General features: G+C 62.4%; 114 protein-coding genes, 2 tRNA genes and 3 pseudogenes (2 of these 119 cut by a window edge). 92 read left to right on the top strand and 27 right to left on the bottom strand.

Annotated elements, in window-relative coordinates; genetic code table 11:
• The 4 genes from ACQ4WP_RS05515 to ACQ4WP_RS05500 form a co-directional block, all read left to right on the top strand.
• A protein-coding gene (locus tag ACQ4WP_RS05515) for a GMC family oxidoreductase (RefSeq protein ID WP_436519041.1) crosses the window boundary here: on the top strand, positions 1–794 show its final stretch. 865 nt of this gene lie to the left of the window's left edge; only the last 794 of its 1,659 coding nucleotides appear in the window; its start codon lies off the left edge, out of view; its stop codon occupies positions 792–794.
• A complete protein-coding gene (locus ACQ4WP_RS05510) occupies positions 791–2,251 on the top strand; it encodes a c-type cytochrome (RefSeq protein ID WP_436519040.1) in 1,461 nt (486 codons plus the stop codon). Before ACQ4WP_RS05515 ends, ACQ4WP_RS05510 begins: the two co-directional genes overlap by 4 nt.
• 144 nt (positions 2,252–2,395) lie before the next feature.
• Positions 2,396–2,797 (top strand): GtrA family protein, encoded by a 402-nt coding sequence (locus ACQ4WP_RS05505; RefSeq protein ID WP_035820654.1) that lies wholly within the window; start codon positions 2,396–2,398, stop codon positions 2,795–2,797.
• 83 nt (positions 2,798–2,880) lie between these two features.
• Positions 2,881–4,179 carry an NCS2 family permease gene (locus ACQ4WP_RS05500; protein WP_436519039.1) on the top strand — a complete coding sequence of 433 codons (1,299 nt, stop codon included), beginning with the start codon at positions 2,881–2,883 and terminating at the stop codon, positions 4,177–4,179.
• Between the two features lie 83 nt (positions 4,180–4,262).
• On the opposite strand, the gene ACQ4WP_RS05495 is transcribed toward ACQ4WP_RS05500, so the two are convergent.
• Positions 4,263–4,970, bottom strand: coding sequence for a GntR family transcriptional regulator (locus tag ACQ4WP_RS05495; protein ID WP_436519038.1), 708 nt, complete (start codon positions 4,968–4,970; stop codon positions 4,263–4,265).
• A gap of 388 nt (positions 4,971–5,358) precedes the next feature.
• Here ACQ4WP_RS05495 and ACQ4WP_RS05490 point away from each other — a divergent pair.
• Positions 5,359–5,434: transfer RNA gene (locus tag ACQ4WP_RS05490), tRNA-Asn, on the top strand.
• A 153-nt stretch (positions 5,435–5,587) separates the two neighbouring features.
• Here ACQ4WP_RS05490 and ACQ4WP_RS05485 read toward each other — a convergent pair.
• Complete coding sequence (locus tag ACQ4WP_RS05485; protein ID WP_436519037.1) at positions 5,588–5,971, bottom strand: hypothetical protein; 384 nt, start codon at positions 5,969–5,971, stop codon at positions 5,588–5,590.
• Between the two features lie 337 nt (positions 5,972–6,308).
• Between ACQ4WP_RS05485 and ACQ4WP_RS05480 the strand changes: the two genes are divergently transcribed.
• Together ACQ4WP_RS05480 and ACQ4WP_RS05475 are read left to right on the top strand one after the other, a co-directional pair.
• Entirely contained in the window at positions 6,309–7,100 is a 792-nt protein-coding gene (locus tag ACQ4WP_RS05480; RefSeq protein WP_436519036.1) for an alpha/beta fold hydrolase, read from the top strand.
• Positions 7,101–7,129: 29 nt separating this feature from the next.
• A pseudogene (locus ACQ4WP_RS05475) lies at positions 7,130–7,233 on the top strand (VOC family protein); the annotation flags it as partial.
• Between the two features lie 22 nt (positions 7,234–7,255).
• On the opposite strand, the gene ACQ4WP_RS05470 reads toward ACQ4WP_RS05475, so the two are convergent.
• Positions 7,256–7,954 carry a hypothetical protein gene (locus ACQ4WP_RS05470; RefSeq protein WP_436519035.1) on the bottom strand — a complete coding sequence of 233 codons (699 nt, stop codon included), beginning with the start codon at positions 7,952–7,954 and terminating at the stop codon, positions 7,256–7,258.
• A 138-nt stretch (positions 7,955–8,092) separates the two neighbouring features.
• On the opposite strand from ACQ4WP_RS05470, the gene ACQ4WP_RS05465 reads away from it, so the two are divergent.
• The 4 genes from ACQ4WP_RS05465 (at position 8,093) to ACQ4WP_RS05450 (ending at position 14,751) form a co-directional block, all read left to right on the top strand.
• Positions 8,093–8,932: a M15 family metallopeptidase gene (locus ACQ4WP_RS05465; protein ID WP_436519034.1), complete on the top strand. Its 840-nt coding sequence runs from the start codon at positions 8,093–8,095 to the stop codon at positions 8,930–8,932.
• A gap of 216 nt (positions 8,933–9,148) precedes the next feature.
• The gene (gene tssM, locus ACQ4WP_RS05460; protein WP_436519033.1) at positions 9,149–12,976 is read left to right on the top strand and encodes a type VI secretion system membrane subunit TssM; all 3,828 of its coding nucleotides are present in this window, start codon (positions 9,149–9,151) and stop codon (positions 12,974–12,976) included.
• Complete coding sequence (gene tagF, locus ACQ4WP_RS05455) at positions 12,973–13,953, top strand: type VI secretion system-associated protein TagF (protein WP_436519032.1); 981 nt, start codon at positions 12,973–12,975, stop codon at positions 13,951–13,953. Before tssM ends, tagF begins: the two co-directional genes overlap by 4 nt.
• A gap of 9 nt (positions 13,954–13,962) precedes the next feature.
• Entirely contained in the window at positions 13,963–14,751 is a 789-nt protein-coding gene (locus ACQ4WP_RS05450; RefSeq protein ID WP_436519031.1) for an OmpA family protein, read from the top strand.
• 14 nt (positions 14,752–14,765) lie between these two features.
• Here the strand turns inward: ACQ4WP_RS05450 and icmH are convergent, their stop codons facing one another.
• Genes icmH through tssJ form a run of 3 tightly spaced genes read right to left on the bottom strand, consistent with a single transcriptional unit; the run spans position 14,766 to position 17,006 of the window.
• Entirely contained in the window at positions 14,766–15,551 is a 786-nt protein-coding gene (gene icmH / locus ACQ4WP_RS05445; RefSeq protein ID WP_436519030.1) for a type IVB secretion system protein IcmH/DotU, read from the bottom strand.
• Complete coding sequence (gene tssK / locus ACQ4WP_RS05440) at positions 15,548–16,369, bottom strand: type VI secretion system baseplate subunit TssK (RefSeq protein ID WP_436519029.1); 822 nt, start codon at positions 16,367–16,369, stop codon at positions 15,548–15,550. The genes icmH and tssK overlap by 4 nt, the downstream gene beginning before the upstream one ends.
• A gap of 37 nt (positions 16,370–16,406) precedes the next feature.
• Entirely contained in the window at positions 16,407–17,006 is a 600-nt protein-coding gene (tssJ, locus tag ACQ4WP_RS05435; RefSeq protein ID WP_436519028.1) for a type VI secretion system lipoprotein TssJ, read from the bottom strand.
• A gap of 274 nt (positions 17,007–17,280) precedes the next feature.
• On the opposite strand from tssJ, the gene ACQ4WP_RS05430 reads away from it, so the two are divergent.
• The 12 genes from ACQ4WP_RS05430 (at position 17,281) to ACQ4WP_RS05375 (ending at position 30,174) form a co-directional block, all read left to right on the top strand.
• Positions 17,281–17,877: a tetratricopeptide repeat protein gene (locus tag ACQ4WP_RS05430; RefSeq protein ID WP_436519027.1), complete on the top strand. Its 597-nt coding sequence runs from the start codon at positions 17,281–17,283 to the stop codon at positions 17,875–17,877.
• Positions 17,878–17,914: 37 nt separating this feature from the next.
• Complete coding sequence (tssB, locus tag ACQ4WP_RS05425; protein WP_436519026.1) at positions 17,915–18,424, top strand: type VI secretion system contractile sheath small subunit; 510 nt, start codon at positions 17,915–17,917, stop codon at positions 18,422–18,424.
• A gap of 1 nt (position 18,425) precedes the next feature.
• Positions 18,426–19,916, top strand: a complete 1,491-nt coding sequence (gene tssC / locus ACQ4WP_RS05420; protein ID WP_436519025.1) for a type VI secretion system contractile sheath large subunit — start codon at positions 18,426–18,428, stop codon at positions 19,914–19,916.
• A gap of 35 nt (positions 19,917–19,951) precedes the next feature.
• Positions 19,952–20,443, top strand: coding sequence for an Hcp family type VI secretion system effector (locus ACQ4WP_RS05415; protein ID WP_034750126.1), 492 nt, complete (start codon positions 19,952–19,954; stop codon positions 20,441–20,443).
• 66 nt (positions 20,444–20,509) lie between these two features.
• Positions 20,510–20,986: a type VI secretion system baseplate subunit TssE gene (tssE, locus tag ACQ4WP_RS05410; protein WP_436519024.1), complete on the top strand. Its 477-nt coding sequence runs from the start codon at positions 20,510–20,512 to the stop codon at positions 20,984–20,986.
• Complete coding sequence (gene tssH / locus ACQ4WP_RS05405) at positions 20,983–23,637, top strand: type VI secretion system ATPase TssH (RefSeq protein ID WP_436519023.1); 2,655 nt, start codon at positions 20,983–20,985, stop codon at positions 23,635–23,637. The genes tssE and tssH overlap by 4 nt, the downstream gene beginning before the upstream one ends.
• A gap of 34 nt (positions 23,638–23,671) precedes the next feature.
• A complete protein-coding gene (gene tssA, locus ACQ4WP_RS05400) occupies positions 23,672–24,703 on the top strand; it encodes a type VI secretion system protein TssA (RefSeq protein WP_436519022.1) in 1,032 nt (343 codons plus the stop codon).
• 42 nt (positions 24,704–24,745) lie between these two features.
• Positions 24,746–25,537, top strand: a complete 792-nt coding sequence (locus tag ACQ4WP_RS05395; protein ID WP_436519021.1) for a substrate-binding periplasmic protein — start codon at positions 24,746–24,748, stop codon at positions 25,535–25,537.
• 34 nt (positions 25,538–25,571) lie between these two features.
• A complete protein-coding gene (locus ACQ4WP_RS05390; protein ID WP_436519020.1) occupies positions 25,572–26,084 on the top strand; it encodes a lipocalin family protein in 513 nt (170 codons plus the stop codon).
• 264 nt (positions 26,085–26,348) lie between these two features.
• Complete coding sequence (locus ACQ4WP_RS05385) at positions 26,349–28,103, top strand: methyl-accepting chemotaxis protein (RefSeq protein WP_436519019.1); 1,755 nt, start codon at positions 26,349–26,351, stop codon at positions 28,101–28,103.
• Positions 28,104–28,222: 119 nt separating this feature from the next.
• Positions 28,223–28,903: a tRNA-uridine aminocarboxypropyltransferase gene (locus ACQ4WP_RS05380; RefSeq protein WP_436519018.1), complete on the top strand. Its 681-nt coding sequence runs from the start codon at positions 28,223–28,225 to the stop codon at positions 28,901–28,903.
• Between the two features lie 80 nt (positions 28,904–28,983).
• A complete protein-coding gene (locus ACQ4WP_RS05375) occupies positions 28,984–30,174 on the top strand; it encodes a PA0069 family radical SAM protein (protein ID WP_436519017.1) in 1,191 nt (396 codons plus the stop codon).
• 142 nt (positions 30,175–30,316) lie between these two features.
• Here ACQ4WP_RS05375 and ACQ4WP_RS05370 read toward each other — a convergent pair whose 3' ends face one another.
• Complete coding sequence (locus ACQ4WP_RS05370) at positions 30,317–30,919, bottom strand: gamma-glutamylcyclotransferase (protein WP_436519138.1); 603 nt, start codon at positions 30,917–30,919, stop codon at positions 30,317–30,319.
• A gap of 61 nt (positions 30,920–30,980) precedes the next feature.
• Positions 30,981–31,946: a LysR family transcriptional regulator gene (locus tag ACQ4WP_RS05365; RefSeq protein ID WP_436519016.1), complete on the bottom strand. Its 966-nt coding sequence runs from the start codon at positions 31,944–31,946 to the stop codon at positions 30,981–30,983.
• Between the two features lie 125 nt (positions 31,947–32,071).
• Between ACQ4WP_RS05365 and ACQ4WP_RS05360 the strand changes: the two genes are divergently transcribed.
• From ACQ4WP_RS05360 to ACQ4WP_RS05290, 15 genes are all read left to right on the top strand, one after another.
• Positions 32,072–32,605 carry a VOC family protein gene (locus ACQ4WP_RS05360; RefSeq protein ID WP_070224143.1) on the top strand — a complete coding sequence of 178 codons (534 nt, stop codon included), beginning with the start codon at positions 32,072–32,074 and terminating at the stop codon, positions 32,603–32,605.
• A 62-nt stretch (positions 32,606–32,667) separates the two neighbouring features.
• On the top strand, positions 32,668–33,696 hold the full coding sequence (locus tag ACQ4WP_RS05355) for a fumarylacetoacetate hydrolase family protein (RefSeq protein WP_436519015.1): 1,029 nt from the start codon (positions 32,668–32,670) through the stop codon (positions 33,694–33,696).
• 14 nt (positions 33,697–33,710) lie between these two features.
• Positions 33,711–34,361 carry a maleylacetoacetate isomerase gene (maiA, locus tag ACQ4WP_RS05350; RefSeq protein ID WP_436519014.1) on the top strand — a complete coding sequence of 217 codons (651 nt, stop codon included), beginning with the start codon at positions 33,711–33,713 and terminating at the stop codon, positions 34,359–34,361.
• Positions 34,362–34,498: 137 nt separating this feature from the next.
• Positions 34,499–35,278 carry a uracil-DNA glycosylase family protein gene (locus tag ACQ4WP_RS05345; protein WP_436519013.1) on the top strand — a complete coding sequence of 260 codons (780 nt, stop codon included), beginning with the start codon at positions 34,499–34,501 and terminating at the stop codon, positions 35,276–35,278.
• A 38-nt stretch (positions 35,279–35,316) separates the two neighbouring features.
• Entirely contained in the window at positions 35,317–35,868 is a 552-nt protein-coding gene (ybiA, locus tag ACQ4WP_RS05340) for a riboflavin biosynthesis intermediates N-glycosidase (RefSeq protein ID WP_436519012.1), read from the top strand.
• A 200-nt stretch (positions 35,869–36,068) separates the two neighbouring features.
• Entirely contained in the window at positions 36,069–36,545 is a 477-nt protein-coding gene (gene iscR / locus ACQ4WP_RS05335; RefSeq protein WP_034750086.1) for a Fe-S cluster assembly transcriptional regulator IscR, read from the top strand.
• Between the two features lie 40 nt (positions 36,546–36,585).
• Entirely contained in the window at positions 36,586–37,842 is a 1,257-nt protein-coding gene (locus tag ACQ4WP_RS05330; protein WP_436519011.1) for an IscS subfamily cysteine desulfurase, read from the top strand.
• Between the two features lie 54 nt (positions 37,843–37,896).
• Entirely contained in the window at positions 37,897–38,286 is a 390-nt protein-coding gene (gene iscU / locus ACQ4WP_RS05325) for a Fe-S cluster assembly scaffold IscU (protein ID WP_010399775.1), read from the top strand.
• A 51-nt stretch (positions 38,287–38,337) separates the two neighbouring features.
• Positions 38,338–38,658, top strand: coding sequence for an iron-sulfur cluster assembly protein IscA (gene iscA, locus ACQ4WP_RS05320; protein WP_010399774.1), 321 nt, complete (start codon positions 38,338–38,340; stop codon positions 38,656–38,658).
• Between the two features lie 66 nt (positions 38,659–38,724).
• The gene (gene hscB / locus ACQ4WP_RS05315; RefSeq protein ID WP_436519010.1) at positions 38,725–39,240 is read left to right on the top strand and encodes a Fe-S protein assembly co-chaperone HscB; all 516 of its coding nucleotides are present in this window, start codon (positions 38,725–38,727) and stop codon (positions 39,238–39,240) included.
• Between the two features lie 108 nt (positions 39,241–39,348).
• Complete coding sequence (gene hscA, locus ACQ4WP_RS05310) at positions 39,349–41,229, top strand: Fe-S protein assembly chaperone HscA (RefSeq protein WP_436519009.1); 1,881 nt, start codon at positions 39,349–39,351, stop codon at positions 41,227–41,229.
• Positions 41,230–41,296: 67 nt separating this feature from the next.
• Positions 41,297–41,638, top strand: a complete 342-nt coding sequence (gene fdx, locus ACQ4WP_RS05305; RefSeq protein WP_034750070.1) for an ISC system 2Fe-2S type ferredoxin — start codon at positions 41,297–41,299, stop codon at positions 41,636–41,638.
• Positions 41,639–41,651: 13 nt separating this feature from the next.
• A complete protein-coding gene (gene iscX / locus ACQ4WP_RS05300) occupies positions 41,652–41,846 on the top strand; it encodes a Fe-S cluster assembly protein IscX (protein ID WP_409028188.1) in 195 nt (64 codons plus the stop codon).
• Positions 41,833–42,750: a class I SAM-dependent methyltransferase gene (locus ACQ4WP_RS05295; RefSeq protein WP_436519008.1), complete on the top strand. Its 918-nt coding sequence runs from the start codon at positions 41,833–41,835 to the stop codon at positions 42,748–42,750. Before iscX ends, ACQ4WP_RS05295 begins: the two co-directional genes overlap by 14 nt.
• A gap of 81 nt (positions 42,751–42,831) precedes the next feature.
• Positions 42,832–43,590 (top strand): rRNA pseudouridine synthase, encoded by a 759-nt coding sequence (locus tag ACQ4WP_RS05290; protein WP_436519007.1) that lies wholly within the window; start codon positions 42,832–42,834, stop codon positions 43,588–43,590.
• Here ACQ4WP_RS05290 and ACQ4WP_RS05285 read toward each other — a convergent pair.
• From ACQ4WP_RS05285 to ACQ4WP_RS05265, 5 genes are all read right to left on the bottom strand, one after another.
• Entirely contained in the window at positions 43,587–44,015 is a 429-nt protein-coding gene (locus ACQ4WP_RS05285) for a group III truncated hemoglobin (RefSeq protein ID WP_436519006.1), read from the bottom strand. The genes ACQ4WP_RS05290 and ACQ4WP_RS05285 overlap by 4 nt on opposite strands.
• Positions 44,016–44,078: 63 nt before the next feature.
• Positions 44,079–44,615, bottom strand: a complete 537-nt coding sequence (locus ACQ4WP_RS05280) for an RDD family protein (RefSeq protein WP_436519005.1) — start codon at positions 44,613–44,615, stop codon at positions 44,079–44,081.
• Positions 44,605–45,369, bottom strand: a complete 765-nt coding sequence (locus tag ACQ4WP_RS05275; RefSeq protein ID WP_436519004.1) for a DUF3106 domain-containing protein — start codon at positions 45,367–45,369, stop codon at positions 44,605–44,607. The genes ACQ4WP_RS05280 and ACQ4WP_RS05275 overlap by 11 nt, the downstream gene beginning before the upstream one ends.
• Before the next feature lie 2 nt (positions 45,370–45,371).
• A complete protein-coding gene (locus ACQ4WP_RS05270; protein ID WP_436519003.1) occupies positions 45,372–45,776 on the bottom strand; it encodes a DUF3619 family protein in 405 nt (134 codons plus the stop codon).
• Complete coding sequence (locus tag ACQ4WP_RS05265) at positions 45,773–46,342, bottom strand: RNA polymerase sigma factor (protein WP_436519137.1); 570 nt, start codon at positions 46,340–46,342, stop codon at positions 45,773–45,775. The genes ACQ4WP_RS05270 and ACQ4WP_RS05265 overlap by 4 nt, the downstream gene beginning before the upstream one ends.
• Positions 46,343–46,836: 494 nt before the next feature.
• Here ACQ4WP_RS05265 and ACQ4WP_RS05260 point away from each other — a divergent pair, with 494 nt between their 5' ends.
• From ACQ4WP_RS05260 to ACQ4WP_RS05220, 9 genes are all read left to right on the top strand, one after another.
• Complete coding sequence (locus ACQ4WP_RS05260; protein WP_071076340.1) at positions 46,837–48,567, top strand: acetolactate synthase 3 catalytic subunit; 1,731 nt, start codon at positions 46,837–46,839, stop codon at positions 48,565–48,567.
• 2 nt (positions 48,568–48,569) lie between these two features.
• Entirely contained in the window at positions 48,570–49,061 is a 492-nt protein-coding gene (ilvN, locus tag ACQ4WP_RS05255; RefSeq protein ID WP_010399754.1) for an acetolactate synthase small subunit, read from the top strand.
• 75 nt (positions 49,062–49,136) lie between these two features.
• A complete protein-coding gene (ilvC, locus tag ACQ4WP_RS05250; protein ID WP_426070627.1) occupies positions 49,137–50,153 on the top strand; it encodes a ketol-acid reductoisomerase in 1,017 nt (338 codons plus the stop codon).
• A 147-nt stretch (positions 50,154–50,300) separates the two neighbouring features.
• Positions 50,301–50,675, top strand: coding sequence for a hypothetical protein (locus tag ACQ4WP_RS05245; RefSeq protein ID WP_436519002.1), 375 nt, complete (start codon positions 50,301–50,303; stop codon positions 50,673–50,675).
• A gap of 177 nt (positions 50,676–50,852) precedes the next feature.
• The gene (locus ACQ4WP_RS05240) at positions 50,853–52,079 is read left to right on the top strand and encodes an MFS transporter (RefSeq protein WP_436519001.1); all 1,227 of its coding nucleotides are present in this window, start codon (positions 50,853–50,855) and stop codon (positions 52,077–52,079) included.
• Between the two features lie 203 nt (positions 52,080–52,282).
• A complete protein-coding gene (locus ACQ4WP_RS05235; RefSeq protein WP_436519000.1) occupies positions 52,283–53,038 on the top strand; it encodes an SIMPL domain-containing protein in 756 nt (251 codons plus the stop codon).
• A gap of 110 nt (positions 53,039–53,148) precedes the next feature.
• Complete coding sequence (locus tag ACQ4WP_RS05230) at positions 53,149–53,916, top strand: SIMPL domain-containing protein (RefSeq protein WP_436518998.1); 768 nt, start codon at positions 53,149–53,151, stop codon at positions 53,914–53,916.
• A 157-nt stretch (positions 53,917–54,073) separates the two neighbouring features.
• Positions 54,074–54,925 carry a CDP-diacylglycerol--serine O-phosphatidyltransferase gene (gene pssA, locus ACQ4WP_RS05225; protein ID WP_131687214.1) on the top strand — a complete coding sequence of 284 codons (852 nt, stop codon included), beginning with the start codon at positions 54,074–54,076 and terminating at the stop codon, positions 54,923–54,925.
• A 48-nt stretch (positions 54,926–54,973) separates the two neighbouring features.
• Positions 54,974–56,518 (top strand): 2-isopropylmalate synthase, encoded by a 1,545-nt coding sequence (locus tag ACQ4WP_RS05220; protein ID WP_436518996.1) that lies wholly within the window; start codon positions 54,974–54,976, stop codon positions 56,516–56,518.
• Positions 56,519–56,529: 11 nt separating this feature from the next.
• On the opposite strand, the gene bamE is transcribed toward ACQ4WP_RS05220, so the two are convergent.
• A complete protein-coding gene (bamE, locus tag ACQ4WP_RS05215; protein WP_436518995.1) occupies positions 56,530–57,027 on the bottom strand; it encodes an outer membrane protein assembly factor BamE domain-containing protein in 498 nt (165 codons plus the stop codon).
• A gap of 185 nt (positions 57,028–57,212) precedes the next feature.
• Between bamE and rpsO the strand changes: the two genes are divergently transcribed.
• The 33 genes from rpsO to ACQ4WP_RS05050 all read left to right on the top strand — a co-directional run bounded on the left by rpsO (position 57,213) and on the right by ACQ4WP_RS05050 (position 86,892).
• Positions 57,213–57,482, top strand: coding sequence for a 30S ribosomal protein S15 (gene rpsO, locus ACQ4WP_RS05210; RefSeq protein WP_010399743.1), 270 nt, complete (start codon positions 57,213–57,215; stop codon positions 57,480–57,482).
• A gap of 221 nt (positions 57,483–57,703) precedes the next feature.
• Positions 57,704–59,821 (top strand): polyribonucleotide nucleotidyltransferase, encoded by a 2,118-nt coding sequence (gene pnp / locus ACQ4WP_RS05205; RefSeq protein WP_353660744.1) that lies wholly within the window; start codon positions 57,704–57,706, stop codon positions 59,819–59,821.
• 202 nt (positions 59,822–60,023) lie between these two features.
• The gene (locus tag ACQ4WP_RS05200) at positions 60,024–60,725 is read left to right on the top strand and encodes a hypothetical protein (RefSeq protein WP_436518994.1); all 702 of its coding nucleotides are present in this window, start codon (positions 60,024–60,026) and stop codon (positions 60,723–60,725) included.
• 6 nt (positions 60,726–60,731) lie between these two features.
• Positions 60,732–61,031, top strand: coding sequence for a hypothetical protein (locus ACQ4WP_RS05195; protein ID WP_436518993.1), 300 nt, complete (start codon positions 60,732–60,734; stop codon positions 61,029–61,031).
• A 132-nt stretch (positions 61,032–61,163) separates the two neighbouring features.
• A complete protein-coding gene (locus tag ACQ4WP_RS05190) occupies positions 61,164–63,110 on the top strand; it encodes a methyl-accepting chemotaxis protein (protein ID WP_436518991.1) in 1,947 nt (648 codons plus the stop codon).
• A 175-nt stretch (positions 63,111–63,285) separates the two neighbouring features.
• Entirely contained in the window at positions 63,286–63,495 is a 210-nt protein-coding gene (locus tag ACQ4WP_RS05185; protein WP_436518989.1) for a hypothetical protein, read from the top strand.
• A 108-nt stretch (positions 63,496–63,603) separates the two neighbouring features.
• On the top strand, positions 63,604–64,365 hold the full coding sequence (locus tag ACQ4WP_RS05180; protein WP_426070614.1) for a GIN domain-containing protein: 762 nt from the start codon (positions 63,604–63,606) through the stop codon (positions 64,363–64,365).
• Positions 64,366–64,429: 64 nt separating this feature from the next.
• Positions 64,430–65,038 (top strand): tetratricopeptide repeat protein, encoded by a 609-nt coding sequence (locus ACQ4WP_RS05175; RefSeq protein ID WP_436518987.1) that lies wholly within the window; start codon positions 64,430–64,432, stop codon positions 65,036–65,038.
• A 68-nt stretch (positions 65,039–65,106) separates the two neighbouring features.
• Positions 65,107–66,087: an NAD(P)H-quinone oxidoreductase gene (locus ACQ4WP_RS05170; protein WP_436518986.1), complete on the top strand. Its 981-nt coding sequence runs from the start codon at positions 65,107–65,109 to the stop codon at positions 66,085–66,087.
• 72 nt (positions 66,088–66,159) lie between these two features.
• A complete protein-coding gene (gene tpiA, locus ACQ4WP_RS05165; protein WP_436518984.1) occupies positions 66,160–66,909 on the top strand; it encodes a triose-phosphate isomerase in 750 nt (249 codons plus the stop codon).
• A 28-nt stretch (positions 66,910–66,937) separates the two neighbouring features.
• A complete protein-coding gene (gene secG / locus ACQ4WP_RS05160) occupies positions 66,938–67,339 on the top strand; it encodes a preprotein translocase subunit SecG (RefSeq protein WP_035820525.1) in 402 nt (133 codons plus the stop codon).
• Between the two features lie 213 nt (positions 67,340–67,552).
• Positions 67,553–67,637: transfer RNA gene (locus ACQ4WP_RS05155), tRNA-Leu, on the top strand.
• Between the two features lie 177 nt (positions 67,638–67,814).
• Positions 67,815–68,174: an NADH-quinone oxidoreductase subunit A gene (locus ACQ4WP_RS05150; protein WP_071076971.1), complete on the top strand. Its 360-nt coding sequence runs from the start codon at positions 67,815–67,817 to the stop codon at positions 68,172–68,174.
• A 3-nt stretch (positions 68,175–68,177) separates the two neighbouring features.
• Positions 68,178–68,654: a NuoB/complex I 20 kDa subunit family protein gene (locus ACQ4WP_RS05145; protein ID WP_010399733.1), complete on the top strand. Its 477-nt coding sequence runs from the start codon at positions 68,178–68,180 to the stop codon at positions 68,652–68,654.
• A 17-nt stretch (positions 68,655–68,671) separates the two neighbouring features.
• Positions 68,672–69,265 (top strand): NADH-quinone oxidoreductase subunit C, encoded by a 594-nt coding sequence (locus tag ACQ4WP_RS05140; protein ID WP_099763027.1) that lies wholly within the window; start codon positions 68,672–68,674, stop codon positions 69,263–69,265.
• Entirely contained in the window at positions 69,265–70,518 is a 1,254-nt protein-coding gene (locus tag ACQ4WP_RS05135) for an NADH-quinone oxidoreductase subunit D (protein ID WP_436503223.1), read from the top strand. Before ACQ4WP_RS05140 ends, ACQ4WP_RS05135 begins: the two co-directional genes overlap by 1 nt.
• 12 nt (positions 70,519–70,530) lie before the next feature.
• Positions 70,531–71,010 (top strand): NADH-quinone oxidoreductase subunit NuoE, encoded by a 480-nt coding sequence (nuoE, locus tag ACQ4WP_RS05130; RefSeq protein ID WP_034749989.1) that lies wholly within the window; start codon positions 70,531–70,533, stop codon positions 71,008–71,010.
• Positions 71,007–72,302 (top strand): NADH-quinone oxidoreductase subunit NuoF, encoded by a 1,296-nt coding sequence (gene nuoF / locus ACQ4WP_RS05125; protein WP_436518982.1) that lies wholly within the window; start codon positions 71,007–71,009, stop codon positions 72,300–72,302. The genes nuoE and nuoF overlap by 4 nt, the downstream gene beginning before the upstream one ends.
• Before the next feature lie 22 nt (positions 72,303–72,324).
• Positions 72,325–74,658 (top strand): NADH-quinone oxidoreductase subunit NuoG, encoded by a 2,334-nt coding sequence (gene nuoG / locus ACQ4WP_RS05120; protein WP_436518980.1) that lies wholly within the window; start codon positions 72,325–72,327, stop codon positions 74,656–74,658.
• The gene (gene nuoH / locus ACQ4WP_RS05115; RefSeq protein WP_436518979.1) at positions 74,658–75,740 is read left to right on the top strand and encodes an NADH-quinone oxidoreductase subunit NuoH; all 1,083 of its coding nucleotides are present in this window, start codon (positions 74,658–74,660) and stop codon (positions 75,738–75,740) included. Before nuoG ends, nuoH begins: the two co-directional genes overlap by 1 nt.
• A 14-nt stretch (positions 75,741–75,754) precedes the next feature.
• Positions 75,755–76,243 carry an NADH-quinone oxidoreductase subunit NuoI gene (gene nuoI / locus ACQ4WP_RS05110; protein ID WP_010399726.1) on the top strand — a complete coding sequence of 163 codons (489 nt, stop codon included), beginning with the start codon at positions 75,755–75,757 and terminating at the stop codon, positions 76,241–76,243.
• 65 nt (positions 76,244–76,308) lie between these two features.
• Positions 76,309–76,941, top strand: a complete 633-nt coding sequence (locus ACQ4WP_RS05105) for an NADH-quinone oxidoreductase subunit J (RefSeq protein ID WP_034749981.1) — start codon at positions 76,309–76,311, stop codon at positions 76,939–76,941.
• Entirely contained in the window at positions 76,938–77,246 is a 309-nt protein-coding gene (gene nuoK, locus ACQ4WP_RS05100) for an NADH-quinone oxidoreductase subunit NuoK (RefSeq protein WP_010399724.1), read from the top strand. The genes ACQ4WP_RS05105 and nuoK overlap by 4 nt, the downstream gene beginning before the upstream one ends.
• A 46-nt stretch (positions 77,247–77,292) precedes the next feature.
• Complete coding sequence (gene nuoL / locus ACQ4WP_RS05095; RefSeq protein ID WP_436518978.1) at positions 77,293–79,371, top strand: NADH-quinone oxidoreductase subunit L; 2,079 nt, start codon at positions 77,293–77,295, stop codon at positions 79,369–79,371.
• A 29-nt stretch (positions 79,372–79,400) separates the two neighbouring features.
• Entirely contained in the window at positions 79,401–80,900 is a 1,500-nt protein-coding gene (locus ACQ4WP_RS05090; protein ID WP_436518976.1) for an NADH-quinone oxidoreductase subunit M, read from the top strand.
• A 16-nt stretch (positions 80,901–80,916) separates the two neighbouring features.
• On the top strand, positions 80,917–82,419 hold the full coding sequence (gene nuoN / locus ACQ4WP_RS05085; protein ID WP_436518974.1) for an NADH-quinone oxidoreductase subunit NuoN: 1,503 nt from the start codon (positions 80,917–80,919) through the stop codon (positions 82,417–82,419).
• A 3-nt stretch (positions 82,420–82,422) separates the two neighbouring features.
• Positions 82,423–82,746, top strand: coding sequence for a DUF2818 family protein (locus ACQ4WP_RS05080; RefSeq protein ID WP_099378298.1), 324 nt, complete (start codon positions 82,423–82,425; stop codon positions 82,744–82,746).
• Positions 82,747–82,803: 57 nt separating this feature from the next.
• A complete protein-coding gene (locus ACQ4WP_RS05075) occupies positions 82,804–83,361 on the top strand; it encodes an NUDIX domain-containing protein (protein ID WP_436518973.1) in 558 nt (185 codons plus the stop codon).
• 8 nt (positions 83,362–83,369) lie between these two features.
• Positions 83,370–84,059 (top strand): hypothetical protein, encoded by a 690-nt coding sequence (locus ACQ4WP_RS05070; protein ID WP_436518972.1) that lies wholly within the window; start codon positions 83,370–83,372, stop codon positions 84,057–84,059.
• A gap of 12 nt (positions 84,060–84,071) precedes the next feature.
• The gene (ispD, locus tag ACQ4WP_RS05065) at positions 84,072–84,815 is read left to right on the top strand and encodes a 2-C-methyl-D-erythritol 4-phosphate cytidylyltransferase (protein WP_436518970.1); all 744 of its coding nucleotides are present in this window, start codon (positions 84,072–84,074) and stop codon (positions 84,813–84,815) included.
• Between the two features lie 13 nt (positions 84,816–84,828).
• Positions 84,829–85,332: a 2-C-methyl-D-erythritol 2,4-cyclodiphosphate synthase gene (ispF, locus tag ACQ4WP_RS05060; RefSeq protein ID WP_436518968.1), complete on the top strand. Its 504-nt coding sequence runs from the start codon at positions 84,829–84,831 to the stop codon at positions 85,330–85,332.
• 36 nt (positions 85,333–85,368) lie between these two features.
• Positions 85,369–86,532, top strand: a complete 1,164-nt coding sequence (locus ACQ4WP_RS05055; protein WP_436518967.1) for a PQQ-dependent sugar dehydrogenase — start codon at positions 85,369–85,371, stop codon at positions 86,530–86,532.
• A gap of 57 nt (positions 86,533–86,589) precedes the next feature.
• Positions 86,590–86,892 (top strand): hypothetical protein, encoded by a 303-nt coding sequence (locus ACQ4WP_RS05050; RefSeq protein WP_436518966.1) that lies wholly within the window; start codon positions 86,590–86,592, stop codon positions 86,890–86,892.
• A 13-nt stretch (positions 86,893–86,905) separates the two neighbouring features.
• Here ACQ4WP_RS05050 and ACQ4WP_RS05045 read toward each other — a convergent pair whose 3' ends face one another.
• Positions 86,906–88,141, bottom strand: a complete 1,236-nt coding sequence (locus ACQ4WP_RS05045; protein ID WP_436518965.1) for an MFS transporter — start codon at positions 88,139–88,141, stop codon at positions 86,906–86,908.
• A 91-nt stretch (positions 88,142–88,232) separates the two neighbouring features.
• Here ACQ4WP_RS05045 and ACQ4WP_RS05040 point away from each other — a divergent pair, with 91 nt between their 5' ends.
• On the top strand, positions 88,233–88,853 hold the full coding sequence (locus ACQ4WP_RS05040) for a TetR/AcrR family transcriptional regulator (protein WP_436518963.1): 621 nt from the start codon (positions 88,233–88,235) through the stop codon (positions 88,851–88,853).
• Here ACQ4WP_RS05040 and ACQ4WP_RS05035 read toward each other — a convergent pair whose 3' ends face one another.
• Positions 88,854–89,210, bottom strand: coding sequence for an MmcQ/YjbR family DNA-binding protein (locus ACQ4WP_RS05035; RefSeq protein WP_436518962.1), 357 nt, complete (start codon positions 89,208–89,210; stop codon positions 88,854–88,856).
• Between the two features lie 511 nt (positions 89,211–89,721).
• Between ACQ4WP_RS05035 and ACQ4WP_RS05030 the strand changes: the two genes are divergently transcribed.
• Positions 89,722–90,378: a CCXG family PEP-CTERM protein gene (locus ACQ4WP_RS05030; RefSeq protein WP_436518961.1), complete on the top strand. Its 657-nt coding sequence runs from the start codon at positions 89,722–89,724 to the stop codon at positions 90,376–90,378.
• Between the two features lie 93 nt (positions 90,379–90,471).
• Here ACQ4WP_RS05030 and ACQ4WP_RS05025 read toward each other — a convergent pair whose 3' ends face one another.
• From ACQ4WP_RS05025 to ACQ4WP_RS05000, 6 genes are all read right to left on the bottom strand, one after another.
• Positions 90,472–91,452, bottom strand: coding sequence for an FHA domain-containing protein (locus ACQ4WP_RS05025; RefSeq protein WP_436518960.1), 981 nt, complete (start codon positions 91,450–91,452; stop codon positions 90,472–90,474).
• The gene (locus tag ACQ4WP_RS05020) at positions 91,449–92,828 is read right to left on the bottom strand and encodes a S1 family peptidase (protein WP_436518959.1); all 1,380 of its coding nucleotides are present in this window, start codon (positions 92,826–92,828) and stop codon (positions 91,449–91,451) included. Before ACQ4WP_RS05020 ends, ACQ4WP_RS05025 begins: the two co-directional genes overlap by 4 nt.
• 74 nt (positions 92,829–92,902) lie before the next feature.
• A complete protein-coding gene (ribA, locus tag ACQ4WP_RS05015; protein WP_141170130.1) occupies positions 92,903–93,556 on the bottom strand; it encodes a GTP cyclohydrolase II in 654 nt (217 codons plus the stop codon).
• A gap of 254 nt (positions 93,557–93,810) precedes the next feature.
• Entirely contained in the window at positions 93,811–96,054 is a 2,244-nt protein-coding gene (locus ACQ4WP_RS05010; RefSeq protein ID WP_436518958.1) for a PhoX family protein, read from the bottom strand.
• A 157-nt stretch (positions 96,055–96,211) separates the two neighbouring features.
• Positions 96,212–96,529 (bottom strand): DoxX family protein, encoded by a 318-nt coding sequence (locus ACQ4WP_RS05005; protein WP_436518957.1) that lies wholly within the window; start codon positions 96,527–96,529, stop codon positions 96,212–96,214.
• 31 nt (positions 96,530–96,560) lie between these two features.
• A complete protein-coding gene (locus ACQ4WP_RS05000) occupies positions 96,561–97,262 on the bottom strand; it encodes a pirin family protein (RefSeq protein ID WP_436518956.1) in 702 nt (233 codons plus the stop codon).
• A gap of 166 nt (positions 97,263–97,428) precedes the next feature.
• Here ACQ4WP_RS05000 and ACQ4WP_RS04995 point away from each other — a divergent pair, with 166 nt between their 5' ends.
• Both ACQ4WP_RS04995 and ACQ4WP_RS04990 read left to right on the top strand, forming a co-directional pair.
• Positions 97,429–98,382 (top strand): LysR family transcriptional regulator, encoded by a 954-nt coding sequence (locus tag ACQ4WP_RS04995; RefSeq protein WP_436518955.1) that lies wholly within the window; start codon positions 97,429–97,431, stop codon positions 98,380–98,382.
• Between the two features lie 165 nt (positions 98,383–98,547).
• On the top strand, positions 98,548–100,704 hold the full coding sequence (locus tag ACQ4WP_RS04990; RefSeq protein WP_436518954.1) for a putative bifunctional diguanylate cyclase/phosphodiesterase: 2,157 nt from the start codon (positions 98,548–98,550) through the stop codon (positions 100,702–100,704).
• A 10-nt stretch (positions 100,705–100,714) separates the two neighbouring features.
• Here ACQ4WP_RS04990 and ACQ4WP_RS04985 read toward each other — a convergent pair whose 3' ends face one another.
• Positions 100,715–101,248 carry a DUF4256 domain-containing protein gene (locus tag ACQ4WP_RS04985; protein WP_436518953.1) on the bottom strand — a complete coding sequence of 178 codons (534 nt, stop codon included), beginning with the start codon at positions 101,246–101,248 and terminating at the stop codon, positions 100,715–100,717.
• Between the two features lie 73 nt (positions 101,249–101,321).
• Positions 101,322–102,197, bottom strand: a pseudogene (locus ACQ4WP_RS04980) (LysR family transcriptional regulator).
• Positions 102,198–102,327: 130 nt separating this feature from the next.
• On the opposite strand from ACQ4WP_RS04980, the gene ACQ4WP_RS04975 reads away from it, so the two are divergent.
• Positions 102,328–103,047 (top strand): MFS transporter, encoded by a 720-nt coding sequence (locus tag ACQ4WP_RS04975; RefSeq protein ID WP_436518952.1) that lies wholly within the window; start codon positions 102,328–102,330, stop codon positions 103,045–103,047.
• Positions 103,048–103,052: 5 nt separating this feature from the next.
• On the top strand, positions 103,053–103,550 hold the full coding sequence (locus ACQ4WP_RS04970) for an MFS transporter (RefSeq protein ID WP_436518951.1): 498 nt from the start codon (positions 103,053–103,055) through the stop codon (positions 103,548–103,550).
• A 9-nt stretch (positions 103,551–103,559) separates the two neighbouring features.
• On the opposite strand, the gene ACQ4WP_RS04965 is transcribed toward ACQ4WP_RS04970, so the two are convergent.
• On the bottom strand, positions 103,560–104,447 hold the full coding sequence (locus ACQ4WP_RS04965) for an EamA family transporter (protein WP_436518950.1): 888 nt from the start codon (positions 104,445–104,447) through the stop codon (positions 103,560–103,562).
• Between the two features lie 76 nt (positions 104,448–104,523).
• Between ACQ4WP_RS04965 and ACQ4WP_RS04960 the strand changes: the two genes are divergently transcribed.
• The 4 genes from ACQ4WP_RS04960 to ACQ4WP_RS04945 all read left to right on the top strand — a co-directional run bounded on the left by ACQ4WP_RS04960 (position 104,524) and on the right by ACQ4WP_RS04945 (position 106,785).
• On the top strand, positions 104,524–105,012 hold the full coding sequence (locus ACQ4WP_RS04960; RefSeq protein ID WP_436518949.1) for an Lrp/AsnC family transcriptional regulator: 489 nt from the start codon (positions 104,524–104,526) through the stop codon (positions 105,010–105,012).
• Positions 105,013–105,028: 16 nt separating this feature from the next.
• Positions 105,029–105,850: an APH(3')-I family aminoglycoside O-phosphotransferase gene (locus ACQ4WP_RS04955; RefSeq protein WP_436518948.1), complete on the top strand. Its 822-nt coding sequence runs from the start codon at positions 105,029–105,031 to the stop codon at positions 105,848–105,850.
• A 159-nt stretch (positions 105,851–106,009) separates the two neighbouring features.
• Positions 106,010–106,270 (top strand): hypothetical protein, encoded by a 261-nt coding sequence (locus ACQ4WP_RS04950; protein ID WP_436518947.1) that lies wholly within the window; start codon positions 106,010–106,012, stop codon positions 106,268–106,270.
• 131 nt (positions 106,271–106,401) lie between these two features.
• Positions 106,402–106,785, top strand: a complete 384-nt coding sequence (locus ACQ4WP_RS04945; protein ID WP_070255558.1) for a glutaredoxin domain-containing protein — start codon at positions 106,402–106,404, stop codon at positions 106,783–106,785.
• 17 nt (positions 106,786–106,802) lie between these two features.
• Here ACQ4WP_RS04945 and ACQ4WP_RS04940 read toward each other — a convergent pair whose 3' ends face one another.
• Positions 106,803–107,039, bottom strand: a complete 237-nt coding sequence (locus ACQ4WP_RS04940; RefSeq protein ID WP_436518946.1) for a DUF3820 family protein — start codon at positions 107,037–107,039, stop codon at positions 106,803–106,805.
• Positions 107,040–107,394: 355 nt separating this feature from the next.
• Here ACQ4WP_RS04940 and ACQ4WP_RS04935 point away from each other — a divergent pair, with 355 nt between their 5' ends.
• A complete protein-coding gene (locus ACQ4WP_RS04935) occupies positions 107,395–109,236 on the top strand; it encodes an esterase/lipase family protein (RefSeq protein ID WP_436518945.1) in 1,842 nt (613 codons plus the stop codon).
• A 231-nt stretch (positions 109,237–109,467) separates the two neighbouring features.
• Positions 109,468–109,776: pseudogene (locus tag ACQ4WP_RS04930) on the top strand (MFS transporter); the annotation flags it as partial.
• Positions 109,777–109,935: 159 nt separating this feature from the next.
• On the opposite strand, the gene ACQ4WP_RS04925 reads toward ACQ4WP_RS04930, so the two are convergent.
• Positions 109,936–111,032, bottom strand: the 3' portion of a protein-coding gene (locus ACQ4WP_RS04925; protein ID WP_436518944.1) for a YeeE/YedE family protein. The gene runs 121 nt beyond the window's last position; the window shows 1,097 of its 1,218 coding nt (coding positions 122–1,218); its start codon lies off the right edge, out of view; its stop codon occupies positions 109,936–109,938.

Below are 111,032 nucleotides of genomic sequence, written 5' to 3'. Positions count from 1 at the left end.
AGGCCTTCGTGATTGCCTGCAACGGCATCGAGACGCCGCGCCTTTTACTCCTGGCGGCCAACCAGAACAATCCGAACGGCATCGCCAACAGTTCCGACCAGGTGGGCCGCAACATGATGGACCATTCCGGTTTCCACTGTACTTTCCTCGCCAATGAACCGATCTGGACGGGCCGTGGTCCCGCGCAGAGCAGCTGCCTGGTGGGCCCGCGCGACGGCGCCTTCCGGTCGCAGTATTCGGCCAACAAGATGATCTTGAACAATATCACCCGGGTGGGACCGGCTACCCAGCAGTCGCTCAAGCTGGGCCTGGTGGGCAAGGACCTCGACGATGAAATCCGCCGCCGCGCCGCGTTTGGCGTGGATCTGTCGATCAGCCTGGAACCGCTGCCCGAAGCGCATAACCGTTTAACCTTGAGCAAGACGCGCAAGGACCCGCTGGGCCTGGCTTGCCCCGACATTTATTATGACGTGGGCGATTACGTGCGCAATGGCGCGAAGGCCGCGCACGCGCAGCTCGAACACATCGGCAAGCTGTTCAGCGCCGTGGAATTCAATATCACCAGCAGCCTGAACGCCAATAACCACATCATGGGCGGCGTCATCATGGGATCGAACCGCGCCGATTCCGTGGTCGATGGCAATTGCCGCGCCCACGATCACGCCAACCTGTGGCTGCCGGGCGGCGGCGCCATGCCGTCGGCCAGCGTGGTCAACACCACCCTCAGCATGGCTGCGCTCGGTTTGCGCGCGGCCGACGACATTGCCCGTACCCTGGCAAGGGAGGCAGCATGATGCGCCGTTTCTTGCTTGGCCTGGCGCTGGCGGTCGGCTTGCCCCTGGCCGCGCACGCTGTGGCAGCGGTGCCACCCCTCACCCTGACACCGGACCGCCCGGCCGCGCCTGCCGCCGGCAGTCCCGATGCGCGCCTGGAGCGGGGCCGCTACCTGGCCATCGCGGCCGACTGCATGGCGTGCCATACGGCGGCCGGCGGCAAGCCGTACGCGGGCGGCTATGCCATCGACTCGCCGCTGGGCACGATTTATGCCACGAATATCACGCCGTCGAAAAAAGGCGGCATCGGCCACTACACGGAAAGCGACTTTGCGCGCGCGCTGCGCGAAGGCGTGCGCGCCGATGGCAGCCATCTGTATCCGGCCATGCCCTACACCAGCTATGCGCAGCTGACGGATGCGGACGTGGGCGATCTGTATTACTACTTCATGCAGGCCGTCAAACCTGTCGATGAGCCGGCACGCCAGACGGCCCTGCCATTCCCGTTCAATATGCGCCTGTCCATGCTGGGCTGGAATACCTTGTTCCTCGACAATAAACGCTTTGTGCCAGATCCGGGCAAGAGCGCGCAGATCAACCGCGGTGCCTACCTGGCCGAAGGCCTGGCGCATTGCAGCGCCTGCCACACGCCGCGCAATATGCTGATGGCCGAAGTGGGCAGCCAGACGCTGGCCGGTGCGTCGCTCGGTTCCTGGCACGCGCCGAACATCACGTCCGACAAGGTCAGCGGTATCGGCGCCTGGACGGATGCAGAAATCGCCACCTACCTGAAGACGGGCCACGTGGAAGGCAAGGGACAGGCGGCGGGTGGCATGGCCGAAGCCATCCAGAACAGCCTGCAATTCCTGCGTGACGACGACGTGGCAGCCATCGTCGCCTGGCTGCGCACGGTGCCGGCCGTGCGCGCGCCGGGGCAGACCAAGGCCGCGTTCAGCCACGGCAGCGCCGCCAGCGAAGAGCCGCTGCTGCGTGGCATGGCCAGTTCCACCGAGCACCACTCCCTGAATAGCGGCGCCGTCTTGTTTTCCGGCTATTGCGCCAGTTGCCATTCGGCCAGCGGCGCGGGCAGCACGGGCCAGGCGTATCCGGCCCTGTTTAACAACACGGCGACGGGCGGCAGCACGCCGGCCAATCTGGTCTCGGCCATTTTGTTCGGCGTCGAGCGCAAGATCGAAGGGGAAGAGCACGAAGCCTTCATGCCCCGTTTCGACCAGCGTTCCTACGTGCAGCCATTGACGGACGAGCAGATCGCCGCTATCGCCAATTATGTCTTGAAACAGTATGGCAACCCGGACGTGTCCGCCACGCCCGCCTACGTGGCGCAGGCGCGCAGCGGCGGCGAGAAGCCCGTGCTGGCACGCATGCAGCCCTTCATGCTGCCTGGCGGCATCGTGGGAATCTTGCTGCTGATCGCCCTGTTGGTGTGGCTGCGACGGCGCCGCCAGCGCAACGCTTGAGCGCCGCAATCGCAGAGAAACGGCGGAGAATATGAACGTTGGGCGCAACTTGCAGTAAAATGCAGGCTGAAAAATGGTTACGAGCAATCGTAGCCATTTTTTATTCTGGCCCGATCCTGTTTTCGTCTTACTTGAAAATTGACAATGTCCCATTCCCTGCATCACCAATTTTTACGTTTCGCCGCCGTCGGCGCTTCCGGCACGGCCGTGCAATACAGCGTGCTGTGGGGCGGCGTGGAATGGGCCGGCATCAGTGCCGCCGCCGCCTCCGGCATCGGCTACATCCTCGGTTCCGTCGTCAACTACCTCCTCAATTACTTTTTCACGTTTAAAAGCGACAAGGGGCATGGCGAGGCGGCCAGCAAGTATTTCACCTTGCTGGGCATAGGCTGGTGCATCAATACGGGCCTGATGTGGCTGCTGGTACACCAGCTGGGCTGGTATTACTGGCTGGCGCAGGTGCTGGCCACCGGCATCGGGCTGGTCTGGAATTTCGCGGGCAGCCGCTGGTGGGCCTTCAAGCCAGCCGGCGCGCCGACCAAGTAAGCAAGTAAATAGTTGCTGCAAGAAAAAAAGATGCGCATAGTCCAAGACCAGGCGCGCGGTTTTACCAAAACAAGGGGTTAATCATGCAGTTCCTGGAACGCTATTTCAAACTGAAGGACAACGGAACCAATGTGCGCACGGAGCTGCTGGCCGGCCTGACCACGTTCCTGACGATGGCCTACATCATCTTCGTCAACCCCTCCATCCTTGGCGACGCGGGCATGCCGAAAGACTCCGTTTTTGTTGCCACCTGCCTGGCGGCCGCCATCGGCACCTTGATCATGGGCCTGTACGCGAATTATCCGATCGCGCTGGCGCCGGGCATGGGCTTGAACGCGTATTTCTCGTACACGGTGGTCAAGGGCATGGGCATGAGCTGGGAAGTGGCGCTGGGCGCCGTCTTCATTTCCGGCTGCCTGTTCATCCTGGTCAGCCTGTTCAAGGTGCGCGAGATGATCATCAACAGCATCCCGCCCGCGCTGCGAACGGCGATTACTGTCGGTATCGGCCTGTTCCTGGCGATCATTTCCCTGAAAAGCGCCGGCGTGGTGGTGTCGAATCCGGCCACCATCATCGCGCTGGGTGACTTGCACCAGGCGGCGCCCATCCTGGCCATTCTCGGTTTCTTCATCATCGTCGCGCTCGACCGCCTGAAGGTGCCGGGCGCCATCCTGATCGGCATTCTGACCATCACCGTCGCCAGCTTCTTCTTTGGCGGCAACCAGTTCAACGGCATCGTTTCGGTGCCGCCCGCCATCGAACCGACCTTGTTCAAGCTCGACATCATGGGTGCGCTGTCGATCGGCATCGTCAACGTGGTGCTGGTATTTTTCCTGGTGGAACTGTTCGATGCGACTGGCACCCTGATGGGCGTGGCCAACCGTGCCGGCTTGTTGAAAGACGGCAAGATGGAACGCATGAACAAGGCCTTGCTGGCTGACAGCACGGCGATTGCCGCCGGCGCCTGCCTGGGCACGTCCAGCACCACGGCCTTCGTGGAAAGCGCGGCCGGCGTGCAAGCCGGTGGCCGCACGGGCTTGACGGCGGTGGCCGTCGCGCTGCTGTTCCTGGGCAGCCTGTTTTTCGCTCCGCTGGCGCATACGGTGCCGCCGTACGCGACGGCGCCCGCGCTGCTGTACGTGGCGTGTTTGATGCTGCGCGAACTGACCTATATCGACTGGGACGACAGCACGGAAAGCATTCCGGCCGCCATCACGGCGCTGATGATGCCATTCACGTATTCGGTGGCCAGCGGCGTGGCGTTCGGCTTCATCACTTATGCGGTATTGAAACTGTTGACGGGCAAGGGCAAGCAAGTGTCGGTGGTGGCCTACATCATCGCCGCCATCTTCCTGTTCAAGTTTATCTATCTGGGCGAATAGCGGGTTTGCCGGCAAGCAGTTGCCGTCGCAATGACAAGGCCGCCCGGGCAATCAGCAGGGGCGGCCTTTTTTGATGGTGTCGCTTACATCAGCAGCGCGGCCACCAGGTCTTTCTTGGCGTCGCCGGCGCTGCCGTCGAAGCGCAAAGCCGCTTCCACGTGCGCCAGGTGCTCGACCATCAGGCGCGCCGCCAGGTCGGCGTCGCCGCTGCGCGCGGCCTCGAGAAAGCGGCCGTGTTCGTCGCACGAGCAGGCGGCGGCGTGGCCGGACTGGTACAGCATGGTGATCAGCGAGCTGCGGCCCACCAGTTCGCGCACGATGTCGCGCAGGACGGCGTTGCCGGCGATGTCGGCCAGCAAGACGTGGAAGTCGCCCAGCAGTTGCGAGCGCAGCGGCGTCGCTTGTGCCAGCGCCAGGCGCTCCGCTTTCAGGTGCCGCTCCAGCATCCTGTAGTCGGCGGGCCTGGCCCGCGCGACGAATTCGCGCGCCAAGGCCGCCTCGATGATGCGCCGCGCGGCGAAGATGTCGCGCGCTTCCGCTTCGGTCGGCTGGCTGACGAAGGCGCCCTTGTCGGGCACCATGCGGATCAGCTTGTCTTTGGACAGGATCAGCAGGGCGGCGCGGAACTTGGTGCGGCTGACGCCATACAGCCGGCACAGCGCTTCTTCGCGCAGCCGTGTGCCGGGAGGTAATTGGCGCGCCACGATGGCTGCCGCCATATGCTCGGCAATTTCTGCCGAGCTGTCGCCGCTGCCGGGCTTGTCCACCAGGGGTGCGCTTGATTCTGTCATGTCGGGCGAGAGCAGTAAACCAAGGGCAAGGTGAACCTTGCAAGCGCATGTCCGCGCGGCGGCGTGGTTGACGCCCCGCTGCCGGCATGCCGTTGTGTGCCTTCCGTATCGGGAAAGCCTGGCTATTCTACTATCTTGCGTGGCGCCGCGCAGACGGACGCGGCTGCAGCCCGCAGGCTTGCTCCGGTTGGCGTCAGCGCCCCGTCCGGCCGATGCGCGCCATGTTAGGGCAGCGGCCATTTAGCGCCTGTGCACATGGCGAAGGCGCGCCGCAGTACTTATGCGCTCGCGTGCCAACGAGGCAAGCAGTGGCAGGCAGCTTGTTTTTGCTGGCCATGCAGCAACAACTGGACATGAGAAATTTTGACGTATATAATTCGGCCTCCTTTCCCTGATAGCTCAGTTGGTAGAGCGACGGACTGTTAATCCGCAGGTCCCTGGTTCGAGTCCAGGTCGGGGAGCCAGAACAAGCAGCAGCAAAGGGCCACGTGGCAACACGTGGCCCTTTTGTTATGCGCGCACGGTTTCCCATCCGCGCTTGGCCATCCCTTCAGTGCCTTAGCGACATGCGTGATGCCGGCCCGCTGGTGGCTGGGACACGCGCAGTGTTTCCCGGATCAGGGATCCACAAATACGTCGAAACGCACCTTGAGCGGGCTGCCCCACGAGATATCCACCCAGGCACGGAAGCCGCCGTTGTACGGTGCGATGTTGTACACGGCCATGCGGGCTGAACCGATAAAACGGTCCTGGGGAGTCGCGCCATACTCGCTGATGTTGAGCAATACGCGCGAATTGGCTTTCACGTTGGCATTGGCGAAGTTGACCGAAGGATGCACGCCATTGGCGGTCCACGTGTAATAGGTGGTGAAGGCGGCGGCGCTCAGGTTCAAGTCTTGTGCTGCAGCGCCTTTTGCGCTTTTGCCTTCCTGCTCCATCGGCGCATCGGTTTCTTCCAGTGCCAGGTTGCTGCCGGTACGATGTTCTACTTTCATTTCCATGATGTACTCCTGATCGATAGTTTGGACACCGCGCCTGACGTCGTGCGGCAAGACGCCCTATCTTTTGCCGTGACGTCCAGTGTCACGTCCTGGCTGATAAGGTAGCCGCCTGCTCCATGCTGTTGGAGTAAGCCATTCTAGGCAAATGCACGGGAAAAAAGCGCGCAGGGCCAGCGGAAAAACAGCGCTCATTTGTGCTGGCGCAAACACCTTGCAGGCAAGTGGCAAGCTCTTTTCCCGCAGGCTATTTTTATGGGGCGCTACGCATGCCGCGCAGGACAATGGCACAATAGGCCCAGCCGACCTGTCGATGCGCAACCCGTTGCGAGCCTAGCCCATGCCGATACTGAACCTGAGTGCCGAAACCGATATCTATTACGAACTGATCGAAGGCGACCCCGCCAAGCCCTGCCTGGTATTCCTGCACGAGGGGCTCGGCTGCTGTGCGATGTGGAAAGATTTTCCCGTGCAGCTATGCCAGGCGACGGGGTGCCGCGGCTTGCTGTATGACCGCCACGGCTATGGGCAGTCGTCTCCGCTGGCGGCGCGCCGCCAACTCCATTATTTGCACGACTACGCGCTGTGCGAGTTGCCGCAAGTGCTAGCCGCACTGCTGCCGGGGCAGGACCATTTTCTCATCGGCCACTCGGATGGCGGCAGCATCGCCCTCATTTATGCGGCGCAGCAGCCGCCGCGCTTACGCGGCATCATCACCGAAGCGGCGCACGTGTTTGTTGAGGGCATCACGCTCGATGGCATCCGTGTGGCGGACGCGGCGTTTAGCGCGGGCAAGCTGCGCGCGCTGGCGAAATACCATGGTGACAAGACGGAAACCATCTTCAAGGCCTGGTCGGATACCTGGCTCAGCTATGGATTCCAGTTCTGGAACATCGAATACCTGCTGCCTTCCGTCGAATGCCCGGCGCTGGTGCTGCAGGGCAGCGAGGACCAGTACGGCAGCGCGGCCCAGGTCGATACCATCGTGGCGCAGGCGCTCAATGCGGTGCCTGCCATTGTCGAGCAGTGCGGCCATACACCGCACCAGGAGCAGCCGCAGGCCTTGCTGGCGCTGATGGAAGGCTTTTTGCAAGGCCGCATGGAGGCGGCCACTCACCCGAGAAACACATGATAGACCACCTGGCGGCGCTGGGGATTGCCATCGAGGAAGGACCGGTGGTCCGCACGGGCGCCACCGGTCCATCCGTTCCGTCTACCTGCGTGACCCGGACCGCAACCTGATCGAAGTGTCCGAACGCGCCTGACGTTCCATCCGATGCGTCGGCCTCAATGGCAGGCGGGATCGCTGTCCCAGCGGCCCGAACAGATGCGCGAACGGCATAGCATGCCTTCGATCATGCCCAACTGCTTGCAGCGCCGCAAGAGCTCCGCCGTTTCCTGTTCCTGCTGGCGCAGCACCACGTCGCGCACGGGCTTTGCTGTGCCTTCCTGCCGGTGCGCATGGGCCACCATCGCCGTCAGCAAGGCGACGTCGCTATCGCCGGGCGCGGTAGCGGGCCTCGACTCCTGCGGGCGCGCAGCGGCCTGGCGCGCGGGCGGCGGCGTCTTGCGCGGCACGCCCGCGCTTGCCGTCGTGGCTGTGGCCGCGGGCAAGGGCGGCCCTGCTGTATTGACGATGGTGGCCGCTTGCGCGGCCTGCGGGGGCACTGCTGGCGCGGGAGGCACTGCCAGTGCGGGCGGCGCCGTGGCCACGGCCGTGGCGGGTGCCGGCGGCAGGGGCAGCGGCACGATGGTCGTGTCATAGGCGAGCATGGCCGTGATCAGCACTGCCAGGCATAGCGCGCCAGCGGCCCAGTGCCGCCCGCCGGGGCGCCAGCGCAGGGCCGGCATGGCTACGGGCGCGGCGACGCCGTGTTCAAGCTGCGACAGGATGCCCTTGCTTTCGATTGGCATGCCAGCCGCGCCGGCCTTGCTCAGCAGGTTCGGACCGCGCGCCTGGCCATCTCCGTTTTTCAATACAGACAAAATATCACCTCCGCAGTGGATCAAACTCGACTGACCTTGATGTAAACCGCGCTCATGCGGGCCGCGCACGCCTACGATCTAGCGATACCGCCGGGAAATTGCTGTCCGGCCCAGACTATCCCTGTCACGGAGCGCCCCATGTTCGTCGCCCTGGTCCTGATGTATTTCCTGCTCGCCTGTTTTGCCTGCTGGCTGCTGCTGTTTCCCGGCGGCCGCGCCATCGTGCTGCACACGCTCGTCAACCTGGGCTGGCGCATGCAGCGGCGCGCGCAGCACCTGAAGGGCGGCAGCGGCGCGCAGTGGCAGCGCGTGCAGCAGCGCGCGGGTTCGGGCATGGCGCGCACCTGGCAGCTGCTGTGGCGGCATCGTTGGCTGAGCCTGGCAGGCAGCGTGCTGGTCATCGTGCCGCCGCTGCTGGCCTGGCTGTCCAGTGATCGCATCGCCCTGCGCGGCTATGCCGACCGGCAACACGTCATCAATGACCAGGTCAGCGACTTGCTGAAAGGCGAGCAGCTGGTGCCGCCGCCGACCTTGCCGCCGCTGCTGTTTTCCACGGCGGAAGTGACGCAGCTGCGCCCGCTGCTGGGCGGCGCCAGCCGCAACTGGCAATTGCTCGACCACGACTACGCGCAGCGCCTGCTGCTGGTCTTCAAGATCATGAAGGACGTGCATGGTTACGACATGGTCTTGCTGGAAGGCTACCGCAGTCCCGCGCGCCAGGAGCAACTGGCGGCGGCCGGCCCGAACGTGACGAACGCCAGGGCGTTTCAAAGCTATCACCAGTATGGCCTGGCCGCCGATTGCGCATTCATGCATGAAGGAAAACTCATCATTTCTGAAAAAAATGCCTGGGCCATGCGCGGCTACCGTTTATATGGCGTGACGGCTGAGTCGGTGGGCCTGCGCTGGGGCGGGCGCTGGACCATGATGGATTTTGGCCACACGGAATTGCCGCAACCGCGCGTGCTGGGCAAGTAGGCCGCGCCAGCCATTCTAGCGCCGCGTCGCGGCCTGATTTTCACAGCGGCAAGCTTGCTTGCGCAGCGTCAATGGCATACCAGCGCCTGCCGCGCGCTGGCGCCTGGTACTTGTCATATGTCAACAAAGGCGCGCCGCAATGCTGTCAGCATGGACCGCATCCGCCTTGCTACGCGGCGGCGTCCATCTGCTTTGCGACCTCACCCTGGGCTCATCATGCTGCGACGAATCTGGCATTTCCTCACCGACAGCCGCAATCTGACCATCCTCGGCTTCGTGGCGCTGGCCGTCTTCCTGTGCCTGGGCGCCGAGGTGCTGGAAGTGGCGCTGATCTGGGCGCTGGCCTTGCTGCTGCTGGCCTTTCTCACCTGGCTGGGCCTGTGGCTGTGGCGTCGGCGCCGCGCGCGGCACGCTGCACAGGCGCTGGGCCAGGCCATCCTCAACGAGGCTGAAATCGCCGCCGCGCAAGCGGCCTCGGCATCGACGGCCCACAGTACCCAGCAGGGCGAACTCGACGCCGTGCGCACGGGCATGTTGGCCGCCATCGAGACCATCAAGACGTCCAAGCTGGGCCTCAAATCGGGCGCCGCCGCCCTGTACGAATTGCCGTGGTACATGATCATCGGCAATCCGGCTGCAGGCAAGAGCAGCGCCATCCTGCATTCGGGCCTGCAATTCCCCTTCGCCGACGGCAAGATCGTGCAAGGCGTGGGCGGCACGCGCAACTGCGACTGGTTTTTCACCACGGACGGCATCGTGCTCGACACGGCGGGACGCTATTCCATCGTCGACGAGCACCGCGGCGAGTGGTTCGGCTTTCTCGACCTGCTGAAAAAATACCGGCGCAAGGCGCCCATCAACGGCATCCTCATCGCCGTCAGCATCGCCGAATTGAAAGGCGACCCCGATGTGGGCATGCAACTGGCGCGCAGCCTGCGCAAGCGCGTGCAGGACGTCATCGAACGCCTGGAAGTATTTGCGCCCCTGTACATCGTGTTTACCAAGGCCGACCTGATCGCCGGCTTCACGGAATTTTTCGCCGATGCCGAACGCAGCGAGCGCGAGCGCGTATGGGGCGCCACCATGCCGTACCAGCGCAAGCTGCCCACGGCCGACCTGCTGGCGTTTTTCGACCAGAGTTTCGATGAATTGCACGATGGCTTGACGGAGCTGAGCCTGGCCAACATGGCGCACCGGCAACGCAAGACGATGGCGCCGGGCGTATTTACCTTCCCGCTGGAATTTGCCGCCATCAAGCCGGCCCTGCGCGCCTTCATCGCCACCCTGTTCGAGGAAAACCCGTTTCAGTTCCAGCCCGTGTTCCGCGGCTTTTATTTGACCAGCGCGCTGCAGGAGGGCGAGCCCGTGAGTGCCTCCTCGCAGCAGGTGGCGCGCCGCTTCGACCTGGCCTACGCGCCGGCCCCGGCCGCAGCGCCATCCGGTGCGCACCAGCAAGGCTATTTCCTGCTGGAACTGTTCCGCAAGGTGATTTTTGCCGACAAGCACCTGGTGGCCAACTATGCCAACCGCACCAAGCTGCGCTTCAAGTACGCCGTGTTCTTTGCCGCGACGGTGTCGCTGGGCGCCTGCCTGGGCGGCTGGAGCTGGTCTTACCTTGGCAACCGGCAACTGGTGGCCAATGTGGAGGCCGATTTAAATAAAGTGGTGAAACTGCAGGAGCGGCGGCTGGACTTGCAGTCGCGCCTGGAAGCGCTGGAGATCTTGCAGGACCGCATCGAGCAGCTGGAAGCGTACCGCACGCAACGGCCCTGGTCCTTGCGCCTGGGCCTGTACCAGGGTGAGTTACTTGAACGCAAGCTGCGCGAGGAATATTTTGCCGGCGCGCGCCAGGTCATGCTGGCCCCCGTGGCGGGCGCGCTGGAAGCCTTGCTGTTCGAGATGAACGCCAGCGCCGACCAGCTGCAGCCCACGGCGCGCACGCCGCAGACGCCAGGCGCTGCATCACCTGTCGTGCCGCGCAGCGTGCAGTACCAAGCTGCCAGCGCGACGAATGTGGAGGATGCCTACAACGCGCTGAAAACCTATCTGATGCTGGCCGATAAGACGCATGCCGAGAGCAGCCATCTGAACGACCAGCTGACGCGCTTCTGGCGCGGCTGGCTGGAAGGCAACCGGGGTGCCATGCCGCGCGAGCAGATGATACGCAGCGCCGAACGGCTGCTGACGTTTTACCTGGCGCAGATCGGCGACCCTTCCTGGCCGCGCATCGAGCAGAAGCTGGCGCTGGTCGACCAGGCGCGCGAAAACTTGCGCCGCGTGGTGCGCGGCATGCCGGCGCGCGAGCGCGTGTATGCCGACATTCGCGCGCGCGCCTCGACGCGTTTTCCCGGCATGACGGTGGCGCGCATCGTCGGCGAACAGGATCAAACGCTGCTGGCGGGCAGTTACGCCGTCTCCGGCGCCTTTACGCGCCAGGCCTGGGAAAAGTTCGTTGAAGGCGCGTTTCGCGATGCCGCCAACCGCGAGCTGCAAAGCGCCGACTGGGTGCTGAAAAGCGCCTCCACCGACGACCTGACACTGGAAGGCAGTCCGGAGCAGATCGAGAAAAACCTGGTGGCCATGTACAAGGCCGACTATGCGCGCGAGTGGCAAAAATTCGTGCAGGGCGTCGCTGTCGCCGACCTGAAAGGCTTTGACGGCGCCGTGCAGGCGATGAATCGCCTGGGCGACCCGCAAGCGTCGCCGATCGCCAAACTGCTGACCACCATCTACGCAGAAACCTCGTGGGATAACCCGACGCTGCAGAATGTGCAATTGCGCAAGGCCGAGCGGGGCATCATTGCCTGGTTCAAGGAAACCGTGCTGCGCCGCGCACCATCGCAGCTGACGGCCAATCCGGGCATCAATGCGCAGATCGATCCGGCCCGCCTGGACAAACCCATGGGTCCCGTGGGGCGCGAATTTGCCGGCGTGGGCAAGCTGGTGGCGGCCAGGGACAACAATGCCTCGCTGATGCGCGCGTATCTGGAGGCGCTGTCGAAACTGCGCAGCCGCCTGAACCAGTTGAAGAACCAGGGCGACGCGGGGCCGGGCGCGCGCCAGTTCATGCAGCAGACGCTTGAGGGCAGCGGTTCCGAGCTGGCCGACAGCCTGAAACTGGTCGACGAACAGATGCTCACGGGGATGAGCGACGCGCAAAAGCAGGCGATTCGTCCCATCCTCGTGCGGCCATTGATGCAGACCTTTGCCGTCATCGTCGCGCCGGCCGAACTGGAGATCAACAAGACCTGGGCGGCGCAGGTGTACGAACCGTTCCAGAAATCGCTGGCCAACAAATATCCGTTTGCCCCAAACGCGCGCATCGAGGCGAGCAACCTGGAGATCGGCCAGTTCTTCGGCCCGGAAGGCCTGGTGGCGAAATTCGTCACCACCTCCATGGGCCCCCTGGTGGTGCGGCGCGGCGACATGCTGGCGCCGCGCACCTGGGCCGACATGGGCATCAGCCTGTCGCCGCAGGCGGTGGCGCGCTTTCCCGGCTGGATCGCGCCGCTGGGCGCGGGCGGCGTGGCGGCCACCTCGACGGCGGCGCAAACCGTGTTCCAGATCCAGCCGTCGCCCGCGCCGGGCACCCTGGAATACACGGTGGAGATCGACGGCCAGCAGCTGCGCTACCGCAACACGCCGGCGCAGTGGACGAATATGCTCCATCCCGGCCCGCAAGGCGCGTCCGGTGGCCAGGGCGCGCGTATCACCGCCGTCACCTTCGACGGGCGCACGGTGGAACTGTTCAACGAGCCGGGGCAATTCGGCTTGAAGCGCATGATCGATGCGGCCACCAAGAAGCGCAAGGATGGCGGCGTGTTCGAACTGCGCTGGGCGCGCGGCGAGGTGGCCGTGGCGGTCGACCTGAAAATCACCAGCAGCGCCGAAACGACAGGCGCGGGCGGGACGGCGGCGCTGCAGGAACAGGGCTTTCGCGGCATGCAGCTGCCCGAGACCATCGTCGGTACGCCGGGCATTCCCGCCGCTCCCGCGTCCGCGCCTGCCATCGCCGCCGCGGCGGTGCCCGGGGTGGCGCCATGATGCGCGCGCCGCAACAGGTGCGCCTGGGGTACTTCGGCAAGATCCCTGCGCGCGGCGATTTCATCAAGGCTTGCGACAATCACGCGCTGGTGCAGCTGCTCGACGACTGGCTGGCGCAGGTCATGAATGCCCTGACGGTGGAACCGCGCTGGAAGCTCAATTACGACGCCTTGCCGCCGCTGCGCTTTGCCTTTGTCGGCACGCGCAGCCGGCGCGCCATCGCCGGGCGCCTGGAAGCGAGCAATGACCAGTCGCAGCGGCGCTTTCCCTTCATGGCCATGGGCGCGCTGGAAGTCGATGATGCCGACATCTTTGTCGCCTGCAGCCCGCTGGCGCTGGCGCCGCTGTGGCAGCGCGTGGAGCAGCTGTCGCAGGGCATCGTGGGCAGCGCCGAACCGGGTCCGGCGCTGCTGGCGCTGGCCGGCAACGTGGTCGAAGTCGAACCGGCCGCACCGTGCCATGCGGCGCGCCTGGCCGCTTTTTTGCAGGCGCAGACGCTGCATGGCTTGCAGGCGATGCTGGCCTCGCCCGCGTTCCCCGTGACGGTGCGCGAACTGCTGCTGGGACTGGGCCTGCTGCTGCAGCCGGTGCGCCAGAGCGGCTTGCCGCGCCTGGAGAAAAGCCTGGTGCTGCCGCTGCCGCAGGAAGCGCAGCTGCGCGACCTGGTGGCCAGCTTCTGGCTGCACCTGGTCGCGCCTTTCCTGCGCCAGGCCGATTTTGAACTGGCGCTGTTCTTTTCTCACCTCGACGAGGCGCCCGTGCTGGTGATCGGTTTTTGCGGCGCCGACCCGCACGGCTTGCGTGCGCTGATCGATCCGCAGGCCGGCAGCGAACGACTGATCGTCTTCGACCAGCTCGACTGGGTTGACGAGCACCTGGGACACGATGCGGCGCTGCGCCAGTTGTCCGCCTGCCTGCAGCAGGAGCAATTGTCGCTGCGCTCGGCCTGCGCCATGTTTGCCGATACCTTTGCCTGAAGGATTGCGATGAAGCCACCCGTTTTCTTCCTGTTGCTGCTTGCCGCTGCCGCTCCCTGCCGCGTCCTGGCGCAGGCGCAAGCTCCCCAGACGCCCATGCCGGGGCAAATCCTCATCACGGGCACCCTGGCCGACGAGGCGGGCAAGGCGGCCGTGCTGGCCCGATTGCGCGAACTGTATGGCGCCGAACGCGTGGTCGACCAGATCGCCATCGGCAACGTGGCCGTGCCGGCCAACTGGAACGCTTACGTGCAAAAGCTGATTGCACCGAACCTGAAGCTCATTTCACGGGGGCAGATCAGCATCGCCGGCAACAACGTCAGCGTGCGCGGCGAAGTGGCGAACGAGGCGCAGCGCCAGCAGATCGCCAGCGACATCGCCACCAGCCTCAATCCCACCTACACCGTCAACAACGGCTTGCGCGTCAAGGCGGCCGAGGCCGAGCAGGGCTTGCTCGATGCGGCGCTCGACAAGCGCATCATCGAATTCGACAGCGGCAAGGCTTCCATTACGCCGGCCGGCCTGGCCATCCTCGACGAGATGGCGGCCGTCATGCTCAAGCTGCGGGGACGCAAGGTGGAAGTGATCGGCCATACGGACGACACGGGCCTGCGCGCCAGCAATGTGGCCCTGAGCCATGCGCGCGCCGAAGCCGTGCGCGCCTACCTGGCCAGCAAGGGCATCGTGGCCGATTCGGTGCTGGTGTCCGGCCAGGGACCGGACCGTCCCGTGGCCAGCAACGCCACGGCCGATGGCCGGGCGAGAAACCGGCGCATCGAGTTCAGAATCGCGCAATGAACCACGCGCAGTGATCAGGGCAAGGTGATGGTCAGGTGTGCCAGGTGTGGCGCCAGCTTGACCAGGTCCGCATACGCGGCCAGGGTGGTTTGCGTGCCGCGCGTCAGATGCGTTTTCAAGCCCAGGTAGGCGCAGATGGCCAGCAGGGCGAAAAAGCTCGACAGCGCCCACAGCGGCACGTCGCTGCCGCGTTTGTTGACCACCTGGTCGGGGCGTTCCGCGCGCGGCGCGAAGCCGCGGCTCTTGCCCTTGATGTGGGCGATCTCGTCGCCCAGGCGCGCCGTCAGGTAGCTGAGTTTTTCGCCGCCGTCGATCGCATACTTGCCCTGGAATCCCAGTAACAGGCACATGTGGAAGACTTGCAGCGCCTGCACGCGCATGGCGCCCTTGCCGCGCAAGGCGTCGAGGCGGTCGAAAAAGTGTTCGCCGGCCAGCTGGTCGCCAAAGATCAGCAGCTGCAGCGGGCGCCTTTCCCACTGCTTGCGCAGGGCGAAAGGCGATGCCAGGATGATTTCATCGACCGCCGCGCAAAATGCATATTTGGCCGCTTCGATATCGTCGCCATCGGCGCGGATCTTTTTCGCTTCCCGTTCGAAGTCGTCGAGGAAGGCCGTGATGCGGTCCATGAAGCTTTGCTCGTCGCCGGGCGCCGAACCGTTCTTCAGCATGAACAGCATGTAAAAGCCTTCGTGCATCAAGTCCAGCAGGGCGCTGCCGGCATGCCGGCTGCTGCCTGCCGGGGCGGCACCGCGTGGTCCCAGCAGGGAGGGCGCCGCGCGCCGTTCGATGAGCTGGCTCATGCCGTCACCGCGATCAGTTCCAGCTGCAGGTCGCGTATGCCGGCCGGTACGTACACGGAAATCGATTGCGCCTTGAGCATCTGTTCGTACAGTACGCCGCGGTTTTCAATCGCAAAATAATAGGTGTCGGGCCGCACGGGGATGGCCGCCGGCACTTGCGGCGCGTGCGACAGCTTCAGGCCGCGCATGGCCGTCAGCACGCATTTTTCCACGTCGTCTGGCGCGCCCACCTTGACGCGCAGCGGCACCACGTCCACCAGTTCGATGGCGGGCATGGCGGCGCGAATCGCCAGGTACAAGGTGGTGTGCTGGTCGATCTTGCCCGAATCGAGCTTGCCCAGGTAGTACGACGGCTTGTCCTCGAGCAGGGCGATGGAAAAATGCTTCGACGAGATGACGGTGTCGAGCAGTTCGCGGATGATGGCTGTAGGCGTGCCTGCCTTTGACGCCTGCGCCGTGTAATTCATGCCATCGCGGTTGAGGATGGGCAGCGCCGCGTAATACGTCACTTCCTGCACCGCCGGCGGCAGCGCTTCCAGGTCCACCGGCGGGGGCAGGGTGTCGCTGCCGGGTGCGCCGTCGCCCAGCGCCTCGAACACTTCGCCGTCGCGGAAGATCGCCGACAGGGCTTGCAGGCGCAAAGTGCCCGTCTTCAGCGCCGCCAGGTCCCACTGCATATGCGCCACACCCCACAGGTAGGGGTGCAGCGCGCTGGCCGTGTGATGCAGGCGCGCTTCGTGATACTGATCCTGGCGCTGGAAATGCTGCGGCCGCAGGAACAGGCCTTCTCCCCACAAGACTTTCGCTGCCATGCCCATCTCGTTTCTCCTTGAATGTGTGGCGTGCCTGTGCGCGCTACTGGCAGCGCAGGGCGGACAGCGGCGCCATGCCGCTGTCCATGCTGGCCACGCTGAGTGCACACGCGTGCAGGCCGACGGTGATGCCGCCGCGTTCCGCGTCGGCGGCGGCAAAGGTGGCGCGCCAGCGCTGTGCCGCAGGCGCGCGGAACAGGGCTACCACGCCGATGAAATACGCTTCCTTGCTGACTTTTTCCTGTACTTCGTAGCGCTGGCCCGGCACCAGCAGCACTTCCTTCACTTCCATCAGGTCGGCGCCCAGCGCGGCCTTTTCGCGCCGCGTGTCGAGGAAGCTGTCATATGGGGCCTGCTCGAAGGCGGCGCTCTGGCGCAGCTTGTAGATGCGCGCCACCAGCGCCAGCGGCCGGCCTTCGGCATCGGTGTTGAGGCGCTGCGCTGCGTGCAGGCGGATGCTGACATTGCGCGGCGGTTTTTGCGCGTCGGGCAGTTCGGGCGGCGGCTTGGCCACGCCCGCCATTTGCAGCGCCGCGTTGGCCAGGGTGCCGATGGCGCCGCCCGCACAGCCGGCCTGCAGCAAGGCCAGCAGCAGTAGCGGCGTGGCGCGCGTCAGGCGGCGGAACAGGGCGTCAGATGGCATGGGTTTGCTTTGCAAAGGAGGGGGAAATAAAAGTGTTGCTGCCATTTAATCCCATGCACCGGCAACCTGCTTGCGTTGGCGCAAAGTCCGTCCGCGATCAAGACAATTACTGCGCCAGATCAGGATTTATGTCGCCGCACCCCGCTGTAGCGTGGAACTTCTTCTTTGCTGATTAATCTCAATCTGGCAAAAAAATTGGCGATCAATAATGGCCTCCACCAAGGCGCCGCCCATCTTTCCCAGCGGTAGCGTCCTCCACGTGAAGGAATGCCCGATGAAGCCAGCCACCATGTTGCCCCGTATTGCCTGCCTCGCCAGCGCCTTGCTGCTGGCCGCTTGCGCCACGCCAGAGCAGCCGGCGCCCAAAAAACCTGCCGCACCGACCCTGGCGCAAGTGATGAGCGACGCCGATGCAGCCGCGCGCGCCGGCCAGTACGAGCGCGCCATGACCCTGCTTCAGGGCGGCAGCAGCAGCTACCCGGCCGACAAGGCGCCGTGGCTGCAAATGGCGCAGGTAAAGTTCGACCGCGGCCAGTACGGCGACGCCATCGGCCATGCGCTCGAAGCGCTGGAGCGCGACCCGGACGACAAGGTCGCCAACAGCATCGTCGCCGTCAGCGGCTTGCGCCTGTCCGGCAAGGCGCTGGCCGACCTGTCGCGGCAAAACAATCTGAATGGCTCGCTGCGCTCGGAAGCGCAGGACCTGGCCAAGCTGCTGCGCGCAAGCATCGGCGAAGACGTGCTGGTGCCGCCGGCCAAGCGTCCGCCGGCGGCCGGCAGGCGCGCTGCCACATCCGGCTCCGGCTCGCCGGCGGCGAAAGGCGCGGCGCAGCAAGGCGGCGCGGCCGACCCGTTCAGCGGCCTGAAATAAGTCCGCGTTCCCACCACCCCTTTGCAAAGGAAGCGACATGCCCAAGTCAGACAGCGTGCAAAAACGCCTGCAAAAGATACGCGCGCCTCGCGTGCAAATGACCTACGACGTCGAGATTGGCGACGCGATTGAAAACAAGGAGTTGCCCTTCGTGGTCGGCGTGCTGGGCGACTTTGGCGGCAATCCGGACAGCGAAAAAAAACGCTTGAAGGACCGCAAGTTCGTCTCTCTCGACCGCGACAACTTCGACGAAGTACTGGCCGGCGTGGAGCCGGTGGCGCGTTTCGTCGTGCCGAACCGCATCAGCGAGGCGGGCGGCACGTTCGCCGTCGACCTGCACTTCCGCTCGATGGATGACTTCCGCCCGGAATCGGTGGTGCGCCAGGTCGCCCCCTTGCGCAAGCTGCTCGAGGCACGCACCAAGCTGGCGGACTTGCGCAACAAGCTGGCCGGCAACGACAAGCTGGAAGACTTGCTGACGGAAGTGCTGAACAATACGGACAGCCTGGCCACCCTGAAACCGCAGTTCCCAGCGCAGGAGGATTGAGATGAGCGCCCAGGCAGAAGCCCTTGCAGTAGCCGCATCCGATGCCCCGGCCGTGACCGACTTGCTGGACCAGATCGTCGAGCAAAGCCGCGTCGCCAAGTCCGGCGCCGAACATGCGCGCGCGCGCGACCTGATCTCGGAACTGGTGGCGCAGGTGCTCGACGGCACGGTGCTGATGTCTAGCAGCCTGTCGGCCACCTTGGACGCGCGCGTGGCGGAAATCGACCGCCTGATTTCCGCGCAGCTCAGCGAAATCATGCACGCGGCGTCATTCCAGCAGCTTGAGCAAAGCTGGACGGGGCTGCGCTACCTGGTCGGCAATTCCGACACGGGAACGCGCCTGCAAATCCGCATGTTCAACGCCACCAAGCGCGAACTGGTGAAGGATTTCCAGGCGGCGCTGGAGTTCGACCAGAGCAGCATGTTCAAGAAGGTCTACGAAGAGGAATTCGGCACCTTCGGCGGCGCGCCATTCGCCGCGCTGCTGGGCGACTTTGCCATTTCCCGCCAACCGGAAGATATGTATTTCGTCGAGCAGATGTCGCACATTGCCGCTGCCGCGCATGCACCGTTCATCGCTTCGGCCGCGCCGGAACTGTTTGGCCTGGAAAGCTACGGCGACCTGGGCAAGCCGCGCGACCTGGCCAAGGTGTTCGACACCATCGAGTACGCGAAATGGAAAGCCTTCCGCGAATCCGAGGATGCGCGCTATGTCGGCCTGACCTTGCCCCGCTTCCTGGGCCGGCTACCGTTCAATCCCGTCGATGGCACCACCGTCGAAGGTTTTAATTTTGTCGAGGAAGTCGATGGCAGCGACCATCACAAATACCTGTGGTGTAACGCCGCGTATGCGTTCGGCTGCAAGCTGACGCGCGCCTTTGCCGATTACGGCTGGTGCGCCGCCATTCGTGGCGTGGAGGGCGGCGGCCTGGTGGACGACCTGCCCACCCACACCTTCAAGACGGACGAGGGCGACGTGGCCCTGAAATGCCCGGCCGAAGTGGCGATCACCGACCGCCGCGAAAAGGAATTGTCGGACCTCGGTTTCATCTCGCTGGTGCACTGCAAGAACACGGCGTATGCCGCATTCTTCGGCGCGCAGTCGGCGCAGAAAAGCCGCAAGTACAACAGCGACGCGGCCAATGCGAACGCGGTGCTGTCGTCGCAGTTGCAGTACATTTTCGCCGTTTCGCGCATCGCCCACTACATGAAGGCCATGATGCGCGACAAGATCGGCAGCTTTGCCGCCGCCTCCAACGTGGAGGATTTTTTGAACCGCTGGCTGATGCAGTATGTGCTGCTCGACGATAACGCCAGCCAGGAACAGAAGGCGCAGTTTCCGTTGCGCGAGGCTTCCGTGCAGGTGCATGAAGTGCCGGGCCGGGCCGGCGTGTACCGCGCCGTGTCGTTCCTGCGGCCGCACTTCCAGCTCGATGAATTATCCGTTTCGCTCCGACTGGTCGCGGAGTTGCCGAAGTCGACCAATTCCTGATCCATACGATCATCTTTCAACCAGAGGAGCACACCATGGCAATCGATGTATATCTGCAGATAGACGGCATCAAGGGCGAGTCCACCGATGACAAGCACAAGGACTGGATCGAGTGCAAATCGGTCAGCTGGAGCGTCGAGCAGCCGAAGTCCGCCACCGCCTCGACGGGCGGCGGCCACACGGCTGAACGCTGCGAGCACAAGGACATCGTCATCTCCAAGCTGGCCGACCTGGCCTCGCCGGTGCTGCTGCAGACCTGCTCGGCCGGCAAGACCATTCCCAAGGCGCGCTTCGAATTCATGCGTGCCGACGGCCAGGGTGAGCGCGTCAAGTATTTTGAAATTGAGATCGAGAATGTGCTGATCGGTGCCGTCACGCCGAACGTGGAAGAAGGCGACATCCTGGGCGAGCATGTCGGCTTCAAGTTTTCGAAAGTGAAGTGGAAGTACACGCAGCAAAAAGTGACTGGCGGCGCCGGCGGCAATACCTCGGGCGGTTGGGACCTGGCCGCGAACCGCGTGGCTTGATGCATGGTGCGCGGCGCGCGGCGGCCACCTGCGCCCGCGCGCCGCGCCGAATTTTCAGGAGAGCGCATGGACAGTTATGTACCTGGCCTGTTCGACCGCCTGATGGGCGACGGCGGTGCGGCAGCGGGCGGCGTGGCGCTGCGCCTGTCGCTCGATCAGTTGAAGGATGCGGTGGCGCGCGACCTGGAAGAGCTGCTCAACACGCGCGTGGCCCTGCCGCCCGGCGCGCTGGATGCGTATCCGGAATGCGCGGCGTCCATCGTCAACTATGGCTTGATCGATTTCGCCGGCATGTGCCTCTCCAGCAGCGATGACCGCGCCCGCATCTGCGCCGCGCTGAAGGCCGCCATCGAACGCCATGAACCGCGCCTGCGCAATGTGCGCGCCCGCCTGGAGCGCGAAGCAGGCAGCATCAACCGCGTGGGCTTCGTCATCAGCGGCACCCTGGCCGTGATGTCCGGCGGCGAGACGGTCAATTTCGACGCCGTGCTGCAGCCGTCGTCGCTGCGCTATTCGATCAATCGCAAGGGAGCCGCCGCATGAGCAATAATCTGAAAACCCTGATCGCCAAGCTGAATGACACGGCGCGCACGGCCGCCACCCGCGCCGCCGGCATCTGCGTGGGACTGGGGCAGTATGAAGTCGATATCGAACACCTGTTCCTGGCCCTGCTGGAGCAGGAGCGCAGCGATTTCGTCACCATCGCGCGGCGCAGTGAAATCAGCCTGACGGCGCTGGAGGCGGACCTGCGCCGCGAGATCGGCAGCTTCAGGACGGGCAGTGCGCGCACGCCCGTGTTTTCGCCCCACTTGCCGCTGCTGTTCGAACATGCCTGGCTGATCGCCTCGCTGGGCACGGTGGCGGATGCCACCCGGCCGGCCGCCATCCGCAGCCGCCATCTGTTGCTGGCGCTGCTGACGGAGCCGGAACTGTCGCAGCTCGCGTACCGCGGCTCGAAGCTGTTCGCCCGTTTCAGCGTCGAGCAATTAAAGCATCATCCGGACAAACTGACGGCCGGCTCCGGCGAGGAGGAAACTGCGGCCGTGCCGCAGCTTTCCGAAATCCCTTGCGATCCGGTGACTGCCCTGGCCAGCAAGACCCCGGCGCTGGACCAGTTCACCACCGACCTGACGCAGCTGGCGCGCGACGGCAAGCTCGATCCCGTGATCGGGCGCGAGGTGGAGATACGCCAGGCCGTCGACATCCTGCTGCGCCGGCGCCAGAACAATCCCATCCTCACGGGCGAGGCGGGCGTGGGCAAGACTGCCGTGGTGGAAGGTCTGGCCTTGCGCATCGCTGCCGGCGACGTGCCCGATGTGCTGCAGGGCGCGCACATCCACGCGCTCGACATGGGCTTGCTGCAGGCCGGCGCCAGCGTGAAGGGAGAATTCGAAAGCCGTTTGAAGAATGTCATCGACGAGGTGACGAAAAGCCCGCACCCCATCATTCTCTTCATCGACGAGGCGCATACCATGATCGGTGCCGGTGGCCAGGCGGGGCAGAATGACGCGGCCAATTTGCTGAAACCGGCGCTGGCGCGCGGTGCCCTGCGCACGATCGCGGCCACCACCTGGAGCGAGTACAAAAAATACTTTGAAAAGGATGCGGCGCTGGCGCGGCGCTTCCAGGTAGTGAAGGTGGAAGAACCCGGCGAAGACATTGCCTGCGCCATGCTGCGCGCCATGGCGCCGCTGATGGAGCGCCATTTCGGCATCCGCGTGCGCGACGCCGCCATCGTCGAGGCGGTGCGCCTGTCGCACCGCTACATCAGCGGGCGCCAGTTGCCCGACAAGGCCATCAGCGTGCTCGATACGGCCTGCGCCAAGGTGGCGCTGGGCCAGCGCGCCACGCCGGCGCAGCTGGAAAACGCGAACCGGCGGCAGGAACGCATCGGCGCGGAAATCGCCGCCCTGATCCGCGAGGCCGGCGATGGCGAAGCGCCCGATAAAGCCGGCGCCACGCGCCTGGCGCAGCTGCGGCGCGAACATGAGGAAGGACAGGCGGTGATTGCGGCGCTGGCGCAGCGCTGGGAGCGTGAAAAGGCGCTGGTGGCGCAGATCGGCGACTTGCGTGGGCAGCTGCGCGGCGAGCGGCCGGGCGAAGTCGGCGCAGCACGCCTGCTGGCGCTGAAGGAAGAACTGGCGGCGCTGCAGGGAGAAGCGCCGCTGTCGCCGCTGGAAGTCGATGCGCAGGTGGTGGCCGGCATCGTCGCCGGCTGGACCGGCATCCCGCTGGGAAAAATGCTCAAGGACGAGATTCGCACGGTGCTGACACTGGATGGGGCGCTGCGCGAACGCGTGCTGGGACAGGAGCACGTCATCGAAGCAGTGGCGCAGCGCGTGCGCACGGCGCGCGCCAGCCTGGACGATCCGAACAAGCCGCAAGCCGTGTTCCTGTTCACGGGGCCGTCCGGCACGGGCAAGACGGAAACGGCACTGGCGCTGGCCGACCTGTTGTATGGCGGCGAACGCAAGCTCATTACCATCAACATGAGCGAATACCAGGAAGCGCACAGCGTGGCCGGCCTGAAAGGCTCGCCGCCCGGCTATGTCGGCTATGGCGAAGGCGGCGTGCTGACGGAAGCCGTGCGGCGCCAGCCCTACAGCGTGGTGCTGCTCGATGAGGCGGAAAAGGCCCATCCCGACGTGCTGGAACTGTTCTTCCAGGTCTTCGACAAGGGCGTGCTCGATGACGCGGAAGGGCGCGAAGTCGATTTTCGCAACACCATCATCATCGCCACCTCGAACCTGGGTTCCGGCGCCATGATGGCCGCCTGCTTGAACCGGGCAGCGCAGGACTTGCCCACGCCGGCCGCGCTGGAAGAGCTGGTGCGCCCGCAACTGGTGGCGCATTTCAAGCCGGCCTTGCTGGGACGCCTTAAGGTGCTGCCCTTCTATCCCTTGAACGACGCGGTGCTGGCCCAGATCATCGTCCTGAAACTGGCGCGCATCGGGCAGCGCATCGCGCGCAACCACCAGGCGCAGTTCGGCCATGACGCGGGCCTGGTCGACGCCGTGCTGGCGCGCTGCACCGAGGTCGATTCGGGTGCGCGCAATGTCGACCAGATCCTCAACGGCAGCTTGCTGCCGGCGATCGCCGAAGCGGTGCTGGCGCGCATGGCAGAAGGCGAACCGATCGCCTCGATACGCGTCAGCGCCAGCAAGCAGGGGCAGTTCAAGTACATCATCAAATAACGCCATCAAGTAACGTCACCCCGCGGAGAGCGCCATGTTCAATCTGGAGCAGTTGCTGCACCCCGTCAGCGCCGTCAGCCCATGCGGCGAAGACATCACTTTCAGTCAGGAGCTCGACGCCATCGCGCGCGCGCGCCAGCACGATGATCCCAGCCTGGACCAGGGCGAGTGGGTAACGGCGCTGAAGGAGGCCGACTGGCCTTTCGTGGCGACGCGCTGCGAACAGCTGATCGCTGCGCGCAGCAAGGATTTGCGCGTGGCAGTGTGGCTGGCCGAGGCGCACGCGAAAACGCGCCACTTGCGTGGCCTGGGCGATGGCTACGCGCTGCTGGCCGGCCTGTGCGAACGTTACTGGGATGGCTTGTACCCGCCGGCGGAAGAGGGCGACCAGGAACAGCGCATCGGTAATGTCTTCTGGCTGCTGTCGCGCACGCCGCAGCTGCTGCGCGAGATCCCGCTGACCGATGGCGCCGATGGCCTGTTTTCACTGCAGGATGTCGATGCGGCGCGCCAGCGCGCGGCGGCCAGCCTGGCGCAGGGCGCAGCGGAACAGGGCTGGGGCGATGCGCGCCACGAAGAAGGGGCGACCCTGGCGCAGATGGAGGCGGCGCGGCAAAGGAATACGCGCGCCTTTTCCGACGCATTGCTGGCCGATGCACAATACTGCATGCAGTCGCTGCTGGCGTTCGAACGCAGCGTCGATGCGCGTTTCGGCACCGATGGCCCGAGTTTTCGCGCTGCGCGCGAAGCGCTGGAAAACGTCATTCATTTCATCGCGCCGCTGCCAACTGGCGTGGACTTTGCCGGTGCGCCACCCGCTGCTGGCCAGGGCGTTAGCAACGACGGAGGCGCCATCGTGCAGCGCCAGCAGGCGCTGGCCCAGTTGCGCCAGGTGGCCGATTTTTTCCGCCGCACGGAGCCGCACAGCCCCGTTGCCTACCTGGCCGACAAGGCCGCCAGCTGGGGCGAACTGCCGCTGCACCTGTGGCTGCGCGCCGTCGTGAAGGACTCCGGCACCTTGGCGCAGCTCGACGAGATGCTGGGAACGAGCAGCGCGAACGGGTGATCGCTGTTGGCGCTTCCATGCTAATCTTTGGGCATGCTCAGAATGCTCATGTTGCCCGCCGCGCTATGCATGTTCATCGCTGCCAGCGCGCAGGCCGTGGCTGCGGCGCCGCTGGTGATCTATGGCGACGACGATTATCCGCCGTACTCCTACGTCGAGAATGGCCAGCTGAAAGGCATCTACACGGAGATCGTGCGTGTAGCCGTGCAATCGATGCCGCAGTATGCGGTGCAGCTGCGCCCCGTGCCCTGGAAGCGGGGGCTGCTGATGCTGCAGACGGGCGAGGCGTTTGCCCTGTATCCGCCATATTCGTGGCGCAGCGAACGGCTGTATGTGCGCTATTCCGTGCCGCTGCTGATGGAGCAGCTGGTGGTGCTGTGCAACCAGGACGTGCTGGCCAGGCGTGCGCTGCGGCAGTGGCCCGCCGATTACGGCGGTTTGCACATCGGCGTGAACGCGGGTTTCCTGCTTGGCGATGCGGCGCTGACGGCGTCCTTGCGCGCCGAAAAAATCGTGCTCGACCCGGCCAAGGGCACGCGCACGAATCTGCTCAAGCTGATGCGCGGGCGCATCGATTGCTATGTCAGCGACCGCCTGTCGGCGCGGTGGGAGTTGCAGCGCATCCGGCGTGTAGGGCCGGCGGGCACGCCGATGCAGGCGATACACGAAACCGCGCAGCTGGCCAGCCAGCAGGGTCACCTGGGCTTTACGGCACGCCGGCCGGCCACCTACCCTTATCGCGATGACTTTATCGAGCAATTCAATGCCGCCATCGTGCGCATGCAGCATAGTGGCGCGATCCGCCGCATCGTCGACCGTGCATTGCTACCCTGACGTTGCTACCCTGATTTCAGTTATGGAGAAGACCATGAAAAAACTGTTGTTCCTGAGTGTGCTCGTGCTGGCCGGCTGCGTGGGCCGGCCCGAGAATATTCATCCCGTCAATAACTTCGACACGACCCGCTATCTGGGCAAATGGTATGAGATTGCGCGCCTCGATCATTCCTTCGAACGGGGCCTGAGCCATGTGACGGCCGACTACAGCCTGCGCCAGGATGGCGGCCTGAAAGTGCTCAATCGCGGCTACAAGGACGCGGACGCGAAGTGGAAGGAAGCCGAAGGCAAGGCGTATTTCGTGGACAAGAAAGACGTGGGCTACCTGAAAGTGTCGTTTTTCGGTCCCTTCTATGGTTCTTACATCGTGTTTGATTTGGACCCGCAAGATTACAGCTACTCCATGATCAGCGGCCCCGACAAGTCATACCTGTGGTTGCTGTCGCGCACGCCCACCATGGACCCTGCCTTGCAGCAGCGCCTGGTCGAGAAAGCCCGGGGGCTGGGTTTCGATACGTCAAAATTGATCTATGTGAAGCAAAACTGACCTTGCTTGCCTGCCGCCCGTTCGTGGCGGCATAGCGCCTTCCAATTGTTGCTTTTCTGCATGTTATTTCTTGCAATACCATCCTGATTCACTCACAATCTGCTCCAAAGTGGTGCGCTGCGGCGTGCTACCATTCTGGTGATGCAGGTAGCGCCGCGTCACCGCTCGTGATTGCCGCACGGCAGATGCCTGCTATATTGGTACGTAGCAGCAGGTCGGTTTTGTGGCGTCTGTGCATTGTTTTTTTCAGATAGGAATCACGCAATGAAAAACCTCAAAATCGGCGTGCGTCTCGGTGGCGCTTTTGCCGCCGTCCTGCTCCTGTTGACGAGCCTGACGGTGGTGGGCATCGTGCAGATGCAAAGCGCCAGCAAGGAAACCGATACACTGGTCAACGTCAAGGTGCGCAATGAGCGCCTGATCGCCGAGTGGACCAAGGTCATCGAGGTAAACGCGGCGCGCACGGCGGCCGCCTGGAAAGTCAGCGATTCCGAACACCAGAAGCAGTTTGAAAAGGAAATGGCGGTCTCGTCCGCCCGCGCCACGGAAATCCAGAACGATATCGGCAAGAGCGAGCTGAACGCTGAAGAGCAGGCGCTGTACCAGGAGGTGCTGAGCACGCGCAAGGCCTACACGGAAGTGCGCAAGAATGTGTTCAAGGCCAAGAATGCGGGCGACCTGGAACTGGGCAAGCGCCTGTACGAAGGCGACATGGCCGCCAAGCGCGACATCTACCTGGCGGCGCTGAAGAAGCTGGAAGTGCTGGAAGCCAGATTGCTCGATGAAGCGGCTGCGCAAATCCGTTCGCGCTACGAAAACGGCCGTTTGCTGCTGATCTCGCTGGGTGCGGTCGCCATTTTGCTGGGCATCGCCTGCGCATACTGGATCACGCGTTCGATCACGCGTCCCATTACGCGCGCCGTCGAAGTGGCGGAAGCTGTTTCCGCTGGCGACCTGACCAGCGATATCGTGGTGGAAAGCCGCGATGAAACGGGGCAGCTGATGCATGCGCTGAAAAACATGAACGATAAACTGGTCAGTATCGTTGGCCAGGTGCGTGCTGGCACCGAGTCGATCAGCACGGCATCGAGCGAAATTGCCGCCGGCAACCTGGACTTGTCGTCGCGTACGGAAGAACAGGCCAGCTCGCTGGAAGAGACCGCTTCTTCGATGGAAGAGCTGACCTCGACCGTGAAACTCAATGCCGACAACGCGCGCAGCGCCAATCAGTTGGCCATCGACGCCTCGCACATCGCCAGCAAGGGTGGCGTGGTGGTGTCGGAAGTGGTCAGCACCATGGGCTCGATCAACGATTCCTCGCGCAAGATTGTCGACATCATCAGCGTCATCGACGCCATCGCCTTCCAGACGAATATCCTGGCCCTGAACGCGGCCGTGGAAGCGGCCAGGGCCGGCGAGCAGGGCCGCGGTTTTGCCGTAGTGGCATCCGAGGTGCGCAACCTGGCGCAGCGCTCCAGCGCGGCGGCCAAGGAAATCAAGGGCTTGATCGACGATTCCGTGCAAAAGGTCGAGGCCGGTTCGCAACTGGTGGACAAGGCGGGCCGCACCATGGACGAGATCGTGCAAAGCATCAGCCACGTGACGCAGATCATGAACCAGATCACTGATGCCAGCGATGAGCAGCGCGCCGGCATCGAGCAAGTCAACCAGGCCATCGGCCAGATGGACCAGGTGACGCAGCAAAATGCGGCCCTGGTGGAAGAGGCCGCCGCGGCAGCCGAATCCATGCAGGAACAGGCAGCCAGGCTGGCCGACGTGGTGGGCGTATTCAAGCTCGATGTCACGCAGCAATATGTCTCGGCCAGCGTGTCCGCCCGACCCGCCGCAGGCCAGCCTGCCGCACGGCGCACCGTGAGCGCTGCTGTACGCACCTCCGCGTCTACTGTCGTCGCCCACGCCGCCAGCGGCCCCGTCAAGGCAGCGAAACCGGATACGGCACACAGCAGCAAGCCGCGCACACCGGTCGCTTCCGGCGCCGATGAGTGGGAAGAGTTTTAAGCAGCCATTTTAGACATTTTTAAGCAGTTGTTTTAAGCGGCCCCTCGCTCGGCCATTCCCGCTGGCATGGTGCGGGCGCTACAATCGCGGCTTGAAGAATACCGCGCACGCGCTCCGCCATGACCACCAGCCGCACCTCCAGCACCTCCAGCCAGACCTCTGCATTGCCCTCCCACGCCGAATCGGCCAAACGCGAGCGCTGCCCGGTCTGCCTGCGCGCCGCCACCAGCTGCATCTGCCGCTGGATCGCCCCCGTTTCCCACGCGGTGGAGGTATTGATCCTGCAACATCCGCTGGAAGTCCACAACGCCAAGGGCAGTGCCCGCTTGTTGCACCTGAGCCTGCCCAACAGCCGCATGCTGACGGGCGAGCAGTTTGCCCCGGACACGCTCGCCGCACTGCTGGCCGACAAGCACACTGTGTTGCTGTACCCGGAGACGCCAGGCGACCGTTCGCTGGGCATCGCGCCGCCGCCTGCGCTCGACCCCGCCACCTTGATTGATCCGGCACGCTTGCGCCTGGTGGTGCTGGACGCCACCTGGCGCAAGAGCCGCAAGATGCTATATCTAAATCCCCGCTTGCAACAGTTGCCGCGCCTGCCCCTGCGCGATACGCCTGCTTCCCATTACCTGATCCGCAAGGCGCACGCGCCGGACCAGTTATCGACTCTGGAAGCGACGTGTTATGCCTTGATGCAGTTGGAGCAGGACGCGCCCCGTTTCGTTCCCTTGATCGCGGCATTTGACGGCTTTGTCGCGCAGCTGTTGAGTTATGTCATGCCGCATGCTGAAAAAGCGTGAAACGGCATCACGCGAACCCTTGATCTTGCCCGCATAGCGGCATAGTATACTGTACGTATATACAGTTAATGGGGCCGTTCATGAAAGCAATCATTCCAGAGCATGATGACAGCTTTGCGGGGCAAGCCATGTTGCCGCCGCAATCGCTGAAAGCCCGTAAGGGTCGCGGTGCCGTGTCGAACTTGCAAGGGCGCTACGAGGCGCATGCGCGCGCCGGTTTCGATGATGGCTGGAGCGTGGGCGGCCTGGATGAGGCCCCCGGGGAGGAGGCGGCTCCGGGCTGGAAGACGCAGGTCAGCGACGAGCAGGCGCGCACCATTCTCACGCGCAATGCCTCGCCCGATTTGCCCTTCAATGTGTCCCTGAATCCGTACCGGGGCTGTGAACATGGCTGCATCTACTGCTTTGCCCGCCCCACGCACAGCTATCTGGGCCTGTCCCCGGGGCTGGATTTCGAAAGCCGCATCTACGCCAAGGTGAACGCGCCCGAATTGTTGCGGCGCGAATTGGCCAAGCCGTCGTATGTGCCCGAACCGATCGCCCTGGGCGTCAATACCGATGCGTATCAACCGTGCGAACGCGAACGGCAACTGACGCGGCGCGTGCTGGAAGTGTTGCACGAGTGCGAACATCCCGTGGCGCTGATCACGAAATCGTCGCTGATCGAGCGCGATATCGACATTTTGGCGCCCATGGCGGCCAAGCACCTGGCGGCCGTGGCCGTCACTGTCACCACCCTCGATCCCGCCATCGCGCGCACGCTGGAGCCGCGCGCGGCCGCCCCGGCGCGGCGGCTGCGCACCATCCGCACCCTGACGGAGGCGGGCATTCCCGTGGGCGTGAGCATCGCGCCCATCATTCCGTTTGTCACGGAACCGGAAATCGAGCAGCTGCTCGAAGCCGTGCGCGACGCGGGCGCCATCCACGCCCATTACGTCGTGCTGCGCCTGCCGTGGGAGGTGAGTCCATTGTTCCAGCAATGGCTGGAAGCGCACTTCCCGGAACGGGCCCAGCGCGTGATGAACCGGGTGCGCGAAATGCGTGGCGGCAAGGATTACGACAGCGCGTTCGGCACGCGCATGCGCGGCGAAGGCGTGTGGGCCGACCTCATTCGCCAGCGTTTCGAGAAAGCCGTGCACCGGCTGGGGCTGCACGGCAAGGGCGGCCGCTTCAAGCAGCTCGATTGCACGCAGTTCCGCCGGCCGTTGGTGGTGCCGCCGTTGGGGGCCAGGGAGAAAGGAGGCAATGCGGGGCAGCTGGATTTGTTTTAAGTTAAACCATCGTCAGCGCTGATGCTGCAGGGTGGTGCTCACTCGCTGGAATGCGGGCGACGGTAGCCTGCGGCTGGGGTAGTGCAGCCGGTCGCGGGGAAGGGCGCGCCGTCGTCCGGGAGTCCTGAGACAGCGTCTTGTCTCAGGTGCCAGAGGGCGTTGCGGCGTCGTCCTGGGTAGGTGTCTGGAGCTGCGCCAGATGCTGTTCGATGGCAAAGACGTGCGGGTCGCTCTTGCCCAGCTCACGCAGGGCGCTGGCCAGGTGCAGCAGGTACTCGCTGTTCGGACCGCTAGGGCCGTTTGATCGGGCGATCTGGCGCGCGATGTCCAGCTCCGGGGCGGCGCCCAGGAAGGCGGCGTTTTCCTCGTTGGCGATGTACACCAGGCCTTCGACCTTGCCGCCATCGTCGAAGGTGATCTCGGTGGACAGGCGTAAATAGCCATTCTTTTCGCGGTGGTCGAGGTGGGCGAAGACTTCGGGGGTGATCAAATAAGCCATGCCGTCGCACACGGCGCCCGCCTGTGGCACGATGGTGGCGACCCTGCCCGGCGCCATCGGCGTGCCCCGATGATCGTGCGAACCCTGCCAGAAGCGCCGTGTCCAGCCGGCGATGCTGGCGAGGCGCCGTTCAAGATAGGGAAAATCGGCCTTGTAGATCAGCGAGCCATAGCCGAACAGCCAGACCTGGTCGTGGCCGTCGAATTTGTTCATGCGCTGGTTGATGGCGATGGTCGCGGCGTCGATGGGCGACAGGTCGTTCTGGTCAGGCTGGGTCATGGCGTAAGCGGCAAGGGGCGATGCGCCATTATAAAGCGCTGCCAGCCGGGCCGCCGGCCGGCAGGGCGTCGCGTGCGCCGTTGTTTCCGCCGACGTTCCACTCATGCGTCTCGACAAACTGGAACAGGAAGGCCATGAAGCTTTCGGCCGCCGGCGACAGCGAACGGCCCGTCTTCGTGTAGACGAAAAAGCGCCGCGTCAGTTCCGGCTCGTGCAGGGCGCGCATCTGCAGCTGGTACAGCTTGACCATCGGTTCGGCGTACGGCAGGCAGACCGTGATGCCCAGGTTGGCGCTGACCATGGCCAGTGCCGTCGTCATGAAGGTCACTTCATTGTAGGGATTGAGCGACAGCTCGCGAAACGCGCCGTGCATGTCGCGCAGCAGGCGTTCCGTAAATTGCCCCTGCAACGAAATGAACGGGTAGTCGCCCACGTCGGCCCAGGTGACTCTTTCCTTTTGCTGCAGCGGGTGCTGCTCGGGGAAGACCAGCACGAAGGGCATCTCGAACAGCACTTGCGCGGCGATTTCCGCCGTCGGGTCGCGCTCGGGGCCGATGCCGAAATCGACTTCGCCGCTGAATACGCGCGCCGACACGTTTTCCACGGGGCAGTCGACCAGGCGCAGTTGCACGTCCGGGTGTGCCTGGCGGTAGGCGGCGATCACTTCCGGCAGCAGGGTGCACGCCATCATCTGCGGCGCGGCGATGCGCACCATGCCCGTTTTCAGGGCCTTGCGCTGGGCGATGCCGGCCATGGCGCCATCGAGGTCCTCGATCATCTTTTCAAACAGCGGATACAGTTCGCGGCCGATTTCCGACAGCTGCGTCTTGCGCGTGCTGCGCTCGACCACGCGCACGCCCAGCACGCTTTCCAGCTCCTTGATCAAGCCGCTCAAGGCGGACTGCGTCACGTGCAGGTATTCGGCGGCCAGGGTGAAACTGCCGGTCTTGGCCAACGCCACGAAGGCGCGCATCTGTCGCAGGCTGGGACTCATAAGGTAATCCGATAAATCAATGGTTAAAAATTGTTTGTATGATAGCTGTAACTCGATTCTAATGGTGAAAAGCTGAAAAATACGCCAGCCATCGCGCCCAAGGCGCCATCCATTGGAGACAGACCATGAAGATCAAGCAAATCCACCACGTCGCCTACCGTTGCATCGACGCGAAGAAAACCGTCGAGTGGTACGTCAAGCATTTGAACATGAATTTCGTCCTCGCCATCGCGGAAGACCTGGTGCCGTCGACCAAGGCGCCGGACCCGTACATGCACGTCTTCCTCGACGCGGGCCAGGGCAATGTGCTGGCCTTCTTCGAGCTGCCGACGCAGCCGCCCATGGATCGCGACCGCAATACCCCCGCCTGGGTGCAGCACCTGGCGCTGGAAGTGGGCAGCATGGAGGAACTGCTGGCCGCCAAGGAGCGCCTGGTGGCCGCCGGCATCGAGGTGCTGGGCCCCGTGAATCACGCCATTTTCCAGTCGATTTACTTCTTCGACCCGAACGGCCATCGCCTGGAACTGGCGGCCAACGTGGGCACGCCCGAGATGATGGCCAAACTGGACGCCGTCAAATGGGAAATGCTGGAAGAATGGTCGCAGACGCGCCGCGCACCGAAGCACGCCGCCTGGATGCACGCGCCGGCCGAAGCCTGACCGCCGCAGATTGAACACTGCAGACTGACACCATCTGAACACTACGCCACACAAGGAATACCATGAAATTTGCAACCCTGAAAAACGGCAGCCGCGACGGCGCCCTGATCCTCGTCAGCCGCGACCTGCGCCAATACCAGCGCGTGGCCGCCATCGCTCCCACCCTGCAGGCGGCACTCGACAACTGGGACGCCGTCGCGCCGAAACTGGAACAGGCGTACGCAAATCTGAATGCGGGCCAGGCGCCGGACGCGCAGCCGTTTGATGCAGCGCTGTGCCACTCGCCGCTGCCGCGCGCCTACCAGTGGGCCGACGGTTCCGCCTACATCAACCATGTGGAGCTGGTGCGCAAGGCGCGCAACGCGGAAGTGCCAGCCTCGTTCTACACGGACCCGCTGATGTACCAGGGCGGCTCGGACAGTTTCATCGGCCCGCGCGACCCCATCTTCGCCCTGTCCGAAGAGTGGGGCATCGACCTGGAGGCCGAGGTGGCCGTCATCACGGGCGACGTGGCCATGGGCGCCAGCGTGGCGGATGCGGCGGCAGCCATCCGCCTGGTGATGCTGGTCAACGATGTCTCGCTGCGCAACCTGATTCCGGGCGAACTGGCCAAGGGCTTCGGCTTCTTCCAGTCGAAGGCGGCCAGCGCGTTCTCGCCCGTCGCCGTTACGCCCGATGAACTGGGCGCCGATTGGGCTGACAGCAAGCTGCATTTGCCGCTGCTGGTGGACCTGAACGACAAGCCTTTCGGCAAGCCGAATGCGGGCGAAGACATGACCTTCAATTTTGCCCAACTCGTCGCGCATGCGGCGAAGGCGCGCGAACTGGGTGCCGGCAGCATCGTCGGTTCCGGCACCGTGTCGAACAAGCAGGGCAACCTGTTCGGTTCCAGCATCGAGAACGGCGGCGTGGGCTATTGCTGCCTGGCCGAAGTGCGCATGTATGAAACCATCGAACACGGCGCGCCAAAAACGGCGTATCTGAAATTCGGCGATACGGTGCGCATCGAGATGCGCGACGCGGCGGGCGCCAGCATCTTCGGCAGCATCGAGCAGACCGTGGCCCTGTACGCTGGCGCTGCACGCGCCTGAGGGGAGGCCGCCCCATGAAGCTGTACACCTACTTTCGCAGTTCGGCCGCCTACCGCGTGCGCATTGCCCTCAATCTGAAGGGCATCGATTACGACAGCATCCCCGTGCACCTGCTGCAGGATGGCGGCCAGCAACTGCTGCCAGCCTACCGCGCCGTGAATCCGTCGGCCCTGGTGCCGGCGCTCGACGACGATGGCGCCATCCTGACGCAGTCGCTGGCGATGCTTGAATATCTCGACGAGACGCGCCCTGGCGTGCCGCTGCTGCCGCCGGATGCGCTGGGACGCGCCAAGGTGCGCGCGCTGGCGCTGGTGATCGCCTGTGACGCGCATCCGCTGACGAATCTGCGTGTCTTGAAGTACCTGAAAAATACCCTGGGGCTGTCGGACGAGGCCAAGCAGGAGTGGTACCGCCACTGGATGGCCGAGGGACTGACGGCCGTGGAAGCGCTGCTGGCGCAGGGCGATCCTTTAGTCACGGGCCTGTTCTGCCATGGCGACAGCCCGACGATGGCCGACTGCTGCCTGGTGCCGCAAGTGTTCAATGCGCAGCGCTTCGCCATCGACCTGACGCCGTACCCGCGCGTGGCGCGCATCCATGCGCATTGCGCCCGCTTACCGGCGTTTTCCGCCGCCCACCCGTCGCAGCAGCCTGACGCCGAATAAGTTTGATCCGCGTCAAGCAGCGAACAGCCCCGGCCAGCATGCAGGCCGGGGCTTTTTTACGCGTGCTTGATCTGGGGCAGTCAATGCCAGCTTGCCGGTGCGCTACAATTTGCGTTTGCCCAAATACTTCACGCGCCATGACCGTTACCACCGTTCCTGCCAGCATTATCGATGCCCTGTCCCTGGCGCACGCTTCCTGGCGTCCCATCCTGCTGCGCGGCTTGCACGCCGTGATGGCAGCCGATCCCGCCTACCTGCCGGCGCTGGCCGTCGACGATTACCTGCCCACGCAGGGCCGGCTGTTCGCCGCCTTTGCCCTGCCGCTGGCGCAGGTGCGGCATGTGCTGGTGGGCGAGGGGCCATATCCGCGCGCGGACAGCGCCACGGGCGTGTGTTTCATGGATGGCGCCGTCGGTAGTTTATGGTCGGCGACGGGGCTGTCGAAACCCGTCAACCGCGCCACGTCCTTGCGCAACTTCATGAAGATGCTGCTGGTGGCCGATGGCCAGCTGCAGGGCGGCGACACGTCCGGCGTGGCCATGGCGCCCGTGGCGGCCGCCGCGCAGCTGCCGGGCAGCGGCGTGATCCAGACCCTGCCCGACTTGCAGAGCAAGATGACGGAACAGGGCTTTTTGCTGCTCAACGCGGCGCTGGTGTTCCGTGCCCACGTGCCGCCTGTGCAGGATGCGCGCGGCTGGCTGCCCTTCCTGCAGGTGGTGCTGGAAGCGCTGGCGCAGCAGGGCGGCGCGGCCTTGCCGCAATTGGTGTTGTGGGGCAAGATTGCCGAGCTCATCAAACGCTTGCCGGTGGCGGCATCCTTGCCGCAGGTGACGGCGGAACATCCGTATAATCTGTCCTTTATCGGCAATCGTGACATGCAGGCCTTGTTTGGCCCGATGCAACTATTGCGTGCTTGAGCTTGAATCATCGCCTGTCTGGCGGAAGTGCGGGGAATATGCAAATCAGTAATGTGGAAGAATTGAAGGCGTGGATAGCGGCGGGCGGCGTGCCCGACTATCTGTATTTCTGGGGGCACACGCCGGCGCAGCCGCAGGTGCCCGACAAAAGCTGCTTCAGCCAGTGGTTTCCGTCGCCGTTCAGCCTCGCCGGCGTGACGTATGCCACGGCCGAGCACTACATGATGGCGCAAAAGGCGGCTCTGTTTGGCGACACGGCCGTGCAGGCGCGCATTGTGGCGGCCGGGCGGCCGTCGGAAGTGAAGAAACTGGGCCGCGAAGTGGCGAACTTTGACGCCAGGGTATGGGAAGCGGCGCGCGCCGGCATCGTCTTCGATGGCAACTTTGCCAAGTTCTCGCAAAAGGCCGCACTGCGCAAGTTTTTGCTGGGCACGGGCGAACGCGTCATCGTCGAAGCCAGTCCCGTCGACCGCATCTGGGGCGTGGGCCTGGCATCGGACAATCCGCGCATCCTGGACCCCGCCACCTGGGACGGCTTGAACCTGTTGGGTTTTGAACTGATGAAAGTGCGCAGCGCTCTCCGCGCTTGAGCTGTACTGTTGTTTTCCTGAAGCCGCCGCGCCTGGCGCGGCCGGCCATGCCCCTGCCAGCCCTGTGGTCATCGAGGGGCGCTCTGACAAACCCTGCCGAATTTGTTATACTTGACTAAATCATTCAACTACTCAGGGTTTGAGAAGTTGAAAAGCCGCAATATTTTAAACCAGTTATTGAACAGTTGAGCCGAGGATGTATGCGTCTGACTACAAAAGGCCGTTTTGCCGTGACAGCGATGATCGATCTTGCCCTGCGCCAGGGCAAGGGGCCGGTCACCTTGTCCGGCATCAGCCAGCGCCAGTCGATTTCCCTGTCCTACCTGGAACAGCTGTTCGGCAAGCTGCGCCGGCATGAAATCGTCGAATCGATCCGCGGCCCCGGCGGCGGCTACAGCCTGGCGCGCCGTGCCGACAAGGTGACGGTGGCCGATATCATCATCGCCGTCGACGAACCGCTGGACGCCACGCAGTGCGGCGGCAAGGAGCATTGCCACGGCGCCGACGCGGCCACGGGTGCGCGCTGCATGACGCATGAATTGTGGTCCACACTCAACGAAAAAATGGTCGATTATCTGGATTCTGTGTCGCTGCAGGACCTGGTCGACCAGCAGAGACAAAAGATTGCCGAGCAAAGCGTGATGGTGATGCACCGTAACCACGCCGCCATCGGTTGAACATTATAAAATACTAAGTTGCTGATTGCAGGAGTTATTGATGAATGCCCCAGAAAAAAACGTAGGCCAAGTGCACTTTGAAACCGCACCGCATTTTCCGATCTACATGGATTACTCGGCCACCACGCCGATCGATCCACGCGTCGCCGACAAGATGATTCCCTACCTGCGCGAGCAGTTCGGCAATCCGGCATCGCGCAGCCACATGTATGGCTGGACGGCGGAAAAAGCCGTGGAAGAAGCGCGCGGCTACGTGGCAGCCCTGGTGAACGCCGATCCGCGCGAAATCATCTGGACTTCCGGCGCGACGGAAAGCAACAACCTGGCCATCAAGGGCGCGGCACAGTTCTACAAGACCAAGGGCAAGCACATCATCACCGTCAAGACCGAGCATAAATCGGTGCTCGACACGGTGCGCGAGCTGGAACGCGTCGGCTTCGAAGCAACGTATCTGGAACCGCAGGACAATGGCCTGATCACCGTCGAGCAGCTGGCCGCGGCCGTGCGCCCGGACACCATCCTTGTGTCGGTGATGCTGGTGAACAACGAAATCGGCGTGATCCAGCCGATCGACGAGATTGGCGTGTTCTGCCGCTCGAAAGGCATCATCTTCCATTGCGACGCCGCGCAAGCGACGGGCAAGGTCGTCATCGACCTGCAAAAGACCAAGGTCGACCTGATGACCTTCACGGCGCACAAGACCTACGGCCCGAAAGGCGTAGGCGCCCTGTACGTCTGCCGCAAGCCGCGCGTGCGCCTGGAAGCGCAGATGCACGGTGGCGGCCATGAGCGCGGCCTGCGCTCGGGCACCTTGCCTACGCACCAGATCGTCGGCATGGGCGAAGCGTTCCGCATCGCCAAGGAAGAAATGGACAACGAAATCGGCCGCATCAAGGCCTTGCGCGACCGTCTGGCCAAGGGCTTGCAGGAAATCGAAGAAGTTTACATCAACGGCGACATGGATCACCGCGTGCCGCACAACCTGAACGTCAGCTTTAACTACGTTGAAGGCGAGTCGTTGATCATGGCGATCAAGGATATCGCCGTGTCGTCCGGTTCGGCCTGCACCTCGGCCAGCCTGGAGCCATCGTACGTGCTGCGCGCCCTGGGCCGCAGCGACGAACTGGCGCACAGTTCGATCCGCTTCACCATCGGCCGCTTCTCGACCGAGGAAGACATCGACTTCGCCGTGAACCTGCTGAAATCGAAAGTACACAAATTGCGTGAGCTGTCGCCGCTGTGGGACATGTTCAAGGACGGAATCGATATTAATTCGATTCAATGGGCGGCCCACTAACCATCACGAAGGTCCCACTCACGGGGCCAGCAAGAATATTAAAGGAGCATCAAAATGGCTTACTCGGACAAAGTACTCGATCACTACGAAAACCCGCGCAACGTGGGCGCTTTCGACAAGGGTGATGACACCATCGGCACCGGCATGGTGGGCGCGCCCGCCTGCGGCGACGTGATGAAACTGCAGATCAAGGTGGGCGCCGATGGTCTGATCGAAGATGCGAAATTCAAGACCTACGGCTGCGGTTCGGCCATCGCCTCGAGCTCGCTGGTGACCGAATGGGTCAAGGGCAAGACCCTGGACCAGGCGCTGGCCATCAAGAACACGCAGATCGCCGAAGAACTGGCCCTGCCGCCAGTGAAAATCCACTGCTCCATCCTGGCGGAAGACGCCATCAAGGCGGCAGTGCTGGACTACCAGACCCGCCATCCGGTTGCGGCCTAAGTTTGCATCCCGCCCGGCGCCGCAAGGCGCGGGGCGGGCGCGGAGAAATACATGATCACACTGACCGAAAAAGCGGCGAAACACATCAACCGTTATATCGAACGGCGCGGCAAGGGCATGGGCCTGCGTTTTGGCGTGCGCACCACGGGCTGCTCGGGCCTGGCCTACAAGCTCGAATATGTCGATGAAGTGGCGGCCGAAGACAGCGTCTTCGAATCGCACGGCGTGAAAGTCTTCGTCGACCCGAAAAGCTTGCCTTACATCGACGGCACGGAACTCGATTTCGCGCGCGAAGGCTTGAACGAAGGCTTCAAGTTCCACAATCCGAACGAAAAAGACGCCTGCGGCTGCGGCGAGTCCTTCAGGATTTAAACAGCTGGCAAGACCCCGGTCGGTGCGCTGTACCCATCGATTGCGGTACAGCGACCACCGACCATTATGCAAAACCACTTCGAATTATTCCAGTTGCCGGCGCAGTTCGGGCTCGACATGAGCGAGCTTGACGCGGCCTACCGCGACGTGCAGGGCAAGGTTCATCCGGACCGTTTCATCAACGCCAGCAGCGCTGAAAAGCGCGTGGCGATGCAATGGGCCACGCGCGCCAATGAAGCCTATCAAACCCTGAAAAGCCCGCAAAAGCGCGCGCAATACCTGTGCGAGCTCAATGGCGTCGATTTGCAGACGGAATCGAACACGGCCATGCCCGTCAGCTTCCTGATGCAGCAGATGGAATGGCGCGAAGAGCTGGGCGACGCCCGGGCCGGCAAGGATGCCGACGCGCTCGACGCCCTGGACCGCCAACTGCGCGGCGAACGCAAGGCTTTGCTGGCCCAGGTGGCAGCCCAGCTCGACGCCGCCGACCATGTGAATGCCGCGCAAAGCGTGCGCGCCCTGATGTTCCTCGACAAATTCGGCGAGGAAGTGCGTTTTGCATACGAAGCCATGGAAGCCTGACTGGCCAAGCGCTTGACCCGCTTGCCAAGCGCCAGTCTGGCGCGCGTCTTATAATGCGCGACAGGCATCAGCTGCATCACGCAAAAAATTAATCGAGGCACGAATACAATGGCACTTCTGCAAATTTCCGAACCAGGCATGTCGACCGCGCCGCACCAGCACCGCCTGGCCGTCGGTATCGATCTTGGCACCACCAATTCCCTGGTCGCCACTGTCCGCAACAGCATTCCCGAGGTGCTCAACGACGAAGATGGCCGCTCCTTGCTGCCCTCCGTCGTGCGCTACCTGCCGAACGGCCATGCGAACATCGGCTACAAGGCCCTGTCCGCGCAAACCACCGACCCGAAGAACACCATCGTGTCCGTGAAGCGCTTCATGGGCCGCGGCCTGGCCGACATCGCCTACGCGGAAAACCTGCCCTATGACTTCCAGGATACGCCTGGCATGGTGCAGCTGAAAACCGTGGCCGGCGTGAAAAGCCCCGTCGAAGTGTCGGCGCAAATCCTCGCCACCCTGCGCCAGCGCGCGGAGGATTCCCTGGGCGACGACCTGGTCGGCGCCGTGATCACCGTGCCCGCCTATTTTGACGATGCGCAGCGCCAGGCGACGAAAGATGCGGCGCAATTGGCCGGCATCAATGTCTTGCGCCTGCTGAGCGAGCCGACGGCCGCTGCCATTGCCTACGGCCTCGACAATGCTTCCGAAGGCGTGTACGCCGTGTATGACCTCGGCGGCGGCACCTTCGACATCTCGATCCTGAAACTGAGCAAGGGCGTCTTCGAAGTGCTGTCCACGGGCGGCGACTCGGCCCTGGGCGGCGACGATTTCGACCGCCGCCTGTTTTGCTGGATCAGCGAACACGCCAAGCTGGCGCCCCTGTCGGACGAAGACACGGCCATCCTGTTGGTGAAGGCGCGCGAGATCAAGGAGACGCTGTCGACCAAGTCGGAAACGATGATCGACGCGGCCCTGAACTCGGGCGAAGAAATCCACCTGCGCATCACGGCGACGGAATTTGCCGCCATGACGCAGCACCTGGTGGGCAAGACCATGAACGCCATCAAGAAGGCCTTGCGCGACGCGAACGTGGATGCGGACGACGTCGACGGCGTGGTGATGGTCGGCGGCGCCACGCGCATGCCGCACGTGCAGCGCGCTGTCAGCGAATTTTTCCACACGACGCCGCACGCGAATATCGACCCGGACAAGGTGGTGGCGCTGGGCGCGGCCATCCAGGCGAACTTGCTGGCCGGCAACCGCGCCGCCGGCGATGACTGGCTGCTGCTGGACGTGATCCCGCTGTCGCTCGGCATCGAGACCATGGGCGGCCTGGTGGAAAAGATTATTCCGCGCAATTCGACGATTCCGTGCGCGCGCGCGCAGGAATTCACGACATTCAAGGATGGCCAGACGGCGCTGGCCGTGCACGTGCTGCAGGGCGAGCGCGAACTGGTGAGCGACTGCCGCTCGCTGGCGCGCTTCGAGTTGCGCGGCATTCCGCCGATGGTGGCGGGCGCCGCGCGCATCCGCATCACGTATCAAGTCGATGCGGACGGCTTGCTGTCCGTCTCGGCGCGCGAACTGCGCTCGGGCGTGGAAGCGTCGATCAGCGTCAAGCCGGCCTACGGCCTGGGCGACGACGACATCGCCCGCATGCTGCAGGAATCCTACACTTCGGCCGACGTCGACATGGTGGCGCGCGCGCTGCGCGAAGAGCAGGTGGAAGCGGAACGCATCCTGCTGGCCACGCAGTCGGCGCTCGATGAAGACGGCGGCTTGCTCGACTCGCTTGAGCGCGCCACCGTGGATGGCTTGATGAACAAGGTGCGCGACGCCATCGTGCAGTCGCAAAGCGGCGCCATCGACCACCAGGCCTTGAAGCTGGCGATCGAAGCGCTGGCCGACGGCACCGAAGATTTTGCCTCGCGCCGCATGGACCGCAGCGTACGTACGGCATTGAAGGGCAAGTCCCTCGATCAAGTCGTATAAAACTAATTGAACAGCGCGCTGACGATATTGCGGCCGCGCTCCGAATGACAGACTGAAAGAAGAAACCATGCCACAAATCGTTATCCTGCCGCACGCCAAGCTTTGCCCGGACGGCGCCGTCATCGAAGCACCTGCCGGCAAGTCCATCTGCGACATCCTGCTGGAAAACGACATCGACATCGAGCACGCCTGCGAAAAATCGTGCGCCTGCACCACCTGCCACGTGCTGGTACGCGAAGGCATCGAGTCCCTGAACGAAGCGACGGAACTGGAAGAAGACATGCTGGACAAGGCCTGGGGCCTGGAAGCCGTGTCGCGCCTGTCGTGCCAGTCCATCGTGGCCGAAGCCGACCTCGTCGTCGAAATCCCGAAATACACGATCAACCAGGTCAGCGAAGGCAGCCACTAATATGGCAACCAAGATGAAATGGTCTGATATCAACGCGATCGCCGAAGCTTTGTTCGACGCGCATCCGGACATCGACCCCCTGACCGTGCGTTTCACCGACCTGCATAACTGGGTGGTGGAACTGGACGGCTTCGATGATGACCACACGCGCGGCGGCGAAAAAGTGCTCGAAGCGATACAGATGGCGTGGATCGATGAAGCGCGCTAAGGGCGCGGCAGCCGCCGCCACCGCAGTCGCTGCGCCGAAAGACATCATCACGGCAGCCAGCAATATGCCCGAGATCAAGGATGGCCAGTCGGTCGCCTTGCTGCAGGAATTGCACATCCTGACGCGCGACGGCAAGATGAACCAGGACAGCCGCCGCAAGCTCAAGCAGGTGTACCACCTGACGCAGTTCATCGAGCCGCTGCTGCGCGAAGTGCAGCTCGACCATCGCGGCGTGTCCTTGGTCGACCACGGCGCCGGCAAGTCGTACCTGGGTTTCATCCTGTACGACCTGTTCTTCAAGAACGGCAACGACGGTTCGCACATCTACGGCATCGAGACGCGCGAAGAGCTGGTGCAGCGCTCGCAAGAACTGGCCAAGAAATTCAAGTTCCCCGGCATGTCGTTTTTACCCCTGTCCGTGGCCGAATCGACGGAGTCAAACTTGCTGCCCCAGCAGATTGACATCGTCACCGCCTTGCATGCCTGCAACACGGCCACCGATGACGCGATCCACTTCGCCCTGAAGAAAAAGGCGAAGTTCATGGTGCTGGTGCCATGTTGCCAGGCCGAAGTCGCTTCCGTCTTGAAGAAGAACAAGGGCAAGAGCCTGGGCAAGAGTGTCTTGACGGAATTGTGGCGCCACCCGCTGCACACGCGCGAGTTCGGCAGCCAGATCACCAACGTGCTGCGCTGTCTGCAGCTGGAAGCGCACGGCTACCAGGTCAGCGTGACGGAGCTGGTGGGCTGGGAGCATTCGATGAAGAATGAGCTGATCATCGCCAGTTATAAAAACTTGCCGCGCCAGCGTCCGACCGAGCGCCTGCAGGAAGTGTTGCAAACGCTGGGCCTGGAAGAGATGGGCCGCCGTTTCTTTGCCGAAGAGCTGGCCAAGGCCACTGCGTAAGCATACGCTGTCGCACACGAGGGGAGGAGCGGGTCGGTTACAATACCGGCTTTCTCCTCCCTTGCTTTTTGCGCATCCCCCATGACCACACCACACGAAATGCCCACCGTCCGCCTGGCCAAGCGCCTGTCTGAAGACGTGCCCTGCTCGCGCCGCGAGGCTGAGCTGTATATCGAGGGCGGCTGGGTCACGGTCGACGGCGTGCTGGTGGAGGAATCGGGCGCGCGCGTGGCCGACAATCAAGCGGTGGTGCTGCTGCCGAACGCCACCCTGGACGAAATGCCGCCCGTGACGATCTTGCTGCACAAGCCGGCCGGGATCAACGGCGGCGTGGGCAGCGAAGGCAAGCCAGCCCTGGCCTGTTTGCGTCCCGAAGAGCTGTTTACCCCGGAAAACGTGCTGCCGAGCGCCGTTACGCGCTTCCTCAAGCGCCACCTGATCGGCCTGACCATCACCAATCCGCTCGACACCATGGCGTCCGGCCTGCTGGTGTTTACGCAGGATTTCCGCGTCGCCCGCAAGCTGGTCGACGAAGCGAAAACGGTGGAGCAGGAATTTATCGTGGAAGTGTCGGGCGCCATCGCCGACAATGGCCTGGCGTTGCTGAATCACGGCTTGCCCTTCAATGGCAAGCCTTTGCCGCCGATCAAGGTCAGCTGGCAGAACGAGACGCGCTTGCGCTTCGCCCTGAAAAACGTGCAGCCGGGCCAGATCGCCCACATGTGCAAGATGGTGGGACTGGACGTCGTCGCCATGAAGCGCTTGCGCATCGGCCGCATCCCGATGGGCGCCATGCCGTCAGGTCAGTGGCGCTATCTGCAGGGTTACGAACGCTTCTAAAGCTGCGGCGCCACGATGGCGTGGCTTTCCGCAAAACTTTTCCATAGCCGTTCGGCAATATTCAAGGCGATGGCATCGGCCTTCTCCTGCAGGGCCAGGTTGCCCATGCTCTCGGTCGTGGCGAAGAACAGGGTCAGCCAGCGGCGGAACATGCAGGGCGTGAGATTTTCCATTTGCGCGTGCTGGGCCAGCGGCTTGCCATGGTAACGCATGGTGCCGCGCAGCAAGCCTGACCAGAAATCGACCAATGTTGCCAGATGGGCATCCCAATCCTTGACCTCGGCGGCAAAGATGGGACCCAGCATGGCGTCATCGCGCGCGGCCGCATAAAAGGTGTGGACGAGATGCTTGACGTCGTCTTCGCTGCAGACTTCCTCGCGGTAGGGAGCGAAGCGTGTGTGGGGGAGGGGGGCGGTATTATTCATGGCCTGCCATGATCGCAGAGCCCCCGTGGCGCTTCAATGACCCAGGTCAAGCCGTATAGAAACTCAGGCGGCGACTTTCTTTGACTTCTTGGCCGGTGCGGGCAATTGCACGATCTGCGTGCCTACCAGCTTGTCGTGCAGGAATTGTCCATTGCCCGTGAACAGGGCCGTGGCCGACCAGGCCAGGATGCCGATGCCGATGGCGCCCAGGGCTGTCCAGTGCTGCAAATCGAATACATACGACACCAGCAGTGCCGGCAGCAGCCACATCCATGACAGGAGGTAGCGGCAGGCGGCCACGCGCAGCGGCACGTGGGCGTGGCCCGGCAGTACCAGTTGCAAGCGCCAGGTCTTCATGGCCAGGGTTTGCCCTTCGCGGCTCCATTGATGGATGAAATACGCGCCCATGACGAGGAAGGCCAGGCATTGGCGCATGTGTTCCGTCAGTGGCGTATGCGCGCCCTGCACGGCCAGTTCAAACAGCAGGAAGGGCAAAAACAGCACGGCCAGGGCCAGCAGTGACTCGTACACCATGGAAATCAGGCGGCGCTTGATCGTGGGATGGGAAGTGGTGCTGGCGGCAGGCGTGCTATTTGGCATTGGTTGGCAGTGGGGCAGGCGTGGCAGGTGGCGTGACGGGCACGGTGGCGGGGGCTGCGGCAGGATCGGCTGGCGGCACGCTTGCCGCTGCGGGAGCGGGCGACAGGACGGGCGCGGCGACGGCAGGCGCTGCCGGCGTGGCGGGCGCCAGAATCAAGGCCGGCTTGCTGGTATTCGAATTGATCGCCGGCACTTTCTCCAGCGGCTTTTTCGGCACCAGTTCCGTGGCCAGCTTTTTCTTTTGCTCTTCCGGCAATTGCTGGTACTGCTCCCATTGCGCGGACTTTTGACCTGGATCAATCTTCTTCGTGCGCGTATAGTTTTCGCGCACCTGGCGGCGCTGTTCCGGCGTCAGCTTGATCCATACACGCATGCGTTCATGCACGCGCGTTTGTTCGTCGGGCGTCATGGAGGCAAAACGGCTGGCGATATCGAGCCATTTCTGCTTGCGCAAGGCTTCCAGCTTGTTCCATTCGCCCGCCAGCGGCTGCAGGGCTTCCTGCTGCGCGCGCGACAGCTTGTTCCAGGACGGGTTGTCGTTGGCCTTGGGCGGCGTGCCGCCTTTGCCGGCCGTGCGGGGCGAGCCGGGCTTGACGGCCGGGGCAGGTGCTACGGCCGTCATGGGCGTTGCCGCCACGGCGGAGGCGGCGGGAGGCGACTGGTGCTGGCCCATCCATGCGGCGCCAGCCAGGGCGCAGGCACCCAGGCCGATACCGCCAGCCAGCCAGCCTTTGCGTACGCTCAAGCGTGCCATGCTTATTGCTCGCGTTTCGTCAGGTAGGCGTTGAAGCCATGGTCCATATAGGCGGAGAGCGGCAATTCGTCGGACAGCACGGCGGCGTCGATTTCTGCCAGTTCGGCAATATGTTGTTCTTGCTCAAACTGATAGATGCCCACCATGCCGCCGACCAGCAGCAACAGCGGGATGATGACGCTCATGCGGCCCAGCCACGACAGCGGCTCGACCAGCAAATGGCTGGCGACGCCGGCGAACACGTTCTGGCGCACGGCGACGGTGGCGGGCGCGTCCGCCTTCTTGCGCGACAGGGCCAGCTTGCGTGCCGCTGCCAGGCGATCGGTGGCCGATGCGGGCAGGTCGTCGAGTTTTTCGTTCAGTGCATGGCGCACTTTGTAAGCGAAATTGAGATCGTCGGTGTTCATAATTTTATTCCCTTGGCTTTCAGCGATTCGGCGAGCGTGTGGGTAGCTCTAGAGCAATGTGTTTTCACGCTACCTTCGGAGCAACCCATCGCTTCCGCTGTTTCAGCCACATCCATGTCCTGCCAATAACGCATGAGGAAGGCTTCGCGTTGACGTGCGGGCAGTTTTTGTACCTCTGCATCAATCAAATCAAGCATTTGCGCGCGTTCGACCTGGTCGGCCGACGATTCGGCGGCACTCGAGCCCTGTTCTGATTCATATGTGTCAAGTAGTTCAAAATCCTCATGCTCGTCGCCCGCGGGTTTCATGCCGGAAAACAGGCTGACCCAGGTATTGCGCACTTTTTCGCGGCGGAAATAATCGAGTATGGTGTTCTGCAAGATGCGCTGGAACAGCATTGGCAGTTCGGCGGCCGGCTTGTCGCCGTATTTCTCGGCCAGCTTGATCATGGCATCCTGCACGATGTCGAGTGCCGACTCTTCCTTGCGGACCGCGTAGACGGCCTGCTTGAAAGCGCGCCGCTCGACATTTTCTAGAAAGTCGGATAATTCTTTGTCTGTTGCCATGCGGTATGGGGATCTTAGCGGCTGCGGGTGCGGTGGGCGAATGGGGGCGGGTATGCTTTTTGCAACCCCGTGCATGCTAGCAAAAAATGTGCGTTTCCGCAGGGTTTTTGTACGTCGTGCGAGCAAAAATGCAGCGAGGCCGACATTTTCCTTGACCATAATGGTGCAACGCGATAACGTATGGGACGCTTTGAACACCCCAAAGCCCTATGGTCAGGTCGCGACCGGCACACAAGGCCATCCGCGGCAAGACGCGCTTTCATTTGTAGGCAGTTTGTTCTAACCCGTGCCACAAGCGCGAGCGGTTCGTACAGGCGCCACAGAAACTCCGGCCAAACGAGTTGCGTTAAGCGTTGTTTTGTAAGGTATCTATGGGTGCCCAAAGAAATGTCGTGACCGCATGAAAAGGGAAGCAGGAGCACTGTTGCGTTAGGCGTACCTCGTCAGGAAAGAACATCCGATCAATCTCCAATGGACCTTGAAAGGAATGTTTCATGAATACCGAAGCAGCAGCAGGACCAATTACCGGCGCAGAAATTGTCGTGCGCTGTCTGGCTGAAGAGGGCGTCGAGCACGTCTTTGGATATCCGGGCGGAGCCGTACTCTACATCTACGACGCCATCTTCCAGCAAAACAAATTCCAGCATATCCTGGTACGCCACGAGCAGGCCGCGATCCACGCCGCCGATGCCTATTCGCGCAGCTCGAACAAAGTCGGTGTCGCCATCGTCACGTCCGGTCCGGGCGTCACGAATGCCGTCACGGGCTTGTCGACCGCGTACATGGACTCGATTCCCATGGTCGTGATCTCCGGCCAGGTGCCGAGCCACGCCATCGGCCAGGATGCGTTCCAGGAATGCGACACGGTCGGCATCACCCGCCCCGTGGTCAAGCACAACTTCCTCGTCAAGGATGTCAAGGACCTGGCGGCAACGATCAAGAAAGCCTTCTTCATCGCCCGTACCGGCCGTCCGGGACCCGTGCTGGTCGATATCCCCAAGGATATCAGCATGCACAAATGCCATTTCGACTATCCGAAGGAAGTCGAAATGCGCTCCTACCGTCCCGTCGACAAGGGCCACTCGGGCCAGATCCGCAAGGCCGTGCAGCTGCTGCTGCAAGCCGAACGCCCGATGATCTACACGGGCGGCGGCGTTATCCTGGCGAATGCGGCCCCCGAGCTGAACAAGCTGGTCGACCGCCTGGGTTTCCCGTGCACCAACACCTTGATGGGCCTGGGCGGCTACCGCGCCTCGAGCGAGCAGTATGTCGGCATGCCCGGCATGCACGGCACCTATGAAGCGAACATGGCGATGCAGAACTGCGACGTCCTGATCGCCATCGGCGCCCGTTTCGATGACCGCGTGATTGGCAACCCGAAACATTTCGCCTCGCATCCGCGCAAGATCATCCACGTGGACATCGATCCATCGTCGATTTCCAAGCGCGTGAAGGTCGACATTCCCATCGTCGGCAACGTCAAGGATGTGCTGATCGAATTCCTCGCGCAACTCGACGCGGCCGAAGCCAAGCCGAACGTCAATGCATTGAGTAACTGGTGGAAGCAGATCGCCGAATGGCGTGGCCGCGAATGCCTGAAATACCCGACCTCCGACCTGGTCATCAAGCCGCAATCGGTGGTGGAGAAAGTGTTCCAGCTCACCAAAGGCGATGCTTTCATCACTTCCGACGTGGGCCAGCACCAGATGTGGGCGGCGCAGTATTATGGCTTCGACAAGCCGCGCCGCTGGATCAATTCCGGCGGCCTGGGCACCATGGGTGTCGGCTTGCCGTACGCCATGGGCGTGCAGATGGCCAATCCGGACGCCACCGTTGCTTGTATTACCGGCGAAGGCTCGATCCAGATGTGCATCCAGGAGCTCGCCACGTGCAAGCAGTATCATTTGACGCCGAAGATCATCATGCTCAACAACCGTTTCCTCGGCATGGTGCGCCAGTGGCAGGAAATCGATTACGGTTCGCGCTATTCCGAGTCGTACATGGATTCGCTGCCCGACTTCGAGAAGCTGGCTGAAGCGTATGGCCACGTGGGCATGAAAATTGAAAAACCGGGCGACGTCGACGGCGCCCTGAAAGAGGCGTTTGGCATGAAAGACAGGCTGGTATTCATGAACTTCATTACCGACCAGTCCGAAAACGTGTGGCCAATGGTGAAAGCCGGCAAGGGCCTGTCCGAAATGATGCTCGGTTCGGAGGATCTCTAATCATGCGCCATATTATTTCTGTCTTGCTGGAAAACGAAGCGGGCGCCCTGTCGCGCGTGGTAGGCCTGTTCTCGGCACGCGGCTACAACATCGAAACATTGACGGTGGCGCCGACGGAAGACTCGACCCTGTCGCGCATGACCATCGTCACCAGCGGTTCGGACGACATCATCGAGCAGATCACCAAGCACTTGAACCGCCTCATCGAGGTAGTCAAGGTGGTGGACCTGACCGAAGGCCAGCATATCGAACGCGAGTTGATGCTGATCAAGGTTCGTGCCGTGGGCAAGGAGCGCGAGGAAATGAAGCGCACCGCCGATATCTTCCGTGGACGCATCATCGATGTCACCGAAAAGACGTACACGATCGAACTGACCGGCAATAAGGTCAAGCTCGACGCGTTCATCGATTCGATCGACCGCGCCGCCATCCTGGAAACCGTCCGCACGGGCGGTTCCGGCATCGGTCGCGGCGAACGCATCCTCAAAGTATAAAAGCACACAGCAGCATTGCGCGGCCCTGGCGCCGCATTTAAAACAACAACGCATCATCAAATTATAGGAAATACCATGAAAGTTTTTTACGACAAAGACGCTGACCTCTCCTTGATCAAAGGCAAAAACGTTGCCATCATCGGCTACGGTTCGCAAGGCCACGCACATGCACAAAACCTCAACGATTCGGGCGTCAACGTCACCGTCGGCCTGCGCAAGGGCGGCGCTTCGTGGACCAAGGTCGAGCAAGCCGGCCTGAAAGTGGCGGAAGTCAACGACGCCGTGAAAGCAGCCGACGTCATCATGATCTTGCTGCCAGATGAAAACATCGCCCAGGTCTACAACGAAAACATCGCCCCGTTCGCCAAGCAAGGCGCCGTGCTGGCCTTCGCCCACGGCTTCAACGTGCATTACGGCCAAGTCGTGCCACGCGCCGACCTGGACGTGATCATGGTTGCGCCGAAAGCCCCGGGCCACACCGTGCGCGCCACCTACACCCAAGGTGGCGGCGTGCCCCACCTGATCGCCGTGTACCAGGACAAATCGGGCATCGCCCGCGATATCGCCCTGTCGTACGCGTCGGCCAACGGCGGCGGCCGTGCCGGCATCATCGAAACGAACTTCCGTGAAGAAACCGAAACGGACTTGTTCGGCGAGCAAGCCGTGCTGTGCGGCGGTGCCGTGGAATTGATCAAGGCCGGTTTCGAAACCCTGACGGAAGCGGGCTATGCGCCTGAAATGGCGTACTTCGAGTGCTTGCACGAACTGAAGCTGATCGTCGACCTGATCTATGAAGGCGGCATCGCCAACATGAACTACTCGATCTCGAACAACGCCGAATACGGCGAATACGTGACCGGCCCGAAAATCGTGACCTCGGCCACCAAGGATGCGATGCGTCAATGCCTGAAAGACATCCAGACGGGCGAATACGCGAAGAGCTTCATCCTGGAAAACAAGGCAGGCGCACCGACCCTGATCTCGCGCCGTCGCCTGACGTCCGAGCACCAGATCGAAGAAGTGGGCGCCAAACTGCGCGCCATGATGCCTTGGATCGCCAAGAACAAGATGGTTGACCAGTCGAAGAACTAAGCAGTCTGTTGCACAGCAAAGCCGGCGCAAGCCGGCTTTGCTGTGTGCGCAGGTGTTTAGCAGGCAACATCCGTTACAATCAGGCCCATTCAAAAATACCGTCAGCCCCATGCTTGTTTTTCTAAAGTTTTTGTCGGCAATCTTCATGTGGTCAAGCGCCCCGTCTCGGTTGCCATCAGCTGCTGGTTTCTGATCATCGGCTCGCTGTCATCCCTGGCGTCGGCTTACCTCGGCCGCAACGATCCCGCCGAGGTGCAATACGCGATTTTGCTCGCCAGCCCGGGTATTACCCTGGTGGCAGCGCTGGCCATGTTGCAAAGGCAGCGTGGTGCGCGCACTGTTTATCTGGTGTGGGGCGTGATCGACATTGCGCTCAGCCTGGCGACCGTGCCGCTCAAGATGAACGTCTTGTCTGGCGCGCTCACGTTCGCCGTCATCTGTGCCTTCCTGTTCAGTCCGAAATCGAATGCCTGGTTTTCGCCACGCAAGGCGGCCAATGATGCCTGCATGACGCCAGCTTGAGCACGGATATTTTCGTGCGCACGTTTTTCGCCCGCCTCCTATATAATTCCGCCCTTCCTTTGCAGTTTTCTATGGACTGCATCTGTTTCGGTATCTGCCGACCGCAACGCGCATCACCGCTTTCGTAGCACGCCAGGCGCTAGTTGACTAGCCGCTTGCGCAAGCTGAAGGACCCCCATGACTGACCGTACCACCGCCACGGCGCCCTCGCAGGCTGCTGTTGACTCTTCCATTCCCATCCTGGCCTTGCTGGCCCTGGCCATGACGGCGTTTCTCGCCCTCCTGTCGGAAACCTTGCCGGCCGGCTTGCTGCCGCAGATTGCCCGCGATCTCGGTATTTCCGAAGTCATGACGGGCCAGTTGGTGACCGTGTACGCCATCGGTTCGATCCTGACGGCCATTCCCCTGACGGCGCTCACCAGCACTTGGCGCCGGCGCAATGTATTGCTGCTAGCCATCATCGGCTTCTTGATTTTCAATACGGCGACGGCCCTGGCGCCCAACTATACCGTCGCACTGGTCTCGCGCTTCGTGACGGGCATGGCCGCCGGGCTGGCCTGGGGCTTGATGGCCGGCTACGCGCGCCGCATGGTGCGTCCCGAGCAGCAGGGCAGGGCGATGGCCATTGCCATGATCGGCACGCCGCTGGCCCTGTCGCTGGGCGTGCCGCTTGGCACCCTGATGGGCGGCGTGCTGGGCTGGCGCAGCATCTTCGGCATCATGTCCGGCCTGGCCGTGGTACTGGTTGCGTGGGTGTTGCTGGTCGTGCCCGATTATCCGGGGCAAAAGAATGGCGAACGCCTGTCGATCCGTCAGGTGTTCGTGACGCCGGGCGTGCGGCCGATTCTGTTTGTGATCGTCGCCTGGATGCTGGCGCATAATATTTTATATACGTATATCGCACCGTTCCTGGCGCCGTCCGGCTTGCGTCCCCGCGTCGACCTGGTGCTGCTCGTGTATGGCGTGGGATCGCTGGCCGGCATCTGGCTGGTCAGCCAGCTGATCGACCGCTGGCTGCGCCCGCTCGTGCTGGGCTGCATCGCCGCCTTTGCCCTGGTGGTGGTCGCGCTGGGACTGGCGATGGACTCGCCGGTCGTCATCTATATCAGCATGGCCATCTGGGGCATCACCTTTGGCGGCGCCGGTACCTTGCTGCAGACGGCGTCGGCGGACGCGGCCGGCGATGGCATGGATGTGGCGCAAGCGATGGTGGCGACCATCTGGAACGTGGCCATCGCAGGCGGCGGCCTGGCGGGCGGCATGCTGCTCGACGGCTATGGCGCGGCGTCCTTCCCGTGGGCCATGCTGGCCTTGCTGCTGGTGGCGCTGGCTATCGCCTGGCGCGCGCACCGTTACAGTTTCAAGCCGGGCCAGCGCAGCGGTGGCGCGGTAGTGGGGCATTAATCGATGTTATTTTAAATAACAGTGTATTGAAATGTGAGCAGATGTGACTGGGCAGCATATTTTGTGACGATTTGTTAATTTGCGCCACAGAAATGAACGAGGCGTTAGAATCTACACAGTTTGACAAGTTTCTCAGGCGAAAGGGATGGCAAAAGCACCCCCTTCGCGGGCTGTCAGCCATATTAACTACCTAGGAGTACCCCATGACCGTGATGAAATCCGTCCTTGTTGCCGCTGCAGCCACCGTCGCTCTGAGCGCACAAGCCCAATCCCTGCCAACCAACGGCACCCTGGTGGTGGTCCCCGCGTTTGGCGAAGTCAAGCATGTCAATGACCAGGTGGTCGCTACCCTGGCCGTCGAAGAACAGGACAAGGACAAGGCCGCCGCCGCGTCGAGAGTCAACCAGAAGATGAACAAGGGCATCGCCATCGTCAAGCAGGCCGACCCCTCGGCGGCACTCAAATCGTACGGCTATTACACCTATCCCGTGTATCCGGAAGAGCGTCCGCTGCCAGCCGGCGCTGTCGCCAAGCCGCGTTTGCCAACGGCCTGGAGAGTCGGCCAGTACCTGGAAGTGACGACGGCCAATCTGGCATCCTTGCCAAAAACCGTGTCGGCGGCGCAAGGCGTGCTGACCCTGAATGGCTTGAATTTCGGCCTGAAACCGGAAACCATCCGCTTGCTGGACGACCAGCGCATCGCCGCCACGTACAAAAACCTCAATGAGCGCGTGGCCGCCATCGCCAAGGCCATGGGCCGCAACGTCTCCGACGCAGTGCTCGATACGGTGGACTTCGAAGGTTCGGGTAACTACGCCAACGAAAGCCGTCCTGCCGCCGCACCGATGATGATGCGCAGTGCCAAGATGGCCGAAGACAGCACCGTCGCCGAGCCGAGCTTCGAGCCGGGCGAAACCACCCTCGACATGCGTGTCGTCGGCAAGGTCAAGTTCAAGTAAGCTCAAGTCAGCGCCAGCGTGGAAATATTTCCGCGTTAGCATGTTTTAAAAAATCATGGGGCTGTTGGCCCCATGGTCGTTTTTGCCCCATTATTTTCCAGGAGAACACCATGACCGTCATGAAATCGATGCTGGCTGCCGCCGCTGTTGTTACTCTCGCTACCGTTGCCCTGAGCGCACAAGCCCAAACCTTGCCTACCTCCGGCACCCTCGTGGTGGTGCCCGCGAATGGCGAAGTGGTGCATGCGAACGACCAGGTGACTGTCACCCTGGCCATCGAAGAGCAGGACAAGGACAAGGCCGCCGCCGCCTCGCGCGTGAACCAGAAGATGAATCAGGGCGCGGCCATCGTCAAGAAAGCCGACCCGCAAGCCGTGCTGAAAACCCAGGGCTACTACACGTATGCCGTGTACCCGGAAACGGCGCCCTTGCCGCCAGGAACCGTCGCCAAGCCGCGTGTGCCGACCGGCTGGCGCGTGGGCCAGTACTTGCAGGTGACGACGACCAACCTGGCAGCCTTGCCGAAAACGGTTTCCGCAGCGCAAGGTGTGCTGACCTTGAACCGTTTGAATTTTGGCCTGGCGCCCGCCACCATCCGCAAGCTCGACGACCAGCGCATCGCCGCCGCCTACAAGAACCTGAATGCGCGCGTGGCCGCCATCGCCGGCGCCATGGGGCGCAATGTCAATGACGCCGTGATCGACACCATCGATTTCGAAGGTTCGGGCAACTACGCGCAGCGCGCCAACATGGCTGGTGCACGCGCCATGAGCGCCGACTCCATGGGCTATGGCGGCAACCAGGTGGCCGAACCGAGCTTCGAAGCGGGCGAAACGACCCTCAACATGGGCCTGGTGGCGAAGATCCGCTTCAAATAAAGCTTGAATCGGGGGCAATATTGTCAGCTTGACGCCGCCGCGCTTTTCTTTGGCGGTGGCTCCTCTATAATGGCAAGATCGGCGCGCGCATGGTGTAATGGCCGTGCGCCCGTCATCTGGCACCGAATCCCCTGCAGTACACAAGATATGGAACAACATGGCAAACTTCCCCCGTCGTAGAGGCAAGAACGGCACCCCCGCAGTCTCCAAAGCGTCCCGCTTCAGCAAATTCGTGCGCCAGCCGGTGACCGATGGCACTGGCAAGAAAACCTTGCGCCGCCGCGGCATCTATCTGTTGCCGAATGCCTTCACGACGGCAGCCCTGTTTTGCGGCTTCTACGCCATCGTCATGGCCATGAACCAGAAATTCGAACACGCGGCCTGGGCCATCTTCATCGCCATGATCCTCGACGGCCTCGACGGCCGCATCGCGCGCCTGACGAATACGCAGAGCGAATTCGGCGCCCAGTACGACAGCCTGTCCGACATGGTGTCGTTCGGCGCCGCGCCGGCGCTGGTGATCTATGAATGGTCGCTGCGCGGCATGGGCAAGCTGGGCTGGCTGGCCGCCTTCGTGTATTGCGCCGGCGCCGCCTTGCGCCTGGCCCGTTTCAACACAAATATCCAGGTCGTCGACAAGCGCTTCTTCCAGGGCTTGCCCAGCCCGGCGGCGGCGGCCATGGTGGCCGGCTTCATCCTGCTGATGAATGACCTGGAATTTGCCGGCAACCAGCTGGCCTGGGTCTCGTGGACGATCGCCCTGTTCGCCGGCCTCACCATGGTCACGAATGTGCCGTTCTACAGTTTCAAGGATGTGAATTTCCGCAAGTCCGTGCCCTTCATCGTGGTATTCCTGCTGGCATTGTTCTTTGCGCTCATTTCCATCGACCCGCCGAAAGTGCTGTTCCCGATTTTCGTCGCCTATGGCCTGTCCGGCTACGCCGTGTTTTTCTGGCGCATGGCGAAGGGCAAGCCCGTCAGCATCATCCAGACCGACCCCGAGCATTGATGCGCTGAGTCGGTAGCGTCGCCAGTCTTCAGCCAGCCAGGAGCAGCCATGAACACCAGCAACCGACTCATCATTTTTGACACCACCTTGCGCGACGGCGAGCAATCGCCGGGCGCCTCCATGACGCGCGAGGAAAAGCTGCGCATCGCCAAGCAGCTCGAGCGCATGAAGGTCGATGTGATCGAAGCGGGCTTTGCTGCCGCCTCGCAGGGCGATTTCGAGTCGATACGGGCGATTGCCGGCGCCGTGCGCGAGTCCATCATCTGCTCGCTGTCGCGCGCCAACGACCGCGATATCGCCCGCGCCGCCGAAGCGCTGGCGCCTGCCGAGCGCAAGCGCATCCACACCTTTATTGCCACTTCGCCCCTGCACATGCAGATGAAGCTGCGCATGACGCCCGAGCAAGTCTTGCAGCAGGCGCAAAACGCCGTGCGCTACGCGCGCCAGTTCACGGACGACATCGAATTCAGCCCTGAAGACGGCAGCCGTTCTGACGAGGATTTTTTGTGCCGCGTGCTGGAGGCCGTGATCGCCGAAGGCGCCACCACCATCAATTTTCCCGATACGGTGGGCTACGCCGTGCCTGAAATCTTTGGCAATACCATCAAGCGTTTGCGCGAACGCATACCGAATGCCGATAAAGCCATCTGGTCTGTGCATTGTCATAATGACCTGGGCCTGGCTGTCGCCAATTCGCTGGCCGGCGTCATGATCGGCGGCGCGCGCCAGATCGAATGCACGGTCAACGGCTTGGGCGAGCGGGCCGGCAACACGGCGCTGGAAGAAGTGGTGATGGCGCTGCGCACGCGCGCCGCGTATTACCAGATGACGGTCGGCATCGACACGACGCAGATCGTGGCGGCGTCAAAAATGGTGTCGCAGATTACAGGCTTTGCCGTGCAGCCGAACAAGGCCGTGGTGGGCGCGAACGCCTTTGCGCACGCCTCCGGCATCCACCAGGACGGCATATTGAAGGCGCGCGAGACGTATGAAATCATGCGCGCCGAAGACGTGGGCTGGACGGCCAACAAGATCGTGTTGGGTAAACTGTCGGGCCGCAATGCCTTCAAGCAGCGGTTGCACGAGCTGGGCATCGCGCTGGAATCGGAGGCGGAAGTCAACGCGGCCTTCCTGCGCTTCAAGGAACTGGCCGACCGGAAATCCGAGATTTTCGACGAAGACATCATGGCCCTCGTCAGTGAGGAACAGCAGGCGCAGGAGAGTGAACACTACCGTTTTATTTCACTGATGCAGCAGTCGACGACGGGCGCCGTGCCCCACGCGCGCGTGGAATTTCTTGTCGGCGGCGTGCAGCGCAGCTGCGAAGGGCAGGGCGACGGCCCCGTCGACGCCACCGTCAACGCCATCGAAAGCGCAGCCGCCAGCGGCGCGGAGCTGGTCTTGTTCTCGGTCAATGCCATCAGCACGGGCACGCAGTCGCAGGGCGAAGTCACCATGCGCCTGTCGCGCGACGGGCGCATCGTCAATGGCGTGGGTGCCGACCCGGACATCATCGTCGCGTCCGCCAAAGCGTACCTGTCGGCCCTAAATAAACTGCACTCCAAGGACGAGCGGATCGATCCCCAGCCGTGAGGGGGCGCGAACTACCAGAAGAAGCGCCGCTCTTCCTTGGCCGGATCGGGGCCGTTCATCATCATGCGCACGATGCCGTCGTGGTCGAAGTGCACGTGCATCATGGAATCCCAGACGCCCGATTCCTTGTAGCGGTAAGACCAGACGTAGAGCTTGGGCAGCGCCAGATACGATTTTTCCGTCGGGCGGCCCAGCAGGTGCAGCACATCCTGCTGCGTCGACACGCCCACCTTGACCCGGGCAAAGCCTGGCGTGTCGAGTACTTGTTCGTAGGAAATCAACTTGTCGTCTGGGCCGAAGCGGGCCATATACGTGTACTGGCCGTACGGTCCCGTGGCGTATTCCAGTTCTAGCCCGGTGGGCAATTGATAAATATTCGTCGGTTGGCCCAGGCGCGCTTCCACGGCGGCGCGCGGCTCGCCCGCCTGCGGCGGCGGGACGTTCCAGCTGGCGCAGCCAGCCAGCACGGCAAACAGCAGCGGTGTTGCCAATTTGAGCAGTCTTTTCATGTTTGACCTCCTGAAATGCAGGAAAATCCTATCATGCGCCGAGAAAAGCCTGCACGACAGGATACAGGCGGGCTTTTTTCCGATATACTTGCGCGTCTGGTTGGAAGCATAGGCCAGTATTTTAATAATCGTAGTTCACGGTGGATAGGGTTCAGACTCTGTGCACCGCATGTGAAAGGTTTATCATGACAGTAGAAAACATCAACAAAGCCGCTATCATCGCGGACAACGCACGTGGTCAAAACGACACCGGCTCCCCTGAAGTGCAAGTTGCACTGCTGACAGCTCGCATCAACGAACTGAACGGCCACTTCAAAGCCCACTCGAAAGATCACCACTCCCGCCGCGGCCTGATCATGATGGTCAACCGTCGTAAGAGCCTGTTGTCCTACCTGAAGGCTAAAGACGCTACCCGTTATCGCGACCTGATCGCTAAACTTGGTCTGCGCAAGTAATTTTTGCCGTACAAGGTTTATACAGAAATGCCTGCGCCAGTTCGCTGACGCGGGCATTTTGTCATTTGAATTCCGGATTTATATCTGTAAGTAAAGTATTCTCTTACCGATATCATGTTTTAAAAGTAAAGTAGTAAAGGCGGCAACGGTTTTTCCACCGCCTGTGGTGAGGTGAACGACAGCCCCTGAAAATCTGTCGGCAATTAGAAAAGGGATACCCCATGTTTAACAAAGTTACGAAAACCTTCCAGTACGGTCAACACCAAGTGACCCTGGAAACCGGCGAAATCGCACGTCAGGCATCCGGCGCAGTGCTGGTGTCGATCGAAGATACCGTCGTTCTGGCAACGGTGGTGGCACGCAAAGATGCCAAGCCAGGCCAGGATTTCTTCCCTTTGACGGTTGATTATGTTGAAAAAACTTATGCTGCCGGCAAAATCCCGGGCGGTTTTTTCAAGCGCGAAGGCCGTCCTTCCGAAAAAGAAACACTGACATCCCGTTTGATCGACCGTCCTATCCGTCCGCTGTTCCCGGAAGGCTACCTGAATGAAGTGCAAGTCATCATTCACGTGTTGTCGGTCAACCCGGAAATCGATCCGGACATCGCCGCCATGATAGGCGCATCGGCTGCCCTGTGCGTATCGGGCGTGCCTTTCAGTGGCCCGATCGGCGCTGCGCGCGTCGGTTACGCGAATGGCCAGTACATCTTGAACCCGACCGTCCAGCAGCTGAAAACGTCGGAAATGGACCTGGTTGTCGCCGGTACCGAAACGGCCGTGCTGATGGTCGAATCGGAAGCGAAACAGCTGTCCGAAGAAATCATGCTGGGCGCCGTGGTCTTCGGCCACGAGCAGATGAAAGTCGTCATCGACGCGATTCACGACCTGGTGCGTGACGGCGGCAAGCCGGAAGTGGAATGGGCGCCTGCGCCGAAAAACGAAGCATTGATCGCCCGCGTCGCGCATTTCGCCAACGCCAAGATCAATGATGCGTATCAAACCAAGGATAAGCAAGAGCGTACGGCCAAGCTGAAAGCTGCGACGTCGGAAGTGATCGCTGACCTGTCGGCCGAAGCGGCTGCTGCCGGCGGCGCATCCATCGACAGCGCCGAAGTGAACAACATCCTGTTCGACATCGAAGCGAAAATCGTGCGTACGCAAATCCTGGACGGCGAGCCACGCATCGACGGCCGCGACACGCGTACCGTGCGTCCGATCTCGATTCGCACCAGCGTGCTGCCACGCACCCACGGTTCGGCCCTCTTCACGCGCGGCGAAACGCAAGCGCTGGTCGTCGCCACCCTGGGCACCGCCCGCGACAGCCAGAAGATCGATGCGCTGATGGGCGAGTTCACCGATTCGTTCATGCTGCATTACAACATGCCTCCGTTCGCCACCGGCGAAACGGGCCGTGTCGGTACGCCAAAACGCCGCGAAATCGGCCACGGCCGCCTGGCCAAGCGCGCGCTGATCGCCGCCCTGCCAGCAGCTGAAGAGTTCAGCTACTCGGTGCGCCTGGTATCGGAAATCACGGAATCGAACGGTTCCTCGTCGATGGCTTCCGTCTGCGGCGGCTGCCTGGCACTGATGGACGCCGGCGTGCCGATGAAAGAACACGTGGCCGGTATCGCCATGGGCCTGATCAAGGAAGGCGGCAAGTTTGCCGTGCTGTCCGACATCCTGGGCGACGAAGATCACCTGGGCGACATGGACTTCAAGGTAGCCGGTACCCGCAACGGTATCACGGCGCTGCAGATGGACATCAAGATCATGGGCATCACCAAGGAAATCATGCAAGTGGCACTGGCGCAAGCCAAGGAAGGCCGCGAGCACATCTTGGGCGAAATGCAAAAAGCCATGCCGCATGTCAAAACCGAACTGTCCGATTTCGCACCGCGTCTGATCACCATCAAGATCAACCCGGAAAAAATCCGTGACGTGATCGGCAAGGGCGGCGCCGTGATTCGCGCGCTGACCGAAGAGACGGGCACGCAGATCGACATCAGCGACGAAGGCGTGGTCACCATCGCTTCCGTCGACGCCGCTGCCGGCCAGGAAGCCAAGCGCCGCATCGAAGAACTGACCGCTTCCGTCGAAGTGGGCAAGACCTACGAAGGCACCGTGCTGAAACTGCTGGACTTCGGCGCCATCGTGCAAGTCATGCCAGGCAAGGACGGCTTGCTGCACATCAGCCAGATCGCCAACGAGCGCGTCAACGCCGTGGCCGATTACCTGAAAGAAGGCCAGCTGGTACGCGTTAAAGTGCTGGAAACGGACGACCGCGGCCGCTTGAAGCTGTCGATGAAAGCTGCTGAAGGCAACGAAGCGCCAGCCGCTTAAGTTCGCCTGATGGCGGATTAGTCCGTATGCTCAAAAACCGCCAGTGCGCAAGCCCTGGCGGTTTTTTGCGCCGCGTTTGTGCTGCATCAAGGTAGATGCCGCTTTGCGCATCGGCCTTGATCCAGCTCGCAGTGGCCAGTTTTACGCCTTGTAGATTCGGAATGGGATCTTCCCCTGAACGAGTCTTCCAAGGAGATGCAGCATGCGCACATTCTGCGGGCTGGCCGCCGCCTTTCTGCTTGCCGTCGCGCCCGGCGTCCGGGCCCAGCTGGACAACGCGCCCACGCCGACGCCGGTGCCGCTGCCCATCCCCATCGCCGCCGCATCCACGGCCATGCCGGCGCAGGATATCGAGGTCCTGCGCGCCGTGCATGTGCGCGAAATCAATGACCTCAGCACCTTCAAGACGGCGGGCTTGCCGCGGGAAGCGATCGATCCCTACCTCGATAGCGGGCCGGGGCAGCAGTTCCTGCGCGAACTGCGCAGCGCCGATCCGGCCGCCCCGGCCGAGACGATTTATGCGCGCGCGGTCGAGCAGCTCGCTTCCGGCAGCACCTTGCCGGACCTGCAGGCCATGTCGGCCGCGCTGGTGAAGATCGTGCCGCATGGCCAGAATGTGTCGCCATATTCGCCGTATTTCACCACCAGCGCGCAATTGCAGCTGGCCTCGGGTCGCTGCGCCAGCCTGGCCGACTGCTTCGGCTTGCCCCTGAAGAGCGAGGCGCCGCTGTATGATGTGTATCAGATCATGCCCAAGGGCACCGTCAACGTGTTCGTCAGCCAGGTGGCGCCGACGGAAGAGCTGGGCGGTCTGGTGCGCCGCCGTGGCGGGGCGCAACAGTATTTACTACCCAACCGTAGCTTATGGTCAGTCCCCGTGCTGATCGGCACGATCAAGAATTGAGGAGAGATGATGGAGCAACAGCGTTTGCAAGCCCATGCCGCCGAACTGGAACAATGGCTGGCCCGACTGGCACCCGTGGACGGCGAGGTGGCCGATTTGCGCAGCGCGCTGGGGCCACTGCTGGCGCAGGCCGCCGCCGGCGCCATGACCGTGCCGTTGCCGTGGGGCGATATCCCGGGTGGGCACTACTTTACCGAGGGCCGCTTGCGCCAGTACCCTGAGCTGGAGCAGGCATTTGCGCGCTTCCGCATCGAAGCGACGGGCGGCGAATCGCCGGCCTTGCGCAAGCTGCGCGGTGAGATGTAGTTGGGATATAGTTAATATAAGGTATCAATTGTTGTTTGTGGGTAATTGAGAGTCGGTATTGCTTGACGACAAAAACTTATTCATCGACCATGGCGCATCCCTCCCGATTTTCTCTTTTTTATTGGATGCACCATGTTGTCCTCCCTTAAGGCGCGGCTGATCGCCATCGCCGTTTCCATCGTCGTGCTGGCCATGCTGGCCGTCGCCATTGCCAATTTCTACACTACGCGCTCAAGCACCCTGGCCGCGCTCGACACGCAGATGCTGCAGTTGTCGCACAGCCATGCGCAGGCCATCGCCGAATGGCTGCGTTCCAAGCAAGCCGTCGTGGCTTCGCTCAAGCAGGGCGCCACGGCGGCCGATCCGTTGCCGGCCCTGAAGGCGGCCGAGCAGGCGGGCACCTTTGACATGGCGTATATCGGCTTTGCCGACAAGCACGCCGTCTTTTCGCAGGAGCGCCAGCGCGCCGCCGACTACGATCCCACGGCGCGGCCCTGGTACAAGCTGGCCTCCGAAGCGGGCGGGCCCGTCATCACGGCGCCGTATATCGGCGCCAGCACGGGCAAGCTGGTGGTGACGTTTGCCGAGCCGCTGGGCGGCAAGGGCAGCGTGACAGGCGTGCTGGCGGCCGATGTGATGATGGATGCGGTGGTGCAAAATGTCGCCTCGATCAAGCCAACGGCGTCCAGCTACGCCTTCCTCGTCGATGGCGGCGGCAAGATCATCGCCCACCCGGACGGCAAGCTGACCCTGAAGCCGCTGGCCGAGCTGGACCCGGGCTTGAGCGCGCAGGCGCTGGGCAATATTGAAAAGAGCGGCGACGGTGCCGCCATTCGCCTCGGCGAGCGCGATGGTATCTTGCATGTGAGTAAGGTGCCGGGCAGCGACTGGCTGCTGGCTACCGTGCTCGACCGTTCGGAAGCCACGCAAGCCCTGAGCTCCATGCTGCGCGCCTCGGCCCTGACGGCCCTGCTGGTGCTGGTCCTGGCCGCCACGGCATTGAGCGCGCTGGTGGCGCGCGCCTTGCGCCGCCTGGGCCTGGTGCGCGATGCGATGGAAGCGATCGCCACGGGCGATGGCGACCTGACCAGCCGCCTCGACGCGCAAGGCACTGACGAACTGGCGCAGATCGCCAAGGCCTTCAATTTGTTCGTCGAAAAGATCGCCACCGTGCTGGTGCAGATCCGCAGCATCAGCACCCTGGTGCGCAGCGAGTCGGCGGACATTGCCGCCGGCAACGCCGATCTGTCATCACGCACGGAAGCGCAGGCGGGCGCGCTGGAAGAAACAGCCAGTTCGATGGATGAGCTGACTTCGACCGTCAAGCAGAATGCGGAAAACGCGCATGCGGCCAACGAGCTGGCCGTGTCCGCCTCGGAAGTGGCGGCCAAGGGCGGCAGGGTGGTGCAGCAAGTGGTCGGCACCATGGCCGGCATCCAGGAAAGCTCGCGCAAGATCGTCGACATCATCGGCGTGATCGATGGCATCGCCTTCCAGACGAATATCCTGGCCCTGAACGCGGCCGTCGAGGCGGCGCGCGCGGGCGAGCAGGGCAGGGGCTTTGCCGTGGTGGCATCCGAAGTGCGCAACCTGGCGCAACGGTCGGCTGGCGCGGCGAAGGAAATCAAGGCATTGATCGGCGACTCGGTGGAAAAGGTGGATGCCGGCGGCAGGCTCGTCGATGAAGCGGGCCAGACCATGGATCAGGTGGTGGCCTCGGTGCAGCAATTGACGACCATCATGAGCGAGATTACGGTGGCCAGCCGCGAACAGAGCGCCGGCATCGGCGAGATCAATACGGCCGTCACGCATATGGATACCATGACGCAGCAAAACGCGGCCCTCGTCGAGCAAGCCGCCGCTGCCGCGGAAAGCCTGCAGGAGCAGGCGGTGGACCTGGCGCAGGCGGTCGGCATGTTCCGCCTCGGTGATGCGGGTGCTGGCGCGGCGTCTGCGCCCGTGACGCGCCTCAAGGCGAAGCCAGCCGCTCCTGCACCGCGCGCGCCGGCCCGCGCGCTGTCGCCGGCCAAGCCCCGCAAGGCGGCCAAGTCCGGCGCCGACGAGTGGGAAGAGTTTTAAACGTTCAGCAGTCGGGACGTTTATCCGCGACGCTTATTCGGCACGTTCATCCGCGTTTTTGTCAGGCCAGCCTGCCAAAAGCGCAGTTCGTCGCAATCGGCGTGTCGGCCGGGGGCGGTATGGCTATAGTGACACCATACCGCAAGCCCACTGCCAGACACCCGAGGAGATTCAAATGAACGTCGCTAAAAACATGGAAATCATTGCCGTTGCCGCCGCCATCCTGCTCAGCGTCAGCTGCTACGCCATCGCCCCGGCCACCCCGGCCCTGCAAGTGGCCAGTTCCACCGCCACCACGGTCGCGCCAGCGAACAAGGCTGCCATGCACGTGGTGGTGGTCAAGGCCAAGCGCTTGAGCGCCGCAGAAAAAGCCCATTTTGCATAATTGATTGTCAGCAATTTTCGGCGCTGCTACAGTGATGCTGCGCGAGCAATGCAGGCGCCCCCGGCGGGCGACCAGACAGATAAAAACAAGATACCGAGGATGCATTACATGAAAAAGACACTGCAACTGGCGCTGCTGTTCCTGGCGACACTGGGCCTGGTGCGCGGCGCGGCCGCCGAGACCCGCTTGCTGGAAATGCGCAATATCGATGCCCGCGTAGTGCGCGTCAAGCTCGATGGCGTGATGGAAGTGCGCATTCGCCAGGGCAATGTGCCTTCGCTGAGCATCACGGCCGACAAGCGCTACATCGCCGATGTCAGCACGGCGCAAAGCGGCGATACCCTGCACATCGAAACGGAAGTGCGCGGCTTCAAGATCGGCCCCTCGTCGATACGCGCCGACCTGGTCTTGCCGAACTTGCGCGAACTGAGCTCGGAAGGCTTTGGCAGCACGGATATCACGGGTTTCAAGGGCGAGGAGCTGACTCTGTCGCTGGAAGGGGCGGGCAGCATCAAGCTGGTGGGCGACTACCGCAAGCTCAATGCCAGCCTGGGCGGTGTGGGCAGCATGCAGCTCTGGATCGGCAACAATGAGCGCGCGGAGCTGGACTTGCAGGGTGCGGGCTCGGTGGTGCTGGGCGGACGCGGGCGTATCCTGAAAGCCAGCCTGGGCGGCCTGGGCAGCCTGAATGCGCAGCAATTCGAAGCGGACGCCGTCAACCTGGAATTGAGCGGCCTCGGCAATGCCACGGTGAATGCCCATACGAATGCCAAGCTGAACCTGAGCGGACTCGGTTCGGTGGTGGTATACGGCAAGCCGGCCAACCGCGATGTCAGCGTCGAGGGCTTGGGCAAAGTAAGCTGGAAATAAAAGCATCCTGCCGCAGGCCTTATTGGCAGAACAAGAAAAAGCAGTCAGACCACATCCCATTCCGATGAAAAAACTGATCATTACATTACTCATGCTGTTGACGATACAGCTACCCGCGCGGGCCGGCTTCGCCGAAGGCGCCAGCGCCTACAACAACAAGAATTACGCGCTGGCTTACAAGGAAATATTGCCCCTTGCCAAGACCGGCAACGCCGATGCCCAGCATCTGCTGGGCTTGATGTATTACATGGGGCGTGGCTTGCCGCAGGATTACAAGCAAGCCATGTTCTGGCACCGCAAGGCGGCCGAGCAGGGCAAGGCCGATGCCCAGTATGTGGTGGGCGCCATGTATTACACGGGCAACGCCGTGCTGCAGGACCACAAGCAGGCCGTGGGCTGGTTCCGCAAGGCGGCCGAGCAGAACCATGCGGAGGCGCAGCAGGTGCTGGGCCTGATGTATCGCTACCATATGGGCGGCGTGCAGCAGGACAATGTCATCGCCTACATGCTGTGGAACCTGGCGGCAGCGAATGGCAACGCGAATGCGGCCGACCAGCGCGCCGCCGTGGTGCGCAAGATGACGCATGAGCAGGTCGAGGAAGGACAGGCCCTGTCGGCGAAATGGAAGCCGGGCATGCCCTTGCCGCGCCAGTCGAAGACGGGCGGCGCTTAGGGGGATGCCCTCAGCAAGGGTGGGCGGCTTGGCGTACAATCGCCGTTTTCCCTTGAAAGAGTCCCGCCATGCGTGCAGTTGCCATCAGCCAGCCAGGTCCCGCCGACGTTTTGCAGATCGCCGAACGTCCCATGCCGCAATACAAGGCGGGCGAACTGCTGATCAAGGTGCACGCGGCCGGCATCAACCGCCCTGACGTGTTGCAGCGCCTGGGCAAGTATGCGCCGCCCGCCGGCGCGTCGGACTTGCCTGGCCTGGAAGTGGCGGGCGAAGTCGTCGATGGCGACTTTAGCAACACTGAATTCAAAAAAGGCGACCTGGTCTGCGCGCTGGTGCAGGGCGGCGGCTATGCCGAATACTGCGCCGCGCCCGCCGGCCAGTGCCTGCCCTTGCCGCAAGGCTTGACGGCGCTGGAGGGCGCGTCCCTGCCGGAAAACTTCTTTACCGTCTGGAGCAATGTCTTCGACCGTTGCGCCCTGGCCGATGGAGAAACGTTATTGGTGCAGGGCGGCACGTCCGGTATCGGCGTGGCGGCCATTCAATTGGCGGCCGCGCTCGGCCACCGCGTGTTCGCCACGGCGGGCAGCGACGAGAAGGCGCGCGCCTGCGAAGCGCTGGGCGCCGAACGGGGCATCAATTACCGCACGGAAGATTTCGTGGCCGTCGTCAAGGAATTGACCGCTGGCCGCGGCGTCGACGTCATCCTCGATATGGTGGGCGGCGATTACCTGCCGCGCGAAATCGATTGCCTGGCCGACGATGGCCGCATCGGCCTGATCGCCGTGCAGGGCGGCAGCAAGGCCACTCTGGACCTGGGGCAGGTGCTGCGCCGTCGCCTGAGCGTCAGCGGTTCGACCCTGCGCCCCCGTCCCGTCGCCTTCAAGGCGGCCATTGCGAACCATCTGCGCACGACCGTCTGGCCCCTGATCGAGGCGGGCAAGATCAAGCCCGTGATCTATCAAACTTTCCCATTGGAAAAAGCCAACGAGGCGCATGCCTTGATGGAAGCGAGCACGCACGTGGGCAAGATCATGTTGCAAGTTGTTTGAAACGGGGCACTGCCTGTTTGACCGGCATCGGTGCCGGAGTTAGAATGACGGGTTATTAGAATTTAGGCTACTATGCGTCGCAAACTCGTCGTCGGAAATTGGAAAATGAACGGCAGTCGCACCTCGAACGCGGTGTTATTGTCTGAAATAGTGGCTGGCCTGACTGCCTCTGGCGTCGCCAGCGCCGTCTGTGTGCCCGCGCCGTATCTGGCGCAGTGCCAGGCGCAATTGGCAGGCTCGGCTCTTGGCTGGGGCGCGCAGGATGTGTCCGCGCACGCCAGTGGCGCCTACACGGGAGAAATCTCGACGGCCATGCTGCAGGATTTTGGCTGCGGCTATGTGGTGATCGGGCATTCCGAGCGCCGCGCCTACCACGGCGAGAGCGATGCGCAGGTGGCGGCCAAGACGGTTGCCGCGCTGGCGGCAGGCATCACGCCTATCGTTTGCATCGGCGAAACGCTGGCGCAGCGCGAAGCGGGTCAGACCGACGCCGTGGTGGCGCAGCAGCTGGGTGCCGTGCTGGCGGCGATTTCCATCGACGACGTGGCGAAACTGGTGCTGGCTTACGAGCCAGTCTGGGCCATCGGCACGGGCAAGACGGCCACGCCGCAAATGGCGCAGGACGTGCATCAGGTATTGCGCGGCCAACTGGCGGCAAAGAATGCGGTAGCGGCGGCCGGCGTGCAAATCCTGTACGGCGGCAGCATGAAGCCGGAGAACGCAAAAGAATTGATGGCGATGCCGGATATCGATGGCGGTCTGATCGGTGGGGCAGCATTGAAGGCGGCGGATTTCCTGGCAATTATTCACGCCGCTGATTGAATTAATTTAAACTAAGAATGGAATTGCAATGAACATGATGTTCAATCTGGTAGTGGTAGTACAGGTTATTTCGGCATTGTCGATTATCGCGCTGGTGTTGCTGCAGCACGGCAAGGGCGCCGACATGGGTGCCGCCTTCGGTTCGGGCGCCTCGGGCAGCCTGTTCGGTGCGACGGGTTCGTCGAACTTCATGTCGAAATCGACGGGCGTTGCTGCCGCGATCTTCTTCGGCGCCACCCTGGCCCTGTCGCTGATGGCCAATCAGCGCGCCACCACCGTCGGCGGCGGCGTGATGGATAAGGTCGTCAAGCCAGTGCCAGTCACCGGCGCGGGCGCAATCCCGACGACGGTACCTGCAGCACCGGCGGCCAGCGCTCCGGCGGCGGCGGCACCGGTTGCCAGCACCCCGGCCGGCGCGATTCCGAAGTAATTGGATAGTAACTGAGTGGTCGCTGATGAGTATCTTGATACCTCATCGAGAGTAATTCTCATTACGAGCAGATTATTGCTCAATGTTTTGGCGGCGCGGCAGGAAAAAATCGTGGCGCGCTGGAAGATGTAAAAATTTATCGTTTTTATCTGTGTTTTGATGCATTTGTGCATTAACTTTAGCGGCAAAGCAGAGTAGAATACGGGCCTTACCGCCGACGTGGTGAAATTGGTAGACACGCTATCTTGAGGGGGTAGTGGCGCAAGCTGTACGAGTTCGAGTCTCGTCGTCGGCACCAGAAATCAGAAGCCAGCAACGGCGCACGAGCCATGGCTCGTACAAAGTTGCTGGCTTTTTTTACGAGGATGTGTCGTTCGATCCTGGTCTTAGCTTTGATTGGGGTCGTGCGTTAGATACGCTGCAAATGATCGCAGCGTCCTCATTTAACCGATCGTTCAATATAAGCTTATCAATCGTGAACCTCGAAAATTACTTCCCCGTCCTGCTGTTCATTATTATCGGCCTTGGTGTCGGTATCGCTCCCCAGCTCCTGGGGCGCCTGTTAGGTCCTCACAAACCTGACGCAGCAAAACTCTCCCCGTACGAATGTGGCTTTGAAGCATTCGAAGACGCGCGCATGAAATTTGATGTGCGCTACTATCTGGTCGCAATCCTGTTTATTTTGTTCGATCTGGAAACGGCATTCTTTTTCCCATGGGGCGTTGCAATGCGCGACCTGGGCTGGGCCGGTTTCGTCACGATGATGGTGTTCATCGCTGAATTCGTGGTCGGATTTTGGTACATTTGGAAGAAAGGTGCCCTTGACTGGGAATAAGCCATGGCTATTGAAGGCGTATTAAGCGAAGGTTTCATCACCACCTCGGCCGACAAGCTGATCAACTGGGCGCGCACCGGGTCTATGTTCCCGATGACGTTCGGTCTGGCCTGCTGTGCGGTCGAAATGATGCATGTGGGCGCAGCCCGCTACGATATGGACCGTTTCGGCGTCGTGTTCCGTCCGTCGCCGCGTCAGTCCGACGTCATGATCGTTGCCGGCACCCTGTGCAACAAGATGGCGCCGGCCTTGCGCAAGGTCTACGACCAGATGGCAGAGCCACGCTGGGTCATCTCGATGGGTTCCTGCGCCAATGGCGGCGGGTACTACCATTACTCTTATTCTGTGGTGCGCGGTTGCGACCGCATCGTGCCCGTCGACGTGTATGTGCCTGGCTGTCCTCCGACCGCTGAAGCCTTGCTGTACGGCATCATGCAGTTGCAGAACAAGATCAAGCGTACCAGCACGATCGCACGCTAACCGGGCCGCTTCAGATTATGACTACACATTTAGAAGTATTGCAAAACGCCCTCGGCACTGCCCTGGGCGATCGCGTTAGCACGACTGTTGCACTGGGCGAAGTCACCCTGGTCGTCAAGGCCGAGGATTATCTGGCCGTGATGCAGACCTTGCGCGACGATCCGACCCTGCATTTCGAGCAAATGCTCGACCTGTGCGGCGTCGACTACTCGACCTATGGCGACGGTAGCTGGGATGGCCTGCGTTTCGCGGCCGTCTCGCACTTGTTGTCGGTCAAGCACAACTGGCGCGTGCGCGTGCGCGTGTTCGCGCCCGACGACGACATGCCGCTGCTGCCCTCCGTGGTGAACATCTGGCGTGCGGTCAACTGGTATGAGCGCGAAGCGTTCGACCTGCTGGGCATCCTCTTCGAAGGCCACAACGACTTGCGCCGCCTGCTGACCGACTACGGTTTCATCGGCCATCCGTTCCGCAAGGATTTCCCCGTCTCCGGCTATGTCGAGATGCGTTACGATCCGGAACAAAAGCGCGTGATTTACCAGCCCGTGACGATCGAGCCGCGGGAAAACGTGCCGCGCGTGATCCGCGAAGAACATTACGGGATGAAATAATGGCTGAGATTAAGAACTACACCCTGAACTTTGGGCCACAGCATCCGGCTGCGCACGGTGTGCTGCGCCTGGTGCTGGAGATGGATGGCGAAGTCATCCAGCGTGCCGACCCGCATATCGGCCTGCTGCACCGCGCTACCGAAAAGCTGGCCGAGCAAAAGACCTATCTGCAATCCGTGCCGTACATGGACCGTCTCGACTATGTGTCGATGATGTGCAATGAACATGCGTACGTGATGGCCATCGAAAAGATGCTGGGCCTGGAAGTGCCGCTGCGCGCGCAATACATCCGCGTCATGTTCGACGAGATGACGCGTATCCTGAACCACCTGATGTGGCTCGGCACCCACGCGCTGGACGTTGGCGCCATGGGGCCGTTCCTGTATTGCTTCCGCGACCGCGAAGACTTGTTCGACGCCTACGAGGCAGTCTCGGGCGCGCGCATGCACGCGGCTTACTACCGTCCGGGCGGCGTGTACCGCGACCTGCCGGATTCGATGCCGCAGCACAAGGCCTCGATCATCCGCAACGCCAAGGCGATCGGCAAGCTGAATGAAAACCGCCAGGGTTCCCTGCTGGACTTCATCGAAGACTTCGCGCGTCGTTTCCCGAATTCGGTGGACGAGTACGAAACGCTGTTGACCGATAATCGAATCTGGAAGCAGCGTACCGTCGGCATCGGCGTGGTCTCGCCGGAAGATGCGCTGGCCATGGGCTTTACGGGCGCCATGCTGCGCGGCTCGGGCGTGCAGTGGGACTTGCGCAAGAAACAGCCGTACGAAGTGTACGACCTGATGGACTTCGACATTCCTATCGGCACCAACGGCGATTGCTACGACCGCTACCTGGTGCGCGTGGAAGAGCTGCGCCAGTCGAACCGCATCATCAAGCAATGCGTGGAGTGGCTGCGCAACAATGAAGGTCCTGTCATGACCAGCAACCGCAAGGTGGCGCCTCCGGGTCGCGTCGACATGAAGACCAACATGGAGTCCTTGATTCACCACTTCAAGCTGTTTACGGAAGGTTTCCACGTGCCGCCAGGCGAGGCCTACAGCGCCGTGGAGCATCCGAAGGGCGAGTTCGGCGTGTACCTGGTGTCCGATGGCGCCAACAAGCCGTACCGCATGAAACTGCGCGCGCCAGACTACGCCCACTTGCAGTCGCTCGATGAGATGGCGCGTGGGCACATGCTTGCCGACGCCGTGACCATCATCGGGACGCAAGATATCGTGTTCGGCAGTATTGACCGCTAAGAGGCAAAAAGTATGTTGTTATCAGAGCAATGCTATAAGAAAATTGACCGCGAGCTGGCCAAGTACCCGGCCGACCAGCGTCAGTCGGCCGTCATGGCCGCGCTGGCCCATGCCCAGGATGAACTGGGCTGGCTGGCGCCGGAAACCATGAAGGAACTGGCCGATTACATCGGCATGCCGGCGATTGCCGTGCAGGAAGTGGCCACGTTCTACAATATGTACAACGTGAAACCCGTGGGCAAGCACAAGATCACCGTGTGCACCAACCTGCCATGCGCCCTGTCGGGCGGCGTGCGCGCTGCAGACTACCTGAAGCAGAAACTGGGTATCGATTTCCGCGAAACCACCGCCGATGGCCAGTTCACCCTGGTTGAGGGCGAGTGCATGGGTGCTTGCGGCGATGCGCCTGTCTTGCTGGTCAGTAATAAAACCATGTGCAGCTGGATGTCGAACGAGAAAATCGACGCCATGCTGGAGGAACTCAAGAAATGACGTCACTCCACAACCGCCATATCGATCCATTGATCCTGAAGGATCTGGATGGCAAGAACTGGCATTTGCAAGATTATGTGAACCGCGGCGGCTATAGCGCCCTGCGGCGTATCCTGGAAGAGAACATCACGCCGGAACAGATCATCGCCGACCTCAAGGCTTCGTCCTTGCGCGGCCGTGGCGGCGCGGGTTTCCCTACCGGCTTGAAGTGGAGCTTCATGCCGCGCCAGTTCCCGGGTCAAAAATACCTCGTCTGCAATACAGATGAAGGCGAACCGGGCACTTTCAAGGACCGCGACATCATTCGTTACAATCCCCATGCCCTGATCGAAGGCATGGCCATTGGCGCTTATGCGATGGGCATCACTGTCGGCTACAACTATATCCACGGCGAAATCTGGGCCGAGTACGCCCGTTTCGAAGAAGCGCTGGAAGAGGCGCGTGCCGCCGGCTTCCTGGGCGACAAGATCATGGGCAGCGAGTTCTCGTTCCAGTTGCATGCGCACCATGGTTATGGCGCCTACATCTGCGGCGAAGAAACGGCCCTGCTGGAGTCTTTGGAAGGCAAGAAAGGCCAGCCGCGCTTCAAGCCGCCTTTCCCTGCCTCGTTTGGCCTGTACGGCAAGCCGACGACGATCAACAACACGGAAACCTTCGCGGCCGTGCCCTTCGTGCTGAACATCGGTCCAGAGAAATACCTGGCGATGGGCAAGCCGAACAATGGCGGTTCGAAGATCTTCTCGATCTCGGGCGACGTGGAAAAACCGGGCAACTACGAAGTGCCGCTCGGCACCCCGTTCGCCAAACTGCTGGAACTGGCAGGCGGCATGCGCGGTGGCAAAAAGATCAAGGCCGTGATCCCTGGCGGCTCGTCCGCGCCGGTGATCCGCGGCGACATCATGATGCAGACCGACCTGGACTATGACTCGATCGCGAAAGCCGGTTCGATGTTGGGTTCGGGCGCCGTCATCGTGATGGACGAAACACGCTGCATGGTGAAGGCGCTGGAGCGCCTGTCCTACTTCTATTTTGAAGAATCGTGCGGCCAGTGTACGCCTTGCCGTGAAGGCACAGGCTGGATGTACCGCATGGTGCACCGCATCGAGCAGGGGCAGGGTCGTCCAGACGACCTGGACATGCTCAACTCGATCGCCGACAACATCCAGGGCCGCACCATTTGCGCGCTGGGCGATGCGGCTGCCATGCCGGTACGGGCCTTCATTAAGAATTTCCGTGAAGAATTTGAATATCATATCGAGCACAAGCATTGCTTAGTGCCCGCATATATCTAAGCTGCGTCAGGTAACGATCACCATGGTTGAAATCGAAATAGACGGCAAAAAAGTCGAAGTCCCTGCTGGTAGCATGGTGATGGACGCCGCCAACAAATTGGGAACCTACATTCCGCACTTCTGCTATCACAAGAAATTGTCGATCGCAGCGAACTGCCGCATGTGCCTGGTCGAAGTGGAAAAGGCGCCCAAGCCTTTGCCCGCTTGTGCGACCCCGGTCAGTGCCGGCATGATCGTGCGCTCCGCCAGCGATAAAGCTGTGCAGGCGCAAAAGTCGGTCATGGAATTCTTGCTGATTAACCACCCGCTCGATTGCCCTATCTGCGATCAGGGCGGCGAATGCCAGTTGCAAGACTTGGCAGTGGGCTACGGCAAGAGCGAATCGCGCTACAAGGAAGACAAGCGCGTGGTGCAGCCGAAGGAAGCCGGTCCGCTGGTCTCCATGCAAGAAATGTCGCGCTGCATCCAGTGCACCCGCTGCGTGCGCTTTGGCCAGGAAGTGGCCGGCGTGATGGAGCTGGGCATGATTGGCCGCGGCGAACACTCGGAAATCGTGTCGTTTGTCGGCCAGACGGTCGACTCCGAACTGTCGGGTAACATGATCGACCTGTGCCCGGTTGGCGCACTGACCTCGAAACCGTTTCGCTACAGCGCCCGTACGTGGGAACTGTCGCGCCGCAAATCGGTCAGCCCACATGACGGCCTGGGCGCGAACCTGATCGTGCAAGTGAAAGCTGGCAAGGTCAAACGCGTATTGCCGCTGGAAAACGAAGCCGTCAACGAGTGCTGGATCTCGGACAAGGACCGTTTCTCGTACGAAGCGCTGGACAGTGCCGAACGCCTGACTTCCCCGATGCTGAAACAGGGCAACGAGTGGAAAGAAGTCGATTGGCAAACGGCGCTGGAATACGTGGCGCACGGTTTGAAAAATATCAAGCACGAGCATGGCGCCGACGCCATCGCCGCGCTGGCAACGCCGCATTCGACCGTCGAAGAGCTGGTCCTGCTGCAGAAAGTGGCCCACGGTCTCGGTTCCGAGAACGTCGACTTCCGCCTGCGCCAGACCGACTTCGCGCTCGACGCAAGTGTGAAACCATGGCTGGGCATGCCGATCAACGAATTTGGCCAGATCAAGCGCGCCTTCGTCATCGGCTCGTTCCTGCGCAAGGATCACCCATTGCTGGCGACGCGTTTGCGCGCGTCCGTGAAGGGCGGCGCCAAGCTGTCGATCCTGCATGCCTCCGATGATGATCAACTGATCACCATCGCCAACAAGATGATCGTGGCGCCAGGTGATTGGCTGGCGGCCTTGTCGGAAGTGGTCGTTGCTGTTGCCAAAGCGAAAGAAATCGCCGCGCCAAACGGTTTTGAAGCGATTATTGCTTCGGACGTGGCTGTGGCCATCGCCGCCAGCCTGATGGCTGGCGACAACGGCGCCGTGCTGCTGGGTAACGCGGCAACGCAACACCCGCAAGCGTCGCAACTGCATGCTGCCGCGCAATGGATCGCCGAACAGACGGGCGCCAAGCTCGGTTACCTGACGGAAGCGGCCAACACGGTTGGCGCGCACCTGGTCGCCAAGCCGCGCGCCAACGTGCAAGCCGCCTTTGCCGTACCGAAAAAAGCTTACGTGCTGCTGCACGCCGAGCCGGAACTCGATGCCGCCAATCCGCAAGCGGCCCGCGCCGCCCTGGACGGCGCCGAGATGGTCGTGGCCATGTCTGCCTTCAAGCACGGCATGGATTACGCCGATGTCTTGCTGCCGATCGCCCCGTTCGCTGAAACCTCGGGCACCTTCGTCAACTGCGAAGGCCGCGCGCAAAGCTTCAATGGCACCGTCAAACCGCTGGCCGATACCCGTCCAGCCTGGAAAGTGCTGCGCGTCCTGGGCAACATCCTGGGCCTGGCCGGTTTCGACTACGACACCTCGGAAGCGATCCGCGACGAAGCGTTTGGCTTTGGTGTGACCGATCTGTCGGCACAGCTGAACAACATCGCCAAGAACGCACCGGAAGCGGCGACGTACGCACCGGCGTCGCTTGCGCTGCAACGCATCGCCGACGTGCCGATCTACTTTGCCGACGCGCTGGTCCGCCGCTCTGAACCGCTGCTGCGCACGGTCGATGGCGCCGCGCCGCAAGCGCACCTGTCCCTGGCGCTGGCTGAAAAGCTGGGCATCAAGGCGGGCGACAAGGTCAAAGTGGCGCAAGGCTCCGGCAGCGCCATCCTGGTGGCGGCAATCCATGCCGGCCTGCCAGCCAATGTGGTCAAAGTGTCGGCGGCGCATGCCTCGACAGCAAAGCTTGGCGGCATGTTCGGTGACATCACAGTTGAAACAGCAGAGGGGAAAATCTGATGGCTCTGCCTGAATTTGTAAACGTCATCAACAGTACCGGCCAGGATTTGCTGGGCGGTACCTGGCCGTTCTTCTGGACCCTGATCAAGATCCTGTGCGTGCTGTTGCCGCTGATGGGTCTGGTTGCTTACGCCACCCTGTGGGAGCGCAAGCTGATCGGCTGGATCCAGATTCGCGTCGGCCCGAACCGCGTAGGCCCGCTGGGCTTGCTGCAACCGATCGCCGATGCGCTGAAACTCTTGTTCAAAGAGATCATCATCCCGGCCAAGGCCGCCAAGGGCCTGTTCGTGATCGGCCCGATCATGACCATCATGCCGGCCCTGGCCGCCTGGTCGGTCGTGCCGTTCGGTCCGGAAGCCGTGCTGGCCAATGTCAACGCGGGCTTGCTGCTGCTGCTGGCGATTACCTCGATGGAAGTCTACGGCATCATCATCGCCGGCTGGGCCTCGAATTCGAAGTACTCATTCATGGGCGCCATGCGCGCTTCGGCACAGATGATTTCGTATGAAATCCCGATGGGCTTCGTGATGGTCATCGTGCTGATGGTCTCGGGCAGCCTGAACTTCATCGACATCGTTGGCGGCCAGCAAATCGGTTTCTTCGCCGACAAGGGCGTGAACTTCATGTCGTGGAACTGGCTGCCGCTGCTGCCGATGTTCGTCATCTACCTGGTGTCGGGCCTGGCTGAAGCCAACCGTCACCCGTTCGACGTCGTCGAAGGCGAGTCGGAAATCGTTGCCGGTCACATGGTCGAGTACTCGGGCATGGCCTACGCCATGTTCATGCTGGCCGAATACGCCAACATGATCCTGATCGCCGCCCTGGCTTCGATCATGTTCCTCGGTGGCTGGTCCGCACCGTTTGCTTTCCTTGAGTTCTGGGGTGGTTTCGGCGGCTTCTTCTGGCTGTTTGCAAAAACCTTCTTCATCGTGTCGGTGTTCATCTGGGTGCGCGGTACTTTCCCACGCTACCGTTATGACCAGATCATGCGCCTCGGCTGGAAAGTGTTTATCCCGTTGACGCTGGTCTACCTGGTCTTCGTCGCTGCCTGGATGCAGACATCCTGGAATATTTGGAAGTAAGAGAGTGCATACGAATGGATAAGGTAAAAGATTTCTTCAGCAGCCTCTTGTTAGGCGAGCTGATCAAGGGCATGGCGTTGACAGGCAAGTACATGTTTTCGCGCAAGATTACGGTGCAATTCCCGGAAGAGAAGACACCGATCTCGCCGCGTTTTCGTGGCTTGCACGCGCTGCGCCGCTACCCGAACGGCGAGGAACGTTGCATCGCCTGCAAACTGTGCGAAGCGGTTTGCCCGGCGATGGCCATCACGATCGAATCGGAACAGCGTGACGACGGCTCGCGCCGCACCACGCGCTACGATATCGACTTGACCAAGTGCATCTTCTGCGGTTTCTGCGAAGAGTCCTGCCCGGTCGATTCGATCGTCGAGACGCAAATCCTGGAATACCACGGCGAGAAACGCGGGGATTTGTATTACACGAAAGAGATGTTGCTGGCCGTGGGTGATCGTTATGAAAATGACATCGCCGCTGCGCGCGCCGCCGACGCACCTTATCGCTGATGGATGCGCCGTAGCCCACAGCTGCGGCGCGCCCCTCGTTCATCTGTACGTCTATTGGGTTTTTTATGGACTTTAAAACAATTTTGTTTTACGCCTTCGCGCTGATCTTGATTCTGGCAGCGACGCGCGTCATCACGGCCCGTAATCCGGTCCACGCAGTACTGTTCCTGGTGCTGTCCTTCTTTTCCGCAGCGGGCATCTGGATGCTGCTGCAAGCTGAATTCCTGGCCATCGTGCTGGTATTGGTGTATGTCGGCGCCGTGATGGTGCTGTTCCTTTTCGTGGTCATGATGCTCGATATCAATATCGACCGCATGCGCGAAGGCTTCTGGGGCTACCTGCCTTTGTCGGTAACGGTGGGCGTGATCATCGTGCTGGAAATGGCCGCTGTCCTGTGGCACGGTTTCCGCAACTTTGCGCCTAGCATCGCTCCGGTGAACGTCAACCTGGGCGGCACCAAGGAACTGGGCCTGCTGATCTACACGGAATATGTGTTCGCCTTCGAGATCGCTGCCGTCGTGCTGCTGGTGGCCATCGTTGCCGCGGTTGCACTGACTTTGCGCAAACGCAAGGACACCAAGCATTTTGCTCCAGGCGATGCGGTACGCGTCAAGCGCAACGACCGCCTGAAGATCATCAAGATGGACGCGGTTGTCGAGCGTCCTGCGGCTGAGCCGGAAGTTAAGGAGGCACCATGACATTATCGCTCACACATTTTCTGGTCCTGGGCGCGATCCTGTTCGCAATCTCGATCGTCGGTATTTTCCTGAACCGCAAGAACATCATCGTATTGCTGATGGCAATCGAATTGATGCTGCTGGCGGTGAATATGAATTTCATCGCGTTCTCCCATTTCATGGGCGACGCGGCCGGTCAGATCTTCGTTTTCTTCATCCTGACGGTTGCCGCCGCTGAGTCGGCTATCGGTCTGGCTATTCTGGTGGTGATGTTCCGTAATCTGGATACCATCAACGTCGAAGACCTGGACAGCCTCAAAGGCTGATGTTTTTCAGACTCGATCTCTCGAATAATAACGATTAAGGTTCATCATGGCGGGGCAACTCCTCAACCCTAACCTCCTTCTTGCCGTACCGCTGGCGCCGCTGGCCGGTGCCGCGATTGCAGGTTTGCTTGGCACCCAGTTCCTGGGTAATTTGGTCGGACGCAAGACGTCGCATACCGCGACGATCTTGGGCGTACTGATTGCGTTCATCCTGTCCGTGCAGACATTGCTGGCAGTGATGGATGGCGCGACATTCAATGGCACGATCTATAACTGGATGACGATCGGCACCCTGAAGATGGAAGTGGGCTTCCAGATCGATTCGCTGTCGGCGATGATGATGTGCGTGGTCACCTTCGTCTCCCTGATGGTGCACATCTACACGATCGGCTACATGAAGGACGACGAAGGCTACAACCGCTTCTTCGCCTACATCTCGCTGTTCACGTTCTCGATGCTGATGCTGGTCATGGCCAACAACTTCCTGCAACTGTTCTTCGGTTGGGAAGCCGTGGGCCTGGTCTCTTACCTGCTGATCGGTTTCTGGTATCAGCGTCCGACGGCCATCGTGGCCAACATGAAGGCTTTCCTGGTCAACCGCGTGGGCGACTTCGGCTTCATCCTGGGCATCGGCCTGTTGCTGGCATTTGCCGGCACCATGAACTACCAGGAAGTGTTTGCCAAGAAAGACGAACTGGCGCTGTTGAGCCTGCCAGGCACCGACTGGGCCCTGCTGACCGTCGCCTGCATCTGCCTGTTCATCGGCGCGATGGGCAAATCGGCGCAGTTCCCGCTGCACGTGTGGCTGCCCGACTCGATGGAAGGTCCTACCCCGATCTCGGCACTGATTCATGCCGCGACGATGGTGACGGCCGGTATCTTCATGGTCTCGCGCATGTCGCCGCTGTTCGAACTGTCCGACACGGCACTGTCCTTCATCCTGGTGATCGGTTCCATCACGGCGTTGTTCATGGGTTTCCTGGGCATCATCCAGAACGACATCAAGCGCGTCGTCGCTTACTCGACCCTGTCGCAGCTGGGCTACATGACTGTCGCGCTGGGTTCGTCCGCGTACTCCGTCGCCGTGTTCCACCTGATGACGCACGCATTCTTCAAGGCACTGCTGTTCCTGGGCGCCGGTTCCGTCATCATCGGCATGCACCATGACCAGGATATCCGCAACATGGGTGGCCTGCGCAAGTACATGCCGATCACCTGGATCACTTCCCTGGTCGGCTCGCTGGCCCTGATCGGCACGCCGCTGTTCTCCGGTTTCTATTCGAAAGACAGCATCATCGAAGCCGTTGAAGCGACGCACATCTGGGGCGCTGGCTTTGCCCAGTTCGCCGTGCTGGCTGGCGTGTTCGTCACTGCTTTCTACTCGTTCCGCATGTATTTCCTCGTCTTCCATGGCAAGGAACGTTTCGGCCAAGGTCACGCTCATGACGACCATCACGCGCCTGCGGCCAAGCATGATTCGGATGCGCATGATGAAGAAGAGGAAGACGACCACGCGCACCACGGTCTGGAACCTGGCCAGAAGCCGCATGAATCCCCATTCGTCGTGTGGTTCCCGCTGGTGATGCTGGCGATCCCGTCGCTGCTGATCGGTTACCTGACGATCGGCCCGATGCTGCATGGCGATTTCTTCAAGGGCGTGATCTTCGTCGGCGAAAACCATCCAGCAATGGAAGAGTTGTCGCATGAATTCCACGGCGCAATGGCGATGGCGATCCACGGCCTGTCGACGGCACCGTTCTGGCTGGCATTGTCCGGCGTCGTGGCAGCCTACTACTGCTACATGGTCAACCCGCGTGTACCGGCCTGGTTCTTTGCCAAGTTCCACGCGATCCACACCCTGCTGGACAACAAGTACTACATGGACAAGTTCAATGAAGTCGTGTTCGCCGGCGGTGCCCGTTTGCTGGGTAATGGCCTGTGGAACTTCGGTGACAAGAAGCTCATCGATGGCCTGCTGGTCAACGGTAGCGCCAAGGTCGTCGCCTGGCTGTCCTCGCTGTCGCGAGGCTTGCAGACCGGCTACATCTATCACTATGCATTCGTGATGATCCTGGGCGTGCTGGGCTTCCTGATCTATTTCCTGCCATTCTGGCCCGCTAAGTAAGCTGACCTGATAAAAGAATACTGAGAACCATGATGCAGTCTACGATTTCTACACTACCTCCTTACCTGAGTCTGTCGATCTGGGTGCCGATCATTTGCGGCGTCCTGGTCCTGGCTCTCGGCCGTGACAGCAAAGCGGGTTTTACCCGCTGGCTGTCGCTGGCTGGCGCCGTGCTCAGCATGCTGTGCACCTTGCCGCTGATCCAGCATTTCGACAACGCCGCACACGGCATGCAATTCGTCGAAAAAGCACCGTGGATTGAAACTTTCAATATCTGGTACTCGCTGGGTATCGACGGCTTGTCGCTGTGGTTCATTCCACTGACGGCATTCATCACGGTCATCGTCGTCATTTCCGCTTGGCAAGTGATCGAGAAGCGCATCGCCCAGTACATGGGTGCCTTCCTGATCCTGTCGGGCCTGATGATCGGCGTGTTCTGCGCGCTGGACGGCTTGCTGTTCTACTTCTTCTTTGAAGCAACTCTGATACCGATGTTCATCATCATCGGTATCTGGGGCGGCTCGAACCGCGTGTATGCGTCGTTCAAGTTCTTCCTGTATACCTTCTTCGGTTCGCTGTTGACCCTGGTTGCCATCATCTACCTGCGCAATGTGTCGGGTACCTTCGACATCCTGGCCTGGCACGCGTTCAAGCTGACGATGAACGAGCAGATCTTCATCTTCCTGGCCTTCTTGATGGCGTTTGCCGTGAAAGTGCCGATGTTCCCCGTCCACACGTGGTTGCCGGACGTCCACGTGGAAGCGCCGACTGGCGGTTCCGCCGTGCTGGCCGCCATCATGCTGAAACTGGGCGCGTATGGTTTCCTGCGTTTTTCGCTGCCGATCACGCCGGATGCCAGCCACTACCTGTCGGGCTTCATGATCGCCTTGTCGCTGATCGCCGTCATCTACATCGGTCTGGTTGCTCTGGTGCAAACCGACATGAAAAAACTGGTCGCCTATTCGTCGATCGCGCATATGGGTTTTGTGACCCTGGGCTTCTTCATGTTCAACGACATCTCGGTGCAGGGCGGTATCGTGCAGATGGTCTCGCACGGCTTCATCTCCGGCGCGATGTTCCTGTGCATCGGCGTGCTGTATGACCGCATGCATACCCGCAACATCGCCGACTACGGCGGCGTCGTGAACCGCATGCCGAAATTTGCCGCCTTCTTCGTGTTGTTCTCGATGGCCAACTGCGGTCTGCCAGCCACTTCCGGCTTCGTCGGCGAGTTCATGGTGATCCTGGGCGCGGTGCAATACAACTTCTGGATCGGTCTGCTGGCTGCAACGGCACTGATCTGGGGCGCGGCGTACTCGCTGTGGATGGCCAAGCGCGTGGTGTTCGGCAAGATCAAGAACAAGCATGTGGCCGAACTGACCGACATCAACAAACGTGAATTCTTCATGCTTGCTGTGCTGGCCATCGCCGTGCTCGTGATGGGTCTGTACCCAGCCCCGTTCACCGACACGATGCAAACTTCGGTTGCCGACCTGCTGCAGCATGTCGCCATCAGCAAGTTGCCTTAAATAGAAGACCGATAACATGACTAATGCACCTAATCTGGTACCGCTGTACGCGGAAATCTTTCTGCTGATCGCCACGTCGGCGCTCTTGCTGATCGATATGTTCTTGCCTGCGGCGAAGCGTTCGATCACCTATGCGCTGTCCTTGCTGACTCTGGCAGGCTGCGCCTTGCTGACCGTGGGCGACTTCAACGCGGGCACCACCGTCTACACCTTCCACAACATGTTCGTGTCGGACCCGATGTCGCAGCTGCTGAAACTGTTCTCGTACGGCGCCGTGGCGCTGACCCTGATCTACTCGCGTGCCTATGCCACCGACCGCAACATGCTGTCGGGCAACCTGGGCGGCGAGTTCTACGTACTGGCCCTGTTTGCACTGCTGGGCCAGATGATCATGATCTCGGCCAACAACTTCCTGATCATCTACCTGGGTCTGGAACTGATGTCGCTGTCGCTATACGCGCTGATCGCCTTGCGTCGTGACAATGCCAAGGCCACGGAAGCGGCCATGAAATACTTCATCCTGGGCGCACTGGCTTCCGGTTTCATGTTGTACGGTATCTCGATGCTGTACGGCGCGTCCGGCACGCTGGACCTGGGCGAACTGCGCGTGGCGCTGGAAAACGGCAAGACCAACGGCACCATCATGGTCTTCGGCCTGGTATTCCTGGTAGCCGGCCTGGCCTTCAAACTGGGCGTCGTGCCATTCCACATGTGGGTGCCTGACGTGTATCAAGGTTCGCCGACGGCCGTGACCTTGCTGCTGGGCGGCGCGCCGAAACTGGCCGCGTTTGCCATCACCCTGCGTTTGCTGGGCGAGGGCTTGCTGCCGATGGCGCATGACTGGCAGCAAATGCTGCTGGTGCTGGCCGTGATGTCGCTGGCCATCGGTAACTTCACCGCCATCGCGCAAACCAATCTGAAGCGCATGTTGGCGTACTCGACCATCGCGCAAATGGGCTTCGTTCTGCTGGGCCTGCTGTCGGGCACCGTGGACGCACCGAACAACACACTGAACGCGGCTGGTGCAGCCACCGCCTACGGCGCCTCGATGTACTACGTCATCACCTACGTGTTCACCACCCTGGGTACCTTTGGCGTGATCATGTTGTTGGCGCGTAATGGTTTCGAAGCGGAAGAACTGGCCGACTTCAAGGGCCTTGGCAAACGCAGCCCGATCTTCGCGCTGGTGATGACCTTGTTCATGTTCTCGCTGGCCGGCGTGCCGCCGCTGATGGGCTTCATGGCCAAGTACTCGGTGCTCGCCTCCGTGCTGGCCACGGGCCAGCTGTGGCTGACCATCGCTGCCGTGCTGTTCTCGCTGATCGGCGCCTTCTACTACCTGCGCGTCGTGAAAATGATGTGGTTCGACGAGCCGACGGACAGCAACGCGCTGGTCGTGCATGGCGACATGCGCGTCGTGCTGGCCTTGAACGGCGTGTTCGTCCTGGCGTTGGGTGTGATGCCTAACAGCATCCTGGCTGCCTGCGCGACCGCCATCACCAAGACCCTGGCGTCCTGACCGATGGATGTCACCGCCTCGAGCTGGCTGGTTATCGCCCTGGGTATCCTGGGCGCCAACCTGCCATTCTTGAACGAGAAACTGTTTGCCGCCGTGCCCCTGAAAAAGGCGGCGCAGGCAGAGCAGGGCTGGCGCAAGCCGCTGGCGCTGCGCCTGCTGGAGATGGTGATTCTGTACTTCATCGTCGGCGCCGTGGCGTTCGCGCTGGAAGCGCGCATCGGCAACGGTTTCCCGCAGACGTGGGAGTTTTACGCCATCACCGGCTGTCTGTTCCTGGTGCTGGCTTTCCCTGGCTTCGTGAGTCGCTACCTGCGCAAACGCCGCTAGCACGACCCTCCGAAAGCGGCGCCTCTGGCGCCGTTTTTTATTCAATAAAGGAATCCCATGGATACGAGTCTGATTGAAACCAAGGTGGACGGCGAGCTGGTCTATCAGGGCGGCTTTCTGCGCGTGCAGCGCGACCGTGTCACCCTGCCTGACGGCAAGATCACGATGCGCGAATTCGTCCTGCATCCGGGCGCCGTCGTCATCCTGCCGCTGCTCGACGATGGCACCGTGCTGATGGAGCGCCAGTACCGCTATCCGCTGGACCGCGTCTTCATCGAATTCCCGGCCGGCAAGATCGATGCGGGAGAATCGCACCTGGCCTGCGCCCAGCGCGAGTTGCTGGAAGAAACGGGCTACACGGCGAGCGACTGGCAATTCGTCTCGACCATCCACAATGCCATCGCCTACTCGGACGAGCACCTGGAACTGTTTTTGGCGCGTGGCCTGGTAGCGGGCGAACGTCAGCTCGACGACGGCGAATTCCTGGAAACCTTCACGGCCACGGTGCCGCAATTGCTGGACTGGGTCAAGGATGGCACGATTACCGACGTGAAAACCGTCATCGGCATCTTCTGGCTCGACAAGATCACCAGCGGCGCCTGGCAGCCGGCTTGATCTTGCGCATGCGCCTGCCCATTTTCCTGCTGCTTGCCTGTGTCACCCTGGGTGCGCAGGCGCGCACGCCGTTCCAGGTGCGCTGCGAAGACACGATCAGCAAGACGGTGTCCGTGCTGACGGCGCAGCAGAACGGCTACAGCATCGACACGCATCTGCCGTACAAGGCCCTGACAGTCATGAAGGGCACGGCGCGCGCGAATACCTGGGTGCTGGGGCTGACGAAGACCGATTCGCGCGTGGCCATCGCTCTGGCCGGCCCCATGCTGCAAGACCCGGCCAGCGGCTACGAATGCGTGGCGCCGCAGATTACAGTGACCCTCACGTATGCACCCGTGGTGATCTATATCGGCCGCGAGTTTGCCCCCGGCACTTGCGCGTATGATGAGATACTCGCGCACGAGCTGCGGCACATGAAAACCTATATGGAACACTTGCCGCGCGTGGAAAAGACGGTGCGCGCCGCGCTGGCCAAACGCTTCGAGGCGCGGCCCCTGTATGCGCCCAGCGGCACGGCCAAGGCGGCGCTGGCGCGCGAGATCGACACGGGTTGGTTGCCGTACATCAAGGCCGAAATGCGCAAGGTGGAAACCTTGCAGGCGGCCATCGATTCTCCACAAGAATATGCGCGTCTGGGCAAGGCGTGCAAAGGCGAGATCCAGAACATCCTGACGGGCAAGGCAGCGCCCGCCAATTAGACAAGGAATGGCATGACAGCAGCACCGAACACCGTCCGTTACTTTGCGTTGATCCCCGCCGCCGGCGTGGGCGCGCGCATGGAGGCGGGCAGTCCCAAGCAGTATTTACCCATCGCCGGCAAACCCATGCTGCGCCATGCGCTCGACGCCTTTCTCGCCAGCCCCCGGATCGCGCATACGTACATCGTCGTTAGTGCGGACGATGGCCAGATCGATGGCCTTGTGCCAGATCAAGGCGCGCAGCACGGTGTCACTGTGCTGCGCTGCGGTGGCGCCACGCGCATGGAGACGATATTGAATGCCCTGCAGGCGCTGCACGGCAGCCTGACCGCACACGACCAGGTGCTGGTGCACGATGCGGCGCGTCCCGGCCTGACGCCGGCGCTGATCGAAAAACTCATCGGCGAGGTAGGCGACCATCCGGCCGGCGGGCTACTGGCCTTGCCCGTGGTCGATACCGTCAAGCGGGCGGGGCCGGGTGCCGGTGCGAACAATGTGTCGGCACAGACGGTGCCGCGCGACGGCCTGTGGCTGGCGCAGACGCCGCAAATGTTCAGTTATGCCTTGCTGCACAAGGCCTTATCCGAAGCGCCCGACCCGCAAGCCATCACGGATGACGCCAGCGCCGTCGAAGCGCTGGGCCTGGCGCCCAGGCTTGTCGAAGGCCACCCGCGCAACCTGAAGGTGACCTTGCCGCGCGACATACATACGGCCGAGCTGTATTTGTCCCACTCTTGGCCAATCCTTGAATCCTGAACAGAAAGACCGCATGACGACCACCACTACTCCCGTATTACCGTTCCGCATCGGCCAGGGCTATGACTGCCACGCGCTGGTGGAAAACCGCGACCTGATCATCGGCGGCGTGAAAATCCCCCATCACCTGGGCTTGCTCGGCCACTCCGACGCCGACGTGCTGCTGCACGCGATTACCGACGCCATCTTCGGCGCTGCCGCGCTGGGCGACATCGGCCGCCATTTCCCCGATACGGACGCACAATTCAAGGGCGCCGATTCGCGCACCCTGCTGCGCGAAGCCGTGCGCCGCGTGCAAGCGACCGGTTATATCATCGGCAATATCGACGCCACCATCATCGCCCAGCGCCCGAAGATGGCGCCGCATATTGCCGCCATGTGCGCCAACGTGGCCGACGACCTGGGCGTCGCCGTGGGTCAGGTCAACATCAAGGCCAAGACGAATGAAAAACTGGGCTATCTGGGGCGGGAAGAGGGGATCGCGGCCGAAGCCGTGGCCTTGCTGCTGCGCGCCTGATACGCCACCGACTATCGACCACAGACAGGAGAGAGCATGTTCCAGCTACGCCGCACCAGCATCTTGCTTGCATGGACATTGGCCGCCGCGCCATCGGCCTGGGCCGAACTGCAAGCCACGGGCGAGCCGCCCGGCGCCAAGCAGGGCTGGAAGGCCGAGACCGTCGCGCAGGGCGTGCGCCAGCCGTGGGGCATCGCCTGGTTGGGCGAGGGCCGCGCGCTCGTGACCAGCAAGCAGGGCACCTTGCATCTGCTGAACGGCAAGCAATTCGAGGATGTGGCGCTGGAAGGCATGCCCAAGGTGTTTACGGGCGGGCAGGGCGGCCTGCTCGATATCGTGCTGCATCCGCAGGATGCCAACAAGCCGAACCCGCGCGTGTACATGACGGTATCGACGGGCACGAATGACGCGAACCGCACGACTCTGGTGCGCGGCGTGTTCGACGGCAAGAAGGTGACAGGCATCCAGACCCTGTTCAAGGTGGCCACGGACAAGAGCGGCGGCCAGCACTTCGGTTCGCGCCTACTGTGGCTGCCGGATGGCACTTTGCTGATGAGCGTGGCCGATGGCGGCAATCCGCCGCTGCGCATAGGCGACCGCCTGGCGCGCGAGCAGGCGCAGAACCTGGCTACGCACCAGGGTTCCATCCTGCGCCTGACGGATGAGGGAAAACCCGCGCCCGGCAATCCGCTGGCGGCCAAGGGCGCCTTGCCGGAAATCTGGTCGTACGGCCACCGCAATGTGCAGGGCCTGGCGCTCGACCCCGTTTCCGGCCGCGTATGGGCCACGGAGCACGGTCCGTATGGCGGCGACGAGCTGAACCTGGTGGTGGCGGGCGGCAACTACGGCTGGCCCCTGCAAAGCTATGGCGCCGACTACAAGACGCATGAGCCCGTCGGCAAGCATGAAGTGCCGGGCATGCGCAATCCCGGCGTGGCCTGGGTGCCATCGCCGGCCCCGTCGGGGCTGGCCGTCTACACGGGCGACAAGATTGCCGCCTGGCGCGGCAGCATTTTCAGCGGCGGCCTGGCGGCCAAGGATATCCGCCGCATCGCCGTCGATGCGAATGGCAAGGTGACGGGGCAGGACCGCCTGGCGATCGGCGCGCGCGTGCGCGACGTGCGCCAGGGGCCGGAAGGCTACCTGTATGCGCTGACGGATGAAGACAATGGCCGTCTGCTGCGCATCGTGCCGCAGTAACACGGCAGGCGCCCACTTCGCTTAAGATGGCGCCTTTACTTCATTCAAGGTGGCGGCATGGCCCGTGATACTTATGCATATCGGCATGTTGCCGTCGAATCGCGCGCGATCAATGGCCGCGTGGAAATTCGCCCCGTGCCGGGCCAGGCCTTTTCGCCCGAGCTGGCCGTGCAGTGTTCGCGCCGCCTGGTCGAGCTGCAGCGCTATCCGCTGGGCAGCCGTTTTTTACTCTTTGCCAAGCTGACGGATCGCCTGGGCGGCACGCCCTTCCTGTATGCGTTTCACGGCGATGCGGACGTGGTGATGACGCCGGCCGAAGTGACGAAATTCCTCGGGGAATTTCGCCGCGGGCGCATCTGAACCGACTTCCTTGCTAGGCCTCGCAGGCCGCGCCGGCGCCCGCCTTGGCGCTGGCTTGCGGCTTGCCGAAGAGCGCGATCGTCAGCGCGCAGCCGAGGGCGAACAGGCCGCCCACCAGCATCGCGCTCGATACGCCCAGCCGGTCAACGGCCATGCCACCGAGCAAGGCGCCCGACGCCAGCGACACTTGCACGATGGCAACAAACAGCGCGCTGCTGCCTTCCATCAAGTGTGGCGCGGCCTTGAACATCCACGTCTGCACGGCGATCGGCATGGCGCCGAAACCGAAACCCCAGACGGCCACCAGCAGCATGGCGGTGAGCGCATGGCTGCCGAACGCGGCCAGGGCCAGGGTGGACAGGCCCAGCACGGCGCCCGTCACCATCAGCGCAGCCCGTTCGTAGCGGCCGGCTGCCCAGCCGCCCACCAGGTTGCCGATGAAGCCGGAAGCGCCGTACACCAGCAGCATGGCGCTGACCGTGCCGGCCGCCAGGTGCGAGATTTGCGTGAGGAACGGCGCGATATACGTGTAGGCGGCGAACTGGCCCGTGAAGAGCATGGCCGTGGCGATCAGGCCCAGCCTGGCCTTGCGAATGCCGAAAATCATCGGCAACTGACGCAAGCGGATGGCTTGCGTCGGTGGCAGCTTGGGCAGCAGCAACAGCTGGCCGAGGAAGACCAGCACGGCAATGGCGCTGGCCGCGCCGAAAGCCACGCGCCAGCCGACCAAGTCGCCCACCAGCGCGCCAGCCGGCACGCCCGCCACCGTGCCCAGCGAGACGCCGGCGAAGATGATGGACATGGCGCGCGACGCATGCTGCGGCGCCACCAGGCGCGGGCCGATGGCACTGCCGATGGCCCAGAAGCCGCCCACGCCCACGCCCAGCATGGCGCGGCCAAGCAGTATCCACGCATACGAGGGGGCCAGCGCCACCAGCAGGTTCGAAACGACCAGCAGGGCCGTGAGCGCCAGCAGCACGATGCGGCGGTCCAGGCGGCCTGAGCCGACGGTCACGAAGATGGCGGCAAACGCGGCCACGATGCCGGGCGTGGTGATCATCAGTCCCGCCTGGCCCTTGCTGATGGCCAGTTCGGCAGCCATGGCCGGCAGTAAGCCGACGGGCAGGAATTCGGACGTGACGAGGGCGAAGGCGCCAATGCCGACGGATAAGACGGCCAGCCAAGGCGCCACGGTGGTATTGTCGCTGGTGGCCGCCGGGACGGAGGGGGAAGCAGGTGGTGTTTGCATGGGATATCCTGAAAAGCCGGGAGGTTTTTAACCGGTCGGTATATAATCAGGGCAGGCAGGTATTGTTGTCAATAATTTTTTACCGAACGGTATGAAACAAGATAAAAAAGAGGAAGTAGCCAAGGCGAAAACGGGGCGGCCACGCACCTTCGACGCGGACGAGGCGCTCGATTGCGCCATGAAAGTGTTCTGGGAAAAAGGCTATGAAGGCAGTTCCCTGCCGGAATTGACGAAAGCCATGGGCATGAACCGGCCCAGCCTGTATGCCGTCTTCGGCAACAAGGAGCAGCTGTTCCACAAGGCGCTCGAGCGCTACAGCGACACGCGCATGCAGTTTTTCGATGCGGCGCTGGAACAGCCGACGGCGCGCCAGGTGGTGGAAGCCTTGCTGACGCAGTATGTCGACGCGCAAACCATGCCCGACGGTCCGCACGGCTGCATGGGCGTGAATGCGGCGCTCGCCTGCAGCGACGATGCCTTGCCGATCCGCGATGAATTGTTTGCGCGCCGGCTGCGCGGTGAAATCAAGTTGCGCGACCGCTTGCGGCGCGCCAGGGAGGAGGGGGATTTGCCGCCCGATTCCTGTCCCGAGCAGCAGGCGCGCTTTGTCGTGACCCTGTCGCAGGGCATGGCCATCCAGGCGGCGGCGGGGGTGTCGCGCGAGCAATTGCAGCAGATGGTGGGATTACTGCTGCGCAACTGGCCGCTGTAACTACCCGGTGGGGGCGATGGTCTTGGCCAGGTCGCTGGGCGCCTTGCGCCGCCAGGCGGCCGTCAGGGCGGCGGCCAGCATGTCCAGTTCGGCATCCGCCAGGCGCACCGTGATGCCGGCCAGCCGTTCGCCCCACCACAGTTTTTCGCAGCCGGACGGCGTGATGACGGTGGCGATATGCGCCGCTTCCGCATCGAGCAGCACGTTGATGTGCTCGTCGTCGGGCAGGGTGGCAAAGATCTTCCCGCCCACGCGGAAGGCTGGACGCTCGTGGTGTTCTTCCTCGGTGGCGTCGGGAAACGACAGTGCCAGATAGCGTAGTTCTTCCAGGTCGACCATTTCCTCTTTCCCCCTCATCGGACAGATAGCTGCATGACTGCATTTTGCCATGCTGTTTCGCCGCGTGGTGCAGCGGCATGCGAAAAGAAATGCGCAAGATGCGACAGTGGCAGACTGGTCTGTGGTGCTGCCGCGACACGCCAAGCGCCACCGATACGGGCGTATGGCCAGTGCGCCAGAGTGAGAGGCGGCACTTTTTCCCGCGCCGGGAAGGTACTTGTTAGAAAAATACCTTTCATGGTTAAAAGAAAAATACTTTTCTTCTAGGGAATTTAAGATAGAATACATTCATCGTCTTACCTGACCCGTCAACTGTCTGGTTTTGTCCCGGGAACCCGAACCCTTTCCAGGACGCTTGCAGTGCCGCAATGGCATGCTGCAAGTCCGCACTTTCACGCGGAAGTCTACGCCACCGACCGCTCATTTCTGCAATTCCAAGCGCACTACGCCGACACGCCTCAATGCAGCGTGTATTCAGCTCCAGCGCTCCTAGCTGCGCCCACTGAATACTTACTTACTGGATACCATCATGAAAAACTTGCCTAAAATCGCCCTGTCCCTGATCGCTGTCGGTGTGTTTTCCCACGCGAACGCCAGCACCATCACCCTGTCCACCGGCTACTCGAACGCTGGCGCACAAGCTTCCGCCGCCGCTTACCAGTCCGTAGTGAATGCCGCCGTGGCCACGCCGGGCGCCGGTTATGGCTCGACGTCGGTCGCCAGCTATAACAACGTCAATAATAGTGGCCTGTTCGGCAGCGGCTCGAATATCGCCTTCAAGTCGGTGATCAACTTTGGCGTCAGCGCGGCCGATGCGGGCGCCTGGAGCTTCCGCAGCGGCGTCGACTTCGGCAAGGGCGGCGCCCTGTTCCTCGACGGCGTGGCGCTGGACTTCAAGAGCAACGACATGTGGTGGGCAGGCAACTACAACAATGGCAGCCAGTTCCTCAGCGGTTCGAGCGCCTTGTCGGCCGGTAACCATACCCTGAGCATCTACGGCTTGGAAGGCTGCTGCGATGGCGGCCAGCAAGCGCAGTTCAAGGCGGGCAATAACAATTTCGTCAGCTTCGGCGCGAATGACGGCTTGATCTCGGCCGTTCCTGAGCCGACCACCTACGCCATGTTGCTGATCGGCCTGGGCTTGCTGGGCTTTACGGCGCGCCGCAAGCAGGAAGCCAAGTTCTAAGTTGCCATGACGTACGTGCGCGCGCCTGCAAGCAAGCGATAAAAAAGCCCGCCGGTCTGCAAGGACACGGCGGGCTTTTTGCATATTGGCGTCTTAATCGCCGCTGTCTTCGTCTTCGTCGGCCCCCTTGGCCGCCTTGCCGCGCTCGGCGTCGATGGCGCGCTGCAGGCCGGCTGCATCGCGGAAGAAAGCCTCCGTCGTGTTATTCGGGCTCAGGCGCATGGCCGGCGGGTAGATGACGGACATGTAGGCCTCGTCGGCCAGGCGGCCGCTGGTCTGCAGGTTGCTCAGCAGGATCAGGGTCGAGCCGAGGATGGCCAGCACGACGGCAACGAGGCCGAAGCGGCGCGGATGCTGGGGTTTGATCGTGCGCAAATGGTAGTAGATCATGGCGCAGACAATGACGATGAACATATGCCGCCCGTAGCGCGTCAGCACTTCCAGCGACAGCGCATACGCCGCCACATTGCTGCCCAGTTCCCACACTTCCATGGCCAGCAAGCCGCAGCCGATGATGAACAGGTGGCGGCCGAAGCGCGCCACATGGCCGAACAGGCGGTTTGCCACGGCCCAGATCGATGCCCACACGAGGCCGCCGGCCAGCGCGTAGGCGATGATCATCAGGTAGGAAATCGGGTCGAAGGCTTCCGCGTCGCCCAGCCAGTTGCTGAAGGCGGCCGAGGCGCCGATCATGGCCAGGCCGGCGACGGCGGGGCGCAAGCCTTCCCAGTCGTGCCTGGTGGTGTCGCTCAGTTCGGGTGCAACAGGGTGGTCGCTGGCGCGCACGCGCAGGCGCGTGTGGCCCAGGCGCACGATGCTGTTGCCGTTCAAGGCCACTTGCACCTGCCGTTGTCCCCGGTGGATCACGCCATTCTGGCTGCCCAGGTCGCGCAGCAGCAGGCCGCCTGCGCCATCGTCCTCGACGATGGCGTGCTGGGCCGCCGTATGCGCGTCATCGAGGATGAAGTCGTTGGCGTAGCCGCGGCCGATGCGGATCGGCAGGGATTCAATCCGCTGGCGTTGCTGCACCTCGCCATTCTCGGCGAGGATTTCAAGGTAATAGGGCGGCTTCATGGCTTGCGCGTCCCGGTGGTGGATGGGGCGCGCGACAGCGCTTCGAGGAAGGTGCGCGTAACGCGCATGCCGTTGGCGTAGGACACGCCGCGCGCGTCGACACGGCTTTGCAGGCTCATGAGTGGCTCGTCGGTGCTGGCGGCCAGCAGGGCGAAGTCGTACAGGCCGGTAAACTTGCGGTAGGCGCGCACGCACAGGACGGCGCGCAAGGGCAAGGTCTTGTTCTTGACGAACTGTTCGGTGCAATGGGGCCCCGTCAGGTGCACGCTTTTGTAGCTGCCGACACTTTCATTCTTGAACGAGGCGCTGGCCAGTTCGGAAAAGCGCAGCGCGCCCAGTTCGCTGCTGCGCAGGAATTCGTGGCGCATCGACACTTGCCCCGTCTGCAGGGCGCCGGAAATGAAAATAGCCGATTCCATGGCGCAGCTGGTGTTGTCGAGCATGTAAGGCTTGTCGGACTTGACGTTGGAGCGGCCCCAGCAGCGCATCTGGTCGGACTCGCGCACGGGCACGCGGTACGGGCCCATGGCTTTCAGGCTCAAGGGCGTGTCGAGCAGGCGCGCCAGCATGACCTCCTGGTGCGCCAGCAGCTGCGTCGTCACCAGCGGCTTGAAGTCTTTCGGCGGCTTGCCTTGCAGGGCGACTTTGGCCAACAATTGCTGGGCATAGCGGGCCGGTACGAGGAAGCTGACGAGTTCGCCATCGAGGCGTTTCGAGACATTCACGCCGGCCACGTCGCCGCTGGCCGTGACGCTGGGGCCGCCGCTCATGCCGGAATTGATCGGTCCCGTAAACATCAGCTGGTCGTAGAAGCTGCGCGTGACGACGCCGTTGTACGAGCCTTCCGAAATGGCGAAGCCCAGGTCCAGCGGATTGCCCATCGAATACAGGTACTGGCCCTGGGTCAGGGGCGCCAGCGGCTCGGGCATCTTGAAAAAGCCCGTGCCGTGGCGGTTCACGCGCAGCACGGCCAGGTCGTGCAGCACGTCGACGGCCAGCAATTCCACATTGCCGCGCTGCCCGCTGGTATCGACCCATTCGCCTACGTAGGTATCGGGGTCGAGCGCGAATTGTGACACGACGTGATAGTTGCTCACCACCAGGTCGCCCGTGCCGATCAGAAAGCCCGAGCCGACCGACGACTGCGTGCGGCCGTTTTTCAACAGCACGCGCACTTGCAGGATGTCGGCGCGCGCGGCCGTGTACAGCTTTTGCGCGGCCGACGAGGGCGGTGGCAAGGCTGCATGTTCGGTGGCGGCGGGCGCGGCGGTGGCCGGTGGCGGCTTGATGGGAGGAGTCGAAGCGGTGGGGGCCGCGTGTGCACCTGCGGCAGCGCACAGGCTGGCCAGCAAGAAGGCGAAGTTAGATAATTTCATGCATCCTTTGTGCGTGAGCAGGAGCGAGGCCGGCCCGGCGCAGCATCGTGCACGCGTTGCGCCAGCCCGGGGGATTACAGGGCGCCGTCTTCCAGCGCCGGCGCCGTTTCCGGCGTCATCATGTGGCCCAGCTTGCTTTGCTTGGTATTCAGGTAGTGCTGGTTGAAGGCGTTGCGGTTGACCAGCAGCGGCACCCGTTCGGCCACCGTGATGCCCAGCGCTTCCATGGCGGCGATCTTGCGCGGGTTGTTCGTCATCAAACGCAGGCTGTTAATGCCGAATTGCGCAAACATGGGCTTGCACAAGGTGTAGTTGCGCGCGTCGGCCTTGAAACCCAGCTGTTCATTCGCCTGCACCGTGTCGGCACCTGCCTCTTGCAGGCGGTAGGCGCGGATCTTGTTGATCAGGCCGATGCCGCGCCCTTCCTGGCGCAGATACAGCAAAATGCCGCGGCCTTCCTCGGCGATGCGCTTCAAGGCGCCTTCGAGCTGGGCACCGCAGTCGCAGCGCTGGGAAAACAGTACGTCGCCCGTCAGACACTCGGAATGCACGCGCGCCAGCACCGGTTCGCCGTTGCCGACATCGCCCAGCACCATGGCCAGATGTTCCTTGCCTGTGGCGTGCTCGACAAAGGCGTGCAAGGTGAACTGGGCCCACGGCGTCGGCAGTGCGCAGGAAGTCGTGTAATCCAATTCGCCTGTCGCCAGGAGGTCTGCGCCGCTTTGCATGGTTGTGCTCATATAAGTAATTATCAAAAATAAAAGGCGCGCGACACCACTCCGGTGCCGGCGCGCCTTGCCATCATACCAAAAAGCAGGGAAACGTTTTCCCTGGCTGCCATTCGGTCGTTGCAATGTCTGGTGATAAGCCTTACTTAGGGACACTTCCTCCTTTTACAAGGTGAATTGCTGGCTTTGCCTGTTGCAGGCCGCCGCCAGTACGCGCAAGGCGCAATAGCGGCGGCGTCGGCAGGCACGGGACATCAGCTGCCGATGCGTCCGCCGTCGTTCTTGGTGATCACGATGGTGGCCGAGCGGGGACGCTTGCCGGCGCCATAACCGGCGTTGGCCGGCCACTGGCTCGTGTATTTGGACGGGTCGCCGATATTCGCCAGCGCAGTGCTTTCGCCCGGATGCTGGATGTTGATGAACATGGTCTTGCCATCGGGCGTTTCGCTGATGCCCGTGATTTCCGAGCCGACCGGCCCCACCAGGAAGCGTTTGAGCGTGTCGGCCGTGGGTTTCTTGCCGATGAAGGTGTCGACCGCCAGGTTGCCGCCGGCCGCCGTGGCGTAGTTCAGGGTGGACTTGGCGCCGTCGCCCACCTTGCCGGGGATGGCCGCCAGCATCATGCAGTTGGTCACATCCGTGTACGCGCCATCGTCGGTCTGGATCCAGCAGATGCCGGTGTAGGGGCTGAAGGCCAGGCCGTCCGGGCTCGAGAAATCCTGGTCGGCCGTCAGGTTCGACAGGTTGATCTTGCTGGCGTCGGCGCCGCTCTCGGCGCCAAACAGGTAGACATCCCAGGTAAAGCTGGTGGCTGCGGCCGCGCCCGTGCCCTCCTTGAAGCGGATGATGTGGCCGTTCGGATTGCCGTTCTGCGCGCTGCTGCCTTTCATGTCCGTATAGGCGCGCGGATTGGCGCTGTCCGGCGCCAGCTGCGAAGAGCCGCTCGGATTGACGGTGCGGTTCGAGTTATTGGTCAGCGTGTAGTAGATCTCGCCATTGGCCGGGTTGACCGAGCACCATTCCGGACGGTCCATCTTCGTCGCGCCCACGGCGTCGGCCGCCAGGCGGGCATTCACCAGCACATCGGCCAGATCGGCGAACTTGTAGGCGCCATATGCCTGGATCAGCGCGTTCGACATGGCCAGCTCGATCCACTGGCCCGTGCCATCGGCGGCCAGCTTGGCCACGTACAGCTTGCCCGAATCGAGGTATTTGTCGCCGGTGACCATGCGGTCGGCCGGGTTGGCGTCCGCGGCGGCCCAGACGGCGGTCGTGACGAACTTGTAGATGTATTCGTTGCGCGAATCGTCGCCCATGTAGACGGCCAGCTGCTGACCCACGGTCGGTACGCTGAAGGCGGCGCTTTCGTGCGCGTAGCGGCCCAGTGCCGTGCGCTTGCGGATGGCGCGGGTCTTGTTGTACGGGTCCATCTCGACGATGTAGCCCATGCCATTCAATTCATTGCGGTAGTCGTCGCTGCCGTTGGCTGATGCGCCAATCTTGCTCAGGTTCCAGCGCGCGTACTTGTCGTCGCTGCCGCCCGTTTCCCAGCCGTGGCGCGAGGCGCCGCCCTGGCTGCGGCCATAGCGGTTCAGCGAAGCCACGGATTTGTCGCCGCGCGCCGCATTGTCGGTGGCCGAGCGGGTGAAGTAACCGGCCCAGTTTTCTTCGCCGGAGAGGTAGCTGCCCCATGGCGACTTGCCCGTGCCGCAATTGTTGATGGTGCCGCGCGTCTTGGTGCCGGTCGGCGAATACTTGGTCACCACGAGGGCGTTGCCGCGTACCGGGCCGGCAATCTCGATGTCCGTCAGCGGCGTGACGCGGCGGTTGAAAGCGGAATCGTTGACGGTGGCCCAGGCGCTGCCCGTCTTTTTGACTTCCACCACGCTCAGGCCGTGGACGGCCACTTCCTTGTCGACTTCGGCCGCGGGGCGCGGCAGCGAGGTGGTGCCGCCATTCACGTGCAGGAAGTGCGAGGACAGTTTTTCGTCGGTGGTCGCTTCGTGGTTCATCGCCAGCAAGCCCCGTTCGGCGCCGGACGCCAGCGGCGCGCCGGCGGCGGAGAGACCGTAGTATTCCATGCCGTCGTGGTGGTCGCCGGCGCGGTTATCGAAATCGGTATCGCTGCCGTCATTCTTGTAGGCTGGCGTGGCCGCGCGCAGCGAGTCGCCCAGCGCATACAGGGCGGTGGCCGTGTAGCCGGCCGGCACCGAGACGACGTCGGCCAGGCTTTTCGGCACGGCGGTGAAGGCCAGCAGTTTTTCGGGTGTCGGCGTCGGCGTCGGCGTGACGGCGGCCGCATCGCTGCCGCCGCCGCAAGCGGACAGGCCCATCGAACCCATGACGGCGGTAGCGGCCGTGACGGCGCTGCCACGCAGCCAGTTGCGGCGGCTCAGGCGGGCGTTCAGGATGCTATTGAAATGGTTGTCGTGGGACGCGTTGCTGTCAATGTCGTTCAGATCGGTGGCGCTGATGGCCAGATCGTTGGGCTTGTTCATGGGCTGCGATGTCCTGTGGTTGCGTGATTAAATGGCAACCGCATGATAGTCATTGTATGTGACCGCGCGATGTCAGTTTGATGACAATACGGTGACAGGCTGCCGAGCGGGCGGACCGCGTACGCGACGGCCCCGTTCGTTCAGGCAGCCCTCGGCCCTATTTGACCTTGCGAAAACCGCGCTCCACCAGCAACAGCATGCCGCCGAAGATGGACAGGTTCTTCAGGAAGTTCGTCAGCTGATCCTGGAAGTGGGCCGCCCAGCGCGCCTGCCAGCCAGTAAGCAGCAGCAGGCCGCCGCCCACTTCCAGGACGATGACGCCCACCAGCAAGATATTGGCGATCGGCAAACCCTGGCTGGCCATGTAGCCTGCCACGCCCGCAAAGCCGCCGATTTTCAGCAAGCCCGAGACAAAGAACAGCACGCCAAGGGCGGCACGACCGAGGGGAAATAGCAGATTGATTTTGTTTTCCATGATTTTCTTTTTCTGTATATTGATGGATCAATTATTTGGGTAAATCGAAGAGCAGGAATTCCGCATCTTCCGGTTGAGTGATTGTCACGGCCGCTTCCTGCGTCAATTTCAATGCATCGCCCGCTTTGAGCGGCGTGCCGTTGACCACCAGGCTGCCGCGGATCAGGTGGACGTAGGCGAGGCGGCCTTCGTCCAGCGCATGTTCCAGTTGCTCGCCTTCCTGCAGGATGCTGGCGTAGATGGCCGCATCCTGGTGGATCAGCACGGAACCCTGGCGGCCGTCGGAGGAGGCGATCAAACGCAGCTTGCCCCGTTTGCTTTCCGGCGTGAAATGTTTCTCTTCATAGCTAGGCGGGATGCCCGTCACGTTCGGCTGTATCCAGATCTGCAGGAAGTGCAAGCCATCCGTGGCAGAATGGTTGAACTCGCTGTGGCGCACGCCGCTGCCGGCGCTCATGCGCTGCACATCGCCGTAGTGCAGGACGGAACCGGTGCCCATGCTGTCCTTGTGCTCGAGCGCGCCGTCGAGCACATACGAAATGATTTCCATGTCGCGGTGGCCATGCGTGCCGAAACCCTGGCCTGGCGTGACGCGGTCTTCATTGATCACCAGCAAGGGGCCAAAGCCCATGTGCAGCGGATCGTGGTAGCTGCCGAAGGAAAAGCTGTGCTGGGAATTGAGCCAGCCGTGGTTGGCGGCGCCGCGTTCTTCGCTATGACGAATCTGTAACATGGTGGACTCCGGTTCTATAAATGAATGTGCGATAATTTCGAAGGGCCGTTGCCTGGCAGTTGTCGTGACGCCGATGCTGCCCTTCGCTGTACGATGGAGAAAGTATAGGCCCCCCAGTCCGGAAAGAAAAACGGAAAATCTTGCGAGCTATGATCGAAAAAATCGAATGTTAAGACTGAGCCTGGAAGCCTTGCAAATCGTCGACGCCATCGACCGCCGCGGATCGTTCTCGTCGGCTGGCAAGGAACTGCATAAAGTGCCGTCCACCATTTCCTATACGGTGGCCAAGCTGGAAGACGACCTGGGCGTGCAAGTGTTCCAGCGCAATGGTCCGAAAGTCATGCTGACGGCGGCTGGCCAGGAATTGCTGAAAGAGGGCCGCTATCTGCTGAAGGCGGCGCAGGACCTCGAGCACCGCGTGCGCAGGGTGGCGTCCGGCTGGGAAACGGAATTGTCCATTGGTATCGATTCCATGTTTTCCGCCGTGGCCCTGGCCGACGACGTGCGCGCTTTTTACCAAGTGGCGCAGCAGACGCGCTTGCGCCTGTCGCAAGACGCCCTGTCGGGTACCTGGGAAGCGCTGCTGGACCGGCGCGTCGACTTGCTGGTGGGCGCGCCCGGCGACGGGCCGGCGGGTGGCGGCTATATCGCGCAAGCGATCGGCATGCTCGACTTCGTGTTTGCCGTGGCGCCTACGCACCCGTTGGCGCAGGTGGCGGAACCCTTGTCGCGCGGCCATTTGCAGCAGCACCGGGCCGTGGTAGTGGCCGATTCGGCGCGCCAGATGGCGCCGCGCACGGTGGGTTTGCTGCTGGGGCAAGATGCCTTGAGCGTGCCGAACATGCAGGTCAAGTTCGATTATCAGGTGCTGGGGCTGGGCTTTGGCTTCCTGCCGGGACCGTGTGCGCGCGCCGCCATTGCGCGCGGCCTGCTGGTGGAAAAGGCCGTGGAAGAGCCGAAACCGTCGGAAACGTTTTACATGGCCTGGAGAGTGGGCGAGGATGGCGCCGCGCTGCGCTGGTGGATGGCGCGCATGCGCGAACCGGATGTGTTTGCCCGCCTGGCGCAGCATCTGCCGGGCCGGGCCGTGCCTGACGCAGCACCAAGCCATTCTGCGTAGGTTTTAAAATGTTGACATACGCCAACATTTTTAAGTTACCATATTCACAGTATTTCGACCGTCTTTCTGCCTCGACCTCCACGCCCCAGAGTGGGATTTTGATGATTACACACACCGCAGCGCCCCTGATAGTTTCCCTCGACCTGGCCCACGAGTGGGGTTGCCATGCTTGAGGCGAAGGTTGCGCTGTGCCTGCGCCTGGCCCAGGATGCCCATGAACAGGCGGGGCCGCAGCAGGCCGCCACCCTGGCGCGGCTGCAGGAAGAGCTGGAGCGGCTGCGCGGCGCCAGCGGGCCCGTGGTGCGCGTGGCGCCGGCCGACGCCTTGCTGGAAATCGATCCCGATGGCTTCCTGATCGGCTGGAACCATGGCGCCGAACAGATGTTCGGCTATTCAGAACTGGAAGCGCTGGGTCAGCACATCCTGTTCCTGTATCCGGAAGACGACGCGGAAGCGAGCGTGCTGGAATTGCATTTCAAACAGGGCGACGTGGCCACCGATGTGCGCCGGCGCAAGAAGTCGGGCATGGTGACGTGGCTGCGCATGCACCGCCACGTGATCCACGACCAGGCGGGCAAGGCTTGCGGCATGGCCGTGCGCCTGTCGGCCATGAGCGAGCCGCTATCCGACGTGGACAAGGTAAGATTGCACGCGCGCATCATCGAAGACAGCGAGCAAGCCGTGCTGATCACGGATGCGGAAGAGCGTATCGTCTCCATCAACAGCTCGTTTTCCCGCATCACCGGCTACTCGCCGGCTGAAGCCATCGGCCGCACGCCGGACTTGCTGCGCTCGGGCGTGCATGACCCCGATTTTCGCGCCAAGGTGCGCGCCGCCATGCGCGGGCACGGCTCCTGGCGCGGCGAAATCATCGGCAAGCGCAAGAATGGCGAACTGTTCCCGCAAGACGTCACCATCAGCGTCGTGCGTGACGAATTTGGCGAAATCAGCCATGTGTTTTCCCTGTTTTCCGATATCTCAGTGCACAAGGACGCCGAGGCGCGCATGCAGCGCATGGCCAACTATGACAGCCTGACGGGCTTGCCCAACCGCTGCCTGCTGAACCAGCTGGTGAACCAGGGCCTGGCCGAAGCGAAACGGCAAGGCACGCATGGGGCACTGATGGTCATCGACATCAGCCGCATCGGTTCCATCAGCGACACGCTTGGGCATGAAGTGGGCGACCAGCTGGTGATCGCCATCGGCCAGCTGTTCCGTGGCGCCTTGCGCGATGCGGACATCCTGGCGCGGGTCGACAACAGCAAGTTCGTCGTGGCGCTGCTGCATATCGAAAAGCGCGAACACGCGGCGAATGTGGCGCAAAAACTGCTCAACCTGCTCGAAGCACCGATCAATATCGATACGCACGCGCTGCACGTGGGCGCCAGCATCGGCATCACCGTATATCCGGAAGACGGCCTGGAAGCGCCGGCCCTGTTCCGCTTTGCCGACGTGGCTGTGGCCAAGGCGGGGCAGACCATCGAATCGACCTTCCTGTTTTACCGCGAAGACATGAACCGGCGGGCCAAGGAACATTTGCGCCTGGAAAGCGAAATGCGATTGGCGCTGGGCGACAAGGAGCTGGAATTGCATTACCAGCCGAAAGTGAGCCTGGCCAGCGGCCGCATCGTGGGCGCGGAAGCCTTGCTGCGCTGGAAGCATCCGATGCGTGGCATGGTCTCGCCCGGCGTCTTCATTCCCGTTGCCGAGGAAACCAGCTTAATTCTGGAACTGGGCACCTGGGTGCTGGACGAGGCGTGCCGCCAGATACGCAGCTGGGAAGACCGTGGCCTGCACATGCCGGCCATCGCCGTCAACCTGTCGGCGCGCCAGTTCGATGAACAGTTGCCGGCGCGCATAGCGGCCGTGCTGGAACGCTACGGCGTGCGGCCCGACCAGATCATGCTGGAAATCACGGAGAGCCTGTTGATGCGGGGCGCCGACAAGGTCATCGACATCATGAACCAGCTGGTGGCCATGGGCCTGGCGCTGGCGCTGGACGATTTCGGCACCGGCTATTCCAGCCTGGCCTACCTGAAGAAATTCCCCATCAGCACCTTAAAAATCGACCGCTCGTTTGTCATCGGCTTGCCGTTCGAAGAAAACGATTGCGCCATTGCCCGCGCCATCGTCACCATGGCGCAGCAGTTGCGCCAGGAAATCGTCGCCGAGGGGGTGGAAACGGCCGAGCAGATGCGCTTCTTGCGCGACCTGGGCTGCGACCAGCTGCAAGGCTATCTGTTCAGCCCGGCAGTACCGGCGGCGGAATTCGAAGTGATGCTGGGCGAGGGCCGGCAGCTGCGCCTGGAAGCGGTGGCCTGAGCGGCGGCGCTCAGACGCGTAGCAATCCGCGAAAGCCCCGGCCCGCATAATACGACTCGGCACCATTGTGGTAGACGAAGACCTGTTCATAGCGACGGTCGCAAAACAGGGCGCCGCCCAGCACCCGGATACTGTCCGGCGTCGCAATCCAGCTTGAGGTTTTCCGATCGAATGGTGCCAGTGCCTGCAACTGGCGGTACTGGGCCTCTGTCAGCAATTCGATACCCATTGCTTGTGCCATGGCCATGGCGCTGCCGGCCGGCTTGTTGGCCTTGCGCGCGGACAAGGCCGCGGCATCGAAACACAGGCTGCGCCGGCCCATCGGACTTTCTGCTGAGCAATCGCAAAACGTGACGGCGCCCGTGTCGTTGGCGCGCGCGATGACGTCCGGCTCGCCGCCCGTGTCTTCCATGCCCTGCAAGGTGGCCAGGCTGGCGGGAGCGGAATTCAGGCGGGACAGCACTGCATCCCAGCTCAGGCCGGCATGGCGGTGCATGTGCTGGGCGAAGCGGGTTTGCAAGGTGTGGATCAAGTCATCATGCATGACGCGGCTCCCTGGAAATTCAACGATGTCAACGATAGGGCCGATTATAAGACGCGAGGCGTGCGGGCGGCGCTCACCCCAGCTTCACTTTTTCCAGCAGATAGTCGAGCATCACGCGCACGCGTGCCGGCACTTGCAAGCCCGGTCCCACGAAGACGGCGTGCACGAGTTCCTTGTCGCCCGGATTGTAGTCCTGCAGCAAGGGTATTAAATGACCTTGCTGAATATCGCGCTGCACATGCTGGCGCGAAAACCGTCCCAGTCCCATGCCCGCCAGTACCAGTTGGCGCATGCTTTCGCCATCGCTGACGCAGGTATTGCCCTGCGGCGCCACCTGCTACGTATTTCCCTCCCCATCGAGGAAGGGCCAGGTTTCGTTCTGGCAGCGGAAGTTGAATGCCAGCAGATTGTGCTTTGTCAATTCCTGCGGCGTGCGCGGCAGGCCGTGCAGCGCCACGTAGGCGGGCGAGGCGACGACGACCATCGCACCTTCGCCCAGTTTGCGCGCCACCAGGTTCGATTCCTTCAGCTTGCCCGTGCGGATGGCGATGTCGGTGCGCTCTTCCAGCAAGTCGACGATGGCGTCGCTGACGACCACGTCGAGCACGATGTCGGGATAGCGGCGGGCGAACTCGGGCAGGATGGGCAGCAGATGGCGCACGCCGAACGGCACGAAACAGTTGATCCGCAAGCGCCCGCGCAGCGCCGCGCCCTGCGCCGCTTCGCGCTCGGCGCCGTCGATATCATCGAGGATGCGCTTGCATTGCACGAAGAAGGCGTCGCCCTCGGGCGTGGTGTGCAGCTGGCGCGTGCTGCGCTGCAGCAGGCGCGCGCCGAGACGCGCTTCCAGCCGACTGACCAGCTTGCTGACTGCCGACGGCGTCAGGGCCAGGCGGCGCGCGGCGGCGGAAAAGGCGCCCGTTTCCACCACGGCCACGAAGACGCCCATCTCGAAGGAGCGGTTGATGTCTTGCCGCGCCATTATTGAATCCATTTCACAGGTGTTTCCATTATTGGAGTCTATATCAAAAATAGTTCCATCGATACACTGGCTGGCTTGAACCATTGTTGGAGCCATCATGAGCACCGCAAGCCCTGTTTCCCCTCAAGCCAGCAAGATGCCGCGCGGCGTGCTGGCGCTGGCTGTCGGCGCCTTTGCCATCGGCGTCGCCGAATTTATCGTCGTTGGCATCCTGCCGAGCATTGCGAAGGATTTACATATTTCCATCGAATCGGCCGGCTCGCTGGTGAGCTTGTATGCGCTGGCGCTGGCCATCGGCACGCCGCTGCTGGTGCTGCTGATGTCGCGCCTGCCGCGCAAGGCGGCCTTGCTGGGGCTGATGAGCGTGTTCCTGGCCGGCAACCTGCTGGCCGCCTTTTCGCATACGTTTGAATGGTTGCTGGTGGGACGGGTCATCACGGCCGTGGCGCACGGCACCTTCTTTGCCATCGGCGCCACCGTGGCCGCCAGCCTGGTCGGCAAGGCGCAGGCGGGCAGGGCGATTTCCGTGATGTTTGCGGGCCTGACCCTGGCCATGGTGATCGGCGTGCCCTTCGGCAGCTTCCTCGGCAATTTGATGGGCTGGCGCTTGCCCTTCTTTGCCGTGGTGGTCCTGGCCGCACTGGGCCTGGCGGCCATGGCGCGCTGGCTGCCGGCAGGTTTACCGCAAGGCAAGGGCGGCAAGGCCATGACGCAGCTGGCGGCCCTCGGCAGCGGTCCCATTTTGACGATGATGGCCGTGACGACGTTCGGCTTTGGCAGCAGCTTGCCGCCTTCACCTTCATCACGCCCATCCTGACGGATGTGACGGGCTTTTCCGCCACCATGGCCAGCGCCTTGCTGATCGTGTTTGGCGCCGCCACTTTTGCAGGCAACCTGGCGGGCGGCTACCTGACCAGCCACCTGGGCTGGCAAAAAGCCTTGCGCCTGATGCTGCTCTTGCTGGCCGCCACGCAAGTGGGCGTGGCGCTGAGCATCGCTTCGCCCTCGATGATGACGGTGATGCTGTTCGTCTGGGGCGTGTTCGCCTTCGGCCTGTCGCCGGCCCTGCAGGCCGGCATGCTGGCTACGGCCGAGCGCTACACGCCGCAAGCCGTCGATTTCGCCTCGGGCCTGAACATCTCGGCCTTTAACCTGGGCATTTCCTTCGGTTCCATGCTGGGTGCGCTGATGGTCTCGCGCCACTTGATGGCGTCGTCACCGTGGGCCGGCGTGGCTGCCGCATTACTCGCCTTGTTGCCGCTGGCACGGCTGGCGCGCCGCAACCTGGCTGCCCATGTGGCGGGTGCGGCCGTGCATTAAGGGTATAGTTCAGGTATGCACGGCGGCGGCCGGCGCCCGTTTCTGGCGCTGCGCCATGTACGAACTGCCCATCGACGCGGCCATGATCATGGCGATGGCCAGCCATTGCGCGGCATCCAGCCGTTCGTCGAGCAGGATGAATGCCAGCATGGCGGCCACGGCTGGTTCCATGCTGCTCATGATGCCGAAGGCTTGCGGGGTCAGGCGTTTCAGGGCCACCATTTCCAGCGAGATCGGTATCGCGCTGGAAATCAAGGCCACGCCCAGTCCCACGGCCAGCACGACAGGCGAGAGCAGGGCGGCGCCGCTGTGCGCCACGCCCACGGGCACCACCACCAGCGCGGCCATGGCCAGGCCCAGCGAGACGGAGTGGCCCGCATGCAAATGGCTGGCGCGCTTGCCGAAGACGATGTACGAGGCCCAGCAGACGGCGGCGCCCAAGGCGAACAGCACGCCGGTGGGATCGAGGTTGCTGACGTCGTGGCCGAGCGGCAACAGCAGCGCCAGTCCCGCCACGGCCAAGGCCACCCAGACAAAGTCGAGCGGACGGCGCGAGGCCAGCAGCGCGACGGCCAGCGGCCCGGAAAACTCGATCGCCACGGCGATACCGAAGGGTATCGTGCGCAAGGCCATGTAAAAACACAGGTTCGTCAAACCCAGCGCGGCGCCGTACAGGGCCACCGTGCGCAAGTCGGCGCGGCTCAGCTGCCAGCGCCACGGGCGCCAGAACAGCAACAGCAACAGGGCGGAAAAGCCCACGCGCACGGCCGTCGTGCCCTGTGCGCCGACCAGCGGGAACAGGCTGTGCTTGGCCCACGATGTGCCCAGTCCCAGACAGGTGACGGAGCCCAGGATGGCCAGCAAGGGGATAAACGAGGAATAGCGGCGTAAAGGCATGGAGAGAATGGCTTGATATCGTAAGCATGAAAGTTTATTGTGTCTGCTCTGATATTTGTACTGCATTTTGACCATTATGACGCAACTTTCGCTCACGCCTTCCCTTGCCCTCGACGCCTTCGACCTGGCGATCCTGGACATCTTGCAGCGCGATAACACGACCTCGCAGCGCGAAATCGCCCAGGCCGTGCATTTGTCCGCACCCGCCGTGCAGCGGCGCATCCGCCGCCTGCGCGAAAGCGGCGTGATCCGTCATGAAGTGGCCGTGCTCGACGCGAGCCGCCTGGGCCGCCCCCTGATACTGACGGTGGAAGTGCATTTGCACGACGAGCACCCGCTGCGCACGGCCGGCATGCGCGCACGCATCATGGCCGAACCCACCGTCCAGCAGTGCTACGGGATCACGGGCGAGGCCGATTACCTGCTGATCATTACCGCCAGCAGCATGGCCGAATACGAAGCGCTGACGGAACGCCTGTTCGGCGGCGACGACAATATCCGGCGCTACCGCACCTCGGTGGCACTGACCTGCCTCAAGATGGGCTTGCACGTGCCGCTGGGATAGGGCAAAGTCCAGGCCGATGACTATCTCCAAAAAGAAACCAGCCATCGTGACGGCAGCCATGCCCGCCAGCCTGCGCGCCGCGGTGGCCCCTTATGAATGGGCGCGCGGCAGCGTCGGTGAGTCGGACGCTGCCGTCTACCGGCTGCAGGGCAAGGACGGTGCGCCGGACCTGTTCCTGAAGCAAGGCAAGGATGCCATTGCTGCCGATATTGCCGATGAAATGGCGCGGCTGCGCTGGCTGGCGCAGTACCTGCCCGTGCCGGCGGTGGTGCAGTTCGCCTGCGTGGCAGGCCCGGACCAGGCATGGCTGCTGATGACTGCGCTGCCTGGCACGACGGCGGCCGAGGTGCTGGAAGCGAACCCCGCGCTGGGCCCCGCCGTGGTCGACGCGCTGGCGGCCTTTCTGCGCCGCCTGCACGCGCTTCCCGTGAGCGACTGCCCGTTCAACGCCGGCCATGCTGTTCGGCTGGCCCAGGCACGTCAGCGCATCGATGCGGGCCTGGTCGATGCCGAGGATTTCGATGCCGGGCGGGAAGGCTGGACGGCAGAGCAGGTGTGGGCGGCGCTGCAGGATTGCCTGCCCCTGGTGCCCGACCTCGCCGTGACGCATGGCGATTTTTCGCTGGAGAATATCCTCATGCAGGAAGGCGCCGTCGTCGGCTGCATCGACGTGGGACGGGCCGGCGTTGCCGACTGCTACCAGGACCTGGCCATCGTCTGGCGCGCTCTTGGTGAGTTGGACGCCGCGCTACAGCAAAGGTTTGCGCAGCAATATGGCATCCTTGATATCGATCAAGGCAAGCTGCAATTTCACTTGCTGCTGGACGAACTGTTCTAAATGCGATCCAGCGGGTAGCCGACGGCCGCACTCTGGCATAGTCAGCGGGCACGCATGAGGGAAGCAAATGATGGGGGAGCAAGAAAATTCGCATCTGCCTGAGCCTGGCCTTCTTGCTGCCTGGCTGGCGGCACGTTCCCCCATGAAGGCAGTCTGCATGTGCCAACTTTGCCGGCCGGCTACCGGCTTGACGTCGCAACGTCGCAGGCAATCACGACGGCGCGTATTTTTACCGGCGATGCTGCTGTTGCCGCCAGCGGCCATGCCGTGGAGCATGCCGGCGTCTTTGTTTTTGACCGAATCGTCACCGAAACCGCGCATCGGCGCCGGGGGCTGGTGGCAACCGAAGATGGATTGAACTTATATGTGAGCCTGGGCTGGCATACCCAGTCACCGTATTCGACGGCAACGATTACCTAAGGTCGCGCTATCGCACTCGCTCAGTGCATGCGGGCTATCGACCGGGTCGCTCAAGGTGTCGCCCACGCCCGCCTGTGCGCATGGCACAATGCGTGACCCGCACGCCACGTGCCACTCACCCCAGGACTTTCATGACCCGCGCCATCCTTGACGAAGCCCAGATCCATTCCGCTGCCCGCCCTTTGATCGGCAGCAAGCACAAGGACATCGTGCGCGAGGTGCAGGCTGCCATCGCCGCGCACCAGGTGGTGGTGGTCGGCATGGCGCTCAATCCGTTTCCCCGCAAGGCGCGCAAGATCCTGGACGTGCTGGGCACGCCCTACCAGTATCTGCAATACGGCAGCTATTTGAACCAGTGGCACCGCCGCAATGCCTTGAAAATGTGGACGGGCTGGCCGACTTTCCCCATGGTCTTTGTCAATGGCGTGCTCATCGGCGGCGCCAGCGAGCTGCAAAAACTGGTGGAAAATGGCGAGTTCAGCGCCATGCTGGCGAAGAAGGTGCGCCAGTTTTAAGACTTGCCTTACTCTCCTTACTCGCCCGGCCGCCACGGCGACTTGCGCGTGCGCAGCGGGTCGAGCAAGCTGCGCAAATCATTGTGGTCGAGTTCGTACATCAGCGCAATTAAACTGCCCAGTTCGCCCGAGGGGAAGCCCTCGCGCGCGAACCAGCCCAGGTAGTGTCCGGGCAAGTCGGCCAGCAACCGTCCCTGATATCTCCCATATGGCATTTCGCGCGTGACCAGCAGCGCCAGTTTCTCTGAATTCATGTGACTGCTCTCCCTTGCTAGCGGGGCAGTGTAGCAGAGCTGGTACGCGCCGGTTTGCATGTCACTTGCGATCATTGGTTCCATGGCGTTGGCGACAGTTTTAGCCAGATCAAACAATCGGATAATCGTGCCATGCGTGGGGCGCTGGCGGCGCATACTGGTTTGCCAGTGCGCCGTAGCGCCAGCATGCAGGTGCATGTGACCATGGAAGGGGAAAGCAACGATGCGAACGGCTATCGCCTTGTGCCGCCAGCGGTGGTGGCGAGCACTCATCGCAGCTTGCCTTGCCGCTTGCCCTGCTGTTGGCCCTGTTGTTGGCCTTGTCTTGCTGGCGGCATGCCACAAGCCGGCACCCGTGAATAGCGAGGACCCCGGCTGGGTAGAGCGTACCGATCCCCGGCATAAAATCGCGGTGGTGTTCGTGCATGGCATCTTTGGCAGCACGCGCGGCACGTGGACGGGTGCGCATGGCGAGAGTTTCTTTCGTTTGCTCAAGAACGATGCCAGGCTGGGGCCGCAAGTCGATAGCTACGCCTTCGGCTTCAGCTCCAACATCATGACGGGCGGCTCGCTCGATATCCGCGAAGCGGCCAACAAGTTGCAAAGCTATCTGCTGCCGTCCGGCGTGCTCGATTACCCGGTCATCGTGTTTGTCGGGCACAGCATGGGCGGACTCGTCATCATGCGCTACCTGGCCAATAATCTGGACAAGGCCCCCGAGCTGGCCGAAAAGGTGCCGTTGATTGTCTTGTTCAGTGCTCCCATGGAAGGCGCGCAGGTGGCGCAGTTGGCGGACCTGGTGGCGCGCAATCCCGCGCTGTCACACCTGCGGCCGGTGGATAGCAATGACGTGCTCAAGCAGCTCAGCGACGACTGGTCCAGCCTGACGGCCAAGCCGCGCGTCAGTTGCGCCTATGAAACGGCCGATGTGAGCGGCGTGCGTATCGTGCAATGGGGCAGTGCCACGCGGGTGTGTGCCGGGCGTCCGGTGGCGATCGATAATGCCGATCACATTTCGCTCGTCAAGCCTGATCGTGCCACGCATCCTGCCTACATGTTCCTGTCGGGGCAACTGATCGAGCATGTGCTGCCGTTGCAGATGGGAATGCCGCTGGAGTTGCCCGATTTTCAGCGCGACAAGAACGTCTATACGTTTACCCTGGCCGCGCCCGAAGAAAATGCCCGCCTGATGAACAAGGGGCGTGCAAGGATGAAGTACTGGATCGCGGAAAAGTCCAGCCGCGCTTTGCTGGTGTCGCCTGGCGCCAGTCCGCAACCGATCAATGGGCACTCCACCGAGATGCTGACCGTGGCGCTGCGGGTCGATGCCGATGAAAATACCTATGCATTCACCTTGAAAAGCGATTTGCCCTCGGAGCAAAGGGTGCGCGTGCTGGTGCCCGACTTGTCCCTTCTGCGCATGGGCCACCAGCGCAATGCCATCAAGGTAACGGCTGGCCTGGCCCAGTACCTGGGCGACCCTGCCAATGCGGAAAAAATCGCGGCATTGCAGCGCGATCCCGGCCAACTGAATGCGCAGTTGGCGACAGTGGCGCACGCCGCCCTTGGCGAGCCCATCAAGCGCCTGCCCAGCGCCGAACAATGGCTGCTGACGGCAGACTTGCTGGCCGCCGCCAACCTGACGCACGTCGCTTCCGCGGCGCTGGTCCACAGCGCAGGCATCGATGCCTTTTATCAACCGGCAGCAAACGAGTTGCGCAGCAAGCTTCTGGCGCAGGGGCGTGCGGAGTTGTTGCTGCGTTCAGGAGCCGTGGATGTGTGGTATGGGCGTTCGACCGTTGGGCATCCCGACAAGCCGCTCATCGCAGGCCCGCCCGACCCGGCGTCGCCCATCCCTGCCATTCCCGCATGGCTGGACACGCAGGTGTACCGCCAGTCATCGCTGCAACTGGTGCGCAGTATGGAGAAAGTCGCCTCGCTGCGGCAAGACGCGGCCAGCCTGGAAGTGGCGACAGTGAAAATGCCGTTCGATGTGGCAATGGGCGTTATCCTGCGGGCAGAGCGCGAACGCTTCCCGCAACTGCCTGCCGCGCAATGGCGCCATTTCGAGCCCCCGGCCGCCAAGGCGGAGCGGAGGAGTCCCAGCCTGCCTGAGCTGGAATCGCACGACAAGGCGAAAAAGATGGAAAAGCCGGAGCCGCGCACCAGTCCTGGCAACAGCCCCCTGTCACGCTAAGAGCCTATTTTAGCAGGGGATGTATTCATCTACTGGGATAAGCTCTAAGCCGCCCGGCGTGCCAGGGAGGCTGCCGCCACCACCCAGGCCATGGCCCGGTGGCATCGTTAATTGTTGCTTATGAAGCAATCATCTTCTTCCTGTGGAGGTATTTTTCGAAATAAAGGAAGCCCCGATACTGCAAGCCTCGCATTTGCATACCCTTTGCATGCACTTATATCGGAGTCTTTCATGCCCGTTGCCTTGCTCGCGCTGACCCTCAGCGCATTTGCCATCGGAACCACCGAGTTTGTCATCGTGGGGCTGTTGCCCACCATCGCCGCGGACCTGGGCGTCAACCTGCCATCGGCCGGCCTGCTGGTCAGCCTGCATGCGCTGGGTGTCGCCGTCGGCACGCCCGTGCTGACGGTCCTGACGGGCAAGATCTCGCGCAAGACCCTGCTGCTGTCCTTGATTGTCTTGTTCACCCTGGGGAATTTGCTGGCGTGGAAGTCGCCCGGCTATGAAACCCTGGTCATCGCCCGCATCCTGCACGGGCTGGATCGGTGCCCTCGTCGTGCTGGGCGCATTTGGCTTGACGGCCCTGAGCGGCCGGATGGATCGGCTCAATCCCATCCCCGTGCATGCTGGGGGGAAAGTCGATTCATGCGGTGGGGCATTCAGTGTAAAGCGGCTCCCGGCTGAGCCGCAAAGGCGGCATCAGCAGCCGCTTGGCTTCACTCGCTCCACTTCCAGGCCAAACCACGGACGCAAGCGTGTGCCGATGATGTTGCCGAGGAATGCGCAAACCAGCCACAGCCAGCCGTGCAGGCTGCCCGAGACGATACCGCTGAAATACGCGCCGATATTGCAGCCGTAGGCCAGGCGCGCACCATAGCCAAGCAGCAAGCCGCCGACGATGGCGGCGATAATCGAGCGCCGCGGGATGCGCCACACGGGCGCATAGCGGCCGGCCAGTGCCGCCGCCAGCATGGCGCCCAGCACGATGCCGATATCCATCACGGAAGTCTTGTCCTGCGTCAGCGGCGCGGTCAGGGCGGCAGCATTGGCCTTGGTCGACCAGTAGGCCCAGCTGGCCGTATCGATGCCGACCACAGACGCCGCTTTCGCGCCCCACAGGGCAAACGCGGACGTCACGCCCCACGGCTTGCCCGAGAGCGCCAGGGTGACGAAGTTCAGTACGACGAGCGCGACGGCGCCCGCCACCAATGGCCAGGGGCCGTGCAGCCAGGGCGACGCCTGCGCAGGGCGCAGGGGCGTCGCAATGAGCTTGCCATGGCGGCGCTTTTCAATGAATACCGTGAGGCCGGCGATCAGCGCGAAGACGATCCAGTTCAGCGCCAGCGCTGGTACCAGGCCCAGGGTCGTGACGAGGGAAATCGGCTGGAGTTGCGGCAGCGCCGTCCAGAACGGCATGTGCGCCGTGCCGATCACGGAGCCGATAATAAAAGCGGCCAGGGTGATGAGCATGCGCGTGCTGCCACCGCCGACCGTGTACAGGGTGCCGGAAGCGCAGCCGCCGCCCAGCTGCATGCCGATGCCAAATATGAAGGCGCCGAAGATGACGGAGGTACCGGCGGGAGAAATCAGGCCCGCCACGGGCGTGCCGAACAAGGTGCCTGCCGACAGCGCGGGGAAGAACAACGCCACGCCGACGGCCAGCATCAGCATTTGTGCGCGCAAGCCGTCGCCGCGGCCATCGGCGATGAAGACGCGCCAGGCAGACGTAAAGCCGAAGGCCGCGTGATACAGGGTGACGCCCAGCAAGGCGCCCACCACGTACAGCGCAGCCTGCT

Origin of the sequence: Janthinobacterium lyxosi (assembly GCF_051380665.1) — a bacterium.
Classification (GTDB): Bacteria; Pseudomonadota; Gammaproteobacteria; order Burkholderiales; family Burkholderiaceae_D; genus Janthinobacterium.
The sequence above is the reverse complement of the archived record's forward strand: the minus strand, read 5'-3'. Positions and strand labels throughout refer to the sequence as shown.

Bases quoted from the DNA above. Each gene is read 5' to 3' on its own strand.
- ACQ4WP_RS05000 (WP_436518956.1), bottom strand. From the start codon at position 97,262: ATGTTACAGATTCGTCATAGCGAAGAACGCGGCGCCGCCAACCACGGC.
- tagF (WP_436519032.1), top strand. From the start codon at position 12,973: ATGATGCGCGCGCCGCAACAGGTGCGCCTGGGGTACTTCGGCAAGATC.
- ACQ4WP_RS04975 (WP_436518952.1), top strand. From the start codon at position 102,328: ATGAGCACCGCAAGCCCTGTTTCCCCTCAAGCCAGCAAGATGCCGCGC.
- ilvC (WP_426070627.1), top strand. From the start codon at position 49,137: ATGAAAGTTTTTTACGACAAAGACGCTGACCTCTCCTTGATCAAAGGC.
- ACQ4WP_RS05075 (WP_436518973.1), top strand. From the start codon at position 82,804: ATGGATACGAGTCTGATTGAAACCAAGGTGGACGGCGAGCTGGTCTAT.
- ACQ4WP_RS04955 (WP_436518948.1), top strand. From the start codon at position 105,029: ATGACTATCTCCAAAAAGAAACCAGCCATCGTGACGGCAGCCATGCCC.
- tssM (WP_436519033.1), top strand. From the start codon at position 9,149: ATGCTGCGACGAATCTGGCATTTCCTCACCGACAGCCGCAATCTGACC.
- ACQ4WP_RS05450 (WP_436519031.1), top strand. From the start codon at position 13,963: ATGAAGCCACCCGTTTTCTTCCTGTTGCTGCTTGCCGCTGCCGCTCCC.
- ACQ4WP_RS05480 (WP_436519036.1), top strand. From the start codon at position 6,309: ATGCCGATACTGAACCTGAGTGCCGAAACCGATATCTATTACGAACTG.
- ACQ4WP_RS05330 (WP_436519011.1), top strand. From the start codon at position 36,586: ATGAATGCCCCAGAAAAAAACGTAGGCCAAGTGCACTTTGAAACCGCA.
- ACQ4WP_RS05285 (WP_436519006.1), bottom strand. From the start codon at position 44,015: ATGAATAATACCGCCCCCCTCCCCCACACACGCTTCGCTCCCTACCGC.
- ACQ4WP_RS05090 (WP_436518976.1), top strand. From the start codon at position 79,401: ATGATGCAGTCTACGATTTCTACACTACCTCCTTACCTGAGTCTGTCG.
- ACQ4WP_RS05140 (WP_099763027.1), top strand. From the start codon at position 68,672: ATGACTACACATTTAGAAGTATTGCAAAACGCCCTCGGCACTGCCCTG.
- iscU (WP_010399775.1), top strand. From the start codon at position 37,897: ATGGCTTACTCGGACAAAGTACTCGATCACTACGAAAACCCGCGCAAC.
- ACQ4WP_RS04995 (WP_436518955.1), top strand. From the start codon at position 97,429: ATGTTAAGACTGAGCCTGGAAGCCTTGCAAATCGTCGACGCCATCGAC.
- tpiA (WP_436518984.1), top strand. From the start codon at position 66,160: ATGCGTCGCAAACTCGTCGTCGGAAATTGGAAAATGAACGGCAGTCGC.
- ACQ4WP_RS05220 (WP_436518996.1), top strand. From the start codon at position 54,974: ATGAACACCAGCAACCGACTCATCATTTTTGACACCACCTTGCGCGAC.
- ribA (WP_141170130.1), bottom strand. From the start codon at position 93,556: ATGCAAAGCGGCGCAGACCTCCTGGCGACAGGCGAATTGGATTACACG.
- nuoL (WP_436518978.1), top strand. From the start codon at position 77,293: ATGGCGGGGCAACTCCTCAACCCTAACCTCCTTCTTGCCGTACCGCTG.
- nuoK (WP_010399724.1), top strand. From the start codon at position 76,938: ATGACATTATCGCTCACACATTTTCTGGTCCTGGGCGCGATCCTGTTC.
- ACQ4WP_RS05510 (WP_436519040.1), top strand. From the start codon at position 791: ATGATGCGCCGTTTCTTGCTTGGCCTGGCGCTGGCGGTCGGCTTGCCC.
- ACQ4WP_RS05235 (WP_436519000.1), top strand. From the start codon at position 52,283: ATGACCGTGATGAAATCCGTCCTTGTTGCCGCTGCAGCCACCGTCGCT.
- ACQ4WP_RS05265 (WP_436519137.1), bottom strand. From the start codon at position 46,342: ATGGCAACAGACAAAGAATTATCCGACTTTCTAGAAAATGTCGAGCGG.
- hscB (WP_436519010.1), top strand. From the start codon at position 38,725: ATGCAAAACCACTTCGAATTATTCCAGTTGCCGGCGCAGTTCGGGCTC.
- ispD (WP_436518970.1), top strand. From the start codon at position 84,072: ATGACAGCAGCACCGAACACCGTCCGTTACTTTGCGTTGATCCCCGCC.
- nuoE (WP_034749989.1), top strand. From the start codon at position 70,531: ATGTTGTTATCAGAGCAATGCTATAAGAAAATTGACCGCGAGCTGGCC.
- ACQ4WP_RS05240 (WP_436519001.1), top strand. From the start codon at position 50,853: ATGACTGACCGTACCACCGCCACGGCGCCCTCGCAGGCTGCTGTTGAC.
- ACQ4WP_RS05260 (WP_071076340.1), top strand. From the start codon at position 46,837: ATGAATACCGAAGCAGCAGCAGGACCAATTACCGGCGCAGAAATTGTC.
- pnp (WP_353660744.1), top strand. From the start codon at position 57,704: ATGTTTAACAAAGTTACGAAAACCTTCCAGTACGGTCAACACCAAGTG.
- ilvN (WP_010399754.1), top strand. From the start codon at position 48,570: ATGCGCCATATTATTTCTGTCTTGCTGGAAAACGAAGCGGGCGCCCTG.
- ACQ4WP_RS04985 (WP_436518953.1), bottom strand. From the start codon at position 101,248: ATGCATGATGACTTGATCCACACCTTGCAAACCCGCTTCGCCCAGCAC.
- ACQ4WP_RS05010 (WP_436518958.1), bottom strand. From the start codon at position 96,054: ATGAACAAGCCCAACGATCTGGCCATCAGCGCCACCGATCTGAACGAC.
- tssC (WP_436519025.1), top strand. From the start codon at position 18,426: ATGAGCGCCCAGGCAGAAGCCCTTGCAGTAGCCGCATCCGATGCCCCG.
- tssH (WP_436519023.1), top strand. From the start codon at position 20,983: ATGAGCAATAATCTGAAAACCCTGATCGCCAAGCTGAATGACACGGCG.
- rpsO (WP_010399743.1), top strand. From the start codon at position 57,213: ATGACAGTAGAAAACATCAACAAAGCCGCTATCATCGCGGACAACGCA.
- bamE (WP_436518995.1), bottom strand. From the start codon at position 57,027: ATGAAAAGACTGCTCAAATTGGCAACACCGCTGCTGTTTGCCGTGCTG.
- ACQ4WP_RS05035 (WP_436518962.1), bottom strand. From the start codon at position 89,210: ATGAGGGGGAAAGAGGAAATGGTCGACCTGGAAGAACTACGCTATCTG.
- pssA (WP_131687214.1), top strand. From the start codon at position 54,074: ATGGCAAACTTCCCCCGTCGTAGAGGCAAGAACGGCACCCCCGCAGTC.
- ybiA (WP_436519012.1), top strand. From the start codon at position 35,317: ATGCAAATCAGTAATGTGGAAGAATTGAAGGCGTGGATAGCGGCGGGC.
- ACQ4WP_RS05500 (WP_436519039.1), top strand. From the start codon at position 2,881: ATGCAGTTCCTGGAACGCTATTTCAAACTGAAGGACAACGGAACCAAT.
- ACQ4WP_RS05355 (WP_436519015.1), top strand. From the start codon at position 32,668: ATGAAATTTGCAACCCTGAAAAACGGCAGCCGCGACGGCGCCCTGATC.
- ACQ4WP_RS05395 (WP_436519021.1), top strand. From the start codon at position 24,746: ATGCTCATGTTGCCCGCCGCGCTATGCATGTTCATCGCTGCCAGCGCG.
- iscX (WP_409028188.1), top strand. From the start codon at position 41,652: ATGAAATGGTCTGATATCAACGCGATCGCCGAAGCTTTGTTCGACGCG.
- ACQ4WP_RS05055 (WP_436518967.1), top strand. From the start codon at position 85,369: ATGTTCCAGCTACGCCGCACCAGCATCTTGCTTGCATGGACATTGGCC.
- ACQ4WP_RS05295 (WP_436519008.1), top strand. From the start codon at position 41,833: ATGAAGCGCGCTAAGGGCGCGGCAGCCGCCGCCACCGCAGTCGCTGCG.
- ACQ4WP_RS05390 (WP_436519020.1), top strand. From the start codon at position 25,572: ATGAAAAAACTGTTGTTCCTGAGTGTGCTCGTGCTGGCCGGCTGCGTG.
- ACQ4WP_RS04945 (WP_070255558.1), top strand. From the start codon at position 106,402: ATGACCCGCGCCATCCTTGACGAAGCCCAGATCCATTCCGCTGCCCGC.
- ACQ4WP_RS05415 (WP_034750126.1), top strand. From the start codon at position 19,952: ATGGCAATCGATGTATATCTGCAGATAGACGGCATCAAGGGCGAGTCC.
- icmH (WP_436519030.1), bottom strand. From the start codon at position 15,551: ATGAGCCAGCTCATCGAACGGCGCGCGGCGCCCTCCCTGCTGGGACCA.
- ACQ4WP_RS05380 (WP_436519018.1), top strand. From the start codon at position 28,223: ATGACCACCAGCCGCACCTCCAGCACCTCCAGCCAGACCTCTGCATTG.
- ACQ4WP_RS05005 (WP_436518957.1), bottom strand. From the start codon at position 96,529: ATGGAAAACAAAATCAATCTGCTATTTCCCCTCGGTCGTGCCGCCCTT.
- ACQ4WP_RS04940 (WP_436518946.1), bottom strand. From the start codon at position 107,039: ATGAATTCAGAGAAACTGGCGCTGCTGGTCACGCGCGAAATGCCATAT.
- ACQ4WP_RS05275 (WP_436519004.1), bottom strand. From the start codon at position 45,369: ATGGCACGCTTGAGCGTACGCAAAGGCTGGCTGGCTGGCGGTATCGGC.
- ispF (WP_436518968.1), top strand. From the start codon at position 84,829: ATGACGACCACCACTACTCCCGTATTACCGTTCCGCATCGGCCAGGGC.
- ACQ4WP_RS05030 (WP_436518961.1), top strand. From the start codon at position 89,722: ATGAAAAACTTGCCTAAAATCGCCCTGTCCCTGATCGCTGTCGGTGTG.
- ACQ4WP_RS05365 (WP_436519016.1), bottom strand. From the start codon at position 31,946: ATGAGTCCCAGCCTGCGACAGATGCGCGCCTTCGTGGCGTTGGCCAAG.
- tssB (WP_436519026.1), top strand. From the start codon at position 17,915: ATGCCCAAGTCAGACAGCGTGCAAAAACGCCTGCAAAAGATACGCGCG.
- ACQ4WP_RS04990 (WP_436518954.1), top strand. From the start codon at position 98,548: ATGCTTGAGGCGAAGGTTGCGCTGTGCCTGCGCCTGGCCCAGGATGCC.
- ACQ4WP_RS05185 (WP_436518989.1), top strand. From the start codon at position 63,286: ATGAACGTCGCTAAAAACATGGAAATCATTGCCGTTGCCGCCGCCATC.
- ACQ4WP_RS05050 (WP_436518966.1), top strand. From the start codon at position 86,590: ATGGCCCGTGATACTTATGCATATCGGCATGTTGCCGTCGAATCGCGC.
- nuoG (WP_436518980.1), top strand. From the start codon at position 72,325: ATGGTTGAAATCGAAATAGACGGCAAAAAAGTCGAAGTCCCTGCTGGT.
- ACQ4WP_RS05040 (WP_436518963.1), top strand. From the start codon at position 88,233: ATGAAACAAGATAAAAAAGAGGAAGTAGCCAAGGCGAAAACGGGGCGG.
- tssJ (WP_436519028.1), bottom strand. From the start codon at position 17,006: ATGCCATCTGACGCCCTGTTCCGCCGCCTGACGCGCGCCACGCCGCTA.
- ACQ4WP_RS05070 (WP_436518972.1), top strand. From the start codon at position 83,370: ATGCGCCTGCCCATTTTCCTGCTGCTTGCCTGTGTCACCCTGGGTGCG.
- ACQ4WP_RS05465 (WP_436519034.1), top strand. From the start codon at position 8,093: ATGTTCGTCGCCCTGGTCCTGATGTATTTCCTGCTCGCCTGTTTTGCC.
- hscA (WP_436519009.1), top strand. From the start codon at position 39,349: ATGGCACTTCTGCAAATTTCCGAACCAGGCATGTCGACCGCGCCGCAC.
- ACQ4WP_RS04960 (WP_436518949.1), top strand. From the start codon at position 104,524: ATGACGCAACTTTCGCTCACGCCTTCCCTTGCCCTCGACGCCTTCGAC.
- ACQ4WP_RS05345 (WP_436519013.1), top strand. From the start codon at position 34,499: ATGACCGTTACCACCGTTCCTGCCAGCATTATCGATGCCCTGTCCCTG.
- ACQ4WP_RS05385 (WP_436519019.1), top strand. From the start codon at position 26,349: ATGAAAAACCTCAAAATCGGCGTGCGTCTCGGTGGCGCTTTTGCCGCC.
- tssA (WP_436519022.1), top strand. From the start codon at position 23,672: ATGTTCAATCTGGAGCAGTTGCTGCACCCCGTCAGCGCCGTCAGCCCA.
- ACQ4WP_RS05190 (WP_436518991.1), top strand. From the start codon at position 61,164: ATGTTGTCCTCCCTTAAGGCGCGGCTGATCGCCATCGCCGTTTCCATC.
- ACQ4WP_RS05195 (WP_436518993.1), top strand. From the start codon at position 60,732: ATGATGGAGCAACAGCGTTTGCAAGCCCATGCCGCCGAACTGGAACAA.
- nuoF (WP_436518982.1), top strand. From the start codon at position 71,007: ATGACGTCACTCCACAACCGCCATATCGATCCATTGATCCTGAAGGAT.
- ACQ4WP_RS05105 (WP_034749981.1), top strand. From the start codon at position 76,309: ATGGACTTTAAAACAATTTTGTTTTACGCCTTCGCGCTGATCTTGATT.
- ACQ4WP_RS05430 (WP_436519027.1), top strand. From the start codon at position 17,281: ATGAAGCCAGCCACCATGTTGCCCCGTATTGCCTGCCTCGCCAGCGCC.
- ACQ4WP_RS05020 (WP_436518959.1), bottom strand. From the start codon at position 92,828: ATGAAATTATCTAACTTCGCCTTCTTGCTGGCCAGCCTGTGCGCTGCC.
- ACQ4WP_RS05175 (WP_436518987.1), top strand. From the start codon at position 64,430: ATGAAAAAACTGATCATTACATTACTCATGCTGTTGACGATACAGCTA.
- ACQ4WP_RS05375 (WP_436519017.1), top strand. From the start codon at position 28,984: ATGAAAGCAATCATTCCAGAGCATGATGACAGCTTTGCGGGGCAAGCC.
- ACQ4WP_RS04965 (WP_436518950.1), bottom strand. From the start codon at position 104,447: ATGCCTTTACGCCGCTATTCCTCGTTTATCCCCTTGCTGGCCATCCTG.
- iscR (WP_034750086.1), top strand. From the start codon at position 36,069: ATGCGTCTGACTACAAAAGGCCGTTTTGCCGTGACAGCGATGATCGAT.
- ACQ4WP_RS05170 (WP_436518986.1), top strand. From the start codon at position 65,107: ATGCGTGCAGTTGCCATCAGCCAGCCAGGTCCCGCCGACGTTTTGCAG.
- tssK (WP_436519029.1), bottom strand. From the start codon at position 16,369: ATGGGCATGGCAGCGAAAGTCTTGTGGGGAGAAGGCCTGTTCCTGCGG.
- ACQ4WP_RS05280 (WP_436519005.1), bottom strand. From the start codon at position 44,615: ATGCCAAATAGCACGCCTGCCGCCAGCACCACTTCCCATCCCACGATC.
- ACQ4WP_RS05505 (WP_035820654.1), top strand. From the start codon at position 2,396: ATGTCCCATTCCCTGCATCACCAATTTTTACGTTTCGCCGCCGTCGGC.
- ACQ4WP_RS05025 (WP_436518960.1), bottom strand. From the start codon at position 91,452: ATGAAGCCGCCCTATTACCTTGAAATCCTCGCCGAGAATGGCGAGGTG.
- ACQ4WP_RS05180 (WP_426070614.1), top strand. From the start codon at position 63,604: ATGAAAAAGACACTGCAACTGGCGCTGCTGTTCCTGGCGACACTGGGC.
- ACQ4WP_RS05290 (WP_436519007.1), top strand. From the start codon at position 42,832: ATGACCACACCACACGAAATGCCCACCGTCCGCCTGGCCAAGCGCCTG.
- fdx (WP_034750070.1), top strand. From the start codon at position 41,297: ATGCCACAAATCGTTATCCTGCCGCACGCCAAGCTTTGCCCGGACGGC.
- ACQ4WP_RS05230 (WP_436518998.1), top strand. From the start codon at position 53,149: ATGACCGTCATGAAATCGATGCTGGCTGCCGCCGCTGTTGTTACTCTC.
- nuoI (WP_010399726.1), top strand. From the start codon at position 75,755: ATGGATAAGGTAAAAGATTTCTTCAGCAGCCTCTTGTTAGGCGAGCTG.
- ACQ4WP_RS05145 (WP_010399733.1), top strand. From the start codon at position 68,178: ATGGCTATTGAAGGCGTATTAAGCGAAGGTTTCATCACCACCTCGGCC.
- ACQ4WP_RS05135 (WP_436503223.1), top strand. From the start codon at position 69,265: ATGGCTGAGATTAAGAACTACACCCTGAACTTTGGGCCACAGCATCCG.
- ACQ4WP_RS05270 (WP_436519003.1), bottom strand. From the start codon at position 45,776: ATGAACACCGACGATCTCAATTTCGCTTACAAAGTGCGCCATGCACTG.
- tssE (WP_436519024.1), top strand. From the start codon at position 20,510: ATGGACAGTTATGTACCTGGCCTGTTCGACCGCCTGATGGGCGACGGC.
- ACQ4WP_RS05485 (WP_436519037.1), bottom strand. From the start codon at position 5,971: ATGGAAATGAAAGTAGAACATCGTACCGGCAGCAACCTGGCACTGGAA.
- ACQ4WP_RS05200 (WP_436518994.1), top strand. From the start codon at position 60,024: ATGCGCACATTCTGCGGGCTGGCCGCCGCCTTTCTGCTTGCCGTCGCG.
- ACQ4WP_RS05045 (WP_436518965.1), bottom strand. From the start codon at position 88,141: ATGCAAACACCACCTGCTTCCCCCTCCGTCCCGGCGGCCACCAGCGAC.
- nuoN (WP_436518974.1), top strand. From the start codon at position 80,917: ATGACTAATGCACCTAATCTGGTACCGCTGTACGCGGAAATCTTTCTG.
- ACQ4WP_RS05360 (WP_070224143.1), top strand. From the start codon at position 32,072: ATGAAGATCAAGCAAATCCACCACGTCGCCTACCGTTGCATCGACGCG.
- nuoH (WP_436518979.1), top strand. From the start codon at position 74,658: ATGGCTCTGCCTGAATTTGTAAACGTCATCAACAGTACCGGCCAGGAT.
- secG (WP_035820525.1), top strand. From the start codon at position 66,938: ATGAACATGATGTTCAATCTGGTAGTGGTAGTACAGGTTATTTCGGCA.
- iscA (WP_010399774.1), top strand. From the start codon at position 38,338: ATGATCACACTGACCGAAAAAGCGGCGAAACACATCAACCGTTATATC.
- maiA (WP_436519014.1), top strand. From the start codon at position 33,711: ATGAAGCTGTACACCTACTTTCGCAGTTCGGCCGCCTACCGCGTGCGC.
- ACQ4WP_RS05080 (WP_099378298.1), top strand. From the start codon at position 82,423: ATGGATGTCACCGCCTCGAGCTGGCTGGTTATCGCCCTGGGTATCCTG.
- ACQ4WP_RS05495 (WP_436519038.1), bottom strand. From the start codon at position 4,970: ATGACAGAATCAAGCGCACCCCTGGTGGACAAGCCCGGCAGCGGCGAC.